105 protein-coding genes and 4 pseudogenes (1 of these 109 running past the window's edge) are annotated in these 114,938 nt (G+C 63.5%); 63 read left to right on the top strand and 46 right to left on the bottom strand.

Translation table 11 applies throughout. The annotated features are described in order from the left end of the window. Positions 1-25 precede the first annotated feature (25 nt). A complete protein-coding gene (locus FXB40_RS04850) occupies positions 26-421 on the bottom strand; it encodes a hypothetical protein (protein ID WP_148771071.1) in 396 nt (131 codons plus the stop codon). A 275-nt stretch (positions 422-696) separates the two neighbouring features. On the opposite strand from FXB40_RS04850, the gene FXB40_RS04855 reads away from it, so the two are divergent. Beyond that, on the top strand, positions 697-1,938 hold the full coding sequence (locus FXB40_RS04855) for an MFS transporter (RefSeq protein ID WP_148771072.1): 1,242 nt from the start codon (positions 697-699) through the stop codon (positions 1,936-1,938). A 12-nt stretch (positions 1,939-1,950) separates the two neighbouring features. Here FXB40_RS04855 and FXB40_RS04860 read toward each other — a convergent pair whose 3' ends face one another. The 4 genes from FXB40_RS04860 to FXB40_RS04875 all read right to left on the bottom strand — a co-directional run bounded on the left by FXB40_RS04860 (position 1,951) and on the right by FXB40_RS04875 (position 6,656). Further along, positions 1,951-3,270 carry an alpha/beta hydrolase gene (locus FXB40_RS04860; RefSeq protein ID WP_148771073.1) on the bottom strand — a complete coding sequence of 440 codons (1,320 nt, stop codon included), beginning with the start codon at positions 3,268-3,270 and terminating at the stop codon, positions 1,951-1,953. A gap of 123 nt (positions 3,271-3,393) precedes the next feature. Beyond that, positions 3,394-5,181 carry a chloride channel protein gene (locus tag FXB40_RS04865; protein WP_148771074.1) on the bottom strand — a complete coding sequence of 596 codons (1,788 nt, stop codon included), beginning with the start codon at positions 5,179-5,181 and terminating at the stop codon, positions 3,394-3,396. 12 nt (positions 5,182-5,193) lie between these two features. Continuing rightward, positions 5,194-5,847, bottom strand: coding sequence for a class II aldolase/adducin family protein (locus tag FXB40_RS04870; protein WP_187436672.1), 654 nt, complete (start codon positions 5,845-5,847; stop codon positions 5,194-5,196). Between the two features lie 182 nt (positions 5,848-6,029). Beyond that, positions 6,030-6,656, bottom strand: coding sequence for a MarC family protein (locus tag FXB40_RS04875; protein ID WP_148771075.1), 627 nt, complete (start codon positions 6,654-6,656; stop codon positions 6,030-6,032). A gap of 142 nt (positions 6,657-6,798) precedes the next feature. On the opposite strand from FXB40_RS04875, the gene FXB40_RS04880 reads away from it, so the two are divergent. The 4 genes from FXB40_RS04880 to FXB40_RS47685 all read left to right on the top strand — a co-directional run bounded on the left by FXB40_RS04880 (position 6,799) and on the right by FXB40_RS47685 (position 10,500). Continuing rightward, positions 6,799-7,368, top strand: coding sequence for a YciE/YciF ferroxidase family protein (locus tag FXB40_RS04880; protein WP_148771076.1), 570 nt, complete (start codon positions 6,799-6,801; stop codon positions 7,366-7,368). Positions 7,369-7,554: 186 nt separating this feature from the next. Further along, entirely contained in the window at positions 7,555-7,938 is a 384-nt protein-coding gene (locus FXB40_RS04885; protein ID WP_148771077.1) for an Hsp20/alpha crystallin family protein, read from the top strand. 8 nt (positions 7,939-7,946) lie between these two features. Further along, complete coding sequence (gene lon, locus FXB40_RS04890; RefSeq protein WP_148771078.1) at positions 7,947-10,340, top strand: endopeptidase La; 2,394 nt, start codon at positions 7,947-7,949, stop codon at positions 10,338-10,340. A gap of 4 nt (positions 10,341-10,344) precedes the next feature. Beyond that, positions 10,345-10,500: a hypothetical protein gene (locus tag FXB40_RS47685; protein WP_187436673.1), complete on the top strand. Its 156-nt coding sequence runs from the start codon at positions 10,345-10,347 to the stop codon at positions 10,498-10,500. A 71-nt stretch (positions 10,501-10,571) separates the two neighbouring features. Here FXB40_RS47685 and FXB40_RS04895 read toward each other — a convergent pair whose 3' ends face one another. The 3 genes from FXB40_RS04895 to FXB40_RS04905 all read right to left on the bottom strand — a co-directional run bounded on the left by FXB40_RS04895 (position 10,572) and on the right by FXB40_RS04905 (position 13,278). Continuing rightward, on the bottom strand, positions 10,572-10,874 hold the full coding sequence (locus tag FXB40_RS04895; RefSeq protein ID WP_148771079.1) for an HU family DNA-binding protein: 303 nt from the start codon (positions 10,872-10,874) through the stop codon (positions 10,572-10,574). Positions 10,875-11,155: 281 nt separating this feature from the next. Then, positions 11,156-12,388: an acetyl-CoA C-acetyltransferase gene (locus FXB40_RS04900; RefSeq protein WP_148771080.1), complete on the bottom strand. Its 1,233-nt coding sequence runs from the start codon at positions 12,386-12,388 to the stop codon at positions 11,156-11,158. A 248-nt stretch (positions 12,389-12,636) separates the two neighbouring features. Next, complete coding sequence (locus FXB40_RS04905) at positions 12,637-13,278, bottom strand: hypothetical protein (protein WP_148771081.1); 642 nt, start codon at positions 13,276-13,278, stop codon at positions 12,637-12,639. Positions 13,279-13,808: 530 nt separating this feature from the next. On the opposite strand from FXB40_RS04905, the gene FXB40_RS04910 reads away from it, so the two are divergent. Then, positions 13,809-15,617, top strand: a complete 1,809-nt coding sequence (locus FXB40_RS04910; protein ID WP_210352127.1) for a multicopper oxidase family protein — start codon at positions 13,809-13,811, stop codon at positions 15,615-15,617. After that, positions 15,614-17,791 carry an alkaline phosphatase family protein gene (locus tag FXB40_RS04915; RefSeq protein ID WP_148771082.1) on the top strand — a complete coding sequence of 726 codons (2,178 nt, stop codon included), beginning with the start codon at positions 15,614-15,616 and terminating at the stop codon, positions 17,789-17,791. The genes FXB40_RS04910 and FXB40_RS04915 overlap by 4 nt, the downstream gene beginning before the upstream one ends. A 114-nt stretch (positions 17,792-17,905) precedes the next feature. Here the strand turns inward: FXB40_RS04915 and FXB40_RS04920 are convergent, their stop codons facing one another. Next, positions 17,906-19,369, bottom strand: coding sequence for a GH1 family beta-glucosidase (locus FXB40_RS04920; RefSeq protein WP_148771083.1), 1,464 nt, complete (start codon positions 19,367-19,369; stop codon positions 17,906-17,908). Between the two features lie 334 nt (positions 19,370-19,703). On the opposite strand from FXB40_RS04920, the gene FXB40_RS04925 reads away from it, so the two are divergent. The 4 genes from FXB40_RS04925 to FXB40_RS04940 all read left to right on the top strand — a co-directional run bounded on the left by FXB40_RS04925 (position 19,704) and on the right by FXB40_RS04940 (position 24,499). Continuing rightward, a complete protein-coding gene (locus FXB40_RS04925; RefSeq protein WP_148771084.1) occupies positions 19,704-20,771 on the top strand; it encodes a M48 family metalloprotease in 1,068 nt (355 codons plus the stop codon). A gap of 629 nt (positions 20,772-21,400) precedes the next feature. After that, positions 21,401-22,165 carry a hypothetical protein gene (locus tag FXB40_RS04930; protein WP_148771085.1) on the top strand — a complete coding sequence of 255 codons (765 nt, stop codon included), beginning with the start codon at positions 21,401-21,403 and terminating at the stop codon, positions 22,163-22,165. Between the two features lie 80 nt (positions 22,166-22,245). Next, positions 22,246-22,704 (top strand): hypothetical protein, encoded by a 459-nt coding sequence (locus FXB40_RS04935; protein WP_148771086.1) that lies wholly within the window; start codon positions 22,246-22,248, stop codon positions 22,702-22,704. Positions 22,705-22,723: 19 nt separating this feature from the next. Then, complete coding sequence (locus tag FXB40_RS04940; RefSeq protein WP_148771087.1) at positions 22,724-24,499, top strand: S8 family serine peptidase; 1,776 nt, start codon at positions 22,724-22,726, stop codon at positions 24,497-24,499. A 248-nt stretch (positions 24,500-24,747) separates the two neighbouring features. Here FXB40_RS04940 and FXB40_RS04945 read toward each other — a convergent pair whose 3' ends face one another. The 3 genes from FXB40_RS04945 to FXB40_RS04955 form a co-directional block, all read right to left on the bottom strand. Next, the gene (locus FXB40_RS04945) at positions 24,748-25,152 is read right to left on the bottom strand and encodes a hypothetical protein (protein ID WP_148771088.1); all 405 of its coding nucleotides are present in this window, start codon (positions 25,150-25,152) and stop codon (positions 24,748-24,750) included. Between the two features lie 142 nt (positions 25,153-25,294). After that, positions 25,295-27,760, bottom strand: coding sequence for a TonB-dependent receptor (locus FXB40_RS04950; RefSeq protein WP_148771185.1), 2,466 nt, complete (start codon positions 27,758-27,760; stop codon positions 25,295-25,297). Between the two features lie 174 nt (positions 27,761-27,934). Continuing rightward, positions 27,935-29,293 (bottom strand): histidine kinase, encoded by a 1,359-nt coding sequence (locus tag FXB40_RS04955; RefSeq protein WP_148771089.1) that lies wholly within the window; start codon positions 29,291-29,293, stop codon positions 27,935-27,937. A gap of 190 nt (positions 29,294-29,483) precedes the next feature. Between FXB40_RS04955 and FXB40_RS04960 the strand changes: the two genes are divergently transcribed. Then, positions 29,484-30,104, top strand: a complete 621-nt coding sequence (locus FXB40_RS04960) for a response regulator (RefSeq protein WP_027534106.1) — start codon at positions 29,484-29,486, stop codon at positions 30,102-30,104. 70 nt (positions 30,105-30,174) lie between these two features. After that, positions 30,175-31,020, top strand: coding sequence for an S-formylglutathione hydrolase (gene fghA, locus FXB40_RS04965; RefSeq protein ID WP_148771090.1), 846 nt, complete (start codon positions 30,175-30,177; stop codon positions 31,018-31,020). 10 nt (positions 31,021-31,030) lie between these two features. Here the strand turns inward: fghA and FXB40_RS04970 are convergent. Then, positions 31,031-31,598, bottom strand: a pseudogene (locus FXB40_RS04970) (DUF3280 domain-containing protein). A gap of 59 nt (positions 31,599-31,657) precedes the next feature. On the opposite strand from FXB40_RS04970, the gene FXB40_RS04975 reads away from it, so the two are divergent. The 6 genes from FXB40_RS04975 (at position 31,658) to FXB40_RS05000 (ending at position 36,710) form a co-directional block, all read left to right on the top strand. Next, on the top strand, positions 31,658-32,839 hold the full coding sequence (locus FXB40_RS04975) for an ABC transporter substrate-binding protein (RefSeq protein WP_148771091.1): 1,182 nt from the start codon (positions 31,658-31,660) through the stop codon (positions 32,837-32,839). A 193-nt stretch (positions 32,840-33,032) separates the two neighbouring features. Further along, positions 33,033-34,001 (top strand): YVTN family beta-propeller repeat protein, encoded by a 969-nt coding sequence (locus tag FXB40_RS04980; RefSeq protein WP_187436674.1) that lies wholly within the window; start codon positions 33,033-33,035, stop codon positions 33,999-34,001. Then, positions 33,998-34,804: an ABC transporter ATP-binding protein gene (locus tag FXB40_RS04985; RefSeq protein ID WP_148771093.1), complete on the top strand. Its 807-nt coding sequence runs from the start codon at positions 33,998-34,000 to the stop codon at positions 34,802-34,804. Before FXB40_RS04980 ends, FXB40_RS04985 begins: the two co-directional genes overlap by 4 nt. Continuing rightward, a complete protein-coding gene (locus tag FXB40_RS04990; protein WP_148771094.1) occupies positions 34,801-35,649 on the top strand; it encodes an ABC transporter permease in 849 nt (282 codons plus the stop codon). Before FXB40_RS04985 ends, FXB40_RS04990 begins: the two co-directional genes overlap by 4 nt. Beyond that, positions 35,646-36,260, top strand: coding sequence for a hypothetical protein (locus tag FXB40_RS04995; RefSeq protein ID WP_148771095.1), 615 nt, complete (start codon positions 35,646-35,648; stop codon positions 36,258-36,260). The genes FXB40_RS04990 and FXB40_RS04995 overlap by 4 nt, the downstream gene beginning before the upstream one ends. 150 nt (positions 36,261-36,410) lie before the next feature. Continuing rightward, a complete protein-coding gene (locus FXB40_RS05000) occupies positions 36,411-36,710 on the top strand; it encodes a copper-binding protein (protein WP_148771096.1) in 300 nt (99 codons plus the stop codon). A 168-nt stretch (positions 36,711-36,878) separates the two neighbouring features. On the opposite strand, the gene FXB40_RS05005 is transcribed toward FXB40_RS05000, so the two are convergent. Beyond that, positions 36,879-37,436, bottom strand: a complete 558-nt coding sequence (locus FXB40_RS05005; RefSeq protein WP_148771097.1) for a PQQ-dependent catabolism-associated CXXCW motif protein — start codon at positions 37,434-37,436, stop codon at positions 36,879-36,881. Further along, on the bottom strand, positions 37,433-38,266 hold the full coding sequence (locus FXB40_RS05010; protein ID WP_246207394.1) for a substrate-binding domain-containing protein: 834 nt from the start codon (positions 38,264-38,266) through the stop codon (positions 37,433-37,435). Before FXB40_RS05010 ends, FXB40_RS05005 begins: the two co-directional genes overlap by 4 nt. 171 nt (positions 38,267-38,437) lie before the next feature. On the opposite strand from FXB40_RS05010, the gene FXB40_RS05015 reads away from it, so the two are divergent. Next, complete coding sequence (locus FXB40_RS05015) at positions 38,438-39,364, top strand: quinoprotein relay system zinc metallohydrolase 2 (protein ID WP_148771099.1); 927 nt, start codon at positions 38,438-38,440, stop codon at positions 39,362-39,364. 69 nt (positions 39,365-39,433) lie between these two features. Continuing rightward, entirely contained in the window at positions 39,434-40,252 is an 819-nt protein-coding gene (locus FXB40_RS05020) for a quinoprotein dehydrogenase-associated SoxYZ-like carrier (RefSeq protein WP_148771100.1), read from the top strand. A gap of 15 nt (positions 40,253-40,267) precedes the next feature. On the opposite strand, the gene FXB40_RS05025 is transcribed toward FXB40_RS05020, so the two are convergent. Continuing rightward, on the bottom strand, positions 40,268-40,627 hold the full coding sequence (locus FXB40_RS05025) for a hypothetical protein (protein WP_187436675.1): 360 nt from the start codon (positions 40,625-40,627) through the stop codon (positions 40,268-40,270). 120 nt (positions 40,628-40,747) lie between these two features. Between FXB40_RS05025 and FXB40_RS05030 the strand changes: the two genes are divergently transcribed. From FXB40_RS05030 to FXB40_RS05050, 5 genes are read left to right on the top strand one after another with little or no spacing between them, the layout of a single operon-like run. After that, complete coding sequence (locus FXB40_RS05030) at positions 40,748-41,689, top strand: ABC transporter substrate-binding protein (RefSeq protein WP_246207380.1); 942 nt, start codon at positions 40,748-40,750, stop codon at positions 41,687-41,689. A 1-nt stretch (position 41,690) separates the two neighbouring features. After that, complete coding sequence (locus FXB40_RS05035; protein ID WP_148771103.1) at positions 41,691-42,428, top strand: ABC transporter permease; 738 nt, start codon at positions 41,691-41,693, stop codon at positions 42,426-42,428. Next, a complete protein-coding gene (locus tag FXB40_RS05040; protein WP_148771104.1) occupies positions 42,418-43,146 on the top strand; it encodes an ABC transporter ATP-binding protein in 729 nt (242 codons plus the stop codon). Before FXB40_RS05035 ends, FXB40_RS05040 begins: the two co-directional genes overlap by 11 nt. Before the next feature lie 47 nt (positions 43,147-43,193). After that, positions 43,194-44,003, top strand: coding sequence for a pentapeptide repeat-containing protein (locus FXB40_RS05045; protein WP_187436676.1), 810 nt, complete (start codon positions 43,194-43,196; stop codon positions 44,001-44,003). Between the two features lie 26 nt (positions 44,004-44,029). Then, on the top strand, positions 44,030-44,377 hold the full coding sequence (locus tag FXB40_RS05050) for a hypothetical protein (RefSeq protein WP_148771106.1): 348 nt from the start codon (positions 44,030-44,032) through the stop codon (positions 44,375-44,377). Between the two features lie 10 nt (positions 44,378-44,387). Here FXB40_RS05050 and FXB40_RS05055 read toward each other — a convergent pair whose 3' ends face one another. The 4 genes from FXB40_RS05055 to lanM form a co-directional block, all read right to left on the bottom strand. Next, positions 44,388-44,597: a hypothetical protein gene (locus FXB40_RS05055; RefSeq protein WP_045006746.1), complete on the bottom strand. Its 210-nt coding sequence runs from the start codon at positions 44,595-44,597 to the stop codon at positions 44,388-44,390. Positions 44,598-44,701: 104 nt separating this feature from the next. Continuing rightward, the gene (locus FXB40_RS05060) at positions 44,702-45,607 is read right to left on the bottom strand and encodes a DUF6662 family protein (RefSeq protein WP_148771107.1); all 906 of its coding nucleotides are present in this window, start codon (positions 45,605-45,607) and stop codon (positions 44,702-44,704) included. 24 nt (positions 45,608-45,631) lie between these two features. Continuing rightward, positions 45,632-45,712, bottom strand: a complete 81-nt coding sequence (pqqA, locus tag FXB40_RS05065; protein WP_012029362.1) for a pyrroloquinoline quinone precursor peptide PqqA — start codon at positions 45,710-45,712, stop codon at positions 45,632-45,634. A 159-nt stretch (positions 45,713-45,871) separates the two neighbouring features. After that, positions 45,872-46,264 (bottom strand): lanmodulin LanM, encoded by a 393-nt coding sequence (gene lanM, locus FXB40_RS05070; protein WP_148771108.1) that lies wholly within the window; start codon positions 46,262-46,264, stop codon positions 45,872-45,874. A gap of 333 nt (positions 46,265-46,597) precedes the next feature. Here lanM and FXB40_RS05075 point away from each other — a divergent pair, with 333 nt between their 5' ends. From FXB40_RS05075 to FXB40_RS05095, 5 genes are all read left to right on the top strand, one after another. Further along, positions 46,598-48,262 (top strand): methanol/ethanol family PQQ-dependent dehydrogenase, encoded by a 1,665-nt coding sequence (locus tag FXB40_RS05075; protein ID WP_148771109.1) that lies wholly within the window; start codon positions 46,598-46,600, stop codon positions 48,260-48,262. 12 nt (positions 48,263-48,274) lie between these two features. Further along, entirely contained in the window at positions 48,275-48,628 is a 354-nt protein-coding gene (locus FXB40_RS05080; protein WP_148771110.1) for a c-type cytochrome, read from the top strand. After that, positions 48,625-49,551 carry a substrate-binding periplasmic protein gene (locus FXB40_RS05085; protein WP_148771111.1) on the top strand — a complete coding sequence of 309 codons (927 nt, stop codon included), beginning with the start codon at positions 48,625-48,627 and terminating at the stop codon, positions 49,549-49,551. Before FXB40_RS05080 ends, FXB40_RS05085 begins: the two co-directional genes overlap by 4 nt. A 163-nt stretch (positions 49,552-49,714) precedes the next feature. Then, a complete protein-coding gene (locus FXB40_RS05090; protein WP_148771112.1) occupies positions 49,715-50,755 on the top strand; it encodes an FUSC family protein in 1,041 nt (346 codons plus the stop codon). 86 nt (positions 50,756-50,841) lie between these two features. Then, positions 50,842-51,267, top strand: coding sequence for a hypothetical protein (locus tag FXB40_RS05095; RefSeq protein WP_148771113.1), 426 nt, complete (start codon positions 50,842-50,844; stop codon positions 51,265-51,267). Between the two features lie 54 nt (positions 51,268-51,321). On the opposite strand, the gene FXB40_RS05100 is transcribed toward FXB40_RS05095, so the two are convergent. Next, on the bottom strand, positions 51,322-52,290 hold the full coding sequence (locus FXB40_RS05100) for a helix-turn-helix domain-containing protein (protein ID WP_148771114.1): 969 nt from the start codon (positions 52,288-52,290) through the stop codon (positions 51,322-51,324). 513 nt (positions 52,291-52,803) lie between these two features. On the opposite strand from FXB40_RS05100, the gene xoxF5 reads away from it, so the two are divergent. The 7 genes from xoxF5 to FXB40_RS05135 all read left to right on the top strand — a co-directional run bounded on the left by xoxF5 (position 52,804) and on the right by FXB40_RS05135 (position 60,670). Continuing rightward, positions 52,804-54,609, top strand: coding sequence for a lanthanide-dependent methanol dehydrogenase XoxF5 (xoxF5, locus tag FXB40_RS05105; protein ID WP_148771115.1), 1,806 nt, complete (start codon positions 52,804-52,806; stop codon positions 54,607-54,609). 111 nt (positions 54,610-54,720) lie between these two features. Then, positions 54,721-55,209, top strand: a complete 489-nt coding sequence (locus tag FXB40_RS05110) for a c-type cytochrome, methanol metabolism-related (protein ID WP_148771186.1) — start codon at positions 54,721-54,723, stop codon at positions 55,207-55,209. Between the two features lie 61 nt (positions 55,210-55,270). Continuing rightward, the gene (locus FXB40_RS05115) at positions 55,271-56,380 is read left to right on the top strand and encodes an S-(hydroxymethyl)glutathione dehydrogenase/class III alcohol dehydrogenase (RefSeq protein WP_148771116.1); all 1,110 of its coding nucleotides are present in this window, start codon (positions 55,271-55,273) and stop codon (positions 56,378-56,380) included. A gap of 33 nt (positions 56,381-56,413) precedes the next feature. Further along, positions 56,414-56,974, top strand: a complete 561-nt coding sequence (gene gfa / locus FXB40_RS05120; RefSeq protein ID WP_148771117.1) for an S-(hydroxymethyl)glutathione synthase — start codon at positions 56,414-56,416, stop codon at positions 56,972-56,974. A gap of 616 nt (positions 56,975-57,590) precedes the next feature. Then, complete coding sequence (locus tag FXB40_RS05125; protein ID WP_148771118.1) at positions 57,591-58,043, top strand: (2Fe-2S)-binding protein; 453 nt, start codon at positions 57,591-57,593, stop codon at positions 58,041-58,043. Position 58,044: 1 nt separating this feature from the next. Then, a complete protein-coding gene (locus FXB40_RS05130; protein WP_148771119.1) occupies positions 58,045-60,357 on the top strand; it encodes a xanthine dehydrogenase family protein molybdopterin-binding subunit in 2,313 nt (770 codons plus the stop codon). Between the two features lie 52 nt (positions 60,358-60,409). Beyond that, on the top strand, positions 60,410-60,670 hold the full coding sequence (locus FXB40_RS05135) for a hypothetical protein (RefSeq protein WP_148771120.1): 261 nt from the start codon (positions 60,410-60,412) through the stop codon (positions 60,668-60,670). Between the two features lie 93 nt (positions 60,671-60,763). On the opposite strand, the gene FXB40_RS05140 is transcribed toward FXB40_RS05135, so the two are convergent. The 6 genes from FXB40_RS05140 to FXB40_RS05165 all read right to left on the bottom strand — a co-directional run bounded on the left by FXB40_RS05140 (position 60,764) and on the right by FXB40_RS05165 (position 66,006). Then, the gene (locus FXB40_RS05140) at positions 60,764-62,491 is read right to left on the bottom strand and encodes a methanol/ethanol family PQQ-dependent dehydrogenase (RefSeq protein WP_148771187.1); all 1,728 of its coding nucleotides are present in this window, start codon (positions 62,489-62,491) and stop codon (positions 60,764-60,766) included. Positions 62,492-62,616: 125 nt separating this feature from the next. After that, entirely contained in the window at positions 62,617-63,270 is a 654-nt protein-coding gene (locus FXB40_RS05145) for a QcrA and Rieske domain-containing protein (protein ID WP_148771121.1), read from the bottom strand. Positions 63,271-63,534: 264 nt separating this feature from the next. Then, positions 63,535-63,999, bottom strand: a complete 465-nt coding sequence (locus FXB40_RS05150) for a group III truncated hemoglobin (RefSeq protein WP_148771122.1) — start codon at positions 63,997-63,999, stop codon at positions 63,535-63,537. A gap of 138 nt (positions 64,000-64,137) precedes the next feature. Beyond that, the gene (locus FXB40_RS05155) at positions 64,138-64,989 is read right to left on the bottom strand and encodes a 3-hydroxybutyryl-CoA dehydrogenase (protein ID WP_148771123.1); all 852 of its coding nucleotides are present in this window, start codon (positions 64,987-64,989) and stop codon (positions 64,138-64,140) included. Positions 64,990-65,324: 335 nt separating this feature from the next. After that, positions 65,325-65,648 carry a hypothetical protein gene (locus tag FXB40_RS05160; RefSeq protein ID WP_148771124.1) on the bottom strand — a complete coding sequence of 108 codons (324 nt, stop codon included), beginning with the start codon at positions 65,646-65,648 and terminating at the stop codon, positions 65,325-65,327. A gap of 82 nt (positions 65,649-65,730) precedes the next feature. Beyond that, complete coding sequence (locus FXB40_RS05165) at positions 65,731-66,006, bottom strand: hypothetical protein (protein WP_148771125.1); 276 nt, start codon at positions 66,004-66,006, stop codon at positions 65,731-65,733. A gap of 361 nt (positions 66,007-66,367) precedes the next feature. Between FXB40_RS05165 and FXB40_RS49825 the strand changes: the two genes are divergently transcribed. From FXB40_RS49825 to FXB40_RS05175, 3 genes are all read left to right on the top strand, one after another. Further along, positions 66,368-66,499 (top strand): hypothetical protein, encoded by a 132-nt coding sequence (locus tag FXB40_RS49825; RefSeq protein WP_283812878.1) that lies wholly within the window; start codon positions 66,368-66,370, stop codon positions 66,497-66,499. Between the two features lie 144 nt (positions 66,500-66,643). After that, on the top strand, positions 66,644-67,840 hold the full coding sequence (locus FXB40_RS05170; protein ID WP_246207382.1) for a hypothetical protein: 1,197 nt from the start codon (positions 66,644-66,646) through the stop codon (positions 67,838-67,840). Positions 67,841-67,902: 62 nt separating this feature from the next. Continuing rightward, complete coding sequence (locus FXB40_RS05175) at positions 67,903-68,187, top strand: TonB-dependent receptor plug domain-containing protein (RefSeq protein ID WP_187436677.1); 285 nt, start codon at positions 67,903-67,905, stop codon at positions 68,185-68,187. A 14-nt stretch (positions 68,188-68,201) separates the two neighbouring features. On the opposite strand, the gene FXB40_RS05180 is transcribed toward FXB40_RS05175, so the two are convergent. Beyond that, positions 68,202-69,518 carry an alpha/beta hydrolase gene (locus FXB40_RS05180; protein WP_148771127.1) on the bottom strand — a complete coding sequence of 439 codons (1,317 nt, stop codon included), beginning with the start codon at positions 69,516-69,518 and terminating at the stop codon, positions 68,202-68,204. A gap of 49 nt (positions 69,519-69,567) precedes the next feature. Here FXB40_RS05180 and FXB40_RS47690 point away from each other — a divergent pair, with 49 nt between their 5' ends. The 3 genes from FXB40_RS47690 to FXB40_RS05190 all read left to right on the top strand — a co-directional run bounded on the left by FXB40_RS47690 (position 69,568) and on the right by FXB40_RS05190 (position 72,992). Continuing rightward, positions 69,568-69,714 (top strand): hypothetical protein, encoded by a 147-nt coding sequence (locus tag FXB40_RS47690; RefSeq protein WP_187436678.1) that lies wholly within the window; start codon positions 69,568-69,570, stop codon positions 69,712-69,714. A gap of 68 nt (positions 69,715-69,782) precedes the next feature. Then, entirely contained in the window at positions 69,783-70,673 is an 891-nt protein-coding gene (blaBJP, locus tag FXB40_RS05185; RefSeq protein ID WP_148771128.1) for a BJP family subclass B3 metallo-beta-lactamase, read from the top strand. A gap of 309 nt (positions 70,674-70,982) precedes the next feature. Beyond that, positions 70,983-72,992 carry a putative bifunctional diguanylate cyclase/phosphodiesterase gene (locus FXB40_RS05190; RefSeq protein WP_148771129.1) on the top strand — a complete coding sequence of 670 codons (2,010 nt, stop codon included), beginning with the start codon at positions 70,983-70,985 and terminating at the stop codon, positions 72,990-72,992. 18 nt (positions 72,993-73,010) lie between these two features. On the opposite strand, the gene hutU is transcribed toward FXB40_RS05190, so the two are convergent. The 3 genes from hutU to hutI are packed head-to-tail and all read right to left on the bottom strand — an operon-like array spanning position 73,011 to position 77,465. Then, positions 73,011-74,681, bottom strand: coding sequence for a urocanate hydratase (gene hutU / locus FXB40_RS05195; RefSeq protein WP_148771130.1), 1,671 nt, complete (start codon positions 74,679-74,681; stop codon positions 73,011-73,013). A 25-nt stretch (positions 74,682-74,706) separates the two neighbouring features. Further along, entirely contained in the window at positions 74,707-76,254 is a 1,548-nt protein-coding gene (gene hutH / locus FXB40_RS05200) for a histidine ammonia-lyase (protein ID WP_148771131.1), read from the bottom strand. Beyond that, complete coding sequence (hutI, locus tag FXB40_RS05205) at positions 76,251-77,465, bottom strand: imidazolonepropionase (protein WP_148771132.1); 1,215 nt, start codon at positions 77,463-77,465, stop codon at positions 76,251-76,253. The genes hutH and hutI overlap by 4 nt, the downstream gene beginning before the upstream one ends. A gap of 85 nt (positions 77,466-77,550) precedes the next feature. Here hutI and FXB40_RS05210 point away from each other — a divergent pair, with 85 nt between their 5' ends. The 6 genes from FXB40_RS05210 (at position 77,551) to FXB40_RS05235 (ending at position 83,537) form a co-directional block, all read left to right on the top strand. Then, positions 77,551-78,909 (top strand): formimidoylglutamate deiminase, encoded by a 1,359-nt coding sequence (locus FXB40_RS05210; protein ID WP_148771133.1) that lies wholly within the window; start codon positions 77,551-77,553, stop codon positions 78,907-78,909. After that, entirely contained in the window at positions 78,906-79,634 is a 729-nt protein-coding gene (hutC, locus tag FXB40_RS05215) for a histidine utilization transcriptional repressor HutC (RefSeq protein ID WP_148771134.1), read from the top strand. The genes FXB40_RS05210 and hutC overlap by 4 nt, the downstream gene beginning before the upstream one ends. Positions 79,635-79,741: 107 nt before the next feature. Further along, positions 79,742-80,686, top strand: coding sequence for an ABC transporter substrate-binding protein (locus FXB40_RS05220; RefSeq protein WP_148771135.1), 945 nt, complete (start codon positions 79,742-79,744; stop codon positions 80,684-80,686). Positions 80,687-80,756: 70 nt separating this feature from the next. Then, positions 80,757-81,530 carry an ABC transporter permease gene (locus FXB40_RS05225; RefSeq protein WP_148771189.1) on the top strand — a complete coding sequence of 258 codons (774 nt, stop codon included), beginning with the start codon at positions 80,757-80,759 and terminating at the stop codon, positions 81,528-81,530. Next, positions 81,527-82,312 (top strand): ABC transporter ATP-binding protein, encoded by a 786-nt coding sequence (locus tag FXB40_RS05230; protein ID WP_187436679.1) that lies wholly within the window; start codon positions 81,527-81,529, stop codon positions 82,310-82,312. The genes FXB40_RS05225 and FXB40_RS05230 overlap by 4 nt, the downstream gene beginning before the upstream one ends. Next, positions 82,305-83,537 (top strand): Zn-dependent hydrolase, encoded by a 1,233-nt coding sequence (locus tag FXB40_RS05235; protein WP_148771137.1) that lies wholly within the window; start codon positions 82,305-82,307, stop codon positions 83,535-83,537. The genes FXB40_RS05230 and FXB40_RS05235 overlap by 8 nt, the downstream gene beginning before the upstream one ends. Here FXB40_RS05235 and bamA read toward each other — a convergent pair. The 6 genes from bamA to FXB40_RS05265 form a co-directional block, all read right to left on the bottom strand. Next, positions 83,534-86,050: an outer membrane protein assembly factor BamA gene (gene bamA, locus FXB40_RS05240; RefSeq protein WP_148771138.1), complete on the bottom strand. Its 2,517-nt coding sequence runs from the start codon at positions 86,048-86,050 to the stop codon at positions 83,534-83,536. The two genes, FXB40_RS05235 and bamA, sit on opposite strands and share 4 nt — an antisense overlap. Positions 86,051-86,277: 227 nt before the next feature. Continuing rightward, positions 86,278-87,846 (bottom strand): GMC family oxidoreductase, encoded by a 1,569-nt coding sequence (locus FXB40_RS05245; protein ID WP_148771139.1) that lies wholly within the window; start codon positions 87,844-87,846, stop codon positions 86,278-86,280. Positions 87,847-87,886: 40 nt separating this feature from the next. After that, entirely contained in the window at positions 87,887-88,744 is an 858-nt protein-coding gene (locus FXB40_RS05250; RefSeq protein WP_246207383.1) for a carbohydrate ABC transporter permease, read from the bottom strand. Further along, positions 88,741-89,628 carry a carbohydrate ABC transporter permease gene (locus FXB40_RS05255; protein ID WP_148771140.1) on the bottom strand — a complete coding sequence of 296 codons (888 nt, stop codon included), beginning with the start codon at positions 89,626-89,628 and terminating at the stop codon, positions 88,741-88,743. The genes FXB40_RS05250 and FXB40_RS05255 overlap by 4 nt, the downstream gene beginning before the upstream one ends. A 65-nt stretch (positions 89,629-89,693) precedes the next feature. Then, entirely contained in the window at positions 89,694-91,025 is a 1,332-nt protein-coding gene (locus FXB40_RS05260) for an extracellular solute-binding protein (protein WP_246207385.1), read from the bottom strand. Positions 91,026-91,130: 105 nt separating this feature from the next. Next, entirely contained in the window at positions 91,131-92,165 is a 1,035-nt protein-coding gene (locus FXB40_RS05265) for a LacI family DNA-binding transcriptional regulator (protein WP_148771141.1), read from the bottom strand. Between the two features lie 187 nt (positions 92,166-92,352). Between FXB40_RS05265 and FXB40_RS05270 the strand changes: the two genes are divergently transcribed. Genes FXB40_RS05270 through FXB40_RS05285 form a run of 4 tightly spaced genes read left to right on the top strand, consistent with a single transcriptional unit; the run spans position 92,353 to position 96,276 of the window. After that, a complete protein-coding gene (locus FXB40_RS05270) occupies positions 92,353-93,072 on the top strand; it encodes a glucosamine-6-phosphate deaminase (protein WP_148771191.1) in 720 nt (239 codons plus the stop codon). Beyond that, positions 93,069-94,217, top strand: coding sequence for an N-acetylglucosamine-6-phosphate deacetylase (locus FXB40_RS05275; protein WP_148771142.1), 1,149 nt, complete (start codon positions 93,069-93,071; stop codon positions 94,215-94,217). The genes FXB40_RS05270 and FXB40_RS05275 overlap by 4 nt, the downstream gene beginning before the upstream one ends. Positions 94,218-94,226: 9 nt before the next feature. Then, positions 94,227-95,276 (top strand): Gfo/Idh/MocA family protein, encoded by a 1,050-nt coding sequence (locus FXB40_RS05280; protein WP_148771143.1) that lies wholly within the window; start codon positions 94,227-94,229, stop codon positions 95,274-95,276. Positions 95,277-95,286: 10 nt separating this feature from the next. Then, the gene (locus FXB40_RS05285) at positions 95,287-96,276 is read left to right on the top strand and encodes a Gfo/Idh/MocA family protein (protein WP_148771192.1); all 990 of its coding nucleotides are present in this window, start codon (positions 95,287-95,289) and stop codon (positions 96,274-96,276) included. 16 nt (positions 96,277-96,292) lie between these two features. Here the strand turns inward: FXB40_RS05285 and FXB40_RS05290 are convergent, their stop codons facing one another. The 6 genes from FXB40_RS05290 to FXB40_RS05315 are packed head-to-tail and all read right to left on the bottom strand — an operon-like array spanning position 96,293 to position 102,158. Next, the gene (locus FXB40_RS05290; protein ID WP_148771144.1) at positions 96,293-97,342 is read right to left on the bottom strand and encodes a LacI family DNA-binding transcriptional regulator; all 1,050 of its coding nucleotides are present in this window, start codon (positions 97,340-97,342) and stop codon (positions 96,293-96,295) included. Continuing rightward, positions 97,339-97,983 carry a ThuA domain-containing protein gene (locus FXB40_RS05295; RefSeq protein WP_148771145.1) on the bottom strand — a complete coding sequence of 215 codons (645 nt, stop codon included), beginning with the start codon at positions 97,981-97,983 and terminating at the stop codon, positions 97,339-97,341. Before FXB40_RS05295 ends, FXB40_RS05290 begins: the two co-directional genes overlap by 4 nt. 10 nt (positions 97,984-97,993) lie before the next feature. Beyond that, entirely contained in the window at positions 97,994-99,091 is a 1,098-nt protein-coding gene (locus FXB40_RS05300) for a Gfo/Idh/MocA family protein (protein ID WP_148771146.1), read from the bottom strand. 22 nt (positions 99,092-99,113) lie between these two features. After that, complete coding sequence (locus FXB40_RS05305) at positions 99,114-99,962, bottom strand: carbohydrate ABC transporter permease (protein ID WP_148771147.1); 849 nt, start codon at positions 99,960-99,962, stop codon at positions 99,114-99,116. Beyond that, entirely contained in the window at positions 99,955-100,884 is a 930-nt protein-coding gene (locus FXB40_RS05310; protein ID WP_430646639.1) for a carbohydrate ABC transporter permease, read from the bottom strand. Before FXB40_RS05310 ends, FXB40_RS05305 begins: the two co-directional genes overlap by 8 nt. A gap of 14 nt (positions 100,885-100,898) precedes the next feature. After that, positions 100,899-102,158, bottom strand: coding sequence for an extracellular solute-binding protein (locus FXB40_RS05315; RefSeq protein WP_148771149.1), 1,260 nt, complete (start codon positions 102,156-102,158; stop codon positions 100,899-100,901). A gap of 164 nt (positions 102,159-102,322) precedes the next feature. Here FXB40_RS05315 and FXB40_RS05320 point away from each other — a divergent pair, with 164 nt between their 5' ends. The 5 genes and pseudogenes from FXB40_RS05320 to FXB40_RS05340 all read left to right on the top strand — a co-directional run bounded on the left by FXB40_RS05320 (position 102,323) and on the right by FXB40_RS05340 (position 106,939). Next, positions 102,323-103,081, top strand: a complete 759-nt coding sequence (locus FXB40_RS05320; RefSeq protein WP_148771150.1) for an SDR family NAD(P)-dependent oxidoreductase — start codon at positions 102,323-102,325, stop codon at positions 103,079-103,081. 129 nt (positions 103,082-103,210) lie between these two features. Beyond that, positions 103,211-103,570, top strand: coding sequence for a RidA family protein (locus tag FXB40_RS05325; RefSeq protein WP_148771151.1), 360 nt, complete (start codon positions 103,211-103,213; stop codon positions 103,568-103,570). Positions 103,571-104,203: 633 nt separating this feature from the next. After that, positions 104,204-104,782 (top strand): annotated as a pseudogene (locus FXB40_RS05330) (sugar ABC transporter substrate-binding protein); the annotation flags it as partial. Positions 104,783-104,889: 107 nt separating this feature from the next. After that, positions 104,890-106,007: pseudogene (locus tag FXB40_RS05335) on the top strand (carbohydrate ABC transporter permease). A gap of 79 nt (positions 106,008-106,086) precedes the next feature. Beyond that, a pseudogene (locus FXB40_RS05340) lies at positions 106,087-106,939 on the top strand (carbohydrate ABC transporter permease). 109 nt (positions 106,940-107,048) lie between these two features. Here the strand turns inward: FXB40_RS05340 and FXB40_RS05345 are convergent. Further along, entirely contained in the window at positions 107,049-108,074 is a 1,026-nt protein-coding gene (locus tag FXB40_RS05345; protein WP_148771152.1) for an aldo/keto reductase, read from the bottom strand. Between the two features lie 200 nt (positions 108,075-108,274). Between FXB40_RS05345 and FXB40_RS05350 the strand changes: the two genes are divergently transcribed. Beyond that, entirely contained in the window at positions 108,275-108,607 is a 333-nt protein-coding gene (locus FXB40_RS05350) for a hypothetical protein (protein WP_148771153.1), read from the top strand. On the opposite strand, the gene FXB40_RS05355 is transcribed toward FXB40_RS05350, so the two are convergent. Beyond that, entirely contained in the window at positions 108,553-109,374 is an 822-nt protein-coding gene (locus tag FXB40_RS05355) for a hypothetical protein (protein ID WP_148771155.1), read from the bottom strand. The two genes, FXB40_RS05350 and FXB40_RS05355, sit on opposite strands and share 55 nt — an antisense overlap. A gap of 473 nt (positions 109,375-109,847) precedes the next feature. Continuing rightward, positions 109,848-112,631, bottom strand: a complete 2,784-nt coding sequence (locus FXB40_RS05360) for a UPF0182 family membrane protein (protein WP_148771156.1) — start codon at positions 112,629-112,631, stop codon at positions 109,848-109,850. A 207-nt stretch (positions 112,632-112,838) separates the two neighbouring features. Here FXB40_RS05360 and FXB40_RS05365 point away from each other — a divergent pair, with 207 nt between their 5' ends. The 3 genes from FXB40_RS05365 to FXB40_RS05375 all read left to right on the top strand — a co-directional run. Continuing rightward, positions 112,839-113,309, top strand: a complete 471-nt coding sequence (locus FXB40_RS05365; RefSeq protein WP_148771157.1) for an aminoacyl-tRNA deacylase — start codon at positions 112,839-112,841, stop codon at positions 113,307-113,309. Between the two features lie 234 nt (positions 113,310-113,543). Continuing rightward, complete coding sequence (locus FXB40_RS05370) at positions 113,544-113,963, top strand: CBS domain-containing protein (RefSeq protein WP_148771158.1); 420 nt, start codon at positions 113,544-113,546, stop codon at positions 113,961-113,963. Positions 113,964-114,094: 131 nt separating this feature from the next. Next, a protein-coding gene (locus tag FXB40_RS05375) for an NAD-glutamate dehydrogenase (RefSeq protein ID WP_148771159.1) crosses the window boundary here: on the top strand, positions 114,095-114,938 show its start. The gene runs 3,980 nt beyond the window's last position; 844 of the gene's 4,824 nt are visible here — the first part of the coding sequence; it begins with the start codon at positions 114,095-114,097; the stop codon falls past the right edge of the window.

The following is a 114,938-nucleotide window of genomic DNA, read 5'->3' on the forward strand; positions in this document are numbered from 1 at the left end:
TTGCTCAGCCTGGTCGGGCAACCCGTCAGTACGGATTGTAGTAGCGCGGTCCGCCGTAATAGCCGTATCCGGGACCGGGACCATAATAGCGCGGGCCGCCGCCATAGTAGTAGTTGTCGTAATATTCCTCGCGCCGGCTCTCGGCAATCGCGCCTCCGATCAGACCGGCCGCGACACCCATAAAGGCAAGGCCCGCAGCGTTCGGTCCGCGTCGATAGTAGTGACGACGCCGCGCAGAGCTGAAATCGGTCGCATTGGATGAGCCTTGCCCTGCCACCGGAGCCGCCGCGGGCGCTGCCTTGGCTGGTGCCGGCGACGCAGCAACCGACGGCGATAGGGACGCCACGACCAGCGCGAGACTGGTGAACGCGGCCAGCGCAGCGCTGCGGCCAACTTTCGAATTCACGGACCTGTCGCTCATCTTAACGTCCTCTGTTCTCGCCCAAAAAAGAGATATGGAAACAGTAGATAATGCGCAAAGCACCGAAATGGTTTCGTGATCGCGGCAATCTGCCACGCTTGGAACGATTGTAGACCGAACTGGCAGATCCAGCTTGATCCATTCAACCTGAGCGGATAATGAACAGCCGCGCCGCTTTTCCGGCCGCCGTAAGCGTTTACGTGAACCAACGCATCAACCGACGCCGTCGGGATCGATGCCAATTTCAGGGTTCAACGTGACTGACGCGTCTTTCCATGAATGCCATTCCCTTGGATCAAGCTTCCACACTTCCCGCTTCGTCCGTCGCGCTGTTGCGACATCCTCCGCTGCTGCTCTACATCGCCTCGCGCACCCTGTCGGAATTCTCCTATCAGGTCACAACGGTCGCGGTGGGCTGGCAGATCTATGCGCTGACTGGCAGCGCCTTCTATCTCGGTCTCGCCGGTCTGGTGCAGTTCATTCCAAGCGCCCTGCTCGTCTTCGTCGCCGGCCACGCCGCTGACCGTTACGACCGCCGCCGCATCGTCCAGCTCTGCGAGCTGACGCAAGGGCTCGCCGCCTTCTATCTCGCCATGCGGCTATTCATGGGCACGTTGACCGCGCCCGAGATCTTCGCGGTACTCGCAGTGTTCGGCCTCGCCGGCGCCTTCGAAAGCCCGGCCTCGTCTGCGCTGCTGCCAGCCGCTGCGCCGGAGGGCATGCTGCAACGGGCAACCGCGCTGGCAACCGGCGCCTGGCAGGTCGCGACCATCGGCGGCCCGGCCGTTGGCGGTCTCGCTTACGCGCTGTCGCCGAGCGCGCCATTCGCGTTGATGGCGGTGCTGTCGCTGATTGCGTGCGGCCTCAGCGGGCTGATCCGGGTCGAGCGCGTCGCCCCTTCCGAGCACGAAAGTGTCGACGGGCTGTTCGCCGGCCTGCACTTCGTCCGCAGCAATCCCGCGATCCTCGGCACGATCTCGCTCGACCTGTTCGCGGTCCTGCTTGGCGGCGCCACCGCGCTGCTGCCGATCTATGCCAAGGACATCTTGCAGGCCGGTCCCTGGGCGCTCGGTGTGATGCGCGCGGCGCCCGCGGTCGGAGCGCTCTGCATGACCGCGATCATCGCACGCCATCCGATCGCGCGGCGGGCGGGCTTGCGGATGTTCCAGGCGGTGATCGCCTTCGGGCTCGCGACCATCGTATTCGCGCTGTCGCAGAACATCTGGCTCTCGGTCATCGCGCTCGCCGCGATGGGCGCGGCCGACACTATCAGCGTCGTCGTCCGCGTCGCGCTGGTGCAGTTGGCGACGCCGGATACGATGCGCGGCCGCGTCGGTGCCGTGAACTTCCTGTTCATCAACGCCTCCAACCAGCTCGGCGAGTTCGAGAGCGGCATGGCGGCGGCCCTGCTCGGCGCGACGCCGGCCGCCGCGCTCGGCGGTCTCGGCACCATCGCGATTGCGCTGCTATGGATGAAGCTGTTTCCAGTGTTGCGCGAGGTGGACCAGCTAGAATGACGCAGTTCGACCTCAGGCTCTGTAGCTCCAGTACTTCCGGAGCGCATCGCCTGAGGCCTGGAGGTCGAAGCGCTGGTCGGGTGCGAGCTGCTGCGCGATCAAATTGAACATATCATTCAGGATCGAGCGCTTCTCGCCGAAATAAGAGTGGTGCAGGCCGACCAGGCTGGTGTCGACCAGCGACGCATCGATCGTATCGATGCCGTCGACGACCGTCAGCGCATCGCCAGCCTCACCCGCCCGGGGATAGCCGTGCACGAATTTCGAGGCCAGCAGCGCGACGTCGCGGGACGAGGCATAGAGCGTGACGCGCGCGGCGCAGCCTTTGAACTTAGCGGCGAGCTGGACGAAACGGTCGCGGTCGATGTCGGGCGCGGCAAAGATGATTTGACCGAGCTTTGCGGCGCCGGCCGGCAACTGCCAGGAGGTCGCCCGCTCAAGCGTGTTGATCACCGCGCGGTTACCCATGCTGTGTGCGATGATGTGAACCTTGCCGGCGCCGATTTCGCCGAGCGCGAGCTGGAGAAACGCCTCGAAATGATCGCGCGACCAGTCGATCGTGCTCTCGTCCACGGTGTACTTCTTGGTGTCCGCCGCCGACGCCCAGCTATACAGCAGCGTCCGGCCTGCGAATTTCAGATCCACTGCAAGTTGCCCGGCCCGCCGCGCCGCATCCTCGAACGTCACGTTGTAGCCGTGCACGAAGATCAGGACATCATGCTCGCCCGCAGCGGCGAGCGAGTCCTTCAGGCTCGTGACGAAGGCGTCCCGCGCAAGCGCCGCGACAGTTTTGAGGATCACGTGCTTCTCGGGATTGGCCGAGAATTCGAGACGCCACCAGCTCGGGCTGGTCAGCTCGCCGAGGTCGCGGTCGCGTGTGGGCACGCTGACCTCCGCGACGCCGAAGGACAGCGTTCCGCGCGCCCCGCCAAAATAATGCGCCGGCGTGTCGTCGCCGCGGGCGCGGTCGGTGCCGTAGAAGACGGGGATGGTGACGACGCCCGTCGTCTCATCCGTGCTTGGCTGGACGGTGTTCGGGACGACGGGCGGCGACACCCGACCGCGACGGATCACGGTTTCCCTGGTGGCAACGGGCGCCGCCATGTCTGCCATCACGCGCTCGACGAGTTCCATGGCCGGCGGCTCCGCCAGCAGCCGTACGACCAGCAGGTCGAGCGACTGGCGAAGCTTGTCCGGATCTTCGCCGTCGCCGGCGCGCCCGGCGAGGTCCTGCAATTCCTCGCCGTAAGGGGGCCATTTGTCGCCCAACAGATCCTTCAACCGGGGCCCGAGTTCGAGCAAGGCAAGCAACAGGCGAAGCGTGTCCGACATCGCACGTCCCTCGTCGTTGAATGCGGCCAGGCACCAGCCCTGCCGTCCGTCTCTAGCCTAGAGGTTGTGAACGATCTGGCAAGTCCGCTGCGCGTGCCAGCGTCAACTTGCTCGAGGCGCGCTTTACGACAAAGCGCCCAACACCCCGCGCGTGGCCTTGTCGATCTCCTCGACATAGCGGCGACGGGCGGTGGTCTCGGTCAGGAAGCCGACGACCTTGCGGCTGTCGGTGGAATCGACCACCGCCAGCATTTCGGCTTCGGCCTCGTCGAATACCGCCATCGCACTCTTCACGTTCATTTCCGGGATCAGCACGATCTCGGTCAGGCGCGCGAGCTCGATGATCTGGATGTCGTCGGCGATGGTGTCCAGATCGCTGGAGAACAGATCATGCAGCAGGACCAGACCGACGTATTCGTCAGTATTGTTGACGATGACGATGCCCGGCCGCGATCCCAGCGGAAACTCGCTTCGGGTCGCAGCGATCGTCGTGGTTGACGGCACCTTGCCGACGTCGGAGCGCATCAGGCGCTCGACGGTGAGGTTGCGCAGCCAGCCGACGTCGTTGGCGCTGCGAATGGTCTCGCCGCGCAGATGCAGGCGCCAAGTCGAGAAGGAGTGGCCGAACATGAAGCGGACGCAGATCGAGGTGACGATGCAGCCGGCCAGCACCACGGCGGTGACGTCGACATTGCGCGTCATCTCGAGCACGAGGAACGACATCGTTAGCGGACCGCCGACGATGGCGACGCCGAGCGTCGCCATGCCGGTCAGCATCGCCACCAGCGGATCGATAACGAAGTTCGGGCTGATCAACAGCAGCACCGCCGAGAAGAACTTTCCGATCAGGCTGCCGACGAACAGCGAGGCGAAAAAGAGTCCGCCGCGGAAGCCGGACGCGAGCGAGATCAGGCAGGCCGTCACCTTCAGCGCGATGATGATCGCAATCAGGCCGATGGTCATGTCGTGGAAGAGATCGAGCACCATGGCGCCGTGGCCGGCAGCCAGCACCTGCGGCGTGACGATCGCGAAGCCGCCGACGATCAGGCCGCCGATCACCGGGCGCAGCCAGACCGGCAGCCATTTGAACAGCCGCTCGAACATCGATGACGAGCGCATCACCGCAATGCCGACGCCGCTGGTGACGAGCGCGAGCCCGATCAGCGCCAGATATTGCTCGACGCCGACGGCGCTGACTTTCGGGATTTCGATCGAGTACGGCGCACCGCCGAGCCATTGCGCGGTCAGTGCGCCCGCAAGCGAGGCCGCCAGGATCGGCGCGGCGCTGCCGACCGAATAAACGCCGACGATCAGCTCGCAGGCGTAGAACGCGCCGGTGATCGGCGCGCCGAAGGCCGCCGCGATCGCCGCCGCAGCGCCGCAGCCGACGATCAAGCGGAGGTCGTTACGCCGGAGATTGAAGAACTTGCCGAACAGTGAGGCGACGCCCGAGCCGATCTGGGTGTAGCCGGCCTCGAGGCCGACCGAGGCACCGCAGCCGTTCGAGATCAGCGTCTGGCTCGACACCACCATGCTGTCGCGCATCGACAGATTGCCGCCGCGTAGCGCATTGGCCTCGATCGGGTCGACGGCGCTGGAAATCTTCCACCGTCGCCGCCACCACTCCATGATGCCGAGCACCAAGCCGCCAAGCGCCGGCGCGATCAGCGCCGCCCAGGGATTGATATAGGTGTTGGCGGAGAGGCGCACGTCGATGGGAATGCCGTAGATCACGACATGGGCGATCTGCGCGATCTCGGCCATCAGCGTCACGATCGCGCCGGCCAGCGTGCCGATCACGAGCGAGAGCGGGATCAGGTAGAACTCGTTGCTGCGCAGCAGTGCGCGCAGCCGGACCATGGTGCGGTTCGTCCCCTTGCCGTCGACGAAATATCTGATCCGCGCGAACACCGTCTGCCCGTCCTACCCTTCCGACATGCCGTAGCCGGCCATGCGATGGCGGACCCGTTCGATTTCGGCGCTCGACAGCAACGGCGGTTTGCCGATCTGGAGACAGCCGTGATATTGCCGCGCCAGCGTCTCGACCTCGACGGCGAGCCACATCGCCTTGTCGAGCGTCTTGCCGACCGCGATCATGCCGTGATGGTCGAGCAGGCAGGCAAGCCGGCCGACCAGCGCGCTCACCGCATGCTCGGACAGCTCCGCCGTGCCGAAAGTGGCATAGGGCGCGCAGCGGATGTTGTCGCCGCCGGCGGCCGCGATCATGTAGTGCACGGGCGGGATGTCCAGGCCCATGATCGCCAGGATGGTGCAATAGGTCGGATGGGCGTGCACGACGGCGTTGACGTCGGCGCGCGCCTTCAGGATGTCCAGGTGGAAGCGCCACTCGCTGGATGGCTTCTGCTCGGGGGCATGCGAGCCGTCCATCGCCATGAAGACGATCTGGTCCGGCGTCATGGTGTCATAGGGCACGCTGGTGGGCGTGATCAGGAGCCCGTTCCCATGTCGCAGGCTGATATTGCCGGAGGTGCCCTGGTTGATGCCGAGCGCGTTCATGCGGCGGCAGGCGTCGATGATGGCCTGTCTCTTGTCGAGTTCGTCCGCTGTCATCGACATCCCGATTTCATCTCGACCTTCTTGGCGATGGGCGTTTGTTAGACCCGAAGTACGTCAAAGCAATATGGCAGTGCAAGCGAAAGCGGACCTGTTCAGGCGCCGTCGCGCCGGCGGCCCTGCCGTGCCACGAATTATATCGTAAAATCAATATATTAACAGATTTCAGCAGCCCCAAGGAAACCCTATGACAGGCTGGCCCGGACGGCCGCAATCCCGTTGATCACGAATTGCACCGAATAGGCCGCCAGCAGCATGCCGAGGACGCGCGACAGCACGGCATTTCCGGTGCGCCCCAGCGTCCGCGCGATCAGGCTCGCCGAGACGAAACAGAGCATGCAGAGCAGGCAGACCGAGAAGACGACCGCGATGATGATCGCGAGCCTCGCCCCATAGCCGGCATCGCCCGTCAGCAGCAGCGTGGTCGCGATCGCCCCGGGGCCGGCCATCATGGGGATGGCGAGCGGAAACACGGCGACATCGGAGGCATGCTCTGCGGTCGCCTTGTCGGCCTCCCGCGCCTCGCGATGCGGCCGGTCACCGAAGATCATCTGGTAGGACACGCCGAACAGCAGCAGCCCGCCCGCGATCTGGAACGCGGGGATGCCGATCCCGAGTTGGCGCAACAGCCAGTTTCCGACGAGCGCGATCACGACCAGGATCGAGGCCGCGATGAAAGGGGCGCGCAGCGCGACCGCCCGCTTGATCTTGTCGGGCATGCCCCCGGTCGCGGCCAGAAACGCCGGCGCAAGGCCGACGGGATCGACCACCAGCAGCAGCGTCACGAAGGCGGACAGGGCAAAGTCGAGCATGCGGGGTGTCTCACGCGAGGTGCTGCTGCCATCCATAACGGCTCGACACGGCCCTCGCGAGGAACATTTGCCCTCGCCGCGTCTTGGTCGCGCGAGGATTGAGGACGGGATTGCCTTCCCGTGCCCCTCAAGAGGAGGATTTATGGCTAAACAAGCAAAGAAACGTGCGAACAAGAAAAGCGCCGCGACGCGCCGCCCGCGTCAGGCGCCGAAGATGCTGAGCGACCTGTTTCTGGAGACGCTGAAGGACATCTATTACGCCGAGAACAAGATCATCAAGACGCTGCCCAAGATGGCCAAGGCCGCGCATTCGAAGGATCTCGCGGCCGCCTTCAACAAGCATCTCCGCGAAACTCAGGGCCAGGTGAAACGGCTGGAGCAGATCTTCAAGATGCTGGGCAAGCCGGCGCGCGGCAAGCCGTGCGAGGCGATCAACGGCATCACCGACGAGGGCGCCGAGATCATGAAGGATTTCAAGAACGCCCCTGCCCTCGACGCCGGCCTGCTCGCAGCCGCACAAGCCGTCGAGCATTACGAGATCTCCCGCTACGGCACGCTGCGAACCTGGGCCGAAGAGCTCGGCATGCCGGACGCCGCAAGGCTGCTCCAGGCCACGCTGGACGAGGAGGAGGCGACCGACCACGCGCTGAGCGAGCTGGCCACCTCCGTCATCAACCTCGAAGCGGAAGAAGAATACCGCGCCGCCGCCTGATCTGCGGACCGCGCCCCACTAATGCCTTCGACGCCGCGGAACATCTCCGCGGCGTCGATGCGTCTGAGCGCAAGGGCCTCCCCTCCTTCGAGGGCCAGGCATGCTCCAAGCGCGCGATGCTGGAATTTGCGGGAACCATCACCATATCCTCGTTTTCCAACCGCAGCGCCTTCCCCGAGTTTTGCCATGCAACCCAAAAATCCCTTCGACTGGATGCTGTCCGAAGCCCTGGACCAGCTGACCCGCGGCGAACGGCTGCGCCAGCAGTTCGGCCGTCAGGAAGCCTGCTGGGAACCGCCGATCGACGTGCTCGAAACCGAGCATGAGCTCCTGATCCTCGTCGCGCTTCCCGGCGTCAATCCGGACAATGTCGAGACGGTGATCCAGGACGGCGTGCTGATCATCTCCGGCCAGCGCACACTGCCGCCGGAGCTTCGCAACGCCCGCATCCACCGGCTCGAGCTGCCGCAGGGCCGCTTCGAGCGGCGCATCGCGCTTCCCCTTGGCCGCTACGCCATCAGCCGCTTCGTGATGGACGGCTGCGTCGCACTGCGCCTCGCCAAATCCTGAGGTCGATCATGGCCACCGAACAGATGAATACCGCACAGACCAATCCTGACGTGAAGATCCCCGAAGACGCACTGATCATCATCCCCGTGCGCGAAATGGTGCTGTTTCCCGGCGCCATCGCGCCGATCGCGATCGCACGGCCGAAGTCCGTCGCCGCCGCGCAGCAGGCGCTGCGCGAGCAGCGGCCGATCGGCATCGTGCTGCAGCGCAGCCCCGAGACCGAGGAGCCCGGCCCGGACGATCTCTATCGCGTCGCGACCATCGCCAACATCGTACGCTACATCACCGCGCCCGACGGCACGCATCACATCGTCTGCCAGGGCGTCCAGCGCGCGCGCATCCTCGACTTCCTGCCGGGGACGCCGTTTCCGGCTGCGCGCATCCAGCAGATCCCCGAGCCGACCACGTCCTCGCCCGAGATCGAGGCGCGGGCGCTGAACCTGCAACGCCAAGCCATCGAGGCGATCGAGCTGCTGCCGCAGGCGCCGCCCGAGCTGGTCGCGATGTTCCAGAGCACCACCGCGCCCGGCGCGCTGGCCGATCTGGCGACCTCGTTCATGGACATCAGGCCGCAGGACAAGCAGGAGGTGCTGGAGACCATCGACCTCGCTTTGCGCGTGGAGAAGGTGTCGAAGCACCTGGCCGAGCGGCTGGAGGTGCTGCGCATCAGTAACGAAATCGGCCAGAAGACTCGCGCCAGCTTCGACGAGCGGCAGCGCGAGGCGATCCTGCGCGAGCAGATGGCGACCATTCAGCGCCAGTTGGGCGAAGGCGACGGCAAGGCCGCCGAGGTCGCCGAGCTGACGGCTGCCATCGCCAAGGCCAACATGCCGCCGGAAGCGGATGCGCACGCCAAGAAGGAGCTGCGCCGCTACGAGCGCATGCCGGAAGCTGCCGGTGAATCCGGAATGGTCCGCACGTATCTCGACTGGCTGATCGAGCTGCCGTGGGCGCTGCCCGCGGAGAAGCCGATCGACATCAAGGAAGCGCGCCGCATCCTGGATGCCGATCATTTCGGCCTGGAGAAGATCAAGAGCCGGATCATCGAATATCTGGCCGTGCGCAAGCTCGCGCCGCAAGGCAAGGCGCCGATCCTGTGCTTCGTCGGTCCGCCCGGCGTCGGCAAGACCTCGCTCGGCCAATCCATCGCGCGTGCGATGGAGCGCCCCTTCGTGCGCGTCAGCCTCGGCGGCGTGCATGACGAGGCGGAGATCCGCGGTCACCGGCGCACCTATATCGGCGCGCTGCCCGGCAACATCATCCAGGGCATCAAGAAGGCGGGCGCACGCAACTGCGTCATGATGCTGGACGAAATCGACAAGATGGGCCGTGGCGTGCAGGGCGATCCCTCCGCCGCCATGCTGGAGGTGCTCGACCCCGAGCAGAACGGGACGTTCCGGGACAATTACCTGGGCGTGCCGTTCGACCTGTCGCGCGTGGTGTTCATCGCGACCGCCAACATGCTCGACCAGATTCCGGGTCCGCTGCTGGACCGCATGGAGCTGATCAGCCTTGCCGGCTACACCGAGGAGGAGAAGCTGGAGATCGCAAAGCGGTATCTGGTGCGGCGGCAGCTCGAGGCCAACGGCTTGACCGCCGAGCAGGCCGAGATCGAGCCGGAGGCGCTGAAGCTGGTCGTCAAGGGTTACACCCGCGAGGCCGGCGTGCGTAACCTCGAGCGCGAGATCGGCAAGCTGTTCCGCCATGCCGCGGTGCAGGTCGCCGAAGGAACGGCTGCGAAGGTCGTGGTGACGCCGAACGACATCGGCACCGTGCTGGGCCAGCCGCGCTTCGAAGGCGAGATTGCGCAACGCACCAGCATTCCCGGCGTGGCCACCGGCCTTGCCTGGACGCCGGTCGGCGGCGACATCCTGTTCATCGAGGCCTCGCGCGTGCCCGGCCGCGGCGGCATGATCCTGACCGGCCAGCTCGGCGACGTCATGCGCGAGAGCGTGCAGGCGGCGATGACGCTGGTGAAGAGCAAAGCCACGCAGCTCGGCATCGATCCGCAGCTGTTCGAGAAGAGCGACATCCACGTTCACGTGCCGGCGGGTGCAACCCCGAAGGACGGACCGAGCGCGGGTGTGGCGATGTTCACGGCGCTGACGTCGCTGCTCACCAATCGCACGGTGCGGAGCGACACGGCGATGACCGGCGAGATCTCGCTGCGCGGGCTGGTGCTGCCGGTCGGCGGCATCAAGGAGAAGGTGGTGGCTGCGGCCGCCGCCGGACTGAAGCGGGTGATGCTGCCGGCGCGCAACAAGCGGGACTACGACGACATCCCGAAGAGCGCCCGGGACAAGCTCGAATTCATCTGGCTGGAGCGCGTCGACGAGGCCATCGCCGCAGCGCTCGAGCCGGCGGAAGCCCAAGTCGATGCGAAAGTCGAAGCGGCGGAGTGATGCAATGAAGAAACTGCTGGAAGAAGCGAAGCGATCGCGGAAGACGCAGAAGCTGCGCCAATTGCTCGATCGGGCCATCGACCGGGTGCGCGATGCGCTTGCAGGACCCGAGCCACGGCTTCAGCCGATCCCGGTTCGGGTCAAGCGCCGCAAGGGCTGAACCCCTCCGTATCGGCCCCTGCGGTCACTCGATACAAAAGGCCCCCTCTCATCGAGGGGGCCTTTGCGTTATCAGGCCACGGCGTCCTTGGCGGCCTTGACCGGGCGGGCGCGGACGATCTTCCGGGCCGGCTTGGCCTTGAACATCATCTCTTCACCCGTGAACGGGTTGGTGCCCTTGCGAGCCTTGGTCGCGGGCTTCTTGATGACCACGAACTTGGCGAAGCCCGGCACCAGGAACAGGCCGTTCTTCTTGAGCTCCTTGTGGCCGACGTCCGTGAGCGTCTCCATGACGCTCTTGACGTCGCGCTTGGAAAGCTCGGTGGCGGTCGCGATCTTTTCGATCAGCTGCGATTTGGAAAGTTGGGTCGGCATCGTGTCTCCTCTGATTCGTTGCCGGTTGCATATTAGACCAACCGGCGAAGGCCTATAGCCTTCTGCACAGTTTTGTCGCGGTTTTACGGGCTTTTTTGGCCCCTTGAGGCAAAAAACCCTGCATTTTAGCTACTTCCTGAACGGAAGGTGCCTCGGGCAGCGGTTTTTGCCTTGTTTCAAAGGCCCGCAAGCAGCCTTGCTAAAGCTGATTCGATGCTTTCGACAAGCGACGAGCGGCCTCTTTGCCGGAGCAGGAGCGCGATTCACCCTGAAAAATAAGGCTAGATACGCTCGATGATGACCGCCGGAGCCATGCCGCCGGCCGCGCACATGGTGACGAGACCACGCTTGAGGTCGCGCCGTTCGAGCTCGTCGAGCACGGTGCCGATCAGGATCGAGCCGGTCGCGCCGATGGGATGGCCGAGCGCGATCGAGCCGCCATTGACGTTGACCTTGGCGCGGTCGAGCTTGAGATCGCGGATATATTTTTCCGCGACGACCGCAAATGCCTCGTTGATCTCGAACAGATCGATGTCGTCGATGGTGAGCCCGGCCTTCGCCAGCACCTTGCGCGTCGCCGGCACCGGTGCGTTCAACATCAGGGTCGGCGAGTCCCCCATGTTCGCCATCGCCACCACGCGGGCGCGCGGCTTGAGACCATGCGTCTTGGCGTAGGACGGTGACGCCAGCAGGATCGCAGCCGCGCCATCGACGACGCCGGACGAGTTGCCGGCGTGGTGCATGAAGTCGATGTTGAGATCAGGATATTTCTGCAGGATCAGGCCGCGATAGGTCGTGCCCTTGTCGTCCAGCGCATAATCGGCAATCGCGGGAAACGCAGGCTTCAGGCTGCTGAGCCCTTCCATCGTGGTCTGCGGCCGCGGATATTCTTCGTGGTCGAGCGCAAGGCTGCCGTCCTCGCGGTGAACAGGCACGAGGCTCTTCTTGAAGTGGCCACCGGCCATCGCCTGCGCTGCACGTTTCTGGCTCTCGAGGCCGAGCGCATCGACGTCCTGGCGCGTGATGCCTTCCAGCGTCGCGATCGCATCGGCGCAGACGCCCTGGTGCGACTGCGGGTGCCGCGCACGCAGGCGCAGATTGCCGCTATCCATCATCATCGGACCGCCGCCGCGACGTCCCTCCATCGACATCATCTCGCATCCGCCGGCGATGACGAGATCTTCGGCGCCCGCCATGATCGAGGATGCCGCCATGTTGACGCTGGTGATGCCGGAGCCGCAAAAACGATCCAGCGTCACCGCGCTGGCGCGTACGTCATAGCCGGCATCGAGCGCCGACATCCGCCCGAGATCGCCGCCCTGCGTCGCGACCTGCGCGCTGCAGCCCCAGACGATGTCGTCGACATCGGCGGTGTTGATGCCGGTGCGATCGGCCAGCGCGCGCAGCACGGTGGCGCCAAGCTGCTGCGGATGAATGCCGGAGAGAGCTCCCTTGCCGGCCTTGCCGACGCCCCGCGGAGTGCGGCAGGCATCGATGATCAGCGCGTCGGTCATAGGCGTTGTCCTCTTGTTCTTGACTGTTGAGGACGGTTTTGAATCACGGGGACAACGGAGTCAATCGGCGTGCCGCACGCCCGCTTCCCGCCCCCTCCGCAAAAAACGCGAAAACAACCCCATGCAAAGTAGGGATTGGGGTGCCGGGTACTCCATCGCCCATTCGTAGAGCAATTGACACGTCGGGCAAAACAGGAGCAACAATCTATGATCGCACAATCAGCGGCTGAGGAACATCGCCCCATCGGCTAACGATGGACATGCGGCGGCCTGGGTTCGTCGGTCGGCGACGCCACAGCCGCGACTTCGACGCGCGACGCCATCGGCGCAACCGTGCCGGGCTCCGAAAAATTCAGGACGATGGTCTGCTGGTCGCGCGCGAACGTCGCCTCGCGGCCCTGCACCGCACGCAATCTCCAGCCCTGATATTCTTCGCCTATTCTCAAACGCAGGGCAGCCTTGGAGGTCTGGTCGACGAAAATGCCGAAGCGCCGGTCGTCGCCGCTGACGGTGCCGACCAGCAAAAGCTGCGGAGGACGCTCCTCCTGCGTCGGCTTCGGCGGCGGTGGCTTCGCGACTGCGACCTCAGTCACCGCAACTGGCGGCGGCCGTCGCGAGGGCGAAAACACCGGACGGTCGCGCGTACCGCTGAGGATCTCAAACGGGATTTCCCACAGCGGATTGCCCCTTCGCGCGGGCCCGCTTGGCTGCTCGGCAGGCGCACTCGGCACACGCACGGAAGCCGTGGTGGAAACCTCAAGCGATGGCATCGCTAAAGCACCGGCGCCGCGCGCCGCTTCATCATCGAAATTGTCCGCGGTCAACGCCGCATTCGAGGCGAGAACGCAGAGCGCGGACACCAGAAACAGAAACCAGGTCAGCTTCGGCATCGTTGCCCCGCCCCGTCATCCAGCGTGCCCGTGCCGATATCACCGAGCTGGAACAATTCGCAAAATTCTCGCGACAGTGACTCAAGCCAGAGCGTCGTCAAGTTCCAGCCGATGATGAGCCGGCCCAACGCCATTCGGTGATTGATCGCGGGCCGGCGTTATTGCATGCGACCTGAACCTGATCAAGCAGATCGACCAAGTCGACACCGCAAACAAGCGTCGTTGTCTTTCGCGAAGCATACGACGCCGTCGGACGCTGCTTGCGATTTCTCGTCGCCAGCAAACCACTGATCGTCGCCTGTCAGAGTTCCATCGACTCCGAACGTGCGTGTCATCGTCGTGTAAACAACCTGTCAGAGAGCAGGTGATACAAAACTACCCGCGTCGATACGACGCAGCAATCGTCATCTCCTTGTCATGCCTCAGCGAAGCGAGATCCGGGTCTGTCTATGATTGAATCCGGAGCGCGCTCATGTGGTTGGCTTGGTCGGATCAGCCGCAATCAATCGACACGACGATGGCCGCTTGGCGTGTTCGCTGTCGTGGCCTGGTTCGCAATGTCGGGGCTTGGAGCGATCAGCTTCGTGACGTTGCTCGGAACCAGCGGATTTACTCAGCCCTCACAGCCGCAACGCGAAGCCTGTCAGCGGCCGACGTCCGGAAGCGCGATACAGGAACCGCAGGACCTTCGCAGCCACGACGGCGTCCTACAGGTCGATCTGGCCATTCACAACAGCAAGCAGCCGGACGGCTCGACCCGTTACTGCTACCTGACGCCCGATGGGGAGATGTCGCCGACATTGCGGGTCAAGCCGGGCGATCTGCTGATCGTGCGCTTCAAGAATGATCTGACCGAGCTTGCGCCGGCACGCCCGGCTGCGGAACAGCCGCAAGCGCTGCCGTTCCCCGCGCCGTTGTGTGTGTCAAAAAAGATCTCGGATCCGTGCGGCAGCGACGCCATGCGAGCGACATCGGCCAACCTGCACTTTCACGGGCTGACGGCGCCGCCGGTATGCCATCAGGACGATGTGCTGAAGACCTCGATCCAGCCGGACGATCCGCCCTTCGAATACCGGTTGCGCATTCCCGCCGACGAGCCCCCCGGAGTCTATTGGTATCACCCGCATATTCACGGCTACAGCAAGGCGCAGGTGCTCGGCGGGGCGTCGGGCGCGCTGATCATCGAGGGCGTCGAGCGGGCTGCGCCGGAATTGGCTGACCTCCCCGAGCGGGTCCTGGTGATCCGCGACCTCGACCTTTTGAACCCCGATGCACCGCCCGCAAAATCCGAGCCGATCGTCCCGAAAAATCAGCTCGACAGTGACGGTGACACCACCAACAACGGCACCGGCTTCGGCAGGCCGGCGAAAGACCTGTCCGTCAACTTCGTGCCGGTGCCTTATCCCGATTATCCGCCGGCATCGTTGAAGATGAAGCCGGGTGAGCGACAGCTGTGGCGCGTTCTCAACGCCTCGGCGATCACCTATCTGAATCTCGCCGTCGTGTTCCGGCGCGCGCCGCAACCGCTCGGCATCGTCGCCATCGATGGCGTGCCGGTCCATTTCAACGGCAGCCCGGCGCCTGCGGTCGAGTGGGTCAATCGCATCGGTGTGCCGCCCGGCTCCCGCGTCGAATTCATCGTCGAAGGTCCGCCGCTCGGCGTACCGGCACTGTTGGTGACGCGAACGGTCGATACCGGGCCGGCCGGTGAAAACGATCCCAACCGCGCACTCCTGTCGATCACGGCCGCGGCCGATGCGCCCGAACCGCAATCGAGGCTGCCGGCAAATCCGCAGCCGCTGCCATCAGCCGTTCGACCCTGGATCGGAGACGTTGCGCCGGCGCGCGTCAGGAAACTGTACTTCTCCGAGCAACCGACCAATCCGGACGATCCCAACAGCCCTGTGACGTTCTACATCACCGTGGATGGCGAAAAGCCAAAACCGTTCGATGCGGGTTCCGACATTGCGGACATCGTCGTCATGCAAGGCGACGTCGAGGACTGGATCATCGAGAACCGCTCGACGGAATTGCACGACTTCCACACCCACCAGCTTCACTTCGAGCTGCGCGAATGGTCGGGCTTGCAGGTCAACGAGCCGTTCGTGCGCGATACCGTCAACGTCCCCTATTACAACAGCCGCATGCTGCAATATCCGAGCGTGCGGCTGCGCATGGATTTTCGCGACCCGAACATCGTCGGCACCTTCGTCTACCACTGCCACCTCCTCGAGCACGAGGACAACGGCATGATGGGACGAATCCGCGTCGAGCCGGCCCGCACCGCCGTTTCCACCCAGTCGTCAGATCAACAACTTTACCAAAGGAGAGCAGAATGAGCCAAAATAGGCGTAAGTCACGTTTGCTGAATGGTTGCCGCGTCGGGCTGAGTGCACTGGCGATGGGGCAATTCTGCATGAACCCGGTGCTTGCCGGCGGCGTGCCGACCCCCGCCGATCAATACACGCGGTCGCCGATCAAGCACGTCATCGTCATCATCGGCGAGAACCGCAGCTTCGACCACGTGTTCGCGACTTACGTGCCGAAGGAGCGTCGTCACAGCGTCGACAATTTGCTCTCCAGGGGCATCATCAAGCTCGACGCCAACAAGAATGCGGTTCCAGGCCCCAACTTCGAACAGGCGCATCAGCTGGCCGCAAAGGACATCGGTTCAAAGGACGCGTTTCTGCTGAGCCCGCCAAAGCAGACTTTCCCCAACGACCAGCTGCCGGCCCCGCTGGTCGGCGGGCCCCAGGTCTCCTACATCCCCAACAAGTGCGGCAGCACGCCGATCTCGCAGTGCCAGGCGAGCCTGACGCTTGCGCAGCAATCGGAAACCGGCTTGGACCCGAGCTACTATCCTTCACTGTTGACCGGTGGCACCGGCCAGACCTCGAAGACGCCGGACCAGCGCATCACCTCCGTCAACAGTCTGCCGGCCGGCCCGTTTCAGCTGACCAACGGCAACACGTTCCTCTACGAAAGCTATGCAGCGAGCCCGGTGCACCGCTTCTATCAGATGTGGCAGCAATTGAATTGCGCCAAGGGCGCCGCCAGCCGGGACAATCCCTCGGGCTGCACCGGCAATCTGTTCGCCTGGGTCGAAGTGACCGTCGGTGCCGGTGCCAACGGCGCCGCGCAGCCCGAGACCTTCAGCACCCAGTATGCGCCAGGTGCAGTGACCACGGGAGAAGGTTCGACCGCGCTCGGCTTCTACAACGTACAAAAGGGTGACGCGCCCTATTTCACGAGCCTGGCCGACAAGTACGCGATCAGCGACAACTTCCACCAATCCGTCAATGGCGGCACCGGCGCCAACCACATCATGTTCGGCCATGCCGACGCGCTCTGGTTCAGCGACTCCGACGGCAAGCCGGCGGCGCCGCCGAACGGGGTGCAGGTCTTCGGCGGCACCCCCGATGCCGGCATCGTCCATATGATCGAAAACCCCAATCCGGCGTCCGATACCAACAACTGGTACACCGAGGATGGCTACGGCAACAGCTTCAACTCCGGCTTTCCGCCCCCGTTCTCTGTCGCGCCGGCCTCCGGCGGCGGATCGTACAGCGACTGCTCCGATCCCAACCAGCCCGGCGTCAAGCCGATCCGGGACTATTTGCAGTCACTGCCTCGCCCGATTGATCCCCACTGCGAGCCCGGCCACTATTACCTGCTGAACAACTATAATCCGGGCTGGTTCGGCAACGGCAAGAACGCCTACATCGACCACAATCCGTCGAATACGCCCTTCACCATCCCGCCGTCGTCGACCCGCAGCATCGGCGACCTCCTCAACGACAAGAATATTTCGTGGAAGTACTACGGCGACCAGTGGGACAACTACGTCGACGATCCGTACCAGCTCAATTGGGGCGCGGCGGGCCCGACCGCGGATGAATACTGCAACATCTGCAATCCGTTCCAGTACGACACGTCCATCATGTCGCATCCGGACCAGGTTGCCGAGCACCTGCACGACTCGACGAAACTGTACGCAGATATTTCCGCTCGCACCCTGCCTGCAGTCTCGATCGTGAAGCCGAGCGGCTTCGTCGACGGCCACCCGGCATCCTCCAAGCTCGATCTGTTCGAAGGCTTCACCAAGAAGATCGTCGATCAGGTCCAGGCTTCGCCCTACGCGCGGGACACCGCCATCTTCATCACCTTCGACGAAGGCGGCGGCTACTACGACTCGGGCTACGTGCAGCCGCTCGACTTCTTCGGCGACGGCACCCGCATCCCGCTGATCGTGGTGTCGCCGTTGGTGAAACCGGGCCACATCTCGCACGACTACGCCGACCACGTCTCGATCATCAAATTCATCGAGCGCAACTGGCAGCTGCCGACCATCACGCATCGCAGTCGCGACAACTTCCCGAACCCGGTCGCCGAGTTCCGCAATCCCTATGTTCCCCTGAACAGCCCGGCGATCAGCGATCTCTTCGACTTCTTCGAGTTCGCGGAGCACGGAGAGCCGGGATTCCCGGGTTTCCCCGGCTTCCCGGGACATTAGTCAGCCGGCGATCGCAAATCGGATATCGAATGATAACGGCCGCCCTTCACGGGCGGCCGTTGCTTTTTGGGGATCAACGAACCGATCGACCGCAACGGGGATGCGGGAGTGAGATCACGCCCCCGCCGCGTTGTTCGCGATCACGTTGCGGTAAAAGCTCGCGCTGAGTTTTGGCGTGCGCACCTGGGTGTCGAAATTGACGTGATAGAGCCCGAAGCGCTTGTTGAGCCCGAACACCCATTCGAAATTGTCCATCAGGCTCCAGAGGAAATAGCCGCGCACCGGTACGCCCTCGGCGGTGGCGCGCTGGAGCTGGGCGAGATAGTTGCGCAGATACATGATGCGGTCGGTATCGTAGATCTTGCCGTCCTGCATCACCTGGTCGTCGCCGGACGTGCCATTCTCGCTGATATAGATCGCATCCGTCTTCCAGATATTGGCAGCCAGCTTCGGCACCCAGTAGATCGTCTCGGGGCCGATGCGCAGCCAGTTCGAATTCATGTGCGGGAAGTCTTTCGGGACCGGCAGCGGCATGAAGCCCGCGCCCTGGTCGGAGGCGACGATGTAGTGCTGCGGTGCGTAGATGTTGAGGCCGAGGAAGTCGACCGGCGAAGAGATGATCTTCAACTCGGCCTCGGTGTATTTCGGCGCATCGGCGCCAGCGTACTGCAGGAACGCATCGGTGTAGCGGCCCGTCATGATGACGTTGAGATAGCCGGCATTCATCTCGCGCAACGCAATCTCGGCAGCGCGGATGTTTTCGGGCGTATCGATCGCGGGACTACAGGCATCGATGTTTTCGGCCGGCCCGACGCGCGTGCCGCGGCGGCCATGGGCGCGCACCGCCTGCACCGCAAGCCCATGCGCGAGCGCGCTGTTGTGCCGGATCTGGTTCACTTCGGCCTGCGGCAGGGTCAGGCCGGGCGCATCGATGCCGACGCCGTAGCCGAAATAGACGAAGCGGCCGCTCTCGTTCAGCGTGAAAACGTTCTTGACCCTATCGGTCAGGTGCTCGGCGACATAGGCCGCATAGTCGCCAAAGATCTTGCAGGTCTCGGTCGAGCGCCAGCCGCCGAAACGGTCCTGCAGCGATTGCGGCAGGTCCCAGTGATAGAGCGTCAGCCACGGCTCGATGCCGTTCTTCAGGAGCTCGTCGATCAGGCGATCGTAGAAGTCGAGCCCTTTCGGGTTCGGCTTGCCGTCTCCGTCTGGAAACACCCGCGGCCAGGCCACCGAGAAGCGATAGGCCTTGCAGCCGAGCTCCTTGATCAGCGCGATATCGTCCTTGTAGCGGTGATAATGCTCGTTGGCGCGGTCGCCGGTGGTGCCGTCCTCGATCTTGCCGGGGATGCGGACGAACTTGTCCCAGATCGAGGCCCCTCGCCCGTCCACGTCGACCGCGCCCTCGACCTGATACGACGAGGTCGCCGTGCCCCAGAGGAAGTTTTGCGGAAAGCCGCCGGCGCTACGCGACACCGCTGCCGGCATGGCGTCGGCGAGCTCCAGGGGGGCCGTCATTCCGGCTGCGGAAAGCCCCGCGATCTTCGCGAACTGGCGACGCGAGAACTTGTCCGGCATTGGTACTGCTCCACTTCCATCGTTTCGGGCCCGGCACAATGACGAGTTCCGGCCGATTTGAGAAGCGATGTCCCTGGTTGTCTCGACTGCAGCCGACGCTCGCATCTGTCGTCTCCGGCGTGGAGCGCCGATAAGGCGTTATCGGACCAAACCATGGTTTAGCTTGAATAGAACCCGGTTCCTGAGGTCTCATCCGGACGGCTCGCGCCGAAGCGGATCGGACGTTCCCCCGTGTGGATACCGGGACTTTTCTGTGTCCAAGGCATGAAACTCGCATGACAAGACACCGGGAGATCCGTAACTTTTCGCTTTGAAGGTGGACGAGGGGACAGGGATGATTCACGCTGGCGTAAGCCCGATGGCGTTGCGTGGTGATCGGCCCGGCCAAGATGTCGTTGCCGGCCTCGCGCCGAGCGTTTCGTTCGCTCTGGTGCATCATGCGCCGCGAGAGATGCTGCGCGTTTTACGGCACGGCCCTACCGTCACCGCTGAGATCCACTGGCCGTCGGGAGAGGCGGGCCTCTTCCTGCGATGCCGTATCGAGCTGAGTTCGAGAGACTCGTCGCCGTTGCGGCATCGGCGGCACGCCCATCAGGCTGCGAACCATCAATCTTCTCAATTGGCGATCCTTGCAATGACATTGCTACTCGCCGTCTGCGGCTGGATCGCCGGCGGAGCCGAGGGCATGCAGCGGGCGCTGTTGGGAAGCACGCCCCGCCCCGACGAAACGATCATCTCGCGCGAGAACGTGTATCGCTGGTTCGGCGCCCGCCTGCTGTCCCCTGCCGAGGTGCCGGACCTGTTCGCCATGCTGACAAAGGTTTGCAGCCGGGCCGGCCTGGTGCGATTGCCGGATCTCTATTGGCTACCGGCACCGCGCGACATGAATGCCTATGCGCTCGGCGGACCGGAACGCAGTGCCATCGTGTTGACCGAAGGCCTGCTACGCAACCTGACGCGCGACGAGATTGCCGGGATATTGGCCCATGAAGTCGCTCATATCCGCAATAATGACGCCTGGACGATGGGCTGGGCGACAGCGTTGCGACACGCGATCGATTGGACATCGCTCGCTGGTCTCGCGCTGCTGCGAACCAGCTATCACCACGGCGGCATGACATCGAGCCGGCCATTGGCGATGCTGCTGAGCGCAGCACCAGCTCTCGGCCAGCTCCTCGGACTTGCTCTGTCGCGCGTTCGCGAACTGGATGCAGATGCAACGGCGCTCGAACTGACCGGCAACTCTCGAGCGCTCATCGCCGCACTCGACAAGCTGGAGCGCCATCACACCGGCTCTGCACCAAGCCGCACGTCCGCATTCGTGCATGATCCGGTGCGTTTGCTTCGCAGTCATCCCGCCACCTACGAGCGCGTCGGCGCATTGCTCAACCTCGCTTACTAAAGCGCGAAGAGATCGGGATGAATCGTCATCGCGCTTTAGATTATTGCTTGAGCATGATCTTTTCGGAAAACCGCTTCTCACTTTTCCGGATCATGCTCTAGCATTCGCTGAAGTTGACACCGATGCACATCGGAAGGCTCGCTGACCAAGCAAAGAGCGCTGACGAAAATCCGCGCGGCTCGAATTTTTACGGAGTTTGATTGCCGCCAAAATATCGCCGCTCTTTCGCGAAACTATTTCGACGCCAGTACGTTTTTTGCGTCTCTGCTCATTTGCAGAACTGGGGAGAAGCCAGCGTAATTGCCAAGCGTCTGAGCGGACGTAAGAGATAAACGATAAATCGCTGGCCACCGTGCCAGCGAGGAAACTCCGCTCCCATATCTCTCGACGGCTAATTAGCCGCTCTAAAGCATCTTACCGTCGGTATGTCTCCTTGAGAGGACGCAACTCGCGCCTCCCAGGCGGAGCGACATTGCTTGCGGCTGAGACTTCCGTGCCAAGCATTTGAACTTGAAGCTCCAACGCCGTCGCACCGGCGTGACGGACAACTATTGCCAGCGAAGGGGTCGCGCATGCGACCGGCCTTGGCAGAATTTTGGGCTGAGGGCACCACCATCGGAGACCAAGCGATGACCTATTATGACACCCTGCAACAGAACCTCGCGCATGGTTTGCCATTCGGACAGTCCGGTCCCCAACAGTGGGGAGCGGGAGCATTCGGTCCGCAAGGCGGCCAACAGCAAGGCGGCCAACAGTATGGAGGAGGCGGTCTTGGATTGGGCCAGGCGGCCTATGGACAGCAATACGGGCAGTTCGGCGGTCAGCCGGCCTTTGGTGCGTCTGGATATGGCCCCGGCTGGGGCGGGCAGACGGGCGGGGGTCAGCAGAACTGGGGCGGACAACAGCGCCAGCTCTCGCCACAGGACGTGAATGAGGTCGTGCGGCAATTGATACCGGCGCTGCCTCAAATTCTCGCGCAAGCTCAGACTCCGTTCGCAGGAATGGGCTATGCGGCTTACGGCCAGACGCCACGGCAGCTAAGTCCGCAAGACGTGAGCGAGGTCGTGCGGCAGATCCTGCCGATCGTGCCGCAGATCGTGGGAATGCTGCAGAGCCAGCCCCAAATGCAGCATTCGGCCATGCACGGCGGTCCCGGTCAGGGTCAGTTCGGAGGCCCCGGTCAATTCGGTCCCACGCAGACTCAGCCTGGGCAGATGTGGGGTACGCAGTTCGGCGCGCCGCAGTTCCAGGCGGCATTCGGCGGTCAGACGGGCTCGGGCCAGCAGCGACAGCTGACGCAGCAAGACGTCGCCGACATCACCCGGCAGCTGATCGGCGTCATTCCCCAGGTTATCGGCAACCTTCAGGCCTACGGCCAGCAGCGGATGATCTGACCGCGCGGTAAGGCGCGACCGCCGCCCAAGGCGGCGGTCGCGCCTGCCGTTGCGCATGCTTCCTCCGAAGGAGAACCCTCATGTCGGATTCCAATCCCTCCGCCGCACCCGCGTCACAGCGCCACTCCCCTGACATTCAGCAGCTCGTAGGCCTGCTCAGCAATTTGATGCCGCTGCTCTTGCGCCTGCAGTCGCACACGCTCGAGCAGCCGTTCCGAACCGTGCCCGGCAACTTCCCGATGCCGAACCCGGTGCTCGATCATCAGGCGGCCGAAAACATGGTCGGAGACATGATCGCAGAATCGCTGCGCTCGCTCTCTGCCTATCTCGAGGCCAACGCGGCACAGCATCCGGGCCTCGAAAACTGTGTCTCGATCGTCACCCAGGCAGCCAACAAGTTTACCGAGCGGGATTTTGCGCAGGCCTTCAACCTGATCTATTTCGCCTATCGCGCGATCGAAGCCGCCCGCGCGGCAGATCCCCGCCTTCCGTTGCTGCGACAGGCCTTGATCGATCGCACGCAATCTTCCATCCACTGAAATCAAAGGAGGCGACGCCATGGCAACAAGTCCAGATGATGCGCGACCGACCTCGAGCGACAATCGACGTAAACCAGCGCGCAGCACTCAATACATGATCGCGCCAGCGGGCCCCGGCGTCAGCGCTCAAACGCTGGCCGAACAACTCAACCAGTTCGGCAACATCCTGTGGACCCATGACCAGCGCGGCGTCAGTGGCCCGCCAATTGCGATCGTGCGCATGCCTGACGAAGCCGCCGCCGCGTTGCGCCGCTCCACGGCCGGCAGCTTGATCATCGAGCCGGACAGCCATCTGCGAGCTGCATCCTTTGCCCGCCCGGCCTCCTCTTTCATCCCGGCGGCCGCGACGATGACCGCGCTCGGGCCGGACTTCAAGGTGACGATCCGGGTCCTCAGCGAAGCAGGTGCGCCCGTGGAACAGGCAACTGTGCAGCTCGTCGGCGAGCAGGCGTCGGTCCAGGGACGGACGGACCGTGATGGCAACATCGATCTGACGCTGCGGGACGAGGTGCCGGAAACCATCGCCGCCATTTTCGTCATCGCACGCTCCGGCCATTGGGGCTGGTGGCAACAGCGGCCCAATATCGAGACCGGTGCGGTGAACTCCTTCACCCTGAGGCCGTTGCCGCTGCCTGGCGGGCTGGATTGGGGTGGCGACGCGATGCGCTTCGATCAGATTCCCGACCACTGCCGTGGAGCCGACGTCAAGATCGCACTCATCGACAGCGGCGTGGCGACCAGCCACAAGCAATTGGCTGACATCGAGCACGGTATCGATGCCCGAAGTGGCGAAGATCGCTCATGGTCAAAGGACGTCACTGGCCACGGCACGCCTTGCGCAGGCATCATCAATGCGGCTGCGCAGGCCGATCACGGCATCCGCGGCTACGCCGCGGACAGCGAGCTGCATGTTTACAAGCTTCCGCTCGATGCCCGTTGCAGCGACCTGATCGCGGCGCTCGATGATTGCCTGCAAAACGGCATCGACGTGGCGTGCGTCGGAGTCGGTTGCGAGCGCGGCTCCGTGCTGGTTGCGCAGCACATTGCCATGGCCAAGCAGCAAGGCGTCAGCATCATTGCCGCTGCCGGCAACTCCGGAGAGGGCGTACTGTTTCCGGCCTGTTCCCCGCATGTCATGGCAGTCGGTGCGGTCGGACGGATGGGAAGCTTCCCGGAAGACAGTCCGCAGGCGGCGCAGGCCGCAGCCGCCAGCGCGGCGGCGGGCGGGTTGTTTGTACCGCCGTTTTCCTGTCGCGGGTCCGAACTCGACCTGTGCGCGCCCGGTGTTGCAGTCATTGCCTGCCAGTCGCCGGACGGCTACGCCGTCTGCGACGGCACCTCGCTCGCAGCAGCTCACGTTGCCGCGCTTGCAGCCTTGATCCTCGCCGACCACGCCGACTTCAAGGGCAGCTTCATCGCCAAGGATGCCCACCGGGTCGAACGACTGTTCCAAATTCTGAAGGATACGGCGCAGCCTGTCGGCCATCCATGGCAGACCGGAGCCGGATTGCCGGATGCAGCCCGCGCGCTCGGTGTCTGGTCCGATCAGCGGCCCCTTGCGATGCCTCTGAATGCGGGATTGCGCGAGATGCGCAGCGCCATTCGGCAGCTCGACCGGATTCCATTCGGAGCAAGCCAGGCGATGATATTCGAGCCGCCGCGCGGCCCGGCCAACGTGACGCGGCTTCCGCTGAATCCGGCCCCTCTGGCGTTCCAGGCCGCCGGCGCGGGAACAGCGACGGTGCACGAACTCAGAACGGCGATGGCGATGGCAGGTCTAACGGAACGACCTTAGGGGATGATCGGGCCCCCGCAATCCTCGAACGTCGCGCGCAAGCCTGCATAAAAGGCCTGCGGCCGCTGAGAGCCCCCTCACCCCGGCTCGCCGCTTCGCGGCGAGCCACCCTCTCTCAGCCGGGTGAAAACGAGCGGACGGGGCGCAGGCGGTTTGAAAAGCGCCGGCACCGGAGTTTGAGGATGCAGAATTGCGCGGCCCCCGGGCGCGACATGTCGATGCAGGCGATGCGGCGGGCCGCGATATGATCAGCGCGGGCGTTTCGGCAGCTTTGGAAGCTTGCCGGGATCGAACGCCGGGGCCTCCCCAGTTCGTTCAGGTGCCACCGGCTGTTCCGCCAGGATGAGCGTTCCCTGGAGGACTATTCCCCCCGCCTGCCCGGCCGTCGCCGTGTAGGTCGCGATCTTGTCGGGGCACGTGCCCTCGATGTCCAGCGTCAGTTCATCATAGACGCCGAAGACGGTGACACGTCCTTCGGTATGACGCTTCGTCGACACGGTTGCGGTGAAGCGATCGCCATCGACCTTGCACGAACCGTGATACGTCATGAGGCTGTCGCGGCCCCAAATCTGGCCGTCTGCGACATGGACGATGCCGGTGCCCTGGTCGAGCGGCGTCTTGTACCAAGCCGCGTAGGTCCCGTCCTTCAGCATGGGAGCAGTCTCCCTTGATCTTTCCGCGCTGATCATCCGCACGGTTAGCGCTAAGGAACGGTTAATCGTGCGGCCCGTGTCATTCCGGGCTCCAACGAACGAGGCGCAGAATTTGGGCGGGCCTCCGCTCCTCCAGCCCGCCTCAGAACGTCACCCGCGCCCCCGCGTAAAACGCACGCGGCCTTGCCGGGCTCAGCGAGCGAGGGTCGTTGAAATTGTTGCCGCCGTTGGCGAAGTTCGGCAGCGCGGTGGTGTCGAAGAATGTGCCGTAGGTCGCGTAGCGATTGTCGAAGACGTTGTCGACCTTGCCGTAGATCTGGAGGTTCTTGGTGACCTGGTAGGACGTGTGCAGGTTGAACACGGCATAGCCCGGTAGCTTGGTCTCCAGATTGGCTTCGTCGCCGACATAATACTGGCTCGAGACCCAGAGCGCATCGCCGCCGACTTTCCAGGCGTCGGTGACGGCATATTCGATGCCGGCCTTGATGCGATGGCGCGGGATGGCCGGGATCTGGTTGCCCGGCACAATCGAGATGATGCCGCCATTGGCGACGGCCGTCGGGCTGTTGGAGGCGACGTCGAGTGCATCGAGGAAACGCGCGTCGACGAAGGCATAGCTCGCGTGGAACTGGACCTCGTTCGACTTGAGGCTGATCTCGGCTTCAAGACCCTGCCGGCGCGTCGAGCCGACATTCTGGAAGAAGCCAAAACCCTGCAGGCCCGCGATCGGCAGCGCCAGGATGTCATCATAATTGGTCGCGCGGAATCCGCCGATCTTCCAGCCGAGCGAGCCGATGGCCAATTCCTTGGTGCCGCGGAAGCCGGCTTCCACGGTCTTGGACACCACCTGCTTCAGATCGGGGTCTGAGACGAGGAAGGCCGCGATCAGGCAGGGATTGTTCGGATCGGCGCAGCCGAGCTCGAGCGGCGTCGGCACACGGTTGGCTTCCGAATAGCCGGCATAGGCGGTCAGCTCCGGCGTGATCTTGTAGGTGCCGCCAATCACGGGATTGAAACGGTTGTAGGTGTGGTCGCCGTTCAGCGCGGTGCCAAGCTGGTCCTCCAGCGTGACACGAGCGGCATTGAAGCGTCCGCCGCCGGTGATCGCGAAGGCGTCCGTCACGTTGAACGTATCGAGCGCATAGAGGCCCTGATACTGGTTGACGGTACGCAGCGACACCGGGCCGATCGAGGTCGGATTGCCCGACTGCCCCAGAAAGATGCCGCTGCCGGTGACGACATAGTTCTCGCCCACCGTCCCGAGCTCGGAGCTCGCGTCGAAATGCGTCACGCTGGCGTCATAGCTGGCGCCGAATACGAGACGGTTCTCGTGCCCGAGCAGCCTGTCGCTGTTGGTCGCCTGGCCGGAGATGCCGAAGGAGGTCGAACGCGTCGTGGTGCGATCGATCTCGCCGAGCACCGTACCCGCCGCGAACGGATTGGCGAGCTGGACGCCGTTGAGGCCGAAGGCGGGCGTGGAGTCGTCGCCGAAGCACAGTGTTGTCGGATCGGCGCAGGGCTGGGCATCGGTCGGGTTGCCGTCCTGGGTCTTCTGATTGAAGCCGCGCACATGCGCGGTGCCTTCGAAGGTCCAGGTCGGCGTCGCCTCGACCTTGCCGGTCAAATTGACGTAGCCGACCTTGTTGGTGGTGGTCTGCGGCGTGGTGTAGGTCGCGCCCCAGTAATTTTGGAGCAGTTCGATCGGCACGGTGCTCGGCCCGGCCAGATGGTTGTCGGCAACGCCCATGTTGACGTGGAATTCGTTGCCCTCGAAGCGGTAGCCGACGTCGCCGTAGAAGCGGCGAATCTCCGACGCGGAGAAATTGCGGAAGCCGCTGTCATGTGCGCCTTCGATCGCGCCATACACCGCCCAGTTGTTGTCGATCTTCTTGCCCCATTGCGCCGAGCCCTGGATACGGCCAAACGAGCCGCCCATGACGTCGATCTCGGCGCCCTGATAGGTGAAGCCATCCTTCATCAGCAGGTTGACGGCGCCGCCGAGCGCGTTGAGACCGAAAGCGGGATTGTTGGTGACGATCGTGGCCGAGCGGATCGCCGCGGTCGGGATCGCGTCCCAGTTCACGGAGTCGGAGAACGCTTCGTTGATGCGCACGCCGTTCTGGTAGACGGCGAGGCCCTGCGGCGTGCCGGCCAGCGGCGAGGCGACATAGCCGCGAAACTCGATGTTGGGCTGGAACGGATTGCCGGTGACTTCGCTGAGATTGACGCCGGGAACATATTGCTGAAGCGCATCGCCGATGTTCAGCGAGCCGGTGCGCTTGATCTGGGACGGATCGACCGCGTTGACGCTCGCCGGGATCTTGTCGACATCAATGCTGCCGGAGGCACCAGGTGAGGTCGGGTAGACGTAGATCCGGGGGGCCGTGGGCTTGCCGACGCTCGCAGCGGTCCGTGCAACCGGCCGCGACGGGGCACGCCGTGCGGCTGGCTGCGGTGCCACCACCTCGACCGCAGGCAGATTCTGGACGTTAGTCTCCTCGTCCTGCGCAGCGCGGGCGTTGGTCCCGAAACACAGTCCAGACACCAGCCCGGTCGAGACCGAGGCCATCAGCAGACGTCGCATGTGCCCCAGCTTGCGCATTCCCATTGTCCCACCCGTCACCTTCGGCTGTTTTGGTTTTCGCCGTTTGGTCGTGACGAGTGTATTCGGCGGCGGCTCTTGGACCAGCCACAAAAGGTCGGGCACTATCCGCTCCCGTTTTCCCGACAAAATCGGGAATTTTTCCCGATCGGGAATTTTCCTCGATTTAGCCGGGTGCAATCAGGCCGCCGCGGTCGGAACCAGCGCCTCCACGGTGACGCCGCCCTCGCCTGTTGCCACGTTGAGCGTGCCGCCCAGCGCCAGAATGCGCTCGCGCATGCCGACGAGGCCGAAGCCGAGTTTTTGGCCGGGCTCCATGCCGTGGCCGTTGTCGCTGACCCGGACCCGGGCGCAACCGCGGCCGTCGCGGCCCGGCTGCTCCGCCGGCTCGATCACCACATTGATCGCGGTCGCGCCGGCGTGGCGGAACGCGTTGGTGAGCGCCTCCTGCACGACGCGATAGATCGTCAGGTCGGCGGTCTCGCCCGTAACGCCAAGCGCCGGCGAGATCGTGGTCTCGATGGTCACATCGGGATGCGATTCCCGCCACAGCCGCGACAGCGATTCCAGCGCCTTGCCGAGACCGAGCTCGGCGAGGCCGACGGGCCTCAAGCGTTCCAGCACGCGACGGGTGAACTGCTGCAGCGCGTTGATCTGTTCAAGAAGCGCGCCGCCGTGTTTTCGCACGGCATCGGCACTCGGTGCGCGTCCGTCGGCGAGCTTCGCCAGAGCACTCGCATGCGCGCGCAGCGAAAACAGATACGGCCCGAACTCGTCATGCAGCTCGCGCGCGATCTCCTTGCGCTCGACGTCCTGGAGCGACACTGCGCGCTCGGCAAGCCGCCGCTTGTCCTCGACCGCCTCACCAAGCGTCGCCGCGAGATGATTGAGCTTGGTGCAGATCGCAGCTAACTCGGGCGCGCCGCCGGGCACCGCACGCGCGTCGTAACGGCCGCCCTCGAGCTCGCCCATCGTCTGTGTCAATGACTGGAGCGGCGCGAGCGCCCGGCCGACGACATTCATCATCACCAGGAACAGCACGATCGCGATCACTGAACCGACCTCGAGCTGCGTGACGATGGCGTCCCAGATCTCGGCGATCTCGTCATTGGGATGCGAGGTGATCACCAGCGAGCCGGGCATGCCATGGACCGAGACTGGCACGCTGACGGCAGTCTGCTCGGGATGAACCAGGCTGACGAACCAGGTCGGCGGCCCAGACGTGTCGTCATCGGCCTCAGTGCGAGGCGGCGTCAGCGGGTTCCCGCCGGCGTCACGGAGCGCAATGCTGACATGGCGGAGCCGATTGAGGTCTCGCGCGATCTGGTTCAGCCTGGCATCGGGATCCGGCGCCTCGTTGAGATCGGCAACGATCATCTCGATGAATTCGCGCGCCAGCCGGATCACGCTCTGGTCCTCGGCCTGCACGCGGGGACCGGCCTCCGCGACCTCGCGGGCGATGTTGACGGCGAGCCCGAGCGCAAGCAGCAGCGCCAGCAGGAGGTTGATGCGCCCACGCAAGGATAGATTTTGCCACATTGCTCTCGCCTGCCCCACGAAGGATCGCACGCGCCCGTCCGATAGCGTTGACAGAGACGAAGCGCCCGATATCTAATCGGAAGCGTACAGCAATCCCGGCCGGGTTGCATGATCCGACATGAGACGCGCTTGTGTCTCGCTTGGCATCATGCGGCGCGAACACAGGCCGGCGCTGTCGCGGGGAACGCCTATGCGCATTCTGATCGTCGACGATCATCCCATTGTCGCCTCCGGCTGCCGTGCCGTGCTGGCCGACGAAGGCGAGATCGAGATTTTGGAAGCCGCCGACGCCGAGGACGGCGAGTGCGTCTTCATCGTCGAGCGCCCCGACCTCTGCGTCATCGACATCAACCTGCCGACCGTCTCCGGCTTCGAGCTTGCGCGCCGCATCCTCGAGCGCGCGGCTGATGCCCGCATCATCATGTTCAGCATGAACGACGACCCGGCCTTTGCCGCGCGCGCGATCGAGTGCGGCGCCAAGGGCTACGTCTCCAAGACCGGCGATCCCGACGATCTCGTCGAGGCGATCCGCACCGTCGGCGGCGGCGGCACTTATCTGCCGAGCGCGATCGCGCGCAGCATCGCCTTCGCAGGGCCGACGCTGGCGCAAAGCCCGCTATCGAAGCTGAATGCGCGCGAGATGGAGATTTTGCGGCTGCTTAGCGCGGGAAAAAGCCTGTCCGAGATCGCCTGGCTGGTGCAATCGTCCTACAAAACGGTGGCCAACACCTCCTCAATCATGCGCCAGAAGCTCGGGGTGAAGACCTCGGTCGAGCTGGTGCGGCTGGCGATCGACAGCGGTGTCGCCTGAAAGCGCGCCACTAATTCGGTCACACAGCATTGCATTCTTGATGTGGTGAGATGCCACGGAGCAAACCGGCATGACGATCCAGACTGTCTCGACCAACACTTCCTATGGCGGCGTGCAGGGCGTGTATCGCCATGCGAGCCAGGCGACCGGAACCGACATGGTGTTCTCGGTCTATGTTCCCCCACATGGCGACGGCGCCAAGCTGCCCGTGGTCTGGTATCTCTCCGGCCTCACCTGCACCCATGCCAATGTCACCGAGAAGGGCGAATTCCGCAAAGCCTGCGCCGAGCTCGGCCTGATCTTCGTCGCGCCCGACACCAGTCCGCGCGGGCCCGACGTGCCGGGCGATGCCAACAACGCCTATGATTTCGGCCTGGGCGCCGGTTTCTATGTCGACGCCACGGAAGCGCCGTTTGCACGCAATTATCGCATGTGGAGCTACGTCACCGACGAGCTGCCAAAGCTCGTGGCGGGAAATTTTCCCGTCGATGCCAAGCGGCAATCGGTGATGGGCCATTCCATGGGCGGCCATGGCGCGCTGACCGTGGCACTGCGCAACCCGCACCGCTATCGCGCGGCCAGCGCCTTTGCCCCGATCGTGGCGCCATCGCAGGTGCCGTGGGGCATCAAGGCGCTGACCGGCTATCTCGGGCCGAACAAGGCTGCCTGGCGCAGCCATGACACAGTGGCGCTGATCGAGGACGGCGCGAAATATTCAGGCTTTCTGGTCGACGTCGGCGAGGCCGACAATTTCCTCAAAGAGCAGCTCAAGCCCGAGCTGCTGCAGGCGGCCTGCAACAAGGCCAACATCCCGCTGACGCTGCGGCGTCAGCCGGGCTATGACCATAGCTATTATTTCATCTCGACGTTCATGAGCGATCATCTGCACTGGCATGCGGAGCGGCTGAAGGGGTGAGAACGCCCTTCTACTCCGGCTTTCCATAATTCGGCGCGAGCAGGCGGTTGCGGATCAGATAGCCCATCGTGCGCGACCAGGATTCGTCGGTGTTGCCGCGCATGTCGGCGCTTGCTGCCGTGATCATATTGCCGGTCTTCACGTCGCGCAGATAGATATTCAAATTGATGATCAGGTTGGAGACCTTCTGCACCATGCCGGTGATCTCGAGGTCCGCTCCTGTCCGGCAAGCTTGAGGTCGCAACCACCGCAGGCCTGCAGATTGGCGTGACGCGCGGCATCCCTCACCGGTGCGATATCGAGCAGCTGGAACCGGCCTGATTCAGCCAGCTCCTTGCGCAGCTGGTCGCTGATATGCGCGAGCCGCGCTTCCTCAGGCTTCGAGCCATAGAACTCGCCCGGCAGACTGGTGTCGATCAACTCGAAATCGAACACGGCGAGCTTTGGCGGATCGGCGGCTGCCTGCGAACCCATCAGCAGCAAAGCCGCGAAACATATCAGCGCTCGCATGATCGTGATTCCCGGCGTGCCCGCGTGGGGACCAAATGCGGGGTTGCAAGCCCGGCCAAATCGGTCATGCTTCAAGAGAGACAATTCTTTACCGACGGTCAAGCCGGGGAGAACGTCAGGAGGAAGCATGATCCGATGGTTGCTCGGCCCGATCGGCCTGTGTCTGGCAGCGATGCAAGCGCTCGCGGCCGACCCGGTCACGATCGGTGTCGGCTATCTCGGTGTCGCCGGCACCCGATCGACGCTGTCGCTGGTCGAGCAGCCCGCGGACAATGACGGCGTCGCCGGCGCGAAGCTCGCGATCGAGGACAACAACACGACCGGCAAATTCCTCAATCAGCGTTTTGTGCTGGAAGAGCGGCGCATCAAGGAAGGTGAGGACGTGGTCCAGGCCGCGACCGCGCTTGCCGAGCACAACGGCTTTGTCATCACCAACCTGCCGGCCGATGCGCTGTTGAAGGTCGCCGACGCCTTGCGCGACCGCGGCACGCTGCTGTTCAACGCCGGCGCCATCGACGAGCGGCTGCGCGAGGCCGATTGCCGCGCCAATGTGATCCACAGCGCGCCGACGCGATCGATGCTGGCCGATGCGCTCGGCCAGTACCTCGTGTGGAAGCGATGGCCGCGCTGGCTGCTGGTGGTCGGCTCGCATGACGAGGACAAGCTCTACGCCGATGCGCTCCGCCGCGCAGCGACGCGGTTCGGCGCCAAGATTGTGCAGGAGCGCACCTTTGAAGACACCGGCGGCGCACGCCGCACGGACTCGGGCGTGACACTGATCCAGCGGCAGATGCCAGTGTTCACGCAGCAGGCCCCCGCCTATGACGTGCTGGTCGCCGCCGACGAGAGCGAGGTGTTCGCAGCCTATCTGCCTTACCGCACCTGGGATCCCCGCCCCGTCGCGGGCTCGGCCGGCCTGGTGCCGCGCAGCTGGGACGCCGCGCAGGACCAATGGGGCGCGACGCAGATGCAGAACCGCTTCATGAAGCTGAATTCGCGGCGCATGACCGCGCTCGACATGCAGGCCTGGACAGCCGTGCGCATGATCGGCGAGGCCACCTCGCGCACCAATTCCGGCGACGTCAAGAAGGTCACCGATTTCATCAAGGGACCGGATTTCTCCGTCGCCGCCTTCAAGGGCACCAAGCTGACGCTGCGCGACTGGAATCTCCAGCTCCGCCAACCGATCCTGCTGGTCGACGGCCGCATGGTGGTGTCGGTGTCGCCGCAGGAAGGATTTCTGCACCAGGTCTCCGAGCTCGACACACTCGGCTATGATCGTCCGGAGAGCAAATGCAAGCTGAAATGAGCATTGTGAGATGAGTTCTAGCTGCCACCGCGACGATGCTGCGCCCCCTCTCCCGCTTGCGGGGGAGGGTCGGGGTGGGGGTGTCTCCACGCGCGAGACCCCCCAAGAGGAAAGAGCCCCCACCCGCATCGCATCTCGCGATGCGATGCGACCTCCCCCGCAAGCGGGGGAGGTGCAACCAACACGCAGTGGAATGTTGCGCATGTGGCGCGTGGGATTGCTGTCCGGATTGGTGCTCGTCGCAGCGCCCGCGCATGCCTTCATCGCGTATGTCTCGAACGAAAAGAGCAACACGGTGTCGGTGATCGACACCGACAGCTGGACGGTGACCAAGACCATCAAGGTCGGCCAGCGCCCGCGCGGCATCGAGTTCACCCGCGATGGCAAATTCGTGATGGTCGCGGTCGGCGACGACGACACCATCCAAGTGATCGATGCCAAGACGCAAGCCGTTGTCGACACCCTGCCCTCCGGGCCTGACCCGGAATTATTCACTCAGGATGCTGCGGGCAAGACACTCTATGTCGCCAACGAGAACGACAATACGGTGACGGTGATCGATCTCGAGAAGCGCGCACGCCTCGGCGACATCCAGGTCGGTGTCGAGCCCGAAGGCATGACCATCAGCCCCGACGGAAAGATCCTGATCAACACGTCCGAGACGACCAACATGGCGCATTTCATCGACACCGCGTCGCGCCAGATCGTCGCCAACGTGCTGGTCGATGCGCGGCCGCGCTTTGCCGAATTCAAGCACGACGCGTCCGAATTGTGGGTGTCCTCCGAGATCGGCGGCACCGTGTCGATCGTCGATCCGCAGAAGCACGAGGTGATTGGCAAGGTCAATTTCGAGATTCCGGGCTTGAGGAAGGAGGCAATCCAGCCGGTCGGCATCGGCATGACCAAGGATGATAAAACAGCGTTCGTCGCGCTCGGCCCCGCCAACCGCGTCGCCGTGGTTGATGTCGCCACGCGCAAGGTGACGAAATATCTGCTGGTGGGACAGCGCGTCTGGCACATGGCGTTCACGCCGGACGAAAAATATCTGCTGGTGACCAACGGCGTCTCCAACGATGTCTCCGTCATCGACGTCGCTGCGCAAAAAGTGATCAAGACCATTCAGGTGGGCGAGCTGCCCTGGGGCATCACGATCGCACCATGACCAGCCCCGCCCCCATCGCCGAACCTCGCGAGACGCCACGGCCCGATCCCGCCGCGGTGCCAGCACTGTCGATCGACGGCGTCAGCCATTCCTACGGGCCGCGCCGGGCGCTGATCGACGTCTCCTTCAACGTGAGACCTGCGAGCTTCACCGCCCTGCTTGGCCTCAACGGCGCCGGCAAGAGCACGCTGTTCTCGCTGATCACGCGGCTGTTCGGCATCCAGACCGGCCGCGTCGGCATTTTCGGCCATGACATCAGCCGCACGCCCGGCGAGGCGCTGCGGCTGCTCGGTGTCGTGTTCCAGCCGCGCACGCTCGATCTCGATCTGTCGCTGACGCAGAACCTGCTCTATCACGCCGCCCTCCACGGCATCAGCCGTCGCGAGGCGGCCGCGCGCAGCGCCGAACTGCTCGCACGCATTGGCCTCTCCGACCGCGCCGGCAGCAAGGTGCGCGATCTCTCCGGCGGCCAGATGCGGCGGCTAGAGATCGCCCGCGCGCTGCTGCATCGGCCGCGGCTATTGCTGCTGGACGAGCCGACCGTCGGGCTCGACGTCAAGGCGCGGGCCGATATCATCAGAATTGTTCGTCAGCTCGTGACCGAGCAAGGCATCGGCGTGCTCTGGGCCACGCATCTGTTCGACGAGATCATGCCCAGTGACGACCTCGTGGTGCTGCACCAGGGCAAGGTGCTGGCGCAGGGCCCGATGGGCCGCGTCATCACCGAGGCCGGCGCGCAGGACGTGAACACCGCCTTCATGCGCCTGACCGGCGCGCAAGTGATGCCGGGAGGCGGCGCATGAGCAGCATCACCTCGCGCGACGTACCGCGCGGCTTCTCGGCCACGGAGTACCTGACCTGCCTCACCGGCATCGTCTGGCGCGAGGGCCTGCGCTTCCTGCATCAGCGCGAGCGTTTCGTCTCGGCGCTGGTGCGGCCGCTGGTCTGGCTGTTCATCTTTGCCGCCGGCTTCCGCCAGGTGCTCGGCATCTCCATCATCCCGCCTTACGAGACCTACATCCTCTACGAGGTCTTTATCGCGCCGGGGCTGATGGCGATGATCCAGCTGTTCAACGGCATGCAGTCCTCGCTCTCGATGGTCTATGACCGCGAGATGGGCAATATGCGCACGCTGCTGGTGAGCCCGCTGCCGCGCGGTTTCCTGCTGTTCTGCAAGCTGCTCGCGGGCACCGCGGTGTCGCTGCTCCAGGTCTATGCGTTCCTGATCATCGCCTGGTTCTGGGACATCACCCCTCCGCCGATCGGCTATCTCACGGTGCTGCCGGCGCTGATCCTGTCCGGGCTGATGCTGGGCTCGCTCGGCATGCTGATCTCCTCCGGCATCAAGCAGCTCGAGAACTTTGCCGGCGTCATGAACTTCGTGATCTTCCCGATGTTCTTTGCCTCCTCGGCGCTCTACCCACTCTGGCGGGTGCAGGAGGGCAGCCCCTATCTCTATTATGTCTGCCAGGCCAATCCGTTCACCCATGCGGTCGAGCTGATACGTTTTGCGCTCTATGGACAGATCAACTGGATCTCGTTGGCGGTGGTCGGAGCTTGCACAATCGTCTTCATGATCGCCGCGATCTATGCCTATGATCCCTCGCGCGGGCTGGCACGGCGCGGGCCTGCGGGAGGCGAAGGATGATGGTTCGGGCACTTGCCATGGCGGCCCTTGCGTTCGCGGTCTCGACCGCCGCCACACGCGCAGCCGATCCGCGCTATCCCGACTGGCCCTGCGCACAGGCCAAGGTACCTGAGATCTCGCTCGCGGCGGTCTGGGCCGGTCCTGCGCTCGACGACGCCGGGACCAAGTGGAAGGACGACAGCAAGATCAGCGCGCTGGTCTCGAAGCTGGCCGCGCGCAAGACGCCGCTGGACGAGGCCGAGAAGTCGGTGAAGGAATTTTTGAGCGGCTCCGCGACCGACAAGACCGCCAACGCAAAACTGCTGTTCGCCGGCCTGTTCGACACGCTGAATGCCCAGCGCTCCCAGGTCATGGGTGGGCTCGAACGCGTCAGCCGCAAGCAGCGCGAGGCCGCCGACAAGATCCGCGAGGAGACCATCCAGCTCCAGGCGCTGCAGGACGCCACGCCGCGCGACGACAGCAAGGTCGACGCGATGAGCAACCAGCTGATCTGGGAGACCCGCATTTTCGAGGACCGCCGCAAGGTGGTGCGATTCGTCTGCGAGGTTCCGACCACGATCGACCAGCGCCTGTTCGCGCTCGGCCGCGTCATCCAGCAGGAAATGGAATAGCGTCAGTCTTATAGCGTCAGTCTTGCTGACAGCTTTCATAAAAGTTCCCGCGATATCAACGCGATCATTCATGTTTGCCGCGCTATCTGCCGGAACCAAATCGATCTAAGATGGCTTGTCCTGTGAATCTCCAAATGCCGGGAGGCCCCGATGGGAACAGCAAAATTCATCCTCGCAGGTGCTGCAGCCATCACCATGCTCGCATCCCCCGCCTTTGCCGACGACATGACCGGAATGGTCACCAGCATCAATCGGCTCAACAGCACGATCTCGATCCAAGAGACGCAGAAGGGCACGGTCGGCGGCAGTGCCGGCGGCGCTGGTGCACTCCAGCAGTACAAGGCCAAGGATGCCGCGATGCTGGATGCCGTGCATGCCGGCGATCGGGTGACGTATTCCGCGACCGACGCGGATGGCACGGGCACGCTGACGAAGCTGCAGAAGCAGTAGGGCGACACTCCACCCACATCGTCATTGCGAGGAGCTCGCGACAAAATTGCACGGCAATTTTGCGCTGATGCGACGAAGCAATCCAGAGTCCCTCAACGGAGAGATTCTGGATTGCTTCGCTGCGCTCGCAATGACGAGGAGGAGGCTGCGCGCCCCTCATCGACACACCTACTGCTCAGGCCGCGGCTCCGGCTGTGCCTCTTCCGTTGGCAGCTTCGCATGCTCCCAGCCGTCGGTCCCTTCGGGATACCAGGCGACGTTGGAATAGCCGTAGGCGAGAGCGCGCTTGGCGGCGTTCCAGGACATCCAGCAATCGGCGAGGCAATAGATCACCACCAGCGCGGCCTTGTCGCCGTGCGAGGCCTGCATGAGACCGCGCTGTAAATAGTCGTCCATCGCCGGCGCCAAGGCACCGTAGCCTGTGTCCGGCAGCCAGATGCTGCCGGGAATGTTTTTCCGGGGCGCATCCCGCCACACCGTGCCTGCGGGAAGGTTCTTCGGCTTCGGCACACGCGGCAGCACGTCGATAAAGATACCGCTCTTCGCGCGCCAGATCGCCTCGGTCTCGGCCGTCGTCAGCACGCGCGCGCCTTCCAGCGTCGCCGGCACCGGCGCGCGGTAATTGTCGGTGCGATAGCCCTCTGGCTCGAACGGCTCCTGCTGCTGCGCCAAGGCCGGCACCGCCAGCACGGCGGCGACGAGCGCAGCGCCAAGCGGCCGCTTCATGGCGCCTTCTTGGCCGTCTCCGCACCGAGCGGCCGATCATTTTCATCCAGCAGCGGCACACCGAAGTCGAGCAGGATCTTGTTGATCTCGCCCTGGTTCTCCTGAATCAGCTTGTTGAGCTGCCGCTTCCAGTTCTGGTCGGCGCCGCGCACGCCCATGCCGATGCGATAGACCAGTTTGGGACCGGTGGTTTCCTTCACCAGCGGCGTCACGTGCAGCGAGCCGGCCTTCTTGGCGTAGTATCCCGCCATCGGTCCCCACAGCACGCCTGCGTCGATCTTGCCGGCAGCGAGGTCGTCGATCATGGCCTGCGCCGAATTGTCGTAGCGCGTGTCGATCATCAACGGATAGGGCTTTGCATCGCCCATCAGACCCGCAATTGCCATGTTGGTCGCCGGTGGCGTGCCGGCGACGATGCCGACATGCTTGCCTTTCAGCTTCGGGTCTTCGAGCGTGTCGACGTCCTCCAGCCCGCTGCCCGCTTTCGCAACCAGCGCGTAGGACGTGCGGTAATACGGATTGGTGCCTTGCACGAGGTCGTCGCCTTGCGGGAAGCCCATGATGACGTCGCAGCGATGCGCACCCAGCGTCATGCGCACGAAGCCCGTGGCCTGCGGGAAGAAGACGTAGTCGAGCTTCTTCTGAAGCTTGTCCGCGAACAGCTCGGCGAGCTTGTTCTCGATCCCCTCGCCTTTCTCATTGGAGAACGGCAGATTGCGCGGGTCGGCGCAGACGCGCAGCACCTTGGGGTCGACCAGCTCGAACGAGAGGTCACCACTATCGGTCGTCTGCGCGCGGGCAACGTCGCCGATCGCACAAGACGCCACCATCACACACAGTGAAAACAACCAGCGACGATGTCGTCCGGCCTCCATCCCGCTTCCTCCTCATTTCATTCGAATGCTATCCATGCAACGCAGGACGCACCATGTTTTGCCAAACTTTGCGTTGGCTTGTTGTGCTGCAGTGCAATGCCGCAACCCCTGAACTGAGGCGGAAAAGTGTCGCATCTCACGTCAAAGATCGCAGCCCTGTCCCTGCTGGGGCTCGCGACGCTAGCACGCGCCGGGGCAGCCGAATTGCCTGTGAGCGAAGTCGCACCGGGAATCTTCGTGCACTCCGGGACCATCGCCCTGATGACCCGCGAGAACGAGGGCGACATTGCCAATGTCGGCTTCATTGTCGGCGAGGATTCGGTGGCCATGATCGATACCGGCGGCAGCCTGCGTGAAGGCGAGGCGCTGCTGGCCGCGGTGCGGGCCCACACCAGCAAGCCGATCCGTTACGTGATCAACACCCACGGCCATCCCGACCATGTCTTCGGCAATGCGGCCTTTGTGGCTGACGGAACCAGCTTCGTCGGCCACAGCAAGCTGCCGTCGGCGCTGGCGACGCGCGGGCCGTATTATCTCGATAATTTCCGGCGCATCATGGGCGGCGAACTGATCGATCCCGTGAAGATCGTGCCGCCGACTGTGCTGGTTAAGGACACCATGACGCTCGATCTCGGATCGCGCCGGCTGATCTTGCGGGCATGGCCGGCCGCGCACAGCGACAATGACCTGACGGTGTTCGACGAGACGACCAGGACGCTGTTCGCAGGCGATCTGGTCTTTCTCCGCCACATTCCGGTGGTGGATGGCAGCATTCGCGGCTGGCTTGCTTTGCTGAAGGAGCTGGAGACCGTTCCGGCGGTCCGCGTCGTTCCCGGTCACGGCCCTGTGAGCGACTGGCCTGCCGCGCTCTCCGATGAACAGCGTTACCTCTCGACGCTGCTGTCGGACGTCCGTGCCTCGAACAGGAAGGGCGAGCCGATCCGGACCGCGGCCGAGAAGGCAGCCGCCACCGAGCAGTCGCATTGGGAACTGTTCGACGACTACAACGCTCGCAACGCAACCGCAGCATTTTCGGAAATTGAATGGGAGTAGCGGACGCGCTACGCTCATTGGGATCAGCTACGCTGACCCAGACTGCTTCGTCCTCGCAGGACCACGACCATGACGGGATGCACACGCCGCCTGCCCCTGATCGCCGCGCTGCTCGGCATTGCCTTCGCACTGCCTGCGAGCGCCGAGGAGGCCTACGATCCCTGGCCTGGCCTGGTGCAGGATATCTTCAGCAACCGTCCGATGAACGATGGCAACGACGTCATCGCCATCGAGATGCCCTATCGCGCCGAGGATGCGGCCATCGTGCCGGTGACCCTGCGCAGCAAGCTCTCACCCGCAGATAGCCGCCGCATCCGATCGATCACGCTGGTGATCGACCGCAACCCGGCGCCGATGGCCGCGAAATTCGAGCTCGGCGCGGACGCCAATGTCAGCGAGATCTCCACGCGCGTGCGCGTCAATAATTACACCGACGTCCATGCGGTGGCGGAGCTCAGCGACGGCCAGCTTTACGTCTCCAAGACCTATGTGAAGGCGTCAGGCGGCTGCTCGGCCCCGGCGGGGAAGAACGCGGAAGAGGCCCAGAACCGCCTCGGCCAGATGCGCTACCGGCAATTCGGGCGCGAGGAGGCGCCGGCGAGCCGCATCCGCGAGGCCCAGATCATGATCGGCCATCCCAACAATTCCGGCCTGCAGATGGATCAGGTCACGCAGCTCTATATTCCCGCCTTCTTCGTCAACCAGCTGAAGCTGACGCAGGACGACAGCCCCGTGCTGTCGATGGAAGGCGGCATCTCGATCTCGGAAGATCCCAATCTGCGCTTCACCTATGTCTCCAACGGCGCGAAGCGATTCCGCGCGGAGGCCAAGGACACGGATGGGCACCTGTTCCGGAATGAATGGGATGTGGAGAAGCCGGGGACTTAGGTCTTCTATCTTCAGCTAGAAACACCTCACCTCCGCCTCGGCCTGCGCCCGCCGCAAATCATTCACGGCCGAATTCGCCTGCTCTGATGTCCGGAACTGGGTGCCGAGATTGCCTTGGACCTGGGACATGCTGAGTGCGGTCTCGGCGGTGACATAGCGCTCGTAACTGACAATCGAGGCGACCACGTCGATCGAGCAGGAGCATTGTTCGATCGCCTGCCGCGTCTCGCCATTGGCCTTCATGCAGCCATAGACATATTCCGCGCGCGCCGACGTCGGATAATCATTGGCCTCCTCGGCCCGCACCGCGTAAATCGTCGCCGCGAGCACGACCATAGCGGCGACAATCGGTCGTACCTGTCCCGCGAAACTCATGAGCGTCCTCCCGCTGGTTGCGATGAAAGCTATGCTATGCCTATTGTCCTGAAAAGCACGCAATCTGCGGAAATGGCTCACAAGGTGATGAGAGTTTTGGGACGAACATTGGCGCTCGCGATGATGCTGGCGCTGGGCATGCCCGCCCATGCTGCGGATATCATTCGCCTGGCGGTGCAGAAGACCGGAACGTTCTCCTGGGAACTGGCGACCATCCGCGAGGCCGGGCTCGACAAGGAGGCCAATCTGGCGCTGGAGGTCACCGAGCTTGCGAGCCCCGAGGCCGGCAAGATCGCGCTGCGCGCCGGCAATGCCGACATCATGCTGTCGGACTGGCTGTGGGTCTCGCGCGAGCGCGCACTCGGCGCCAAGCTCACCTTCTATCCCTATTCCAGCGCGCTCGGCGCGGTGATGGTGCCCGCGGCATCGCCGATCAAGACGCTCGCCGATCTGAAGGGCCGCAAGCTCGGCGTCGGCGGCGGCCCGATCGACAAGAGCTGGCTGCTGCTGCAAGCACGCATGAAGCAGGACGGCATCGACCTCAAATCGGATGCGACGATCGCCTATGGCGCGCCGCCTCTGATCGCCGCCAAGACGCTCGACGGCGAGATGGATGCGAGCCTGAATTTCTGGAATTTCTGCGCCCAACTCGAGGCCAAGGGTTTCCGGCGCCTCGCCGGCATCGAGGAGATTTTGCCGAAACTCGGCGCCAAGGGCGCGGTGTCCGCCGTCGGCTATGTCTTCGACGAGAGCTGGGCCGCGAGCCATCGTGACGCCGTGGCGCGTTTCATCGCAATGACCCGCAAGGCCAAGCAGCTGCTGGTCACCTCGGATGCAGCCTGGGACAAGATCGCCCCGCTCACCGGCGCGACTGATCCAGCCATGCTCAAGACCTACCGAGACCGCTATCGTGACGGCATTCCGCGCCGGAACATCAGCGATGAGGAAGCGGATGCGCGCGTGCTCTATCGCGTGCTGGCCGAGATCGGCGGCCGCGACCTGGTCGGTCCGGCGGCCGAGCTCGATCCCGGCACGTTCTATCACGCCGTCCCCGGAGACTGAGGTGCTGCGCCTTCTGTCGATTGCCCTGCTCCTTGCGATCTGGTGGACAGCCGCGCTGTTCGTCGGCGGCGCAAAACTGCCCTCCCCGCCCGCCGTGCTCAACGTCATCGTTGCGGAGGCCACGAGCGGCGCGCTGTTCCTGCATCTCGGTGCGACGCTGGCGCGCGTCGCGCTGTCCTTCGTGCTGGCGATGTCGCTCGGCAGCGCGATCGGTTATTGGATGGGCCGGGTCAAGCTCGCCGACCGGCTCGGAGATCCCTGGCTGATCCTGCTGTTGAACCTGCCGGCGCTGGTGGTGATCGTGCTGGCCTATATCTGGGCCGGGCTCACCGAGGCGGCGGCGATCGCTGCCATCGCCATCAACAAGCTGCCGACCGCAGTCGTCACCTTGCGCGAAGGCACGCGCGCGCTCGATCGTTCGCTCGACGAGATGGCGACCGTGTTCGCGATGCCGCGCTGGCGCGCCTTCCGCCATGTCGTGCTGCCCCAGCTCGCGCCCTATATCGCGGCCTCCTCCCGCTCCGGCCTGTCGCTGGTGTGGAAAATCGTGCTGGTCGCCGAACTGCTGGGACGGCCGAATGGCGTCGGCTTCGAGATCGGCGTTGCCTTCCAGCTGTTCGACACGCCGCGGCTGCTGGCCTATTCCCTGACATTCGCCGCGGTCGTGCTCGTGATCGAGACGGCGCTGGTGCAGCCGTTCGAGGCCCGCGCAACGCGGTGGCGGCCCCGTGCGGCTTGAGGTCGAGATCACAGGCAAAGCGTTCAAGAACGCGGCGGGCGGGACGCAGGACGTGCTGGCGCCGATCAAGTTCTCGCTAGGAGACGGAGAGGTCGGCGTGCTCATTGGTCCGTCCGGCTGCGGCAAGAGCACGATGCTGCGGATCATCCTCGGACTCGATCCGGATTTTCAAGGCACCGTCGCGCGCCCGCCGAACGCGCGGATCGGCATGGTGTTCCAGGAGCCGCGGCTGTTGCCTTGGCGCTCGGTCGAGCAGAATGTGCGGCTGGCGGCCCCCGCCGTCAGCGACGCCAAACTGTCCGAACTGTTCAGAATCCTGGAGCTGGAGGCGCATCGCAGCCACTATCCCGGCGAGCTCTCGCTGGGATTGGCCCGGCGCGTGGCGCTCGCCCGCGCCTTTGCCGTCGAGCCGGATATTCTGGTACTCGACGAACCGCTGGCATCGCTCGATGACGCTCTCTCCGGACGCCTGCGCGATGAGATTGCAACGCTCGTCGCGAGCCGGCCGGTGATGACGCTTTTGGTGACACACAGCCTGGACGATGCAGTGCGCCTGGGCGATCGGCTGTTCTTCCTGTCGCCGCGGCCGGCGCGGATCGTGGCCGAGGTGCCTATCGGTACCCCGCGCGACGCACGCGGCGAAGCCGAGATTGCGGCGATCAAGGCCGGCCTCGCCCGACGAGCTCAAGGCGACCGCGCCGAGCGAGATGTCTCATAGCCGGTCGCTTGGCGGACGTGCTAGACAGGCCGGCGTCGGAGTTGATGATGACGCGGACGGTCGCCCTCGCAACGCGTGGTCTTGCAACGCTTGGCCTCGCACTCGTCGCGGTGACGGCGAGCGCGCAGGACATGATGCGCGACGTCGACCTCACCTCCCCCGCGATGGTCTCGGCCGAAATGACCAGGCCAGAGGTCGAGGCCGTGCTGGCCAAAGCGAGCGCCGCGCAGCCTGCCGATTTCACCGGCAAGCGTCTGTCGGGCCTCGATCTCTCGGGGCTGGACCTGTCCAACGCGGTTCTCCGCACCGCGCGGCTCAACAAGACAATACTCCGAGACGCCAGGCTTGACCGTGCGATCCTCGATCAGGCGTGGCTGCTGGATGCGGATCTTACCGGGGCAAGCCTGAAGGGCGCCAATCTGTTCGCGTCGCAAATGGCCCGCGCGCGTCTCGACGGCGCGGACCTGTCGGGAGCGCGCATCGCTGCCGACCTCACCGGCGCAAGCCTGGTCGGCGCCTCGATCGCGGACGCGCATCTTGGCGCCGATATGCGCAACCAGTCGATGGGGCTGATGCGCGCGGTGCTGAGATCCGCCAACCTGGAACGGCTGAACGCGCGCAACGCCGATTTGTCGCGCGTCGACCTCGAATTCGCGGCCCTCAGGGGCGCCGATCTGACCGGTGCATCACTGAAAAACGCCCAACTCGGCGGAGCCGATCTGACCGGCGCCATCGTCATCGACGCCGATTTCGACGGCGCCGATCTCGTCTCGGCGAAGCTGATCGCACCGATCGGCCTTGACCGCGCCAGAAATTTCGACAAGGCAAAGAACCGCGAGCGCCTGATCAGGGAATGACGGCGCGCCTTTGGGAGGACTGGCAGATGCGTTGGGTTCTGGCTTTGATCGCGTTGTTGACGCTTGCCGGCGAAGCCGCCGCGCAGGCCAAGGGCAAAGGCATCCGACTTTGGAACCTGACGTCGGAGACGATCTCCGGCTTCCAGCTCGCGCCTAGCGGCAAGACCGACTGGGGCCCGAACCAGTGCCTGAACGACAAGGACAAGGAGGTCGACCACGACGAGCGGCTGCGCATCACCGGCGTCGAGCCCGGCCGCTACGACGCCAAGGTCAGCTATCCCAATTCCCGGCAATGCGTCGTCCGCGACATCGAGATCAGGGCCGATGCGGTGTTCTCGATCGCCGACAAGGATTTGAAGGACTGCACGAAGTAGCGCGAGCCGCTCACGCCTTGTCGTTCGGGTGGGGATATTCGCAGCGCCAGCGCACCGCCTGCCACTTCGGGTGATCACCGACCCATTGCGCGATATAGGGCGGCGCGGCCATTGCACATTGCGTCGGCGACCCCGCGTAGTTGAACACAATATGCTGCTCCTCGCAGGTCGCAGGCGAGAGCACCGCACACACAGTCACCACCAGGTCGATCGGATTCATGCAGGGATCCTCGCGCGGAAGCGATTAAGTCTAGCACAAAGGGATACGTCGCGAGGAGCCGGAAGTTTCAATCCGGCGTGAGGGATGCGCTGGAACCCGCTTAGCTAGAAGTTAATCCCGAACACCAGCCGCGCCTGGTGCCGCTCGAAATTGACGAGGTCGAGATTGGCGCCCGATCCGGCCGGACGGCCCCAGGCCTGCATGCTCCAGCTCAAGGTGAGCCGCGATTGCTCGGAGAGCTGGAAGTAGGCGGTTGGCCCGACGAACAGGGCTTGCCCTGAGAACGCGCCGAGGCCGATGCCTTCATACTGGCGGAAGTAGCGTATCTCCCCGCCGAGCAGCACGTTTGGGCTGACGCGCACCATGCCGGCGAAAGCGGCGCCGATGGTGGAGCTCTTCTCGGACAGCCCGCTCACCTCGAAGCGTGTCCATTCCGGCTGGTAGATCAGATTGAGCGCGCCGATCGCAAAATTCGGGATCAGCTCGCGATCGAAGGCGAGCGTGAAATCAGTGCCGTACATCCGTCCCTTGGCGCCGCTGACCTCGTCGATGCGATCGCCATGGGTCTCGGCGGCGATCGTCATCCCGAACGGGGCGCGCTCACGGTCGAGCAGGCGATAACGCAGGTCGAGCGAGAGGCCCTGGAAGTTGAACTGGCGGCGGTCGTCGATATCAGGGACGCCGGTGATGTCGTGCAGCGTGGCGTTGGCGCCGACTTCAATGCGAAAATTCGGCAGCGGCACGATTTCGATCTCGACCTCCTGGCTGAGGGCGCGATAGGTGCCACCGCTTTTGCCGAAGCGTCCCGTCGTCTGGGTCTGGAATTCGCGCTCGCCGGGATTGCCGACATCGCTGCCGATCATGAAGCCGAAGATGTGCTCGGTGTCGAAGCCCTCTTCGGCGCTAGCGCATATTGGCACGAGCGTGAGCGTGCACGCGATCGCCGTCCAGATTGTGTGGGCTCCAATGCGCATCACGAACACTACCACGGCTTCGACGGTATTCGCCATCGAAGCCGCGGCAGGTCGTCAGTCCTACTTGCGCGCAGCGCAGGCGTACATGTTGATTTCCATGCCGACCGGCACTTCCACGATCTTCGGAGCTTTCCAGGCCATTCGGGTCTCCCCAAGTATTGAGCGCGACATCGCGCCGGGCGAAACCTAGGGCTGCCTCAGCAACTGCGCAAGCCTGGAATGGGACCGCGAACACAGTGAACACGCGTACAGTTCACTCTCGGGCAAACCGCCTTCGCTCCCAGTCAAGCGCGGGTGTTCTCAGCGCAACAGTCGCAGCAATGCGCGACCCGCGCGCGAGTTCAGCTCCTTCGCATCCAGCGTTCCATCCTTGTCGGGATTCGCCGCGTTGAAGCGCTGCTCCACCACGGCGAGATATTCGTCGAGCGTCAGCGTCCCGTCGTGATCGGGGTCGGCGGCGGCGAGTTCTTTCGCCGTTAACCGTCCGCGCAATTCACGCGCGTCGAGCGTGCCATCATGATCGGGATCGAGCTTCGCGAACAGCGCGGCGGCGGCCTTCTTTACCTCGGCGAGATCGAGCGTGCCGTCATTGTCGGTGTCGAACATCTTGACGGCGCCGCCGGATGCCGACCAGGCCGGACCGGAGAGCACGGCAAACGTGAGCGCTAGCGCAACTGAGCGACGCGATATCATTTTGACCTCCCTGACCATGAACCCCGATTCGCGGGGGATCGCGACAACATAAGTCCGCAAGCCCGCCTCGGTTCAAGCCGAATTGCGATGCTTCGCCTGCGACGAACCCGTTCGCGTCAAGATTTTCGCGCTGCGCCAATCTTCGCGCCGTGGAAATTGGTGCAGCGCATTCGCGCAAGACGCGCAAAATTCTTCGAAGATTACCGCATCAAGCCTGGCATCTGGCGTCCAACATATCGGCAGCGCGCTTTCGACTTTCGTATTGACGGGTTTTGCTTTCGGGCGGAGTGTTGCAATCGCAGCGTCAAAAGGCGCGCATATTGGGAGGAACGGATGAAACGCTTTGCGATGGCCGCGAGCCTCGTCATATCCGCATGCTCGGTTGCGAGCGCACAGACGACCGATCAACTGGTCAAAGGCGCAACCGATACGTCGAACGTTCTGAACTACGGGATGGGCTACAATCTCCAGCGCTTCTCGACGCTGAACCAGGTCAACAAGGACACCGTCAAGAACCTCGTCCCGGTCTGGAATTATTCCTTCAACGACGATCGCAGCGAGGAATCGCAGCCGCTGGTGTACCAGGGCGTGATCTACGTGACCTCTCACAACGCGACCATGGCGGTCGACGCCAAGACCGGCAAGCAGATCTGGAAATCCAAGATCGAATATCCGGCCGAGACGCCGCGTATCGTCTGCTGCGGCATCATCAATCGCGGTGGCGCGCTCTACGAGGGCAAGCTGTTCCGCACCACGCTCGACGCCAACGTGATCGCGATCGACGCCAAGGACGGCAAGGAGCTGTGGCGGCAGAAGGCGGCCGACATCAAGGAAGGCTATTCGATGACGGTGGCGCCATTGGTCGCCGACGGCGTCGTCATCACCGGCATCTCCGGCGCCGAGTTCGGCACCCGCGGCTTCATCGACGGCTGGGATCCGGCAACGGGCAAGCATCTCTGGCGCACCCATTCGGTCCCCTCGCCGGATGAGCCCGGCGGCGACACCTGGAAGGGTGACACCTGGAAGCTCGGCGGCGGTTCGACCTGGATCACGGGCTCCTATGATCCAGAGCTGAACACGGTTTATTGGGGCATCGGCAATCCCGGCCCGTTCAACGCGGCCGTGCGCCCCGGCGACAATCTCTACACCTGCTCCGTGCTGGCGATGGATCCCAAGACCGGCAAGATCAAGTGGCACTACCAGTTCTCGCCGAACAATCCGTTCGACTATGACTCGGTGGCCGAGATGGTCCTCGCCGACATGAACGTCGAGGGCAAGCCGACCAAGGTGCTGATGGATGCCAACCGCAACGGCTTCTTCTACGTGCTCGACCGCACCAACGGAAAGGTGCTGGCGGCCAATCCTTACGTGAAGGTGAATTGGGCAACCGGCGTCGACCTGAAGACCGGCCGTCCGACCGAGACCGACGTCGTCAAGGATGCGCGCGAGGGCAAGAAGGTCACCGTCTATCCGTCGATCCTCGGCGGCAAGAACTGGGAGCCGATGTCGTTCAATCCGCAGACCGGCCTCGCCTACGCCAACACGCTCGCCTTCGGCGGCAGGTACAAGTCGGAGCCGGCCACCTTCAAGCAGGGTGAATGGTATCTCGGCATGGACCTCACCGATCCCTGGGAATGGGGTGACGGCGCGCGCGGCCATCTGAAGGCGATCGATCCGATGACCGGCAAGGCGAAGTGGGAGGCGGCAAGCGACATCCCGCGCTTCTCCGGCGTGCTGTCGACCGCGGGCGGCGTCGTATTCACGGGTGCGCTGACCGGCGAGTTCGAGGCCTTCGACGCCGACACCGGCAAGAAGCTCTGGCAGTTCCAGACCGGCTCCGGCATCGAGGGACAGCCGGTGACCTGGCAACAGGACGGCGTGCAGTACATCGCCGTCACCAGTGGCTATGGCGGCGTCTACTCGCTGTTCTCCGGCGACGAGCGGCTGGCCAAGGTGCCGCCCGGCGGCTCGCTGTGGGTCTTTGCGGTGAAGCAGTAACGGCCAGACACGTTGAGAGACATTGCTCAGAAGACGGTGGCGATCCTCGCCACCGTCGCGGTGTTGACGGTCGCGCTTGCGGCGACCGTTCGCGCCGCGGATGATTCGAACGGCAATCCGCTGCAGGCGCAGATCGACCACGGCAAGTCGACCTATGCCGAAAAATGCTCGCACTGCCACGGCCCCAACATGATGAATTCCGGCACCATCACGCCGGACCTGCGCGCCTTTCCCGACGACAGGACGCGCTTCGTCACCACCGTGAAGAACGGCAAGAACAACAAGATGCCGCCCTGGGGCGACATTCTGAACGACGACGAGATCGGAAATCTCTGGGCCTTCATCTCGAGCCGGAGGAAGCCATGAGGGGCCGGCTGGCAGTACTCGGTCTCGCCGCGATGCTCGCGGCTTCGGCAACGGCGGCGTGGGCGGCAGATCCGCTGAGCATCTGTCTCGACGAGGACCGGCCGCCACTCTCGGCGCATCACCGCGGCAAGCCGGATTCCGGCTTCGACGTGCTGCTGGCGCAGGCGATCGCGGACCGGATCGGACGCCCGCTCAGGATCCAGTGGTTCGAGAGCAAGCTGGACGAAGATTCGAGCCCGCAGCTCGAGGCCAATGCGCTGCTCTCCGACGGTCGCTGCTCCCTGGTCGGCGGCTACGCACTGACGACGGATTCCCTCGTCAAGCCCGGCCTGAAGACGGCGCGCCTGCCGGATTTCGCGGGCGCCACGCGCGATGACCGACGCCGCCGCGTTGCGCTCGGCGTACTCGCGCCGAGCCGGCCTTACGTTTACTCGCCGATGACGGTGGTGCTCGGGCCCAAGGCGCGCGACCGCAAGATCAGCGATATCGGCGACCTCGCCGGTCTTCGTCTTGCGATCGAAAGCGGATCGCTCGGCGACGCCATCCTGATGACCTTCGACAAGGGGCGGCTGATCGACAACATCACCCATCTCGTGCCCGCACGCGACGACCTTCTGGGCGCGCTTGATCGCGGCGATTATGATGCGACCCTGATCGATCTCGCGCGCTACGATGCCCACCGCGCCGCGCATCCCGATACGGCGATATCAGCCTCCGGCTATTATTATCCGATCGGGGCCAATCGCGGCTATGTCGGACTTGGCAACGATCCTGCCTTGATCGAGGCCGTCAACAAGGCGCTGACGGATCTTGCGGCCGAGGGCAAGATCACCGAATTCGGCAAGCAAGCCGGCCTGACCTATCTGCCGCCGCGCGAGCCGGCGATCCTCGGAGACGTCTGGACGAAGATCATTCAGAGGTGAGGTCGTCGCGACCGCCATGCCGCACCGCTCTCCGCTCTCATGCCCCGCGAAGGCGGGCGATGACAGCAAGAATGTGGAGAGCGCCCGCCATAATCCGTCCGCTGGCCGAGCGGCATCCGGAGCCTTATGATCGAGGCATTCATCCGCCCCTTTTTGGTGCCCTGTGAACGCCCCGACCATCCCGCCCTCCGCCGGCCTGCGCGATGTCCTTGCCCGCGAAATCAAGAGCGGCGAGCTGCTGCGCGCGCTGATCGGGGTCGGCCCGTTCGTTGCCGCCTATTTCATCTCGCGCGAGACGGCACTGTTGAATTTGGGACTGATTGCGGTGTCGCTGCTCATTCCGGCACTGCGGCTGCACCTTCCGTCCAAAGTGATCGCGTGGCACTACCTTGCGATCCTCGTGGCGTTTGCGGCTCTCTTTCTCGCCGCTCCGATCAAACCGCTGTTCGTTGTGCTGACGGCGCTGGCCGGCTTCCTTGCGGTGGCGGCAACGCGCTATGGCGAGCACTTCCGGACGCTCGGCAATTGGGCGTTCATTCCGGCCGTCTATCTTGCCTGCGAGGTGCGTGAGGGTGTGAACGCGCCAGAAGCGCTGCGTCATGCCGGCATCATCATTGTCTCCTCACCGGTTGCGCTGGCGCTGGTCTGCGGCATCCAGATCTATAATCAGCGGCGGCAAGACAATATCGCGACCTCGTTCGGACCGCCTGCGGCCGAATGGCTGCTGCCTGCGGCGGCAACCGCCATCGCCGTCTTTGCCGCAGCGGCCCTGGTCGAAATTCTGGATCTTGCGCAGGGGCAATGGGTGATGTGGTCGGCCGCAAGCGTCGTGGTCGGAGATCTCTCCGCCTCCACCGACAAGCTGAAGCAACGTGCCATCGGCGCCTTCGTCGGTGTGCCACTGGGCTTCCTCGCTGGCCTCGCGCTGCCGCAGAACCGCGTCGGTTATGCGCTTGCGGTTCTCGCGGCCACGCTCACGCTGATCTCGTTCTCCCGCTATATCGTCGGCTTCGGCCTGCGCTGCTTCTTCATCGCGCTCGCTGCATCCTTGGCCGGCGGCGCCAGCGGCATTGCGGAGGAGCGCGTCGCCAATGTGATCATCGGTGGGGCGTTCGGCCTCATCGCAGTGGCCCTGACCGACATCGTCTGGCAGCGTGTGGTGCGGAGACGTGGTTCGCCCCCTTCGCATCCGACCAAAGCCTAGTGTCGCAAGCGCCCTGGCCGGCTATGATCGTGCGCTACCGCCGGAAGCCCCTTGCCTTGCCCTCCCGAACGAGAAAGGCCGTTCGCATGAGACCCGATGCCCTCGCCGTGGCCGCCCTGGTCATCCTGCTTTTCCCGATGGGCTATTTCCTGCTGGCGTCGCCTGCTTTCCTGCTGGTGAAGCTCGACATCCCGCCCGTCACGCAGCTCTTGCGCGGGATGTTCAACATCCAGTTCAGAATGGTGAGCGTTGCCGGCACGATCGGGACGGCAGCTTTCATCTTCGCCGGACGGCCGCTGTTCGCCGCAGGCATCGGCCTGATTGCGGTCCTGGCGATCTGGGGCCGCCCGTGGTTCATGCGACAGATGGATGATCAGCTCAGCGCCAGAGATGCGGGCGATGCGAACGCGGTACGCCAGCTGCGTCGTTTGCATTGGAAGGCAATGCTGTGCAACGCAGTGCTGGTCGCCGCTCTCGTGGCCAGCATTCCCTACGTTGCGACAACGACCTGAGAGGATCGCGCGTCCGGCAAGCGGCTCCAGGACGGGCCGCAGCGTGAGGCGCGCCTAGTTCTCGTCCACGGCGACAGCGCCCTGCTGCCCCTTGTGGATCGAGGACGGCACCACACCAAAGTATTTCCGGAACACGCGGCTGAAATGCGATGAGCTGGAGAAGCCCCACGAGAACGCGACGTCGGTGATGGTCTTGCCGCCGTGAGCCTCGAGCTCCTGGCGGCAGTTCTGGAGGCGTGCCTGCCAGATGTAATCGCTCACCGTGGTGCCGCGCTCCGAGAACAGCATGTGCAGATAGCGCTTGGAGCAGCCGAGCTCGGCGGAGATCTGGTCGATGCACAGATCGGGATCGCGGAGGTGCTCGCGGATGAAAAATTGGGCACGCACATACATCGCCTCGGGCCCGACCCGATCGAACATCGTGTCGGCTTCGCGCAGCGGCAGCAGCAACAGGTCGATCAGCGAATCGGCGACACCGACCGCGCTGTTGGCCGACAGCTTCGCCGCCTCGTCGAACGTGGCATGGACGAAATCATGGGCGATCCGTCCCGTCCCCGTCTTCGCCGACAGTTTGCAGGCCGGCATGCGCTGCGACGGGAAGCCGCGATCGCGCAGCAGTGCCTTCGGCACGATCACCACGTCGTGGCGCGTGAAGGCGGGACTGACGATCAGATGCGGGCATGAGACGTCATAGGCGATGATGTCGCCGGGGTTCAGCTCGATGTGGCGGCCTTCCTGCTCGAAATAGGACACGCCATATGTCTGGAAGTGAATCTTGATGTACGGGTGTTCGTTGGCCTTGGCGCGCGCCAGCGTGTGCGCGATGCGATGCTGGCTCACCTCGATCTGGCAGAGCTTCAGGCGCGAGACGGAGGTGTAGTCGATGCGCCCTTCGAGCGAGGATGCCTCCAGCGGATCGACATCAAAGTGTCCGCACAGACTCGTCAGCCCGTCGATCCAGCTCTGGATCTGCCGCTTCGGCGTCAGTCCCGTCGTCGAGAGCGTGTGAATTGTGTCGGACATTAATCCAGCCACTGGCGTGTTCCGGGATTCGATGCGAATCGCGACCAGCGCTTCCGGAGCCCTCAGCCGTGATTGCGTGACGTTTACCTCGAATTTGGGCGGTCTTTTGGAACGAGCGCCATCGCTCCATTGCCACCCTTGAACGTTAATCCTCCGCCTTAGTTGCACCGCCGTCAAGGGGAACCTGTTTGTTGAGCGCTGCACCACGGCGAGCGGAAGCCGCTGAATTCGCTACTGCAAAATCAAAAACTTCGCATCCGTGCGCTATCGAGCAAAGCGGCTTCTCTCTTGGGCAAGTTTCCCGATAGCGAAGTCGTTAGGAATTACGGCAGGAACAAAAAAAACAGGCCGCTCCTGCACGCGGACCTGTAGCTCTCATCCTGAGGAGGAAACAGCACAGCATCGTTTCTGGTCCCCAACGTGACCGCCCTGCACGAGCAGACGCCGGACGAAAAGCCCGGTGATTAAGCAATGCTTCGGAAACAATAAAACGCGACCAACGGAGGAATGACTATGCGCAAGGTGCTACTGGCGACCTTTCTTGGCTCCGCGGCGGCTCTCGCCGTCGGCGGCGCCTCTGCCAATGACGAGCTGAACAAGATGTCGCAGAACCCGAAAGACTGGGTGATGCCGACAGGCGACTATGCCAATACCCGCTACTCCAAGCTCAACCAGATCAACGCACAAAATGTCGGCAAGCTCCAGGTCGCCTGGACCTTCTCGACCGGCGTGCTGCGCGGCCATGAAGGCGGCCCGCTGGTGATCGGCAACATGATGTACGTCCACACGCCGTTCCCGAACAAGGTCTACGCCATTGACCTTTCCAACGAGAACAAGATCGTCTGGAAGTACGAGCCGAAGCAGGATCCGAACGTTATCCCGGTGATGTGCTGCGATACGGTTAACCGTGGCCTGTCATACGGCGACGGCAAGATCTTCCTGCATCAGGCCGACACAACCCTGGTCGCGCTCGACGCCAAGTCCGGTCAGGTTGCATGGACCGCCAAGAACGGCGATCCGAGTAAGGGCGAGACCGGCACCTCAGCGCCGATGGTCGTCAAGGATAAGGTGCTGGTCGGCATCTCCGGCGGCGAGTTCGGCGTTCAGGCCCACATGACTGCGTACGACATCAAGACCGGCAAGGTCGCCTGGCGCGGCTATTCGGAAGGCCCGGATGACCAGATCCTGGTCGACGACAAGACCACCGCACTCGGCAAGCCGGTCGGCAAGGATTCAAGCCTCAAGACCTGGCAAGGCGATCAGTGGAAGATCGGCGGCGGCGCGACATGGGGCTGGATCTCCTACGATCCTGAGCTGAACCTCGTCTATTACGGATCGGGCAATCCCTCGACCTGGAATCCGAAGCAGCGTCCCGGCGACAACAAATGGTCGATGACGATCTGGGCACGTAACCCGGACACCGGTGTCGCCAAGTGGGTCTACCAGATGACGCCCCATGACGAATGGGACTATGACGGCGTCAACGAGATGATCCTCTCGGATCAGTCGATCAACGGCCAGGCGCGCAAGCTGCTGACGCATTTCGATCGTAACGGCCTCGGCTATACGCTCGATCGCGCCACTGGCGAGCTTCTGGTCGCCGAAAAGTACGATCCGAAGGTGAACTGGACCTCCGGCGTCGACATGGACAAGAACTCCGCCACCTATGGCCGTCCGAAGGTGCTCGACACAGCTTCGACCGACAAGGCCGGCGAGGATCACAACGTGAAGGGCATCTGCCCGGCCGCGCTCGGCACCAAGGACGAGCAGCCGGCGGCCTACTCGCCGGACACGCAGCTGTTCTACGTTCCGACCAACCACGTCTGCATGGACTACGAGCCGTTCAAGGTGAGCTACACCGCGGGCCAGCCCTATGTGGGCGCAACGCTCTCGATGTATCCGCCGCAGGGCGATACCAACATGGGTAACTTCATCGCCTGGGACGGCAAGACCGGCAAGATCGTCTGGTCGAACAAGGAGCAGTTCTCGGTCTGGTCGGGTGCGCTCGCGACCGCCGGCGGCGTGGTGTTCTACGGCACGCTCGAAGGCTATCTGAAGGCAGTCGATGCCAAGACCGGCAAGGAGCTCTACAAGTTCAAGACTCCCTCCGGCATCATCGGCAACGTCACCACCTATGAGAACAGCGGCAAGCAGTATGTCGCCGTGCTCTCCGGCGTGGGCGGCTGGGCCGGCATCGGTCTGGCAGCTGGTCTGACCGATCCGACCGCAGGTCTCGGCGCAGTCGGTGGCTACGCCGCGCTCAGCAACTACACGGCACTCGGCGGCACGCTGACCGTGTTCTCGCTGCCCGCGAACTAGCGTCAGCTTCGTATCGCTCCGGCGCGTGGATCAACTCCACGCGCCGGCTCGTCTCCACCTGATGCCTTCGAGGAACACCTCTTGCGTAAAATCTGCTCTGTCATTGCTGCGATGATCTTCGTTGCGTCCGGAGGAATTGCTATCGCGGACGGCTCGGGCGACCCGACCGCCGTCAAGCAGAACGAAACTGGCGAATGGCTCGATAAGGAAGGAAACCCGACCTACAAGATCAATGGCGACTCGGTCGACTGGTACACCTATTCTGGATACCGCCGCTATCACTCGGACTGCCATGTGTGTCATGGCCCGGATGGCATGGGATCGACCTATGCGCCCGCACTGAAGGATTCGCTCAAGACGATGAGCTATGCCGATTTTCTCGGCGTCGTCGCCTCGGGCCGCAAGAATATCTCCACCGCGGCAGAGAACGTGATGCCGGCCTTCGGAGATAATCCGAACGTCGCCTGCTACATGGACGATCTCTACGTCTATCTGCGCGCCCGTTCCAACGAGGCCTGGGGCCGCGCCCGTCCCGGCAAGCATGAGGACAAGAACGACGCCTATACCAAGAATGAAGACTCGTGCATGGGCAAGAAGTGAACGTTTGGGGCCCGGCTGAGACTTAAGTCTCGGCGCCCCGCGAGAATCTGAGGAGTTACCGATGAAGACACGTGCCGCCGTCGCATTTGAAGCCAAGAAACCGCTCGAGATCGTCGAAGTCGATCTGGATGGGCCGAAGGCCGGCGAAGTCCTGGTCGAGATCAAGGCGACGGGCATCTGCCATACCGACGCCTACACGCTCGACGGTCTCGACAGCGAAGGAATCTTCCCGTCGATCCTCGGCCATGAGGGCGCCGGCATCATCCGCGAGATCGGCGCGGGCGTGACCTCGGTGAAGCCGGGCGATCACGTCATTCCGCTCTACACGCCGGAATGCCGTCAGTGCAAAAGCTGTCTGAGCCAGAAGACCAATCTCTGCACCGCGATCCGCGCGACGCAGGGCAAGGGCGTAATGCCTGACGGCACCAGCCGCTTCTCCTACAAGGGCAAGCCGATCTATCACTATATGGGCTGCTCGACCTTCTCCAACTTCACGGTGCTGCCCGAGATCGCGGTGGCGAAGATCCGCGAGGACGCCCCCTTCGACAAGAGCTGCTATATCGGCTGCGGCGTCACCACCGGCGTCGGCGCCGTCGTCAACACCGCGAAGGTCGAACCGGGCTCCAACGTCGTCGTGTTCGGCCTCGGCGGCATCGGGTTGAACGTGATACAGGGCGCCAAGATGGCCGGCGCCGACAAGATCATCGGCGTCGACGTCAACGACTCCAAGGAGGAATGGGGCCGCCGGTTCGGCATGACCGATTTCGTCAACCCCAAGAAGATCACCGGCGACATCGTCCCGCATCTGGTGACCCTGACCGACGGCGGCGCCGACTACACCTTCGACTGCACCGGCAACACCACGGTGATGCGCCAGGCGCTGGAAGCCTGCCATCGCGGCTGGGGCACCTCGATCGTCATCGGCGTCGCCGAAGCCGGCAAGGAGATCGCAACCCGTCCGTTCCAGCTCGTCACCGGCCGCAACTGGCGCGGCACCGCCTTCGGCGGCGCCCGCGGTCGCACTGACGTGCCGAAGATCGTCGACTGGTACATGAACGGAAAGATCCAGATCGACCCGATGATCACCCACACGCTCAAGCTCGAAGACATCAACAGGGGCTTCGACCTGATGCACGAAGGTAAATCGATTCGTTCAGTCGTCGTGTTCTAGCTCGCAAGCGTCACACCCAAGGAGGATCGACCCATGACTGCACTTCATCCCTCGATCGACAACGGTCTCAAACAAGGCACCGGCCACTTTGCCGGCGGCACGCTCGCCTGCAAATGCAAGGACCATCAGGTCAAGGTCGGCATCAAGGGCGACGTGGCGCACAACCACGCCTGCGGCTGCACCAAGTGCTGGAAGCCGGAAGGCGCGAACTTCTCCGTGGTCGCGGTGGTGCCGCGCCAGAATCTCACCGTGCTCGAGAACGGCGACAAGCTCCAGATCGTCGACGCCTCGGCGGTGATCCAGCGGCACGCCTGCAAGGCCTGCGGCACGCACATGTATGGCCGCATCGAGAACAAGAACCATCCGTTCTACGGTCTCGACTTCATCCATCCGGAGCTGTTCCAGGAGCAGGGTTCGCAGGCGCCGCAATTCGCCGCCTTCGTCTCCTCGGTCATCGAATCCGGCGTCAAGCCGGAGCAGATGGCCGGTATCCGGTCGCGGCTGAAGGAAATCGGGCTCGAGCCCTATGACTGCCTGTCGCCGGCGCTGATGGATGCAATCGCCACCCACGTGGCGAAGGCCAAAGCCGCCTGACAAGGCCGCCAGAAGTTTGTCCGTCCCCTCGCTGTTCACCAGAGAGGGGACGGACAGCTCTCGAATGATTTGCGGCGAGTTTGCCGCCTGTGCAATTTGCGTATGCGAGCGCGTTCCGCTCCCTCAGTCCTGGTCTCTGAATGACTGCGCAGTGCCGCCCTCTTCCTGCTTGAAGTCAGCGCGCCTTGCGATTCTCCCTCCCTCGACTGAGGAATACTGCTTCGTCCGCGCAGTCCCTCTGGCGGACGAAGCTTTTTTCGCCGCGCCTCAGATTCTGTAGTCGCCCGACGCGCGACGCGCCCTGCTTTTGACAAGCTTCGTTGCAATCTTTTCCCGTCGAGAACGGCTCGTCAAGAACACTTGGCTGTGAACGCCGGCCCGACGCGATCTCTGCTAAGATTTCGCCGTGATGATGCCGCGCGACATTCAATCAATTAAGAACAAAACGGGAGGTATCGAGCACATCCGCACATGACGATTCGCACTCCAGCTTCCTGCCGGGATTTGCCCGCGGAGGAGAACAGGCGGAGATGCGGCGGCACGACGTACGGACCATTTCGCCGATCGACATCGGCAAATCCTGAATCATCGAGCTTATGAAGAGCGAGGGACGATCATGATCAAAATCAAGATCAACGGCCAGGAACAGAGCTGGGACGGCGACCCGGATCTCCCGCTACTCTGGTTCCTGCGCGACGAAGCCGGGTTGACTGGCACCAAGTTCGGTTGTGGCCAGGCCCTGTGCGGCGCCTGCACCGTCATCGTCGACAAGGAGGCAGTCCGCTCCTGCATTACCTCGATCAACGACGTCGCCGGGCGCGAAGTCACCACGATCGAGGGGCTGCATCCCGATGGCGATCATCCCGTCCAAAAGGCCTGGCGCCAGGTCAATGTTCCCCAATGCGGCTTCTGCCAAGCCGGCCAGATCATGCAGGCGGCTGCGCTGCTGATGGATAACCCCAAGCCGTCGCATGACCAGATCCGCGAGGCGATGGCCGGCAACATCTGCCGCTGCGGCTGCTACCAGCGCATCGAGAACGCCGTCCACCTCGCATCGACGGGAGTGTGACATGAATTTCATCGACAACCCGCGGAAGCTTCGTGGCTTCGAAAAGAATCTGAAGGTCGAGAAGGTCTCGCGCCGCAGCATCCTGAAGGGGCTCGGCGTCACCGGCGGCTTCGTGCTCGCCGCACCCGTGATGTCGCGCCAGGCCTTTGCCTATGAGACCGGCGCCGGCAAGATGCCGCATGGAGTCGTGGTCGACCCGCGCGTCTTCGTCGCGGTCGCGCCTGACGGCACCGTCACCATCCTCGCCCACCGCGCCGAGATGGGCACCGGCGTGCGCACCAGCCTGCCGCTGATCGTGGCCGAGGAGATGGAGGCCGACTGGTCCAAGGTCAAGGTGCAACAGGCCCATGGTGACGAAGTCAAGTTCGGCAACCAGGACACCGACGGCTCGCGCAGCACGCGGCATTATCTGATTCCGATGCGCCAGATCGGCGCCTCAGCCCGCTCCATGCTGGAGCAGGCCGCGGCAAAGCGCTGGAATGTGCCGGCGACCGAGGTCAAGGCGGTCAATCACGAGGTCGTCCACGGCGCCACCGGCCGCAAGCTCGGCTTCGGCGAGCTCGCAGCCGACGCCGCCAAGGAATCGGTGCCAAGCATCGAAGGCCTCAAGCTGAAAGACCCGAAGGACTTCCGCTATCTCGGCAAGGGCCAGGTCAGCATCGTCGATCTCCACGACATCACCACCGGCAAGGCGGGTTACGGCGCCGACGTACGCTTGCCCGGCATGAAGTATGCTGTGATCGCGCGACCGCCGGTCACCGGCGGCAAGCTCGTCTCGTTCGACCCGGCCGAGGCGATGAAAATCTCCGGCGTTGAGAAGGTGATGCAGGTGCGCGGCTGGCCGTGGCCCTCGAAGTTCCAGCCGCTCGGCGGCGTCGCGGTGATTGCGCGCAACACCGGTGCTGCGATTAAGGGCCGCGATGCGCTGAAGCTCGTCTGGGACGACGGCGCCAACGGCAAATACGACTCGGTCGCCTATCGCAAGGAGCTCGAGGAGGCTTCGCGCAAGCCGGGCCTCGTCGTGCGCCAGGAGGGCGACGCGGACGCCGCGCTGAAGACCGCCGCCAAGGTCGTGATCGGCGAATATTACCTGCCGCACCTCGCCCATGTCAGCATGGAGCCGCCGGTGGCGGTCGCAGACGTCAAGGGCGACAAGGCGGAGATCTGGGCGCCGGTACAAAGCCCGGGCGGCACGCGCGAGGACGTCGCCAAGACGCTCGGCATCCCCGAGGGCAATGTCACTGTCAACGTCACGTTGCTCGGCGGCGGTTTCGGTCGCAAGTCGAAATGCGATTTTGCGCTTGAGGCGGCGCTGCTGTCGAAGGAACTCGGTGCGCCCGTCAAGGTGCAATGGACACGTGAGGACGACCTCCACCACGACTTCCTGCACACCGTCTCGGCGGAACGGATCGAGGCTGGTTTGGACAAGGACGGCAAGGTGATCGCATGGCGCCATCGCAGCGTGGCGCCGACCATCGCCTCGACCTTCGCTGCCGGGGCCAATCACGCGGCGGCGTTCGAGCTTGGCATGGGTCTCGTCGACATGCCGTTCGAGATCGCCAACATCTCCTGCGAGAACCCGGAGGCAGCCGCATTCACCCGTATCGGCTGGTTCCGCTCGGTCTCGAACATCCCGCGCGCCTTCGCGGTGCAATCGATGGTCGGCGAGATCGCGAACGCAACCGGCCGCGACCAGAAGGAGACGTTGCTGGCGTTGATCGGCACGCCCCGGATCGTCAAGCCCGCCGTGAAGGACCTCTGGAACTACGGCGAGCCCTATGACAGCTACCCGATCGACACCGCGCGTCTGCGCAAGGTGGTCGAGCTGGTCGCCGAGAAGGGCGAATGGGGCCGTCAGGTCCCGAAGGGCCACGGCCTCGGCATCGCCGTGCACCGCAGCTTCGTCAGCTACATCGCGACCATCGTCGAGGTGGCCGTCGACGACAAGGGCAAGCTGACGGTGCCACGGGTCGACACCGCGATCGACTGCGGCACCTATGTCAACCCGGAGCGCATCGCCTCGCAGATCGAGGGCGCGGCAATCATGGGCCTGAGCCTCGCCAAATATGGCGCGGTCACCTTCAAGGACGGCAAGGTCGAGCAGAAGAATTTTGACGACTTCCAGGTCGTCAGGATGGACGAGGCTCCGCTGGTGACCAATGTCTACATCGTGCCGCCTGGACCCGACACGCCGCCGAGCGGCGTTGGCGAGCCCGGTGTGCCGCCATTCGCACCTGCGCTGATGAACGCGATCTTCGCCGCGACCGGCAAGCGCATCCGCGCGCTTCCGATCGGCAAGCAATTGGAGGCTTGACGGAACAGACGCGGCCTCGCGCCGTTTTCATCGATCGGACAGGAGCAGATCGATGATCAATTTCCCAAGGGCGCTCGCAGTCTCGCTGCTGTCGAGCGCCTTTCTTTTGGCTGATACAGCCGCGTTCGCCCAGAACACCACGACGCCGCCAACCACGGCGACGCGCCCCACCGCGCCGGAGCAGAATTCGCTTCCCAACGCCGGCGCCCCGCCCGCCTCCACGACTCAGACCACCGGGCAGAGCAGCAACGATCCCAAGATTCGGGAGATGAACCAAGCGGAAAAGGACAAGGTGGATAGGCAGGGGAAGTAGCGGCCTTCGCGCACGCAAAATGCGGCGGACGTTGCCGTCCGCCGCACTCGCCACCCCCCTGCTGCTCCGCCGTCTTCGATCCGCCTGCGGAGCTTATTTCTTCAGCGCGAACACCCAGATCACGCCGCCTTGCGGCACGTTGGCCTCTATGCCGATATTGTTGGTCGCGAGTGCGTCCTGGATGCGCTGTGCGTCCACGCCCCAGCCCGACTGGATCGCGACATATTGCGTGCCGTCGATCTCATAGGATACCGGCATGCCCATGATGCCGGAATTGGTCTTCTGCTCCCACAACACTTCTCCGGTCTTGGCGTTGAAGGCGCGGAAGTTGCGGTCGTTGGTGCCGCCTGCGAAGATGAGATCGCCTGCGGTCGCCGTCACCGAGCCGAACAGCTGCGACTTCGGGAAGTTGTGCTGCCACACCTTCTTGCCCGTGGCGGGATCCCAGGCCTGGAGCTCGCCGAAATGATCGGCGCCCGGCTTCGCTGTCAGGCCGATGTCTTCCGGCTTGGTGCCGAGCCAGAGCTCGCCGGGCTTAAGCGCGACCTTCTCGCCGGTGAAGCCGCCGCAGAAGTTCTCGTTGGCGGGAACATAGACGAGGCCGGTCTTCTGGCTATAGGCCGCCGATGGCCAGTCCTTGCCGCCCCACAGCGACGGACAGAACTCGACGCGCTTGCCGATGACCGGCTTATGATCGGGATCGACGATCGGCCGCCCGCTCTCGGCGTCGATGCCCTTCCAGACGTCGGTGGCGACGAACGGCCAGCCGGCGACGTAGTTGATCTTGGTCGGGGTGCGCTCGAGCACCCAGAAAATCGCGTCACGGCCGGGATGGATCAGGCTCTTGATGCTGCGGCCATCGCGTTGCAGATCGACCAGCATCGGCGCGTCGACCTCGTCCCAGTCCCAGGAATCGTTCTGGTGGTACTGGTGATAGGTCTTGATCTTGCCGTTGCTGGGATCGAGCGCGAGCACCGACGAGGTGTAGAGATTGTCGCCGGGATGCGTTTCGCCGGGCCACGGCGCGGCATTGCCGACGCCCCAATAGATCGTCTTGGTGTCCTTGTCGTAATTGCCGGTCATCCAGGCCGAGCCGCCGCCGGTCTTCCAGTCGTCGCCCTGCCAGGTGTCGTGACCGGGCTCGCCTTCGCCGGGAATGGTGAAGGTGCGCCAGAGTTCCTTGCCGTCCTTGGCATCGTAGGCAACGACGTAACCGCGCACGCCGAGCTCGCCGCCGGAGCCGCCGACGATGACCTTGCCGTCGACGATCAGCGGCATCAGGGTCATGTACTGACCCTTCTTGTAATCCTGCACCTTGGTGTCCCACACCACCTTGCCGGTCTTGGCATCGAGCGCGACGACGTGGTCGTCGGTGGTGGCGAGATAGAGCTTGTCTTCCCACAGGCCGACGCCGCGGCTGGTTGGATGCAGCTGGAACAGATCGTCGGGAAGCTGCCGCTTGTAGCGCCAGTATTCATCGCCGGTCTTAGCGTTCAGCGCTATCACCTGCCCCATCGGCGTTGCCACGAACATCACGCCATTGTTGACGATCGGCGGCGCCTCATGGCCTTCGACCACGCCGGTGGCGAACGTCCAGACCGGCGTGAGATCCTTGACGTTGGAAGTGTTGATCTGGTCGAGCGGGCTATAGCCCTGCCCGTCATAGGTGCGGCGATAGAGCATCCAGTTGCCGGGTTCCGGATTCTCGAGACGCTGCTGGGTGACTGGCGCGTAGCTCTCGATCGGGCCGGCGATTGCGGCGGTCGAGACAAGGCACGTGAAGGCGACGAAGCCGGACAGCAGTATTTGCTTCCTGGTCATGGACGTTGTCATGGACGTTCCCCTTTTTCATCCGATTGAATTCTTGTTTTGAATTCTTGTCGTTCGTCCCGACGTCCGCCCCTCGGCGGATGCGGCCTCTCGTGACGCGGGCACACCCCGCACCGTCATCCCTGCTGCACGCCACCTACCTTTCCGATGAAGCCGCCCGCGACGCTGAGCGAGCCGTCAGCGAGCGCCAGCGGCAACGCGGCGAGCCGCCGCGGCGCCGGTCCGAACACGACCTGCGCGCCCGCGCGGGGATCGTATTCGGAGTTGTGGCACATGCACTTGAACACCTCCTTGTCGCCGACATCGCTCTTGACCCAGGCGGTGACGGGACAGCCGGCATGGGAACAGATCGCCGAATAGGCGAGGATGCCGTCGACGGCGCGCGCGTGTGTTTGTTCGTCGAGCTCGGCGGGGTCGAGCTTGATAATCAGGATCTCGTTGAGCCGCGATGCGCTGCGCACCACCGATGTCTTGGGGTCCTGCGGCCAGGCATGTATCGGCGGCCCGCCGGCCGTCAGATCAGCCGCTTTGATGAGCTTTCCTTCGCTGTCGCCTTCGGAGAACACCAGCAAATCGCCCTTCTGCGGACGCTCGTCAGAGCCGGGCGGATCCTCTCCCGCGCGCGCCGGCGCGGAACAGCCGAGACAGGCCGTGGTGGCGAGCGCACCGAGCAGCAGCGTTCGCCGCGTTTGCTCCGCGCTCACATCGGCTACGGGTTCCGCAGTGCTGTCGGAGGATGATGAAGTGACACTGAATGATGCGCGTGACATGCACAGTAGCAGGCGCTGGAACTCTGCCGAAATGAAGGCGAAGAATTGGCGCCGCAGTGCATCATTATGTCTTTACTCGCTTTGATTGAACGCGATTGCACGCATTCAAATGCGTTTTTGCCGTTTCAACGTCATGCCGCGCGATCGGCATGATGATTTTGCAGATCAGACCGATGATGCGGGAATTGGTGCAACGCGCTATTAACAGCGCGATGCAACCACGAAGCGATTCAACTGCACGTTTTGCAGGCAGCCTCGCCGTCGTCAGGACCTGAGCGCGTGGCGAGGCGCGGCAATGCGGCCGGCGATGGTGGCAGACGCCATCTCGAAACTGTCGGCGATACGTCGCACCTTGTCGATGAAGAGTGCGGCTGCTGGTGGCGGGCAGACTTCGCGAGCGGTCTGTTCGAACAGGTCGAGCCAGCGATCGAAATGATCGCCGACCAGGCTCAGCGGCATATGCGCCCGCATCGGCGAGCCATGGTAGCGCCCGCTCATCAGCACCACCGATGACCAGAAATCTTTGAGCTTGGCGAGATGCTCGTCCCAGTTCTGCACGATCGCGAACACCGGCCCGAGCAGCGCATCCTCGCGGACGCGCCCGTAGAAACGGGTCACGAGTTCCCCGATCATCTCCTCGGTGATCCCGGTGCGCTCGATCGCATCCTGGGTGAGCAGGTTCCGCCGTTCGGCCGCAGCTTCCCGCTCGGCCTTAAGTCGATCCGACATGTTCCTTGTTTTCCGTTTCGTTGTTCCCGCGAGCCGCCCGTTCGACATTGTCGGGCCAATTGCGTGCGACGTCTTTGACACAGCGCAAATTGCGGAATGACGACGGGCGTAGAAGCGCCCGCCGCCTGCGCCAAGAGATCAGGCGCCGTAGGTATAAAAGCCCTGCCCGGTCTTGCGGCCGAGATGGCCTGCATCGACCATTTCCTTGAGCAAGGGGGCCGGACGATATTTGGGATCGTTGAAGCCCTTATAGAAGACCTCCATCACCGAGAGCATGGTGTCGAGCCCGACCAGATCGGCCAGCGCCAGCGGCCCGATCGGATGGTTGCAGCCGAGCTTCATGCCGGCATCGATCTCCTCGGCGGTCGCGATGCCCTCCTGAAGCGCGAAGACCGCTTCGTTGATCATCGGGCACAGGATGCGGTTGACGGCGAAGCCTGGGCTGTTCTTGGCCGTGATCGCCACCTTGCCGACACGCTGGGCAAAATCGAGCGCCTTGGCGTGGGTGTCGTCCGAGGTCTGCAAGCCGCGGATCAGCTCCAGCAGCGCCATCACCGGAACCGGGTTGAAGAAATGCATGCCGATGAAGCGATCGGGACGATCGGTCGCGGCCGCAAGCTTGGTGATCGAGATCGACGAGGTGTTGGTCGCGAGCAGCGTGCGCGGCGACAGCGTGGCGCAGAGGTCTTTCAGAATCTTGACCTTGAGCTCTTCATTCTCGGTCGCGGCCTCGATGACGAGATCGCAATCGGTAAGCCTGGCGCGATCAGTCGTGCCGGTGATGCGCTTGAGCGTCGCCTCGCGATCGGCCGCCGACATCTTCTCCTTCTTGACCAGGCGCTCGAGGCTGCCGCCGACGGTCGAAATGCCGCGGTTCACCGCCGCGTCGGAGATGTCGACCATCACGACCGAAAGCCCGGCCGCGGCGCAGATCTGGGCGATGCCGTTGCCCATGGTCCCTGCTCCGATGATGCCAACGGTATTGATCATGACCTGACGTCCTTCTCGTTGAGCGGGCCCGGCCTCTGCGGCGACGTGCCCGAATTTCGACCCGCGGCCGCCCGAGTGCTGCGCCGCATCCAGGCTCTTCCTTAAAGCATCCGTGGCGAGAATAAAGTCGCCTTTCCGCTCGCAAAGGGCATGATTTCGCGGTCTCGCGGCCGTTTTGGCCCGAGATTTGCGGCTCGTTTCGCCCCGGGAATGCGAAGGGCGCAGGGAAGGCCGGGCGCCGGCTGGCGCCCGCGTCCGCCGCAACTCACCGACGTACCGGACGACTCGCGGTCCATCCCTCGCACCGGGCGAGATGCGGCGAAACATACGCCAATTCAGTACCGCATGACCTTGCGGTAGCCCTGCGGATCCGGCTCCTTCATCCACTGCTCTTGCCAGGCGACCAGAAGCTTGTCGTCGTCGATGACGTAAGCGAAGGTCGAGGTATCAAAACCCCTGGGATCGCGGACCGTGACCTCGCCGCAGACCACCTCGATGGTGCGCCCCTCAAGATCGGACGCCGGGCTTATCCACGAAATATGGATTTCTGCGTTTGGCGAGATGAGCTGAGCCGCGATTTTTGGCGAGAGATCGTCGGCCAACGCTGGCGCGCAGATCAATGCGGCGAGGGCCGCTGCCAAATATGTCTTGCAGATCACGTCGCTTCTCCTTCGCTGTCGAAGGAAGCGTATCCGCGATCGGCGCAGCAGCTCTGTGGGCCTGGTCACATTGGCGAAGGCGTCATGACGGTCGCAGCTTCGCAATGATGGCCGAGATCTCGTCGAGCTGGGCTTTGGCCGTCGCCAGCAGATCGATCAGATCGCGCGCCGACTGTGCCGATGCATCGACGCCTGCCTGGTCGATCACGCTCAGGCCCTCGGTGAGACGGGAGATGACACGCACGAGCTCGTCGCGGCGTGCCTCGAGGTCCGCAAGCGTTGCGTCAAAGCGCTCGTCGAGTCTCGCGCCTTGCAACGAGCGGATCGGAACGATCCTGTCTTCCGGAGGATCGGACATGCGAAGGTTCGCCTTGCTGCCCGCATATCCTAAGCGCGGCGGCGCGGAACGTTGCGGCGGTGCTTTGTCGCATGCAGGTTCCCAAGACAGTCGTTTGCCACACGCCTCACGCGTACCTCACGACCGTTGAACCCCGCGTGAGTTGCCGCGCAATCATGTGGGGGCGCGGAATATCGACCGCTTCGCCTGATCTATTCGATAGAACGGTTTGGAGCGTCCCATGACAAAGACAAGCATCGTCGCCGCCCTGCGGATCATTTTGTCGCTTACGATCGCCGGCCCGGCGCAGGCCTAGCCCGGACAGTCGTCGGGCATCGACTGCGCGTGGGGCGGTGAACCCACGGAATGCGAAGCGCTCACCATGGCGCTGGTCCACAAGCGCGCCCTCGCGCATCCGCACATCCGCAAAACCGAGCACGCGGCGATCCCGCGTGCGCCAACGCACCAGCCCGATCGCGACGAAGATCCGCTCGCATCGATGCATTTCGAATGAACGCTGTGGCGCGCGAGGCTGTGCAGATGTTCTGCAATTGGTCCCGCCTAGATTGACAGGGGTGTGACGGCCGGGGCAGTTTTTCACATTGCTGGCGAATCAGCGATTGCCCTTACGGCCCGAGTACCTCTTGGACAACTCCCAGTGCTTTCGAGACTGATATCGTTGCTGAGCCGCATTCCTGCGGTGAAATGGGCGTTCAACCGGCTTCGACCTCTGCCGCACGGCGGCAGTCTCGACGTGGCACCGATTGCTGCGGATGAAGAGCCTGCCCTCATCGCAGAAGCTGCTCCGGCTCTCGATAGCGCCGCCGAACCTGTTGTCGCTGAAAGCCTGTCAGCAGCACCGGCTGATATCAGTGTCAGCGACGATTCATCAGTGGAGACGCTGGCAGAAGTCGAGCCTGTCATCGAGGAAGAATTTTCGGCCTCTTCGGTTGATGTTGCGAGCGAGACGGTCGACGCGCCCGAACTCATCAACAGCTATCCGCCTGCGGAACTCCTGACGGATGTCGAACCTGACGACGTCGAAGCGGCCACAGTCTCCGCTGTCGAAGTCGAAGCAGTCGGGGCGCCTGAGCCCCTTATCATCAGCGATGCATCTCAGGAACTTCCGGCCGATATCGAGCCGGTCGTCGAGGAGCTGGTCTGCATCGCGCCTGTCGAGACGGAGACGGTTTCGGTCGAGCCCTCCGAGCTCATCACTGAAGACGAACCCGCATCCGTCGCTTCGGTGGAGCTCGAACCGGTTGCCATCGATGAGACGCCCATCATCGTGGTCGACGCTGAAGTGCCTACGCCGGTCGTCGCCGCGGCCAGCATCGACAGCGAGCCAGCTCCCAGCGTCACCGCAGCGATCGAGCCGGTCGTCGCCAACGATCTCCCGCCCGTCGCGGCCATTCTCGCTGAGGAGACGATCGCCGACGCGCCGGCTGCCGCCACGGATATCGCGCCGGCGCCCGTGTCGCCCGCCGCGAAGGGCCCCGGCGCGCCGAAGGCTCGTGCAAAAATCGTGGAGCCCGCCGATCGCGCCGCACTGATCCGGCAACGCTGGACCGAGACCGGGATCAGGATGTGGAATCCGCGGCTTCACGGTACAGGCGATGCCACGCTGAATATCCAGGGGCGCATCGGACTGCTGCCGCCCGAGCCGGGCGAGACGATGCCGCGCTACGACAAGCTCGAATTCAAGATGCTCGGCGGCCAGATCGTCTGCGAAGGCGTGATCGTCGAGGCACCCTTGCATGCGGGCCAGCGCAGCTTCACTCGGCTCGCCGAGCCGCGCGGCGCCGACCGCAGCACCAGCGAGCCGATGCGGGAACGCCAGGCCGCCCTCGCCTGATCCTTTTCCTCTGCGATGAGGCGCCCATATGCTAGGCTGACGCCCTGGATATGGGAGATCGCATGTCCGCAAAACTGCAAAGCCTGATCGTGATCGCCGCCCTCTGCGTTTCGCAAGGCGCTCTCGCCGCGTCCGGAAAACGGCCGCGCCACGTGCATGCGGCGCCGCCCGCCACCGATCCGGTTGCCCCCTACAAGGCCCACCGGCTGTCCTCCTCACGCGGCGAGACTATCCTCGACACGCCCGGCCAGACCACCGTGTTGACACGGCAGATGCTCGACGACATGAATGCGACGAGGCTGCGCGACGCCATGCGCTCGACCGCCGGGGTGACGATCGGGCGCTAGGCTCCGCTTCGTGCTCAAGGGATCGGATAGCCCTTCCAGACCCACTCCAGCGCCGACGGCAGCGTTTGTGCGATCGTGGGACGATCGACGTGCTTGGCGTTGCGCACGAACAGGAACTGGTAGTGGTAACCCTTCTCCGCCAGCACCTTTGCCGTCAGCGCGTTGGACAGGGTCCAGTCGTGCATGCCGTCGGGAATGGTCGGATTGGGATAGAACAGATCCTGGTCGCCGCCGAAGAACCAGAAACGGATCGGCTTGGTGGGTGCAGCGACGATCAGCGGTACGCCGGGCGGCTCGGCTGGCGTCAGCACGCCCGCTTTCGAGATGAGGTTGGGCGTGGCCGGTCCCGTCCACGCGCTGTGATATTCCCAGGCGCCGCCACGCAGTGACGGATCGTGCGGCCATTGCTGGTTCACCATCGTCGGCGAGAACGCCAGCACGCGGTGATAGAGATCGGGATAGAACCACGCCATGGTGAAAGCTGCCACGCCGCTCGAGCTCAGCCCCATGGTCGCACGTCCCTCAGGGTTCCTGGTGAGCTTGACGCCGGTGTTCTGCTCGACGAGCGGCAGCACCTCGCGCTCGACGAACTGCGCGTAGATATCCGACACCGCATCATATTCACGGCCGCGCTGGCTGCCCTGCGCATCCTGCCCGCCATTGCCGATCTGGATCGCGATCATTGGCGGCACGCGGCGCTGCGCAATGAGATTGTCGAGCGTGGTCGGGAGATCCTTGTAGGCGGCAGAGCCGCCGTCGCCGATCACGATGAAGGGCGCCTCGGTACCGGGTACGTATTGCGCCGGCACATAGACGTCGATGGTGCGCGACCAGATGCCGGGATGGCTGGTGGTGACGATCATGTTCGACTTGTCGTCCGGCGCGGTCACGGTCGTCATGATCGAGGAGTTGCTGCAGCCGGCGACGTCGTCGCGGATCAGGCCGGGATTGTAGATCGTGCTGTCTTTCGACGACAGCGTGAAGGATTTCGTCGTGCCGCGCGGAACGCCGTCCTTTGCAATGGTCTCGGGCGCCGGATTGTGGGTGGGACCGATGATGAAATTGCCTTCGGCACCCGGCGGCGGCAAGGTGCCGTCGGGTAGCTCGGTCGCGCGCGGATAGTTGGGATTGGAGGGATCGCGCGTCGGCGGCGTGGTCTTGAAATCGAGACCGGTGGTGTCGATGAAGAACGGCGCCGCCTTGCCGGTGGTGTTGGCGCCCGGCGGCACGGCCATGTTCTGGGTGACGCAGGCCGGCTGTGCCAGGGCAATCGAAGCGAAGGAGACGACGGAAATCAGCGTCCCCCCAAAGACTGACAATGAATAGGTCATTTCAGCTCCCGATGTTGACGGCTCTAGCTGGCTCGTCTTGACGCAAAGTATGGCGGCCGGCTCGCACGCGGTCAAACGCGGTGGGCGCAGTGCAACAATCGCCGCCATGCTCAAACCGGACAGCGACGGTTATTCCGCGCATGACGCGGAATTTTTCGAGCATCAGGCCGTTGCTGCTTCACCGCGCAGCATCTAGCGTGCGCCCCGTCGACCAGCGGCCTCGCCCGCGGTTGCAACGACAACAACAACTCGGGAGGACAATCCATGAGAAAGCTTGCGGCCGCGCTATGTGCGCTGGCGCTTTTCGCACCTGTTGCGCAGGCGCAGACCATCAAGGACTTCCTGGCGGCGGTCATGGTGAAGTGGACCGCGCCGTTCGAGCCGTTCCAGCTCATCGACAACATCTACTATGTCGGCACCGACGGCATCGCCGTCTACATCATCAAGACGTCCCAAGGCCTGATCCTGATGGACACCGCGATGCCCCAGTCGACCGGCATGATCAAGGACAACATCGCCAAGCTCGGCCTCAAGGAGGCCGACATCAAGATCATCCTCAACACCCACGCCCATCTCGACCACACCGGCGGTTTCGCCGAGATCAAGAAGGACACCGGCGCGCAGCTTGTCGCGGGCGAGCGCGACAAGGCGCTGCTCGAAGGCGGCTATTATCCGGGCGACGAGAAGAACGCGGACCTCGGCTTTCCTCCGGTGAAGGTCGATCGCACAGTGAAAGAAGGCGACAAGGTCACGCTCGGCGACACCACGCTGACGGCGCATGAGACTCCCGGCCACTCGCCGGGCTGCACCAGCTGGGAGATGACGGTGAAGGACGGTGGCCAGGACCGCCAGGTGCTGTTCTTCTGCAGCGGCACCGTGGCGCTGAACCGGCTGGTCGGCCAACCGACCTATCCCGGCATCGTCGACGACTATCGCGCGACCTTCGCCAAGGCCAAGGCGATGAAGATCGACTTGCTGCTCGGGCCCCACCCCGAGGTCTATGGCATGCAGGACAAGCGCGCGCAGCAGATCAAGAACGCCACACCGAATCCATTCATCAAGCCGGGTGAGCTTCCGACCTACGCCACCGGCCTGTCGGAGGATTTCGACAAGCAGCTCGCCAAGCAGACGGCCGCGCTTCAACCGGCGAAGTGAAGGCCGTCGTCACCTTTGCGCGGCGGTCGTCAGCGACCGCCGCTGTGACAATCAGCGGCACTACGCGGCCGAGGACGCCTATGGTTAGCAGACCGTAGCAGCGATCATTTCGGACGATCGGCCGCGCGAGACAGCGCCTGCTTCCACCGCACATCCTTAACAGCGCCTCACCAATGCACGCGGGCGTAAAATCCTGCGGTAGCGTGCAACCAGCGCTAGCGCATCCTCGTCGAACTCGTCTAACGCGCTCTTTACCCCCGCCGTGCAAGATCGCCCCCGTTTTTGAAGGGATTTGGGGCGCGTGTTGCAATGCCTGCCGTCGATTTGAAAGCTCACCTCGCCGCCGCGATGCGGCTGTTCCGAGTGCCGACCGATCCGGATCTGACGCGCGCGCAATTCGACGCCTTCTCCAAGCAGATCCCGCTGCTGTACTTCATCCTGATCAGCAACACGATCGCGGTCGCGTATACCTACGTCAACGTCGCGCCGGACTGGCTAACGATGATCGTGCCCTCCGTGCTGACCGGGCTCGCTGGCTTGCGAACCCTGTGGTGGCTGCGGCAGCGCCATCTCGTCCGCAGCGACGCCGATATCCTGCGCAATCTGCGCGCCACCAACTGGATGACGCTGCCGATCGGCGCCGGTTTCGCCATCTGGTCGTTCGCGCTCTATCCTTACGGTGATCCCTTCGCCAAGAGCCAGGTCGCGTTCTACATGGCCGTGACCGTGATCGGCTGCATCTTCTCGCTGATGCATCTGCGTTCGGCGGCGCTGATCGTGACGCTGGTCGTCGACGTCCCCTATGTGCTGTTCTTCTGGGCCACCGGCGAGCCGACGCTGAAGGCGATTGCGGTCAACAATCTGCTGGTCTCCGGCGCCATGGTGACGGTGCTGTTCATCTACTATCGCGACTTCGCCGATCTCGTCGCTAGCCGCAAATCGCTGCTGACGCAGCAGGCGGCGACGCAGGCGCTATCGGACGAGAATTTCCGCCTCGCCAATCTCGATTCGCTCACCGAGCTGCCGAACCGTCGCCGCTTCTTCGCCGAGCTGGCCAGCGCGTTCAATGATGCCGAGCGCAGACACATTCACGTCGCGGTCGGCATCATCGACCTCGACGGCTTCAAGCCGATCAACGACAATTACGGTCACTCCGTTGGCGACCGCGTCCTGATCGAGGCCGGCCGCCGCATCCGCGAGGTCTGCGAAGGCTTCGGCCCGCAACCGGTGGAATTCGCGCGCCTCGGCGGCGACGAATTCGGCCTCGTCGTGTGCGGCGACCCCGAGGACGCCGATCTGGTGCGGCTCGGCGAACGCATCGGCGAGCATGTCAAGCTGCCCTACCAGCTCGACACCGCGCACACCGGGCTATCCTGTTCGATCGGCTTCGCGCTTTATCCTGACTCGGCGACGACGTCGGAAGCGCTATACGAATGCGCCGACTATTCGCTCTACCACGCCAAGCGCCACCAGCGCGGCCGCACCGTGATCTTCTCAAGCGAGCTCGAGGCGGAGATCCGCAGCCGCGGCGTGATCGAGAATCTGTTGCGGACCTCCGATTTCGGCGCCGAGATGGAGCTGGTGTTCCAGCCGATCGTCGATGCCATGAGCGAGCACACAGCGGGCTTCGAGACCCTGGCGCGCTGGCACAGCCCTCGCCTCGGCTGGGTCTCTCCCGCCGACTTCATTCCGGCGGCCGAGCGCATCGGCCTGATCCGGCCGCTGACGCAGGTGCTGCTGACGCGTGCGCTCGCGACCGCAAAGAGCTGGCCCGACCATATCCGCCTGTCGTTCAATCTCTCCGCCCACGACGTCTGCGCGGCCGAAGGCATCCTGCCGCTGATCTCCATCATCGAGAAGAGCGGCCTGCCGCCGCACCGGATCGATTTCGAGATCACCGAGACCGCCGTCACCTTCGATTTCGTGCGCGCGCAACAGTCGATCGCCACCTTGAAAGCCATGGGCTGCGGCATTTCGCTGGACGATTTCGGCACCGGCTATTCCTCGCTGAGCCACGTGCACCGCCTGCCGCTGGACAAGCTCAAGATCGACCGCAGCTTCGTCGCCGACATCAACGAGAATCCAGTCAGCCACAAGATCATCAAGTCGCTGACGGGTCTGTGCGACGACATGGAGATCGCGTGCGTGGTCGAGGGCGTCGAGACGCGCGCCCAGCTCGACACTCTGCGCCGCTTGGGATGCGACTTCATCCAGGGCTATTATTTCGCAAAGCCCATGCCGGGCGCTGCAATCGAGGACTATCTCGCGAAGGAACGCGCGCGCCTGGACCACGGCGCAGCCAACAAGGTTGTCGCCTGAGGACGAATTGGCACCCGACTACTTCGGCAGGCTCGGCAGATCGAGCCCCTTGTCCCGGGCGCAATCGATCGCAGTCTCGTAGCCCGCATCCGCATGGCGCATGACGCCCGAGGCCGGATCGTTCCAGAGCACGCGCTCGATGCGTTTTGCGGCCTCCGGCGTACCGTCGGCGACGATCACCATGCCGGCGTGCTGGGAATAACCGATGCCGACGCCGCCGCCGTGATGCAGCGAGACCCAGGTCGCACCGCTGGCGCAATTGAGCAGTGCGTTGAGCAAGGGCCAGTCGGACACCGCGTCTGATCCGTCCTTCATCGCCTCGGTCTCGCGGTTCGGGCTCGCCACCGAACCGCTGTCGAGATGATCGCGGCCGATCACGATCGGCGCTTTCAATTCACCCCGCGCTACCATCTCGTTGAAGGCAAGCCCAAGCCGATCACGATCGCCGAGGCCGACCCAGCATATCCGCGCCGGCAGGCCTTGAAACTTGATGCGCTCCTTCGCCATGTCGAGCCAATTGTGCAGATGCTTATCGTCAGGCATCAGCTCCTTGACCTTGGCGTCGGTCTTGAAGATGTCCTCGGGATCGCCAGAGAGCGCGGCCCATCGGAACGGCCCGACGCCGCGACAAAACAAGGGTCGGATGTAGGCGGGCACGAAGCCGGGGAAGTCGAACGCGTTCTTCAGGCCCATGTCCTGCGCCATCTGGCGGATATTGTTGCCATAGTCGAGCGTCGGGATGCCCTGCGCGTGGAAATCCAGCATGGCCTGAACGTGCTCGACCATCGACGTCTTCGAGGCACGCTCCACCGCCTTCGGATCGGACGCGCGCTTGGTTTCCCAATCGGCCAGCGTCCAGCCCTTCGGCAAATAGCCGTTGATCGGATCATGCGCGCTGGTCTGGTCGGTAACAATGTCGGGCTTGACGCCGCGTCGCACCAGTTCGGGAAAGATCTCCGCGGCATTGCCGAGCAGGCCGACCGAGACCGGCTTCTTCGTCTTCGCGGCCTCCGCCATGATCGCCAGTGCTTCGTCGAGGGTTGCGGCCTGGCGATCGAGATAGCCGGTGCGCAATCGCATCTCGATGCGGCTCGGCTGGCATTCGACCGCCAGCATCGAGGCGCCGGCCATGGTCGCCGCCAGCGGTTGCGCGCCCCCCATGCCGCCGAGGCCGGCGGTGAGAATCCATTTGCCGGCAAGGCTGCCGTCATAGTGGCGACGGCCGACCTCGACAAAGGTCTCGTAGGTGCCCTGCACGATGCCCTGGCTGCCGATATAAATCCAGGAGCCCGCGGTCATCTGGCCGTACATCATCAGGCCCAGGCGATCGAGCTCGTTGAAATGGTCGAGCGTCGCCCAATGCGGCACGATGTTGGAGTTCGCGATCAGCACGCGCGGCGCGTCAGTATGGGTGCGGAACACACCGACCGGCTTGCCGGACTGAACCAGCAGCGTCTGGTCGGCTTTCAGCGTACGCAACGAAGCAACGATCCGGTCAAAGCTCTCCCAGTCGCGCGCGGCGCGGCCGATACCGCCATAGACGACGAGCTCGCTCGGGCGCTCCGCGACATCAGGATCGAGATTGTTCATCAGCATGCGGAGCGGTGCTTCCGTCAGCCAGCTCTTGGCGCTGATCTCGCTGCCACGGGGGGCGCGGATGGTGCGGTCATTGTCCAGTCGGCGGTTCATGCGGACCTCTTCAGGCGAGTCTTGTTCAATCAAGTCTTGGGAACGGATCGGTTGGAAGTGCGGCGAGCGCGACGGCCGGCAGCGCATCGTCTTCGATGAGCGCCGCAGCCTTGGCGAGATCGCCGGCCATGTAACGGTCGGCCCCGAGCGCGGGCACCTGCTCACGCAGCGCCGCGATGACGGCGACGAGCGGCGCGCTGGTCGCATGCGGTGCGCGCAACGTGATGCCTTGGGCTGCGACCAGAAGCTCGATGCCGAGGATCGCGGCGAGATTGTCGGCCATATCGGAAAGACGCCGCGCGGCATGCGCGGCCATCGAGACGTGGTCTTCCTGGTTGGCGCTGGTCGGCGTCGAGTCGATCGAGCAGGCCGCCGCGCGCTGCTTGTTCTCGGAGTAAAGCGCGGCGGCCGTTACCTCGGCGATCATGAAGCCGGAATTGATGCCGGGATCGGGAGTGAGGAACGGCGGCAGGCCGAAATTGAGCGTGGGGTCAACCAGCGTCGCGATGCGCCGCTCGCTGATCGCGCCGATTTCCGACAGCGCCAGCGCGATCGTATCGGCGGCAAAGGCCACCGGCTCCGCGTGGAAATTGCCGCCGGAGACGATCTCGCCGGTCTCGACCAGCACCAGCGGATTGTCGGTGACAGCGTTGGCCTCGGTGATCAGCGTGCGCGCGGCCTGCGTGATCAGGTCGAGCGCGGCGCCCGCAACCTGGGGCTGGCAGCGCAGGCAGTAGGGATCCTGCACGCGCTCATCGCCTTCGAGGTGCGAAAGCCTGATATCGCTGCCGTCGAGCAGCGCAGTCAGCGTCGCGGCTGCGGCGATCTGGCCGGGATGGCCGCGCAGCGCCTGGATTTCCGGGCGGAACGGGGCCGTCGAGGCCATCGCCGCGTCGACCGACAGCGCACCCGTGACAAGCGCGGCACGGGCCAAGCGAAATGCGCGCAGCACGCCGGCGATGGCGTAAGCCGTCGAGAACTGGGTGCCGTTGATCAGCGCGAGGCCCTCCTTGGGGCCGAGTGTCAGCGGCGTAAGGCCGGCAGCAGCAAGTGCCTCGTGGCCTGACACGGTCTTGCCGTCGACGATCGCCTGCCCCTCGCCGATCATCACCGCCGTCATGTGCGCGAGCGGGGCGAGATCGCCGGAGGCGCCGACCGAGCCCTGCTGCGGGACCAGCGGATAAACCCGCCGCGCCAGCATGGTTTGCAATTGCTCGATCACCGCGCCGCGCACGCCCGAGGCTCCGCGCCCGAGCGAAACGATTTTCAGTGCCATCATCAGCCGCACGATCGGCTCGGGAGTCGCAGGGCCGACCCCACAGCAATGCGAGACGATAAGATTGCGCTGGAGCAACGCAGTCCGGTCCGGCGGAATGCGCTTCGACGCCAGCTTTCCGAAGCCGGTATTGATGCCATAGACGGGCGCCGCGGCTTGGGCGGCCTTTGCGACGATCTGCGCCGCCGCCCCGATACGCGGCCAGAATGACGGATCGAGCACGACAGGTTGCCCAGCAAGCACGCGCGCGAGATCGTCGAGGCTGACCGTTCCCGGCTTGACGACGATCTCGGTCACTGGCCCCTCCAGACACGGCGATGCAGCGGATTGAAACCGATGCGGTAGATCAGCTCGGCGGGGCGCTCGATGTCCCAGATCGCGAGGTCGCACCATTTGCCGGCTTCCAGCGTGCCGGTCTCGTCAAGCACGCCGAGCGCCCGCGCGCCTTCGCGGGTTATGCCGGCCAGGCATTCGGCGACAGTCATCCGGAACAGCGTTGCGCCCATGTTCATCGCGAGCAGCAGCGAGGTCAGCGGCGAGCTGCCCGGATTGCAGTCGGTCGCGAGCGCCATGGGGACGCCGTGCCTGCGAAAGCCCTCGACCGGCGGCTTCTGCGTCTCGCGGATGAAATAGAAGGCGCCGGGCAGCAGCACGGCCACCGTTCCGGCCTTCGCCATCGCCGCAGCACCGGCTTCGTCGGTATGTTCCAAATGATCGGCAGACAGCGCGGAGAATTTTGCGGCGAGTGCAGCACCGCCAAGATTGGACAATTGGTCTGCATGAAGCTTGACCCGCAGCCCAAGCCTCCTTGCCGCCTCGAACACCCGCGCCGTCTGCTCCGCCGAGAACGCGATGCCTTCCATGAAGGCATCAACGGCATCGGCAAGGCCCGCCTTTGCAACAGCAGGCATCATCTCGTTGCAGACGAGATCGATATAGCGATCCTTGTCGCCGTCGGCCTCCACCGGCAGCGCGTGCGCGCCGAGGAACGAGGTGCGGATCGCGATCTTCCGCTGGCGGCCGAGACTGCGCGCGGCGGCGAGCTGGCGCATCTCGGTCTCTGCATCGAGGCCGTAGCCGGACTTGATCTCGATAGTCGTCGCACCCTCGCCGATCAGCGCATCGAGCCGCGGCAGCGCGCTCGCGACGAGTTCAGCTTCGCTCGCCTTGCGCGTTGCGGCCACCGTCGAGACGATGCCGCCGCCGGCGCGCGCAATCTCCTCGTAGCTCGCGCCTTTCAGGCGCAGCTCGAACTCGTGCGCGCGGTTGCCGCCATAGACGAGATGGGTGTGACAATCGACGAGGCCGGGCGTGATCCAGCGTCCTTCGCAATCGATCCGCTTGATAGCGTCCGCATCGACCGGAAAGTCACCCGCCCCGCCCGCATAGACGATGTGGCCGCCGTGCGTAGCGATCACGCCATGCTCGATCTCGCCGAGATCGGGACGGTCGGCCCGCATCGTGGCGAGCCGGGCGTTATGCCAGATCCGGTCGAAGCGCTCTGCCATGCGGATGTCCCTTGGTCGTGGGATGCTTGACTTATATGTCTAGACATATAATCGTAAGGTGGTTCTGTCCAGCCGGCGTGTCATCATGTCCCGACTGCATTTCGCCTCCGCGCTCCTGCCCTCGGGCTGGGCCAATGACGTGCAGGTGGTCATCACCGCCGGCGCGATCGCGGAGGTGACGCCAGGCGTTCAGCCTGCCGCCGGCGACGAGCGCCACGCCATCGCGCTTCCGGGATTGGCGAGCCTGCACAGCCATGCTTTCCAGCGCGGCATGGCGGGGCTTGCCGAACTGCGCGGTGACTCGACCGACACATTCTGGACCTGGCGCGAGACGATGTATCGCTTTGCGCTGGCGATGACGCCGGACGATGTCGCTGATGTCGCGACACTACTTTATGTCGAGATGCTGGAGCGGGGTTTTACCCGCGTCGGCGAATTCCATTATCTGCATCATGATCGCGACGGCTCGCACTATGCAGATGTCGCCGAGATGGCCGCGCGCATTGCGCAGGCTGCTGAAGCCTCATGCATCGGCCTGACGCTGCTGCCGAGTTTTTATGCGCACGGCTCCTTTGGCGGCGCCGCGCCGCATGACGGTCAACGCCGCTTTATCTGCTCGGTCGATCAGTTTGCCAAGCTGATGGCGGCCTCGCGCAAGGCTATCGCAAACTTGCCTGGCGCCAACATCGGTATCGCGCCGCACAGCCTGCGTGCGGTGGCGCCGGACGAGCTCACGGCGATCATTCCGCTCGCCGAAGGCGGGCCCGTGCACATTCATGCCGCCGAGCAGGTGAAGGAAGTCGAGGATTGTCTGACCTGGTCGGGACGACGCCCGGTGCAATGGCTTCTGGAGCATGCACCGGTCGATCAACGCTGGTGCCTCATTCACGCGACCCACATGACGGATGACGAAGTCAGCGCATTCGCGAAGACCGGCGCGGTGGCGGGTCTCTGCCCCATCACGGAAGCGAGCCTTGGCGACGGCATCTTTCCGGGGCGAGAATTTCTCGACGCTGGCGGGCTGTTCGGTGTCGGCACCGATTCCAATGTGCTGGTCGGCGTCGCCGACGAGCTGCGTCAGCTTGAATACGGCCAACGGCTCAAGCACCGCGCACGCAACGTGCTCTCAGGCGGTGCTGGCCGTTCGACGGGGCGCACACTGTTCGACGATGCCCTTACGGGGGGCGCCCGGGCGCTGGCGCAGCCGATTGCGGGCCTCACGCCGGGCGCGCGTGCCGACATCGTCACGCTCGACGCTATGCATCCGTCGCTGGCGGGACGCGCGCGCGACGCCGTGATCGACGGCTGGATCTTTGCGGCAGGCAGTGGCGCGATCGATTGCGTCTGGGCCGGTGGCAACAAGGTCGTTGAAGGCGGGCAGCATCAATTGCGTCAGGCCGCGCGCGAGCGCTTCAACGCAGCGGTGCGGAGGCTCGTTGCATGAGCCTTGCCACCGACGCCGCCGACAAGCCGACGCTCTACAAGCGCATCCGCGCTGACATCGAAAAGCGCATCCTGACCGGCGAATGGCCGCCAGGTCATCGCATTCCATTCGAGCACGAGCTGGTCGCGCGCTACGGCTGCTCGCGCATGACGGTGAACAAGGCGTTGTCGGAGCTCGCGCAGGCCGACCTGATCGAGCGCCGGCGCCGCGCCGGCTCGTTCGTCCGCCGGCCACAGCATCAGTCGGCCGTGCTCAAGATCGCCGACATGCGCGCCGAGATCACCGCGCTTGGCCGCACTTACGGCTACGAGTTGATCGGCCGCAAGCTGCGCGCGGCGACTGCCGCCGACCGCGAGCGGCTTGGCGTCAAGAAGGCCGGCAAGGTGGTTGCGATCTCTTGCCGTCACAGCGCCGATAACGTGCCGTTCGCCGTCGAGGACCGGCTGATCGATCTGTCGTCGGTGCCTGACGCCGCGACTGCCGATTTTTCGCGCGAGCCGCCGGGCTCGTGGCTGCTTCATCATGTCCCATGGACAGAGGCCGAGCATACGATCAGCGCCATTATCGCGGATGATCGCACGGCGGAAGCGCTCGACATCGCCGTCGGCGCGCCATGCCTCGTGATCGATCGCTATACCTGGCGCAGCGCGCGCACGATCACCGCGGTGCGCCTGCTCTATCCCGGTGACTCTCACCGCCTTGTCGCGCGATTCAAGGGAGGCTGAGAGAACGATGTCGGCACAAATCGTGCAACGCTTCGGGCAACGGTCCCCCACAGACCGACAGAGATCAACAGGACGTCAAACCATCGATCGGCAAGAGGACGACAATCATGCGTAGTTCGACAGTTTTTGCGACAATCATTGCTCTCGCAGCCGCCACTCCCGTGCTCGCCGACGACGTCAAGGTCGGCGTCGGCATCTCCGGATGGACCGGCTTCGCGCCGCTGACGCTGGCAAAGGAAGCCGGCATCTTCAAGAAGAACGGCCTCGACGTCACCATCAAGAAGATCCCGCAAAAGGACCGCCACCTCGCCATCGCCTCCGGCGACGTGCAGTGCGCCGCGACCACGGTCGAGACCTGGATTTCCTGGAACGCCAACGGTGTCGCGACCAAGCAGATCTTCCAGCTCGACAAGAGCTTCGGCGCCGACGGCATGGCCGTGCGCAACGACGTCACGTCGATCAAGGAGCTGAAGGGCAAGACGGTTGCGGCCTCCGCGCCCGGCACCTCGCCCTATTTCGCGCTGGCCTGGATGCTGAAGAAGAACGGCCTCACGGTGAAGGACGTCACCGTCGTGAACCTCGAGCCGGCGGCCGCCGCGCAGGCCTTCGTCTCCGGCCAGAACGATGCCGCGATGACCTACGAGCCGTATCTGTCGACCGTGCGCGCCGCGCCCGACAAGGGCAAGATCATCGCCACCACGCTGGACTATCCGATCGTGATGGACACGTTCGGCTGCACGCCGAAATTCCTCAGCGAGAATCCGAAGGCGGCGCAGGCGCTGGCCGACAGCTATTTCGAGTCGCTCGACATGATCGCCAAGGACCAGACCAAGGCCTATGAGATCATGGGCGCCGACGTGAAGCAGACCGGCGAGGCGTTCGGCAACTCGGCAAAATATCTGCGCTGGCAGGACAAGGCCGCGAACCAGAAGTTCTTCGCGGGCGACTTCCTCGCGTTCAACAAGGATGCCGCCGACCTCCTGCTCGAAATCGGCATCATCAAGGCGGCGCCGAAAGTCGAAGACCTCTTCGACGCGAGCTTCATCAAGTAAGCCTGGATAAGCTGCTGGTCCCGCCGCGCGGTGGGACCAGCACATGATCGACCATTCGGATAGACTGTTGATGCGTCCCCTGGATTCCGTGACATCGAAGCAGCGCGTGGCCTATGGCCTCGCGTTCTTCGTGCTGTTCGTCGCCCTCTGGTCCTGGGCGACCTTCGGCGGCCATGTGTCAAAGACCTTCCTCGCCAACCCGCTGACCATGGTGCAGGAAGGTTATGACCTCCTGGCCAAGCAAGGCTTCCTGTTCGACATCGGCATGACGATCTGGCGCGTTGTCGGCGGTTTTGCGCTCGCCGCGATCATCGCGGTGCCGCTCGGCGTGCTGATGGGCGCCTACAAGCCGGTCGAGGCCTTCCTCGAACCGTTCGTCTCCTTTGCGCGCTATCTGCCTGCCTCGGCTTTCATTCCACTCCTGATCCTGTGGGCCGGCATCGGCGAGTTGCAGAAGCTGCTGGTCATCTTCATCGGCTCGGTATTCCAGGTCATCCTGATGGTCGCCGTGACAGTCGGCGCGACGCGGCGCGATCTGGTGGAAGCCGCCTATACGCTCGGCGCCAGCGACCGCGGCATCATCCGCCGCGTGCTGCTGCCATCCTCCGCACCCGAAATCGCGGAGATCCTGCGGTTGGTGCTGGGCTGGGCCTGGACCTACGTCATCGTCGCCGAGCTGATCGGCTCGTCCTCCGGCATCGGCCACATGATCACCGACAGCCAGGCGCTGCTCAATACCGGTCAGATCATCTTCGGCATCATCGTCATCGGGCTGATCGGCCTCCTCTCGGACTTCATGTTCAAGGCGTTCAACGCCTGGCTGTTTCCGTGGAGGCTCGCATGACCACGCTGAGGATCGAACAGGTCTCGCGGACCTTCCCGGCGCGCCACGGCAACGCGCCCACAAGAGCGCTGGAGCCGACCGACCTCATCATCGGCAACAACGACTTCGTCACGATCCTTGGGCCCTCCGGCTGCGGCAAGTCCACGCTGCTTCGCATCGTTGCAGGCCTCGACCGTCCGACCAGCGGACGCGTCACGCTCGATGGCCGCGAGGTCACCGGCCCCGGCGCGGATCGCGGCATGGTGTTCCAGTCCTACACGCTGTTTCCCTGGCTCACCGTGCGCGAGAACATCGCCTTCGGCCTGCGCGAGCGCGGCGTGCCGGAGGGCGAGCGCAACAAGGTTGCGGATGCCTTCATCCGCCAGGTCGGACTGTCCGGCTTCGAGAACCATTGGCCGAAGCAGCTCTCGGGCGGCATGCAGCAGCGCACCGCGATTGCACGCGCGCTCGCCAATGATCCAAAGATCCTGCTGCTCGACGAACCCTTCGGCGCGCTGGATAACCAGACCCGCGCCTTGATGCAGGAAATGTTGCTGGGCATCTGGGAGCGCGACCAGAAGACCGTGCTGTTCGTGACCCATGACATCGAGGAGGCAATCTTCCTCGGCAGCCGCGTCATCGTCATGAGCGCCCGCCCCGGCCGCATCAAGGCCGAGATCAATGTAGACCTGCCGCATCCGCGCTCCTACAAGATCAAGACTACGCCCGAATTCGTCCAGCTGAAGGAACGGCTGGTCGAGGAGATCCGCACCGAGGCGCTGAAGGTTGCCGAACATGCCTGATACTCAGTCCCACGCCAATGGCGAGCGCGTCCTCGCCGATCTCAATGCGCTGCGTGCGCTGGGCGCCTACAAGACTGGCGTGCACAAGCCGACCTTCTCCGAGCCGCACAGGCAATCGCTGGACTGGCTGGTGCGGAAGCTGCCCGAGGCCGGCCTTGCGGGCGCGATCGACGGCATCGGCAATGTCCTCGGCACCAGTGCGAAGCCCGGACCGAAATTACTCGCCGGATCGCACCTCGAGAGCCAAAACTACGCTGGCTGGCTCGATGGCCCACTCGGTGTCGTCTATGCGCTCGAGGCGGCGCGCGTGCTCAACACAGATCCCTCGGTGAAAGGCGCGGTCGAAGTCGCCGCATGGTGTGACGAGGAAGGCCATTTCGGCAGCTTCCTCGGCTCGCGCTCCTATGTCGGGCAGGTGACCGAAGCGGAAATCGATGCCGCGCGCGACCGCACCAATGGCCGCACCATGCGCGACGCGCTGGCCGCCATGGGGCTTGCCGGACGCGCCCGTGTCGCCGCCGAGCCGGGACGGCACGTCGGCTATCTCGAGGCGCATATCGAGCAGGGCGACACGCTCGAGAGCGACAAACTCGCGATCGGCGTCGTGACTTCCATCGTCGGCATCTGGCAGTACCGCATCGCTTTCGCCGGTGAGCAAAACCATGCCGGTACCACGCGCATGGCCGTGCGCAAGGATGCCGGCCTGACGCTGGCCAAATTCTGCGTGGCGGTCGACCAGCGTTTCCCGGCTGCATGCGGACCGCGCACGGTCTGGACCACCGGTCGCATCACGCTCGATCCGGGCGCGCCGAGCATCATTCCGGGTGGCGCGGAGATGCTGTTCCAGATCCGCGACGACAACCCGACGATAATCGCGCGGCTGGAAAAGCTGCTGCGAACGATGGCGGACGAGGCCAATGGCAAGGGCCCCTGTACCGTGACCGTGGAGCGGATACGCGTGGGCGCGCCCGCCATGATGGATACACGCTTCCAGGATGCGATCGAGGCCGCGAGCAAGGCCCTGGCCGGCGGACGATCACTGCGCATGCCGAGCGGCGCCGGGCACGATGCTCAGATGCTCGCGACCATCATGCCGGCAGCGATGCTGTTCGTGCCCTCGATCGGCGGTATCAGCCATCACTGGACCGAGAACACCGCCGATGCCGACATTATCACCGGCGCGCAGGTGTTCGTCGATGCCTGCCGGCGGATTCTCACAGGCTAGAACGACGTACCGCCGCCGAACCTGAACTGCTGCACGATGTCGTATTTGCCTTTCGTGAGCGGCACAGCGTAGTCGAAGCGCAGCGGTCCGAACGGCGAGGCCCAGATCAGGCCGACACCGACTGACGAGCGCACCACGCTGCTGTCGTCATATTGCAGTCCGCAGGTCGGGCAAGCCTTGGTATTGACCTCGCCCGTCGCCGCCCATGAGGTGGGCCCCTGATAACCCCAAAGCGAGCCGGCATCGGCATAGACCGCGCCCTTCAGCCCGACCTCCTTGGGCAGGAACCAGAAGGGCATCTGCAACTCCGTGGACGCGCCCCAGTATTTCGTACCGCCGAGCGCATCGCCGGTGGCGCCGAAGCTTGCATAGGTGATGTCACGCGGACCGATACCGTTGGGCGCGAAGCCGCGCACGAGGTTCGGGCCCATCTGGAAGTGATCCAGCATGCGCAGATCGTTGTTGCCGATCTTGTTGAGAACACCGCCCTGGAGATGGATCACACTGATAATCTCTGACACCAGCGGCGTGTAGTATTTGGTGTCCAGCGCGGTTTTCAGATAAGTGACGTCGCCGCCGACGCCGGCAAAATCCTGCTTGAAGTCGATGAGCAGGCCGTCGTTCGGGTTCTTTGTGTTGTCGAGCGTATTGTAGGTCAGCGTATAACCCACGGCCGAAGTCAAGGTCGGGCCGCTCGCCAATTCCTTGCGGATCGGCAGGCTCGATTCGCCGTCAGCGTAGCAGCCGTAGCCGTAGTAACCTGAACTTGTCGAGTTGGTGGGATCCACTCCGCCCAGCACGCTCTGGATGTAGGCCGGCGTCGGGTTGAAGGCCAGCGATGTATTGGCTGCGTTGTTGTTACAATTGTTATAGGCGCTGGGGAGCGTGATAGTCTGCTGATAGAGCGAGTAGCGGAGCTGGAGCGACAGGTCTTCGCGCAGCGCGAAGCCCAGGCGCGGCGAGAAGCCGAGCGTCGTCACCGAGTAGCTGGTATAGCTGTTCGACAAATTCTCGCGCCAGTAGGTGTCAAATCCAAGTGCGACCCGGTAGTCGAGCAAATAGGGCTCGACAAAGGACAGCGACACGCCGCGGGCGTACTGGCCGTAAGTCACCGACGCCTTGGCATAGAGGCCCTTGCCGAACAGATTGCGCTCGGAGACCGAGACCTCGGCGAGCGCGCCGTCGGTCGTGGAGTAGCCGCCAGAGACCGAGAAATCGCCGGTCGACTTCTCCTCCATGTCGACGATCAGGATCACACGATCGCTGGAGGAGCCGGGCTCCGTGGTGATCTTGACGCTCTTGAAATAGTCGAGGTTCTTCAACCGGCGCTCGGCGCGGTCGACCAGGGCGCGGTTGTAGGCGTCGCCCTCGGAGATGTCGAATTCGCGCCGGATCACGTAGTCGCGCGTGCGGGTATTGCCCCGCAGATTGATGCGCTCGATATAGGTGCGCGGCCCTTCGTCGATGTTGAACACGACCGAGACGGTGTGTGATTCGAAATTCCGGTCACCGCCCGGACGCACCACCGCGAAGGCATAGCCGCGGCGCGAGGCTTCGATCTGCATCTCCTCGGTCGACTTCTCGACCGATTCGACATTGTAGAGCGAGCCGACATTGACGCGCGAAAAGCCGCGCAGCGAGCTCGCGTCGAAATTGGCGATGCTGGAGTGAAAGTCGACTGTACCGACGCGGTATTGCTGGCCCTCCTCGATCTTGAAGCTGACGAGGAAACCCTTCTTGTCCGGATCATATTCGGTCAGCGCCGCCACGACCTGCGCATCCGCAAAGCCGTTCTTCAGGTAGAAGCGGCGGATCAGGTCGCGGTCGGCCTCGACCCGGTCCGGATCGTAGATGTCACCGCTGCTGAGGAAGCTGAGCAGATTGCTCTCATGCGTCTTGATCACGTCGCGCAGGCGCGCGGCCGAGAAGGCGCTGTTGCCGATGAACTCGACCGACTTGACGCCGGTCTTGACGCCCTCCTCGACCGTGAAGACGAGATCGACGCGGTTGTTCGGCTGCTCGATGATTTCAGGCGTGACGCGGACGTCGTAGCGGCCCGAGCGACGATAGATCTCGGCGATCCGCAGCGTGTCGGATTGCACCATCGCGCGCGAGAAGGTCCCACGCGGCTTGGACTGGACCTCGGCGGTGAGCTGCTCGTCCTTGATCTTCTTGTTGCCCTCGAAGGCAACGCGGCCGATCACGGCGTTTTCCACCACCGACACCACGACATGGCCGCCGGCCCGGTTGACCTTCACATCCTGAAACAGGCCGGTCTCGATCAATGCCTTGAGGCCGTCGTCGAGGGCGGCCTGGTCGAACTGCCCGTTGGGGCCGGCCTTGAAGTAGGAGCGAACCGTCTCGGCCTCGACGCGGCGATTGCCTTCGACCACGATCGTATCCATGGCTTGCGTCGCCGCGGCCGGCTGCGGCAACAGCACCAACGGAAGTGAGGTTGCAATCGACACGCCACCCACGACCGCCGCGACAAGCCAGGCCCGCAAAAACGACATTCCACACCTCAAGAGCAGCTGACTTGCTCTGAAACGGGAAAGCTGTGGCCACGGTGTGGCTTTCAGATTGCTGTACTGTTTCTGCGGATTGAGTTTGATTGAGCCGCCGACGCACATAGCGCCGTACGCGCGGCGTTTGCGCAAAGAGCCAGCAACATCAGGCAAAACAAGGCTTGTTTACGGGCGGCTGGGGCGAGTTCGGCACCATGTCTCACGCCCGTCACGCCTTATGTTGCGCCCTTCAACCGATCGGCCATGCGCTCAGCGATCGCGACCGTGGTCAAATGAGTGTTGGCGCGCGGCACTTCCGGCATGACCGAGGCATCGATCACGCGCAATCCCGTGCATCCCATCACCCGGCATTCGTGATCGACGACCGAACGCGCGTCGTCCGGCGCGCCCATTCTGCAGGTGCCGCTGGCGTGCTGCGCGTCGCTGCACTCGGCGAACAGCCAATCATCCAACCCCGCATCACTGAACGGCTCGTCCATGGAGCGTCCGCTGGCGCCATAGTCGACGCGGTCGGCGATATCGGTCACCGCAGGCTGCAGACAGATATCACGCAGGCGGCGGACGCCGTCGCGCATGCGCAAGAGATCGCGAGAGTCGGACAACATGCGCTCCTCGATGGCCGGATCGACCTCAGGGTCGGTCGTCACGATGCGGACGTGCCCCTGGCTGAAAGCCTGATAGACGGAAACCGCGATGCGTCCCAGCGTGACTTCCACCATCGATTGCGACGAGCGGGCAAGATTGCCGGCGATCATGATCATGTCGTTGTCGCCTGCGTCTGCGAGGCCCGAAGAGTAGCGCAGGCAACAATTGGTGTGCCGGTGCATCAGCGTGCTCACCTGGCTGCCTTCGCGCAAATGCAGCAGTGCGTTGACGATCGGATGGTCCAGCAAATTCTCGCCCACCGGCAGGTCCGCGCGGATGGGGATGCCGAGTCTCTCCAACAGGGCGGCAGGACCAACGCCGGAGCGCTGCAGGATAGCCGGCGAATGGATGGCGCCGGCGCAGAGGATAACGTCACGCGTCGCGCGGGGCGTGTAGGATCGACCGTTCACGCGGACATGGACGCCGTTGGCGTGCAGCCGATTGCCTTCGAAGGTGATGGTGTCGACCAGCGCGTGACCGACGATGTCGAGGTTGGTGCGATCGCGCGCCGGCTCCAGATAGCCGTCATTAGTGGAGATCCGTAAGCCGCCCTCGCTGTTGATGGCGTAGGGCGAGACGCCGGTGCCGGTTGGCGCGTTGTGATCCTCACACCAGCCATAGCCGAGGCCGAGGGCCGACGCGCGCAGCGCGCGGTCGACGTTGCCCCAATCCGGGATCGGAGCGCGATACACCGGGATTGGACCCCGATCGCCGTGATAGGGCGCGTCGGGGAAATTCTTGTCCGTCTCGAGCTTGCAGAAATAGGGCAGAAGCTCGTCCCATGACCAGCCCGAGCAGCCCGCGGCCGCCCAGCGGTCGATGTCGTCGGGAACAGCACGGATCGCGATCTGGCCATTGATTGTCGAGCTGCCGCCCATGGCGCGGCCACGCCAGAGCAGCAGCGGCTGCTGCCGCTCGGTGCGTCGCGCCAACAGTTTCGGCCAGCGGAAGTCGTCGTCGCCGATGGCGCGCATCGGGTTGGGGATGCGGATATGTTCCGGCGTGGTTGCAGTGCGGAGATCCCGCCCCGCCTCGAGCAGCAGCACACGATGCGATGGATCTTCGCTGAGGCGCGCGGCCAGCGTCGCTCCGGCGGAACCTCCGCCGATGATGATCGTATCGTATTCCTGTTCAATCACGTCCTGCGCGCTCCTCCGACGGCCCAATGGGACGTGGCGATCATTCCTTCAGACCGGTTCCGGCCACGCCACGCACGAAATTTCGGCGCATCAGCGAAAAGAATAGCGCGCTGGGAACGAGAGCAAGGGCCGCCGCCGCGCTGAGATGACCGATATCCACTGTGAAGCCGGTCTGAAACAGCGCCAGCCCAACCTCGAGCGTATACGTATCCTTGTTGGCCGTCACGACCAGCGGCCATGCGAACGCGGTCCAGGCCTGAAAGAACGCCAGCACAGCCAGCGCCCCCAGAGGGCCCCGCATCAATGGGAGCACGATCCGCAGAAAGATCCATCCCTCGCCTGCCCCATCCACTCGCGCGGCCTCCAGAAGCTCGTCGGGGATCGATGTCGTCACATATTGCCGCACCAGGAAGATGCCGAAGCTCATCACGAGATAACCGACCAGAAGTCCGGGCAGCGTGTTCAGCAGTCCCGCGGCCTGAACGTTCAGATAGAGCGGGATCATGTACACTTCAAAGGGAACGACCGATGTCGCGATGATGACGCCGAAGACGGCCGGAAACCAGGGCAGATCGAACTTGCCGAGCACGTAGCCGGCGATGGCGGAAGTGGAGACGATGCTGGCCGTCGAAATCCCTGCAAAGATCAGCGTATTGCCGATCCAGCGAAGCAGCGGCGTTTCGTGCAGCACGCCGAGGATGTTCTCCAGCGTCGGCCGGTCCGGAATGATGGTTGGCGGCCACGCCAGCAATTCCGGCGGCGTCTTGAATGCGTTGCTGATCAGGAAGACGAGCGGCAGCAGCATCATCAGGCCGACAGCAAAAAGAACGACGTCGATCGCGAGGCCGGCAGGCGTGTTCCGATCAACATCGCTGGAGGGATGGTCTGGATCGCTCACGCGCGGCTCCGATCCCGAAACAGTCTGAACTGCGCGCCCGTCAGGACGAGCACGATCACGAGAAGGACCACGGCTTCGGCGGCGGCATAGCCGACCCGATAATTTCGAAAACTGTTTTCGAGCATGTCGAGGACGAGGACGCGAACGAGATGTCCCGGCGCACCCTGGACGTCCGAGGCTAGGACGAAGGCCTGCGCATAGATGTTGTACGACGAGATCAGCGTGATCACCGAGACATACAGCATCACCGGCTTCAACAGAGGGATTGCAACGTAGCGGAAGGCCTGGAACGAGGATGCACCGTCGAGGCGCGCCGCCTCGTACAGCGCCTCCGGAACGTTCTTCAACCCGACCAGAAAGATCAGGACGGCGTAGCCGATCGACTGCCAGGAGCACAGCACGATCAGACACACCAACGATAAGGCAGGGTCGAACAACCAGGACTGGGCCGGGATTCCGAACCATCCAATAAGGGCATTGAGCGGCCCGAGCCGGGCATCGAAAATCCATTTCCAGGCCATCGCCGCCGGCACCAGCGAGACGACGTGCGGCAGGAAGATCGAGGTTTCGTAGAAGCCACTGCGTCGCAGCCCCTGCCGGCTGTTGATCAGTGCGGCGAGCGCCAGCCCGACGGGAATGGTGATCACCAGGACGCCGAAGGCGACGATGGTGGTATTGAAAATCGCTTCGAGAAACAGCGGATCACTCATCAGCTCGACAAAGTTGTCGAATCCGACGAATGGCTTGCGCCGTGAGATGATGTTCCACTTGAACAGGCTGAGACGCAGTGTCTCAGCGATTGGGTAAACGCGCAGGCAAGCATAGAGGCCGAGAACCGGGAGCAGCGCCAGAACCGGAAACAGCCATTTCGGCTTGGAACGCATGGAGTCTCCCGGAGCGGCCGCCGGCTAGCGCTGCAATTGTGTGGTCGCTACCATTGGGGGCGAGCTTACGGTTTGGCCAGCAGATCTTCCCGGGCAAGGATCTTGTCGCTCTCCTCAGCCGCAGATTTCAGGAAAGCGTCGATGGCGGCATCGTTTCCGGCCAGCGATTTGTCGGTGAATGCCTTCTCAAGCCGGGCCGCGAGCCGGGTGAGAATTTCGCTGGCCGGACTGATCGCCGGAACGGTGAAGAAGACGTGGTCGGCGGGGGTGTTAACGAACGCGCCGAGTTGGGGGATCTTGCCGAGGACCGCAGAGTAGTCGAGCCCCTTGCGATTGGGCACCCACGCCGTGTTCTCGAGCAGCCACAGCAAATTCTCCGGCTCGTTGGCCTTCTGAACGAAATCCCAGGCGATCTGGCTTTTCGGCCCCTTGTTGGGGACGTAGAGGTCCACCGGGACCATCAACGTTCCCTTCGGCAACGGCGCCGTCGCGTATTTGAGGTTGGGCGCCTTCTTGGCGACATCGCCAATCACCCAGGACTCCCGGATGAACATCGCGGTCTGGCCGAGCTCGAAGGCTTCAGCGTCTGCCTTCATCTCCGGCAACACCGTCCGATAGGCAACGACGTTGTCGAGATACTGCTTGAGCGCGTTGCGGCCAGCCTCGTTCGCATAGGCCGCGCGCCACTTGCCGCCCTTCTCCTCCAACAGCGTGCCACCGTGATTATAGAGGATAGTCCAGTACTTCTCCGCGATACCGGAGCCACCGCCGCTGAGACGCAAACTCCAGCCGCTGACCGTCGGCACGCCGGATGCGTCACGTTGCACGAGCTTCTGCGCATAGGCCGTGTAGTCCGCCATCGTCTTGGGAGGCGAATTGAGGCCGGCCTTGGCGAACATCTCGGTGTTGTAGAACAGCGCGCCCTGCCCCTGGAACAGCGGCACCCCGTAGATCTTGCCGTCATACATCGCGGTCTTCACCCGCGTCATGTCGTAATTGGCTTTGACGAAATCCACGATCGCGGCCGGCGGCTCCGGAATCAGGCTGGCCTCCAGATATCGGGCAGCCTCGACCTCCATCTCGATCACGTCTCCGGCCGAGCCGGATGGAAGCGAGAGCGCCAGCCGCTTCTCATGCTCGCGCAAGGCGATGGCCTCGACGCTGATGTCGAGATCGGGATACTTCGCCTTCAGCTGGTCTCCGACGCGCTTGTAAAACGGGGCGAGATCAGGCCAGCCGCTCCAGATGGTCAGCTTCTCAGCCGACGCCGGCGACGCCAGCATTGGCAGGGCGACAGCCACCGCCAGCCATCGCGCGGCTGACAGCCATGAACGGCGCTTCTTCTCGGGAGAGGTCGGATATCCGAACGTGCCGACCGATGTCGCGATGAAGGCCATGTCCCCGCTCCCAGAACTACATAAATCCCAACCAAAGGCTGTCATGCAACCGGTTGCGTGTCAATTGCGATCCATTGCCGCTTTCCGAGGCGGTTGACCAAATCGTCAGCGGCTTTTTCGTTTCGCAGGCGCCGGACCGGTGCTCGCGCGAACCACGAGATGTGAGTTCAGCTTGTGGCGGATCTCGCCCGACGCGCCACCATTCATCTGGCTGAGCAGGAGACCAACCGCGACATCGCCCGCATCGGCGCAACGCGCCGACACTGTCGTGAGTTGCGGATAAGTGGTTTCGCCGAGGACATCATCGCAGCCGACCACGCTGAACGATCTGGGCACATCAACGTCGAGGGCGGCAAGCCCCGCGAGCAGGCCTTGGGCCACAAGGTCGTCGAACGCGATGGCCGCGGTCACCCCGCTGGCGACGATCGGGACAGCGGCCAATCGCCCGGTGTCGTAAGATGGCGGGCGGGCCGGAATGGCGATCACCTTGAGCCCGCGTTTCGCCGCTTCCTTGCGGACGGCGTTGCGCCGCTGCTGGTTGGACCATGACGTCGTGGGGCCGCTGACATAGGCGATGTGCCGATGCCCGAGCTCGGCAAGATGTGCGATCGCGGCGGCAACGCCCGGCGCCGTGTCGATCAAGACCCGCGTAATTCCCTCGATGTCGCGATTGATCAGCACCAGCGGCCGACGCGCCGCATAGATCCTGATCTGCGCTTCGTCCAGACGGGATGAGGCGAGCACAAGCCCCTCCACCTGGCCGATGAAGCGACCGAGCAGCAATTCCTCACGGGCGGGATCCTCGTCCGAATTGCCCAGAAAGACGCATAGTCCCGCCCTGTCGGCGTGAAGCTGTGCGGCTCTGATCAGAGGCGGAAAGAACGGGTTCGCAACGTCGGAGACGATGAGCGCGACATTGCCGTGCCGTCCGGTCGAAAGCGCGCGCGCGACCTGGTTGGGCACATAACCCAATTTGTCGGCGACCGCCTTGACGCGCCGGACCGTCCCCTCACTCAGCATTTCCGGTCGCGTGAACGCGCGCGATACGGTCGCGCGCGAGACCCCGGAGACCTTTGCGACCTGACTTATGGTCGGCGCGATCTCTAAGCGCCGCTCCCTGCCGTCGGAATCGCGTTTCACCGGGGGCGCCTCCTGTGCGAGATCTCGACATTACACATGCCTTGATCGTCGCCGGGGCGCAAGCTTGACATGCAACCGATTGCATTACATCCTTGATGCGCAGAGTGACAGGCCCCGACAAGAACCACGGATGAGCATGATGGCTTCGGTCGCTCCAGGGATCGCGATATCAGAGACGCGGGATGCGATGGGCCGGGCTGCGGCGTCTGACATCGCTGCCGCGCTGCGCGAGCGCCTCGCACGGCAAGATCGTGTGAGGATGGTGTTCGCCGCCGCGCCGAGCCAGGCAGAGATGCTGGACGCGCTTGTGACCGCGCGCGATATCGATTGGCGACGCGTGATCGCCTTCCACATGGACGAATATCTTGGGCTTCCGGCGCACGCGCCCCAGCGCTTCGGCGTGTGGCTGACCCGCCATTTCTTCTCGCGCGTCCCTCTGGGCGCGGTCCATTTGATCGGACAGGAATCAGATCCGGACCGCGAAGCGGCGCGCTACACCGCCCTTCTGGCCGGAGCCCCGATAGACTTCGTATGCCTCGGCATCGGCGTCAACGGGCATCTGGCGTTTAACGATCCGCCCGTCGCAGATTTGCACGACACCAAGCAGGTCAAGATCGTCGAGCTCGACGCGATCTGCCGTCAGCAGCAGGTCGACGACGAGTGCTTTGCGACTTTGAGCGACGTCCCGACGCACGCGATCACCCTGACGATCCCGCGATTGCTCGGCGCTCATCAGCTGTTTTGCGTGGTGCCCGGCGCAGCCAAGCGCGCCGCCGTCGAGCAATCCTTGTACGGCCCGATAGGTGCTGCCTGCCCGGCGAGCGCATTGCGTACGCATCCGCGATGCACGCTGTATCTCGACCGGGATTCCGCGCCACCACGGCTGCAAACGCCGGCACGCGCATGAGCCACGCGACGACATCTATCTCGGGCCGCGATCCTGAGACCGGACAGCCTCATGCGATCACCATCGTCGATGGCCGCATCTCAGGCATCGCCCCGGGCGGGGCCGATGACGGACATTGGTTGTCGCTCGGGCTGTTCGATCTGCAATTGAACGGTTTTGCTGGACACGACCTCAATGGCGGCACCGATCCACAGACGGTTCGCGATCTCGCTTTGGCCGTCCATGGCAGTGGCGTATCGCGTTTTGCCCCGACGCTGATCACGGCATCGCGCGCCGCGCTCATCGATGCGTTGAACGCGATCGCACAGGCACGCGACAGCGATCCGCTGGTCAAGCACGCGATCCCCTTCGTCCATGTTGAAGGGCCTCATATCGCACCGGAGAACGGTCCTCGCGGCGCGCACCCGGCCGAACACGTCAGGCCACCGGATCTCGATGAGTTCGACGCCTGGCAAGCCGCCTGCGGAAACCTCATCGGCCTGGTGACGTTGTCACCGCACTGGCCGGAGACGGCCGACTATGTGCGAGGGCTTCGGGCCCGCGGCGTTCATGTTGCGCTCGGCCATACCAACGCAACGACAGATCAGATCTCCGCCGCGGTCGAGGCCGGCGCCACGTTGTCAACGCATCTCGGCAACGGCATCGCGGCCCAGCTGCCGCGGCATCCCAACCCGATCTGGACGCAGTTGGCGGAGGACAGACTCTGGGCGAGCTTCATCGCCGATGGCCATCACCTTCCGCCCGAGACCTTCAAGGCCATGCTGCGCGCAAAGGGGCTCGAACGATCGATGCTGGTTTCGGACGCCGTCGCGCTCGCGGGCTGTCCACCCGCGATCCACGACATGCCCGTGGGTGGACGCGTCGAACTGAAAGCGAATGGTCGGCTGGAAGTGGTCGGTACGCCGTTTCTGGCGGGAGCAGCAGCCAGCCTCGTGTTCGGGATTACGACGGCCAGACGCATGGCCGGCCTGACGCTGGCCGAGGCACTCAGGCTGGCAACAATCAATCCCCGCACACCATTCCAGCTGCCAACTCTGACAGTCGGCGCGCCAGCGGATCTGCTTCGATTTCGTCTCGGAGAAGACGGATCCGTCATTCCCGAGACCGTCTATGTCGCTGGTCAGCCCTTTTCAGCCAAGCATTGAGGAAGTGAGATGAGCCGCCTTCGCATTGGGTTGGTCGGTCCAGGCGCGATCGGTGAAACGCACGCGCGAGCGATCAGGGCGCTCGACGTGACCGTTTTGGCCGCTGTCGCCGGCGGCACGCCCGAGCAGATTGCCGCATGCGTCGATGGCGAACCCGTTCCGACATTTGCAACCACCGACGCCATGCTGGCCGGTGCAGACATCGACGCGGTCGTTATCTGCACCCCGAGCGGCGCTCATCATGACGCAGCACTTGCCGCCATCAGGTCCGGACGCCATGTGCTTGTCGAGAAACCCCTCTGCGTCGATCCGGCAGAGGCCGCGTCGCTGGTTCGTGCGGCCGAGAGCTCGCAGCTGACATGCGGCGTGGTTTCGCAGCGTCGTCTCGAACCGCAACACCAGACGATCAAGACGCTGCTCGACGCGGGCCACCTCGGGCAACCGCGCCTGATCGAGGCGGCGATCCATTGGTATCGTTCCGACGCCTACTATGCGGAGAAGCCATGGCGTGCCGAAGCCGATCACGGCGGCGGCTCGCTCTTCAACCAAGGCGTCCACAATCTGGATCTGATGCTTTGGCTATTCGGACCCGTGGCGAGTGTTCAAGGCAGGACGGCGACACTCGGACACGCGCACGCGATCGAGGACACGACGGCGGCCCTGCTGTCCTTCACATCCCGCACCCTGGGCGTGATCGTGACGAGCACGGCACTGCCGCCGGGACGGCCGGCCATGTTGCGCCTGTTCACTGATCGCGGCAGCTGCGAGCTTGCACACGACAGCATCGTTCGCTGGGATTTTCCCGGTGTCCCACAGCCGGCGAGCGCGACGGGACCAGGAAGTGCCGCCAACGATCCCAAGGCGATCGGCATCGAGGGGCATATCGCGCAATGGCGCGACTTCGTCCAGGCGGTCCGGGAGCGACGGGCGCCCGCCACTCCGTTCAGGGATGGGTTCGAGGCTACGCGCGTGGTCACCGCAATCTATCGCTCGGCCGCGGAAGGTCGCGCCGTTACCCCCAACGACGTCTCGCCGCAGGTGTCGCTCGATGGCCGATAGTACCCCTTCCATGCTCGACATTGCCATCATTGGCGCGGCTCATCCGCATGTCGAATACGTGCTCTCGGAGATCGCTGTCAGGACCGACGTCAGGATCGCGGCGGTCGCCGATCACGACGCCGCGCGCCTCGCCGAACTCGAAAGACGCACGCAGGCTCCCGGCTATGCCGACCCAATCGCGTTGTTGGAGGCGCACAAGGTCGAGGCCGTGGCTGTTTTCACCGAGTTCGGCCTCCGGGCTCCGATCGTGGCCGAACTGCTGCGCCGGAATATTTTTGCGATCGTCGACAAGCCGATGGCGGTGACACTTCCCCAGCTCGCCCTGATTGAGGACGCCCTCGCCGGGCGCAGCCTGCTGACACTTCTGCTCGAGAAGCGCTTTTATCCGGTCACGCTCGCGCTCCGCTCGGTTCTCGAAAGCGGCGAATTGGGAGACATCGTCTCGATCAGTTCGACCGGGCCGCACAAGCTCGTACCAAGCCGTCGTCCGGCATGGATGTTCGAGCCGTCCACCTATGGCGGCATTCTCGCCGACCTGACGGTCCACGACATCGATCTGGCGCTTTGGTTGACGGGACACACCAGCGGCACGATCAGTGGCTGGGTCTCGCCCACCCCGGCTGCCGGCACGACGAGCTTTCCCGCCCTGGGACGCGCCATCCTCGCCTGCGACAACGGCCCGCAATTTTCAATCGAGGTAGACTGGATTCAGCCGGAAGCCTCTCCCCGCCATGGCGACTATGCCATGCGTATCTCGGGGACGCGCGGGCGCGCGGACGTTCTCTTCGCCGAGAACCGGCTGCTCGTTGAAACCGCAACACGAACGAGACGTGAGATCGACCTTCCCCCGGGCGGCTCGCCTCCCGGCTTCGTCTTCGATCATCTCGCGCGTGGCGAAGCCCTGGAGATTCCGGCGAAGGACGCCCTACGCGCCACGCGTATCGCGATCCTCGCCGAAGAAAGTGCGAAGCAAGGCGGCAAACCGATACGGTGGGGCTGAGAGGCGAGGCTCGAACTTACGGCAGGTTGTCCCGCAGAAAAATGTCGATGCGGATGCGCTCCTGGTCAGGGCTGATCGGCTCGCCGGAACAATGCGCGAGCAGGACGCGCGCCGCAGACCGCGCCTCGTGGCCCGGATCCTGGTTGATGATGGCATCGAGCGTGCCGCGGACCAGAAAACGCCGCGTGTATTGAGTGAGCTCATGGGTGATCCAGACCACCTCGCGCGCGCGACCGGAGGCCTCGAGCGCATCGGCGATGCCACGGTTTCCGGCGCCGCAGCAATAGATGCCGCGGAGATCGGCATGGCGTGCGAGCAACGCCGCGGTGAGCTCCCGTGTGCGCGCGCTGTCGTCGCGCCCCTCGATGACCGGTAGCGCGCGCAGGTTCGGATACTCGCTGGACAGGATCTGGTGGAAGCCAAACTGTCGCTCGGTGTGATCGCGCAGCGACAACGATCCCGCGATCACGGCGACCGTCCCCTCGCGCCCGGCAAGGAAGCGCCCCATCAGCGTCGATGCAGTCCGCCCCGCGGCCGGGTTGTCGATACCGACATAATGCAGGCGGCGCGAGCTCGGCGCGTCCGACACCAGGGTCACCACGGCGACCCCGCGCGCGGTGAGCTCGTCGATCGCGGCGCGCACCCTGGGGTGGTCGAGCGCGATGACGGCGACGCCCTGATAGGCCGGCGACAGGTTTTCCAGCGCCACCGCCAGCACATCCGGATCGAACACATCGACATGGAGGATATCGATGAAACCGCGCTGGCCGGCGAGCCAGTCCGCGGTGCGCTGGACCTGTTCGGTCAGGTTGGTCATGAAGCTGTTGCTGCCGGACGGCAGCACGAAGGCGAAGCGAAAACTCTGCCCGCGTGCGAGCCGTGCGGCCGCCACATCAGCGCGGTAGCCGAGCTTGGCGACGGCAGCCTCGACACGCGCGACGGTCTTGGCGCGCACGCCCTCGCGCCGGTTAACGACGCGATCGACAGTGGCGAGCGAAACGCCCGCCGCACGCGCGACGTCCTCCAGCGTGGCGCGAACGGCCGGCTGCGTCGCGCCAGCTGTCATTCACGCGCCGCCCACTGCATGCCGCGAGTCATCAACGTTCGGATCTCCGGGACGTCGAGCTCGTAGGCGCGGTGGCCGAGCGAGGAATAGAACACCCTGCCCGCGCCATATCGCTTCTTCCAGACCACCGGCATCACCACGCCGTCGATCCAGGAGGCGTGCTCGCCGGTAAAGGTCGTCGTCGCCAACACCTCGATGGCGGGGTCGACATGCATGTAATACTGCTCGGAACGATGCTCGAAACTCTTCAGGCCCTTCATGATGGGATCATCCGGCTTCGTCAAGTCGACCTTGTAGTCGATGATGTTGCCCGGATGCGCAACCCATTGCCCGCCGCACAGGAACTGGTAATCGACGGACTCACGGAACGCATCGCACATGCCGCCATGATGGCCGGCAAGCCCGACGCCGCCACGCACCGCTGCGCACAGATTGAGCGCGTCTGCCTTTTCGATCTTCGACATGGTGTAGATCGGGATGATCAACGAGAGATCATGAATCGCCGGATCGCCGAATGCCTCCGTCGTCGTTTCGATCCGGACCTCGAAGCCTTCCGCCTTGAGCCAGCCGCGGATCATCGAGGCACAAAGATCGGGGTCGTGTCCCGGCCAGCCGCCCCATACAATCAAAGCCTTGCGCATGGTCATTCCCTCACTCGATCTGTCCGGTTTCACGTCCGGCCGGCAGCATCGCCGGCTGCTCGACGCGGTTCTCGATCTTGACGCGACGCCCTTCGTCGGCGGAGGTCTGGAATGCCTCCATCACCTCCAGCACATGGAAGGCGAGCGCGCCGCTGGCACGGTGCGGTCGATTATTCAGGATCGCGGAGGCCATGTCGGCGACGCCGATGGAACGGAATTCGCCTTCGACATGACCGTGTGTCAACGGCATCGTCTCCCATTCGCCGCCGGTCTTCGCGACCTGCACCTCGCCGCCGAAGCGGTTCGGATCCGGCACCAGCATGCTGCCCTTGTCGCCATAGATCTCGATCGGCGCGTGCCGGTGTTTCGGCACATCGAAGCTCATCGCGATCGAGACGACCGCCCCGCTCTCGAATTCGAGCGTGCCCGCGACGTGGGTCGAAACCTCGACCGGGATCAGGGCACCGTTCATCGGCTGGCTGGTGACCAGACGCTCGGATTTCGGGCGCGCGGTCGAGCCCATCACGCTCGCCACCGGACCGAGCAGCTGGACGAGATCGGTGATGTAGTACGGGCCCATGTCGAGCATCGGCCCGCCGCCGCGCAAGTAATAGAATCCCGGCGCCGGATGCCAACGCTCGTGGCCAGGGCAGCCGAAGAAGGCGCTGCCGGCCACCGGCGTGCCGATCGCGCCGTCGTCGATCAGCTTGCGCGCGGTCTGGTGGCCGCCGCCGAGAAACGTGTCGGGCGCGCAGCCGACGCGCAGGCCCTTCTGCGCGGCGAGATCCATCACCTTGCGGGCCTCCGCGACGTCGATGCCGAGCGGCTTCTCGGAGTGAACGTGCTTGCCGGCGTTCAGCACTGCGAGGCTGACGTCAGTGTGGGCCAGCGGCACAGTGAGATTGATGACGATTTCGACGTCGTCGCGCTTGAGCAGTTGGTCGACCCGCATTGCCGGCAGCCCGAAGGCGGCGCCCTGCCGCTCCGCGACATCGCTGCGCATATCGGCCAATGCCCTCACCTCCATGACCGGAAAGCGCTGCGCTGCCTTGAGGTAAGCGGTGCTGATAACACCGCAGCCGATGATTCCGACGCCGACTTTTCTCATTGTGATCTCCGTGAGGTACCGTTCATCCCTTAACCGCGCCTGCAGTGAGGCCGGCGACGATGTGCTTCTGTGCCAGCAGGAACAGAATGATCGTCGGCAGGATGGTGAGCGTGATGAAGGCCAGGATCAGGTGCCATTCGGACGAATACTCGCCCTGGTAAATCATGATGCCGAGCGGCCATGGATAGAGCGCATCGGTGTTGAGCATCACCAGCGGCAGAAGATAGGCGTTCCAGCTGTTGACGAAGGTGATGGTGCCGACGGTCGCCAGGATCGGCCGAGACAGCGGCAGCGTCACGTAGCGGAAGAACTTGATGTAGCTGCAGCCATCGACCAGCGCCGCCTCGAGCAGCTCATGGGGAATGTCCCTGAAGAAGCGCCGCAGCAGCAGCACGCTCATGGCGAGGCTGAAGGCCACCTGCGGCAGCGCGACGCCGAAATAAGTATCGAGCAACCCGAGATCACGCACCTTGATGAACAACGGCAGTACCGCAGTCGCGGCCGGAAACAGCAGGCCGAGCGTCAGGTAGCTCAGCAGCATCGATGAGCCGTAGAACTTGACATGCGCGAAGGTGAACGCCGCCATCGAAGCTGTGATCAGGGTCAATATCACCGTCAGCGTCGAGATGATCAGCGAGTTGCGCAGGAGCTGCCAGTAACGCGCGGAGAACAAGATGTCGGCGTAATTCTGCCACTCCCAGTGCGTGGGCCAGCCGAACGGATTCACGCGCAATTCGCCGAGCGATTTGAAGCCGCCAAGCAAGGTCGCAAGCAGCGGCACCAGCACGAAGATGGCAACAACGGCGAGGAACGCCGTCTTGAACAGCACGGCGGGATCGAACGGCGCGCGGGTGACCTCTGCACTACTCATCGCGCATGAACCATCGCTTGTAGGTGAAGGCGAACGTCACGCAGATCACGAACAGGATGACGCCGATGGCGCTGCCATAGCCGACCCGCATGCGCGAGATGCCGTTGTTGTAGAGGAAGCTCACCATGGTGTTGGAGGAATCCGCTGGCCCCCCGCGCGTCAACGGCATGACGAGATCGAACAGCTGCAGCGAGCCGACGATGGCGAAGAACACTGAGAGCCGGATCGTCGGATAGAGCAAGGGGATGACGACATGGCGCAAAGCCTGCGAGCGCGTTGCGCCGTCGATCCGCGCAGCCTCGATCAGGCTCTTGTCGAGGCTCTGCAGCGCCGCAATGAACAGCATCATGTGGAAGCCAAAATACTTCCAGACGATCACGATCAGCACCGCCAGCATCGCCGTGTCGGTCGAGGCCAGCAGATGCGGCGCCTCCGCGCCGAAGGTACGCCAGATCGAGGCGACCAGGCCGTAGTCGCCATCATAGACGAAAGAGAAGATCAGCCCGGTCGCGATCTCGGCCAGGATATAGGGCATGAAGAACAGCATGCGTAGCGCCACGGCGCCACGAAAGCGCTCGGCGAGCATCAAGGCGAGCGTGAGTGCGAGCGGCAGCTGGACCGCGAGCGAAACCGCAATGATCAGCCCATTGTTGCGCAGCGCGAGCCAGAAGGCGCGGGTCTCCAGCACGAAGCGGTAATTATCGAAGCCGATCCAGTTGGTCGGCCTGCCAAAACCGTTCCAGTTGAAGCCCGAGTACCAGGCCGCCTCGCCGATCGGCAGCACCACGAACAATGTGAACAGCAGCAGTGCCGGCGGCAGGAACAGGATCAGGACGGTGAAGCGGCCGTCCCAGCTCGGGCCGCGAACCGCGGCCTGCGGCACCGTCTCGCCGGCAACGCCCATCGGCGATGCAATCGCCATCCGCCGCGCCACCGTCAGTTACCTTGCTTGAACGCCGCTTGGATCGCTTTGGCTGCGTCCTGCGGGCTCATGCTGCCGCCGGCGATCTCCGCGGTGACGTCGTTGACGACGCGGCCGACCGAAGGGCCGAGGCTCTGGTCGTAGAAGTTCTGGTGGTAGTTCGACTTGGCGAGATTGGCCGCGATCAGCTTCATGAAGGAATTGTTGAGGCCGGCGTCCGCGCCCTGCACCACGGGGATGATGTAGTTGCCCGCCGCGAGCCGCGTCTGCACATCCTTGGAGATGAAGTACTTCAGGAAATCGACCGCCTCCTTCGGCGAGTCTTTCGTGATCAGCCAGCCGGTGATGCCCCCGAGCGTATCCGTTGGCGCGCCTTTGCCGCCTGATACAACCGGGAAATCGAACCAGCAGATCTTGTCCTCGCTCAATCCGACCTTGTCGGCGGCGAGCGCGCGCTGCAAATTATAAACTGTGCTGATCGCGAGCGTCATCGCGGCCTTGCCGTCACCGAAATAGCCGACCGCCTGCGGGTTCTTGAAGCCGAGGAAACCGTTCTGGAACGGCTGCAGATCAACGAGTTGCTTGAATAGCTCTCCGGATTTCAGGAAGGTCTCGCCGGCAAAGCCGCCGTTCTCGCCGCGTAGCGCCGCATCGAAAGCCGCCTTGCCGCCGACGCGCACTGCAAGATGCGTCCAGTAGAAGTGCAACGGCCATTTGTCGGCGCCGCCGACCACGATCGGCGTCACACCGGCCGCCTTCAACGTCTTCACCGCGGCAAGCAGATCGTCCCAGCTCTTGATCCCGGCGGGATCGACCTTCGCCTTGGCCATCAGCTCCTTGTTGCAGAGGAAGCCGACCTGCGACAGCGCGATGGGCAGCCCATAGACCCGCCCATTGCTCGTGAACGCAGCGAGCGCCGCCGGCGTCAGGCTGTCGCTATAGCCCTTCACCTGATCGGTGATGTCGTCGAGGACGCCGGCCTCGATCTGCGTCTTCAGGACGCCGCCGGCCCAGCTGTAGATGATGTTCGGTCGGTCCTTGGATTGCAGGATGGTCGGCAGCTTGGCCTTGTAGGCCTCGTTCTCGAGGAACTGCATCTCGACCTTGACGCCCGGATGCGACGCCTCATAGCTGCGCGCGACTTCCTCCCAGATCTTCACCTGGGCCGGATTGGCCTCGATGTGCAGCCATTTTACCGTGGTGTCGGCTGCGGCTACGTTGGCGCCAAACAGGCATGCGGCCGCGGCGAATCCCAGCTTCCCGAGCAGTCTCATCACATCCTCCCAATCGGCTCTTATTCATTGGCTGCAATCCTGCCTTCAATTTTTGAGGTACGCAACTTAAAATCTGACCTATGCACCTCATGATAGGAATGGCTAAGGTCCGGAAAAGAGTCGGGCGGCCCATCGCGCGGCCCGCAACAAACTGGGAGGTGCCCATGGCTGCCATCTATTCCGACCTCGCCGGCAAGGTCGTGCTTGTCACCGGAGGTGCGGCGGGAATTGGCGCTGCGATCGTGCGGCGCTTCGCGGAGCAAAAATCCAAGGTCGTGTTCTTCGACATCAAGGTCGATGAAGGCCAGCGCCTGGCGCGCGAGCTATCCGATCGAGGACTGGCTGCGCATTTCCAGCACGTCGACCTGACCGACATCCCCGCGCTGCGCGCCGGCGTGACGGAGGCACGCAAGGCGCACGGCCCGATCAACATCCTGATCAACAACGCCGCGCATGACGAACGGCACAAGACCGAGGAGATGACGCCGGAATATTGGGACGACCGCGTCGCGGTAAATCTGAAGCACCAGTTCTTTGCGTCGCAAGCCGTGCTGCCGGACATGAAGGCTGCGAATGCCGGGGCCATCATCAATTTCGGCTCGGTGTCGTGGATTGCCGGACAAGGCGGCATGGCCGCCTACACGGCCAGCAAATCGGGCGTGATCGGCCTGACGCGCTCGCTGGCGCGTGACTACGGCCCCTACAATATCCGCGTGAACGCGATCGCGCCGGGCTGGATCATGACCGAGCGCCAGCTCGAGAAATGGATGACGCCGGCGGGCGAGATCGAACTGCAGCAGCGACAGTGCCTGAAGCGCAGGCTGGTGCCGGACGAGGTCGCGAAATTCACCGTCTTCCTTGCCTCCGACGAGGCCTCCGCCTGTACCTCTCAGAACTATATCGTCGATGGTGGCTGGGTGTGATGCTCTGAGGATGGCGGGCGCACCCGCGCCAGGCTGGAACGCGTTGATGATGAGGCGTGTTGACTTGTCTGGTGGGCGACAATACGCCGTACAACTTTCGCCGTCCCGGCAACGTCAAAGGTGGCCACTATGATCAAGCGCGTCCTACCGTATGAGGGGTTGCTCCACGAGGTTGTCGAGCATAACGGCGTGCTCTACATCGGCGGGATCGTCCCCGAGGACACAAGCCTCGATATGGCCGGTCAGGCAAACGACGTACTCGACCAATTGTCGCGCTTGCTGGAAACACTGGGATCTGACCGGTCACATGTCCTGCAAGTGACGATCTTCGTTACGAAGCTCAGCGAGAAAGCCGCATTCAATACGGCCTGGAAAGCATACTTCGCAGATGCCTCCCTGCCGGCGCGTGCGGTCATCGGAGCCGCCGACCTCGGCCCCGGCGTCAAGCTCGAGATGACTGCAATTGCGGCTCGTCGAGCTTCGAGCTGAAGACCGTCGACGGACTCGATTCCAGCACTGAGTCGTTGCGACACGCAGAAGATACGCCGTCCGGTGCTAGTTCTGCATTTTTCCGCGTGGCTCGGCTTGCGGACAGGGTCCACCTGTGCCGTACGGGTGGGGGTTATTTTGGTGGCTGCAATTCCTGTGATGAAAGCCATTTGTTTGTGCGCAAGGCGTCCGCCTGCAGGGCCTTTCGCCGGGCCCTCTTGAAGAGGGTATCGCGCTCCTCACCGGGTGGTAGATTCTCCGCCTCCTCTCGAAGATGCTTGGCTTCTTTGGTAAGGCGAAGGCGGTCGACTAATGACCTCCTTCACAAGACGGCGGTTAGTTCCGGCAGCGGAACACCGTACTTTCCCGGAATCCAGCTTGGCTGTGGAAAACTCTAATCTAATTTTTGCCGGGGCTAGCTTTTCATTCCGAACAAATTTTCAGACTAACCGGCAAGGGGCCGCGCTCGCAGCGGCCCCTTTCGATTCACGAAGTAGCGCGAATAGCCGCCAACTGAGGCGGCCTCCTTCTCGCTATTCTTTTCAGTCGGTGGCGGCTACTTCCGGCGCCGCCGATCCTGTCGGCTCGCTCGGATTTCACCGCGTATCGTCACTATAAGTGCGACGAGTCGCCAAGGCGAGCGACACCTCGGTCATCGGCGATATTGTCGGCTTCGACATCCTGCCGGGATCGGACGATGTCTATAATTCCAAGACCGGACAGTAGGACAAGCTCGCGAGCGGTCCGAACCACGCGCCGAGCTGCGCCTATCTCGGTTGGGGCGTCTATGTGATGGCCAGGGTCAATGGCGACGAGAAGAAGCACAAGGCCGCTTGGAGCGCGGCTGCGCATCTCGGCGGCAAGGATCTGTCGCTGTGGATGGTGATGTATACGTCGGGCTTCCAAGCCCACCGCACCAGCCACTTCCAGTTCGACGAATGGGTGGCCGCGGGCTATGACCGCAAATACATCACCTCCTACCTCAACTCGCAGCTTGGCTCCTACAATCATCCGAACCGGGCGGTCGAGCCACGTATCCCCGGCATCTTCCAGTACTACAGCATCGCGGAGGATGAGCTGACGAAGATTTTTGCCGGCAAGGTCGACGCGCAGACCGGCGCGAACAACATCGCCGCCGCCTGGGAGAAGCTGACCGACCAGATCGGCCGCGAGCTGCAGATCGCACTCTACAAGGCCTCGCTCGGCGTGTAGCTGCACGAGCATCACGAAGACCCTCGGCTGGCAACGCTCTCGCGGTGCCAGCCGAAAACTTGCCCGGCGGCCGACCGGTCATTCAGGATCGGCAGAGTTCGATTGCCATGCAGAATTCAGCTCCGGTGACCGACGACCTGCACCACCAGCCCGCGGTAGCACGCGCGCCGGCCAGGCGGAAGACCGCCGGCCGCGCGCTTATCGCGCTGGCGTCGCTCGGTTTCCTGCTCGTACTCCTCGTTCAGATCCTACAACGGCCGGCGCGACCGCGGCCGGGTTCTCCGATTGGCGACTGATCCTCATCGCCTATCTCATCTGGTCCGTCGCCTTCGCCATCGCTCAAGTGCTGATCCGCGGCGAGCGCGGCCAGCGCTCGCTGTTCCTGCTGCCGGCAGTGTTCTTCACCATTGCGGTGGTGATCTTCCCGACCATCTTCGGGATCTATATCGCTTCGCTCGACTGGAATCTCAGCTCGGTCGAAGGCCCGCGTTTCAGCGGCTTCGACAATCTCGTCGGGATGTTCCACGACACCTATTACTGGAACGCGCTGGGCAACATGATCTTCTAAGCGGTCGCAGTCCTCGGCGAGTACGCGATCGCGTTCGGCCTCGCGCTCCCGCTCAGCGCCGAGATCCGCGCGCGAAAATTCTTTCGCATCGTGTTCCTGCTGCCGATGATGCTGAGCCCCGTCGCCGTGAGCTGGATGACCGGAAAATCGCTGCTCGAATATCGCTTCGGCCCGGCCGCGACGCTGGCGCGCTATCTCGGCTGGGACAACCCGGCCTTCTTCGCATCTCCTTGGATGGCGCGCTTCACCATCCAGGCGATGGATGCCTGGGTCTCCATTCCCTTCATCATGATCATCCTGCTCGCAGGCCTACAGGCGATGCCCAAGGAGGTGCAGGAGGCCGCCACGGTCGACGGCGCGAACGGCTGGCAATCGTTTTGGCACGTGACCTTTCCGATCATGCTGCCGGTGAGCATCACCGTGCTCATCATCCGCATCATCTTCAAGCTGAAGTTCGCCGACGTCGTGATCAACGTCACCGCAGGCGGCCCCGGCGGCGCCACCGATACCGTGTCCAGTTTCATCTATCGTGTCTACCGCGACCGCTCGAACTTCGGCTACGGCACCGCACTTGCCATGGTCTATCTGCGCCTGATCATCGTGCTGCTGACGCTGATGTTGCGGTTGTCCAAACGATGGACGCAACGGGTCACCTGAAGGAGTTGCACGCTTGTCTGTCACGCCCCTGGCATCGCGTCCCGCCCGTAGGGCCCTCGTCGCACCGCGCGCCAAGCGGATGCTGAGTCGCGCGCTGATCTACGCCGCGCTGCTGCTTTGGACCTTCATCTGCCTGTTCCCGATCTACTGGACCGTCACGACCTCCTTCAAATCCGCGGTCGACGTAACCCAGGCGCATTTGATCCCTTGGGTAGACTTTCAGCCGGACTGGAAAGGATGGCGCTCGCTCGGACTGTCGCCGGATACGTTGTTCGGAACTCCACTGCGCAGTCTGCGTTCGTTAACCGCTTCGTCAACAGCATCATCACCTCGGTCGGCGCATCGGCGCTGGCCTTGATCCTCGGCTCGCTCGCCGCCTACGGCCTCAGCCGCTTTCGCTACAAATTCGCATGGATGCGCAACGACGAAATCCTCTTCTTCTTCATGTCGCAGCTGATCCTGCCGCCGGTCGTGCTCGCCCTGCCCTTCCTCGTGCTCTACAAGGCGTTGGCGCTCCTTGACACCACATTCGGGCTGATCCTGCTCTACACGCTGACGGTGCTGCCGATCGTCATCTGGATCATGCGCGACCAGTTCAATGCCATACCGATCGAACTCGATGAAGCCGCCTATGTCGACGGTCTGTCGAACTGTGGCGCGTTCCTGCATCATCCTTCCGCTTGTGGTCCCCGGCATTGTCGCCGCCGTTATGCTCTCACTGGTCCTGTGCTGGAGTAAATATTTCTTCGCCGCGTTGCTCACCAGCACCGATGCCAAGACATGTGATGGTAGCAAGCCAGACCGGCTCGCAAGGCATCAACTGGTGGTCGATGGCCGCGCTATCGACGGCCGCGATCGCGCCGCTCGTCGTCGTCGGCATCTTCCTCGAACGCTATATCGTCAGCGGTCTGACGACGGGTGCCGGGAAGTAGCGGCGAACCATCGGATGAGATCGAGTACGGCCGGTCGTCGCGCTCCACCTCTCCCAGTGGAGAGAGGCGAGTTCTAGGCTCGTATCGATTCAACCAAGATTCATCCCCTCTACCCCGGAACAGGCGCTTCCGCATCCAGCAGGCGCGCGGCCTTGAGATCGCTCCAGAGCGCGGCTGGCACTTTGGTGGTCAGCGCTGCCACGTTGCACTCGACCTCCTGCGCATTGTGAGCTCCAAGCACCACGCTAGCGACGGCGGGATGACCGAGCGCGAAATGTAGAGCGGCCGTCGGCAGCGCTACGCCATGAGCTGCGCAGATACGCTGGATCTCGGCAACCTTCGAAAGGATCTCGGGCGACGCATCCTGATAATTGTACTTGGCGCCCTTGATGGCGCCCGTCGCAAGAATCCCCGAATTGAAGACGCCGCCGAGCAGCACCGCGATGCCCTGCTTCAGCGCCAGCGGCATGAATTCCTTAAGTGCCGGCTGCTCCAACAGCGAATAGCGGCCGGCGAGCAGCATCACCTCGAAGGATCCGGCCTGTGCAAAGCGCACGCACATCTCGGCCTCGTTGACGCCGATGCCGATGCCCGCGACCACACCCTCCCCGCGAAGCTTGTCGAGCGCTACATAGGCCCCGGACATCGCTTCGCGAAACCGGTCTTCCATCGCGTCCTTGCCATGGGTCCACACATCGACGTCATGGATCAGCAGCAGGTCGATCCGGTCGGTGCCAAGCCGCAACAGCGACTGCTCGACCGATCGCATGGTGCCGTCATAGGAATAGTCGACCACAGCCCGGTGCGGCTGTCCGCCGACGAATCCGGATCGAGTCTCCGGCTGGTGAAACGGATCCATCCAGCGACCGGTCTTGGTGCAAAGCACCACGTCCCTGCGCGGCACGCGGCGGAGCGCCGTCCCGCAGCGATGCTCCGACAGGCCATTGCCATAGTGTGGCGATGTATCGAGCAGATTGACGCCGAGCTCGAAGGCGCGGCTTGCGGCGGCAATCGCAGTCTGGTCGTCGAGTTCGAGAAAGAGATCGCCGAGCGGCGCGGTTCCAAATCCGAGGATGGAGGCTTCGAGCCCGGTCCGGCCGAGGGGACGGCGCGGCAATGCTGATTGTGAAACCATGGTGGATTGCTGCCCTTCTCCGCGCCTCGATGGCGCGCTGGTCTCGTTGGCGGTGCGCGCAGCGTATGACTTTGCCGTTACGTGTCAACGCGAAGAATGCGTCCACTGCGCAAAGCAGTTCCGCTGCCACGATTGAGTTGCCAAGCATAGCCGAAACCAGCATGCGGGCGCCTCACGACCTGCAGCAATAAGGAGGAACTATGCTCCCCCATGTCACGCACGATGCGCGCTTTGAACGCCTGGTCTTCGGTCATGCCAATCTCGAAAAGCACCGGCTGGGCGCGGTCAAAGCAGTCAGCGCGACGAGCAGCGCCCGAGCCAAGCCACCTACCGTCACGGCGCGAGGGCCAAGCGTCCACCCAATATTCATCAAGTCTCCATCTTGGTTCAGCGACGTTCCTGGCTGTTCCTCACCAACGGCAATGATAACCGCAAAAGTACGCCTTCCCGTGCTCAAGATTCTCGATCTGAGGGTGGATCAGGGAGAGGGCGCCTTGGTCGGCGTTATCGAACGTCTCGCCGGCATCAATTGAAACTCTCCATCGACCTTCACCGATTTCTCGATGGTGATAAGGTACTTACAATTCGGCGACTTGAGTTCCGTCATATATCGTCGGTTGCCATCCGTGCTGCTTTCGAGAGAGCCGCCGAAATTCTTGTTCGGTCCGCCCCCCTCAATCTGATCGGGAATGACATGGATCGGCATGACAAAGCGCATTTTGTCATTCGAGTAATAGAACATTCCAGTCGCAGAAAAGCAGGTGTCCTCAGAATCGGAGAATGTCCCCATCCATATCCGAAGCTCCGGGCTATTCACCTCTACCGAAGGCTTATTGTCGAATGGCACGATTTGATAGTCTCCGCCTTTCCGAATTGTTTTTTCTACAGTCGCCCGGTAGATGCAGCTGTCGGATTTGATCTCAAAGATCAATTGTCGGCTGTCATCCGTCAGCGTGGCCCTCGCCCCGGCCAAGTTTTGATTGGATTCGCTGCCGGCGAGCGGCATGACAAAACGAATACGATCGCTGGAGAAAAGGAACATTCCGGTTCCATAACCGCAAGCTCCATTCGGTTCGTCGTAATAAGGTCCCCAAGAAACAAGATTGAACCCAGGAGTCTCGGTACTGGTCCCGGCGCTCCGTTCCGGAGATCGTTGCGGCGCTAAGAACTCACGGAATCGCATATCTTGGGCCGCCGCCTGCGAACACACGCTGGAAGCGATGAGTGTTGCCAACACCCACGCGCCTCGCAGGAGCCGCAAAAGACGCTTCGAGCGAACGTCTCGTTCATCCGTGCGCAAGGCCACTTTCTCCCTCTCGACCAAGGAACGGAATTACCAAGTAACAGAACTCCAGGATCAATATCAGGCTCACGTCCGAGAGCAGATTTATGCCACACCCCAATCGGGCATGCTGCAGAATGCTGCTCGATAGATTTCATATTTGCATCGCGCGATGGGGCAGGGATACGAACCGGTACGCGCGCCGAAGCGAATTGAGCACAAGCGTTCCGATATGGATGACGACATTCCGTTCTAGGTCGCGCCGTCGGGGGCGCCGCACGTTCACGATACCCGGCGTTAACTTGGTCAAGGCGACGCGGGAAGGAGGGTGACAATCTAAGTCACTGAAATCTCTGGAGCTCCACTCAGAATAAAGCTGCGAACTCTTATGTTGTTGAAATCGCGATCTGATTTGTAGCGTAGGCTCACGCTAGTGCGGCGTTCGCAATTTCCGGGTTGGAAGCAGGGCTAAACTTAAGACGTTGAGGCCCTTAGCGGTCGGCGGAGTGTCGGTTCATTTCCTCCAGGAGCTCGCGCATTGCGTCGAACTGCGTACCAAAGCCTTTCCAGTCGCCGGACCTCAATCGTTCAACGGCCTGATTGTAGCGGTCGAGCGCCTCCCGTGCCTGACTTGCCGACGGGCGTGTGACAGGCATTTCCTCCGTCCTGCTCGAGGCGACCGGCGCCGAACCGGATTCCGTGAACAGGGCCGACAACGCCTCAGTGAGCGTTTCCTTCATCACGACGCGCTCACCATAAGCTGCGATCACGCGCTTCAGCTCCGGCAGGTGTCCGTGCTCCGCCCGCAGATAGAGTGGCGATACATAAAGGATCGAGTTGTCGATCGGAATCACAAGCAAATTCGCGCCGCGGATCACCCGCGAGCCCATCTGGTTCCATAGCGTGAGCTGTTGCGAGATCTCGGTGGTCTGATCGATCCGCGCCTCGATCTGGAACGGCCCGTAGACAAGCTTGTCCTTGGGGAATTCGTAGACGATCAATTTGCCGTAGTCGGGCGCGTCGCAGCGCGCGGCGAGCCACGCGATCATGTTGTCGCGGCGGCTCGGTACCATGGGAAGCATGAGGAAGAACTCGGCCTGCGGTTCGCCGGGCAATCGCATGATGATGTAATAGGGGGTCATCGTCGAGATGCCGTCGCCGCCCGGCTGACGCGGGAATTGCCAGAGATCCTCGCGGTTGTAGAAAACGTCGGCCGCTTCCATGTGGTAGGCTTGGTACAGTCGGGCCTGAATCAGGAACAGGTCTTCCGGATAGCGAATGTGCTTCCGTAAATCCGGCGGCATCGTCGTGAACGGCTTGAACAAGCTCGGAAAGATGCGCTGGTAGGTCGCCGCAATCGGGTCGCCGGAATCGATCAGGTAGAAGTCGACAGTCCCGTTATACGCATCAACGACAACCTTCACCGAATTGCGAATGTAGTTGAGATCGAGACCCTGTGTGGGCTCTGCATACGGGAAATAGGAGTTCGTCGTATAGGCGTCCTGCATCCAGAACATGCGCCCACTGCTGACGACCAGATAAGGATCATGATCGAGCCTGAGGAACGGAGCGATCGTGCTCACCCGCTCCTGGATATTGCGCCGGATCATGATTCGGCTGTCGATCGTAATGTAGTCTGAAAGAACCAGGTTCGGGTCGTTGAAATAGTAGGCAAACAGCATTCTCGTGGCCATTCCCCCGATCGGGATGCCGCCGGCGCCGCCATAGGCCGCATAGGCGTTCTCTTTCCCCTTCGGATAATCGAACTCCGGCGTGCTGCTCTTGACGATGACGTAGTCGTCGGTCTGCTCGCCGAAATAGATGCGCGGCTCGTCGAGCCTGGGACCGACGTCTGCGACAGGAGGAATATTCCGCAGATAGAAGAGCGGCAGTCCCTCGGCACTCTTACGTGTGACCGGACTCATGACCGCACCGTTGCCGTGGGTGAACAGCACATGGCGGTTGACCCAGGTCTGCGCGTTCGGCGGCAGCAGGGAGGACCGCAGTTCGCGGGCAGAGAGCATCACGCTCTGGTAGGAGCCATCGAGCCAGTAACGATCGACGTCGAGGTCATGGAATTTGTAGTAGGTGCGGATTTCCTGCAGTTGCGCGTAGGTATCCGACAGCGGCAGCCAGTCCCACAGCCTGATATTTTCAATTGTCGCCTTGTTGGCTTCGAGCACCTCGGGGGAAAGCTTCTGCTCGGCGGTAAACGGCTTGGCTGCGATCTGATCGAGATTATATGCCTGCCGGGTGAGCGCGATGTTGCGCTCAATGTAGGGCTTCTCCAGCTCCAACTCGCTTGGTTTGACGAAGAACTGCCGGAATAGCCCAGGGACGACGCCGGACAGCACGAACGTGCCGACGCCGACGAGCACGATCGCCACGGCCGGAAGCCGGTAGGTGCGAACCCGGATGTTCGCCCAGGCGGCAAGCGCCGCGATGATCGAGAGTCCGACCATCAGCCACAGCGCTGGCAGCCCCACATGCACGTCGGTGTAACTCGCGCCGACGACGACGCTATTGTCGACATAGAGCAACAGATAGCGGTCGAGAGCATAGGACCAGGCTTTTACCGCGAAGAGAAAACCAAGCAGAGCGGAACCATGAGCGATCGCTGACGGCGATATTGATCGGCGGTAAACGTCGTATTCGATGTCTCCGTGCACCCAGTAGATCGCCGCGGCGAAAAGCCCGTTCAGAACGAGCGCGAGCATCATCCAGTTCTTGATGAGGATGTAGGCGGGCAGCGAGAAGAGATAGAAGCCGATGTCCTTGTTGTAGAGCGGATCGTCTGCGCCATATGGCACCTGATAGACGAACCGCAGGAAGACGCCCCAGTTGCCGACTTCTGCGGCAGCGATAAGCAGAGCGAGCAAAGCTGCCCCGCCTGCGATCAACCAGGGCCACCGCAGTCGATCGCGCACAAGCGCAAGCAGATCCGGCGGCGCGTTGCCCGCGGCGCTCCACCCCGGAGCGGCGACAAGCTGCGTCGACCGCCGTCGGGCAAAGCGCAGTGCGAGCCATCCGTTCAACCAAAAGATGACGGTGGTTCCCGTCCAGACTGCAAGAAAGATGACGGCTTCGGCGCCGATTGTTGTCCAGAAAACCTGCGGATAACCGATCGAGGAAAACCACAGCCAGTCGACCAGGAGGTCGCTCGCGAGCGCGAGCAGGATGAGGCAAGTCCCAATGACGACGGCCGCAACCAGGAGCCCGACCACGGCACTTTGCCTTGGTACCTTCCGTTTGGGTCCGGTAATCCGGATCGTCATGGTTTCAGTATAGCGGAAATGAGAGACGCCCGCCGCTCGATTTTCGCGGTCGGGCGCGCCACACTGAATATATTTGCGAACCCGTATATAATTGCGGATGGAAGACCTATGTTGGGTCTATAGTCAGGCAGCCGCCCATCGTATGGCGAGAGTCTGCAGGGAAGATCTCACGGTGGATGGTTTGCATTTTGCACCGGAGGTGATGTCATGGCCATTGCTCCCACGCTCCAGAAATACCTAGCCGCTGAAAACATCCAATACGAGGTGATCCCGCACGAACTCAGCATGACGTCCACGCGAACGGCCGAGGCATGCCATATCTCGGGCGACCGCCTCGCCAAGGGCATCGTGTTGCGGCGTGACGGCGAATACATGCTGGCCATCTTGCCCGCATCGCATCACCTCCGCCTGTCGGACCTGAGGACAAGTCTCGGCGACAATGTCCACATGGCCGATGTAACCGAGATCAATCGGCTGTTCAGCGACTGTGCACACGGTGCAGTTCCTGCCGTCGGCAAATGCTACGGGTTGGATATCATCGTCGACGACAGCATCGAGGCACAGCCGGACATCTATATGGAAGCCGGCGATCATGAGACGCTGCTTCATATGGGTCACGCGCAGTTTGCGCGCCTGACGGCCAGCGCGCCGCACGGGCGCTTTAGCGCGCACGACTGAGGATTTTGTGCACCGCCCACTGCCTTTGCGATGCTGGGCGGGAACTCGGGTCGCGAAGTCGCAGTTAAATTGTTCAGGAGAGTTGCGGCGACAGAGTCGGCGTGCGTCTGGTCGGATCGCCAAGGAATGATGCTTTCTCCTGCGACCTCGCACCCGATCGGTTGTACAGTTCAGAAACTGGGGGTGCTGCTGCATTGCATCAATGCACCTGAAATCCAGGATCGGAGGCTCGCCATGAAAGTCAAAGACGTGATGCACAAGGGCGTCGACTGGGTCAGCCCCGACACCCCTCTCACCGAGCTCGCCAAATTGATGCGGGCGCATGACATCGGCTGCATTCCGGTCGGCGAGGACGACAAGCTGGTCGGGATGGTGACCGATCGCGATATCGTCTGCAAAGGGCTCGCGAGCCACAGCTTCGATGCCGGCCGCGCGACGGCGCGCGATGTGATGACCGAAGGCATTCATTGCTGCCGGGACGACGATGACCTCGCAAAGGCGATGCATCACATGGAGAAGCTGCAGGTCCGCAGGCTGCCGGTGATCAACAAGAGCAAGCGGATGGTCGGCATCATCAGTCTGGGTGACGTCAGCCGTTCCGCCTCGGGCGACATGCTGACCGAGACCGTCAGGAGCGTCTCGGCGCATCACTGAAATTCAGCCAGGGAAATACGGCCGGGCTCCTCTCACGATCGCCGCCGATCAGACGTTGAGCGGAGCCCGAGCCATGCGTTTATCGTGCGGCGCAAAAGCACAATCGCGGCTGCGATCGGACGGCCCGGCAAATGGAGGACACTATGGCTTGGCGTGACGATACAGCCCGTTCAACCCTGATCCGGGATGCAGCGGGAAGCGTGCAGCCGTCCAAGGCTCCCCGGTTTGCCGAGCTTCTGTTCGGCTACACCAATGTCGAGGACCTCGCCAATCACGATGCCTCGTCGCTGGCCTTCCTGGCGGAACAGTCCTGGGAGCACGTGCAGCGACGCACGGCCGGCAGCGCCGATATCCGCGTCGTCAATCCGATGATGCCGGACGGGCGCGAGATTTCCGTGGTCGAGATTCTCAACGACAACATGCCTTTCCTGTTCGATTCCACCATGGCGGAGCTGGCCGAGCATGGCATCGAAGTCGCCCTCGTCGCTCACCCGATCATCGCGGTGGAGCGCGATGACCAAGGCAAGCTCCTGCGTTTCTACGGCGAAACGCTGCCGGAGGGAGCAACGGGCGCGCGCGAAAGCCTGATTCACCTCCACATCACCCGCTTGGACGCCGACGCCGATCGCCAAAAGCTGATCGACGGCCTCACCAGAACGTTGAACGACGTGCGCGCCTGCGTCATCGACTGGCGCGCCATGCGTGACCGCGTCGAGGAAGCGATCAAGACGTTCTCTTCCAATCCGCCGCCGCTGCCGATCGACGAGGTCGCCGAAGCCAACCAGTTCCTGCAATGGCTCTGCGCGGACAATTTCACTTTCCTCGGCGTGCGCGAATTTCGCTTCTCGCCCGACAGCGAGGCGTCGGACGACATCACGACCGGTGAAGGCCTCGGCATCCTCCGCGATCCGGATACGAAGGTCCTGCGCCGCGGTAGCGAAATGGTGGTGATGACGCCGGAAATCCGCGAGTTCA

This window comes from Bradyrhizobium rifense, from assembly GCF_008123425.1.
In the GTDB taxonomy this organism is placed as follows: Bacteria; Pseudomonadota; Alphaproteobacteria; order Rhizobiales; family Xanthobacteraceae; genus Bradyrhizobium; species Bradyrhizobium rifense.

Bases quoted from the DNA above. Each gene is read 5' to 3' on its own strand.
- FXB40_RS05345 (WP_148771152.1), bottom strand. From the start codon at position 108,074: ATGGTTTCACAATCAGCATTGCCGCGCCGTCCCCTCGGCCGGACCGGG.
- FXB40_RS05315 (WP_148771149.1), bottom strand. From the start codon at position 102,158: ATGAGACTGCTCGGGAAGCTGGGATTCGCCGCGGCCGCATGCCTGTTT.
- lon (WP_148771078.1), top strand. From the start codon at position 7,947: ATGGCCACCGAACAGATGAATACCGCACAGACCAATCCTGACGTGAAG.
- FXB40_RS05230 (WP_187436679.1), top strand. From the start codon at position 81,527: ATGACCACGCTGAGGATCGAACAGGTCTCGCGGACCTTCCCGGCGCGC.
- FXB40_RS04875 (WP_148771075.1), bottom strand. From the start codon at position 6,656: ATGCTCGACTTTGCCCTGTCCGCCTTCGTGACGCTGCTGCTGGTGGTC.
- FXB40_RS47690 (WP_187436678.1), top strand. From the start codon at position 69,568: ATGGCGGCCGGCTCGCACGCGGTCAAACGCGGTGGGCGCAGTGCAACA.
- FXB40_RS04900 (WP_148771080.1), bottom strand. From the start codon at position 12,388: ATGACCGACGCGCTGATCATCGATGCCTGCCGCACTCCGCGGGGCGTC.
- FXB40_RS05175 (WP_187436677.1), top strand. From the start codon at position 67,903: ATGTCCGCAAAACTGCAAAGCCTGATCGTGATCGCCGCCCTCTGCGTT.
- lanM (WP_148771108.1), bottom strand. From the start codon at position 46,264: ATGATATCGCGTCGCTCAGTTGCGCTAGCGCTCACGTTTGCCGTGCTC.
- FXB40_RS05220 (WP_148771135.1), top strand. From the start codon at position 79,742: ATGCGTAGTTCGACAGTTTTTGCGACAATCATTGCTCTCGCAGCCGCC.
- hutI (WP_148771132.1), bottom strand. From the start codon at position 77,465: ATGGCAGAGCGCTTCGACCGGATCTGGCATAACGCCCGGCTCGCCACG.
- FXB40_RS05005 (WP_148771097.1), bottom strand. From the start codon at position 37,436: ATGAAGCGGCCGCTTGGCGCTGCGCTCGTCGCCGCCGTGCTGGCGGTG.
- FXB40_RS05100 (WP_148771114.1), bottom strand. From the start codon at position 52,290: ATGTCCGACACAATTCACACGCTCTCGACGACGGGACTGACGCCGAAG.
- FXB40_RS04990 (WP_148771094.1), top strand. From the start codon at position 34,801: ATGAGCAGCATCACCTCGCGCGACGTACCGCGCGGCTTCTCGGCCACG.
- FXB40_RS05060 (WP_148771107.1), bottom strand. From the start codon at position 45,607: ATGGCGAATACCGTCGAAGCCGTGGTAGTGTTCGTGATGCGCATTGGA.
- FXB40_RS05115 (WP_148771116.1), top strand. From the start codon at position 55,271: ATGAAGACACGTGCCGCCGTCGCATTTGAAGCCAAGAAACCGCTCGAG.
- FXB40_RS05145 (WP_148771121.1), bottom strand. From the start codon at position 63,270: ATGTCACGCGCATCATTCAGTGTCACTTCATCATCCTCCGACAGCACT.
- FXB40_RS05350 (WP_148771153.1), top strand. From the start codon at position 108,275: ATGCTCCCCCATGTCACGCACGATGCGCGCTTTGAACGCCTGGTCTTC.
- FXB40_RS05280 (WP_148771143.1), top strand. From the start codon at position 94,227: ATGAGCCGCCTTCGCATTGGGTTGGTCGGTCCAGGCGCGATCGGTGAA.
- FXB40_RS05290 (WP_148771144.1), bottom strand. From the start codon at position 97,342: ATGACAGCTGGCGCGACGCAGCCGGCCGTTCGCGCCACGCTGGAGGAC.
- FXB40_RS04950 (WP_148771185.1), bottom strand. From the start codon at position 27,760: ATGGGAATGCGCAAGCTGGGGCACATGCGACGTCTGCTGATGGCCTCG.
- FXB40_RS04850 (WP_148771071.1), bottom strand. From the start codon at position 421: ATGAGCGACAGGTCCGTGAATTCGAAAGTTGGCCGCAGCGCTGCGCTG.
- gfa (WP_148771117.1), top strand. From the start codon at position 56,414: ATGACTGCACTTCATCCCTCGATCGACAACGGTCTCAAACAAGGCACC.
- FXB40_RS04960 (WP_027534106.1), top strand. From the start codon at position 29,484: ATGCGCATTCTGATCGTCGACGATCATCCCATTGTCGCCTCCGGCTGC.
- FXB40_RS05055 (WP_045006746.1), bottom strand. From the start codon at position 44,597: ATGAATCCGATCGACCTGGTGGTGACTGTGTGTGCGGTGCTCTCGCCT.
- FXB40_RS05275 (WP_148771142.1), top strand. From the start codon at position 93,069: ATGAGCCACGCGACGACATCTATCTCGGGCCGCGATCCTGAGACCGGA.
- FXB40_RS04885 (WP_148771077.1), top strand. From the start codon at position 7,555: ATGCAACCCAAAAATCCCTTCGACTGGATGCTGTCCGAAGCCCTGGAC.
- FXB40_RS04930 (WP_148771085.1), top strand. From the start codon at position 21,401: ATGACCTATTATGACACCCTGCAACAGAACCTCGCGCATGGTTTGCCA.
- FXB40_RS05190 (WP_148771129.1), top strand. From the start codon at position 70,983: ATGCCTGCCGTCGATTTGAAAGCTCACCTCGCCGCCGCGATGCGGCTG.
- FXB40_RS04870 (WP_187436672.1), bottom strand. From the start codon at position 5,847: ATGTCGATGACAGCGGACGAACTCGACAAGAGACAGGCCATCATCGAC.
- FXB40_RS05285 (WP_148771192.1), top strand. From the start codon at position 95,287: ATGCTCGACATTGCCATCATTGGCGCGGCTCATCCGCATGTCGAATAC.
- FXB40_RS05095 (WP_148771113.1), top strand. From the start codon at position 50,842: ATGAGACCCGATGCCCTCGCCGTGGCCGCCCTGGTCATCCTGCTTTTC.
- FXB40_RS05370 (WP_148771158.1), top strand. From the start codon at position 113,544: ATGAAAGTCAAAGACGTGATGCACAAGGGCGTCGACTGGGTCAGCCCC.
- FXB40_RS05025 (WP_187436675.1), bottom strand. From the start codon at position 40,627: ATGAGTTTCGCGGGACAGGTACGACCGATTGTCGCCGCTATGGTCGTG.
- FXB40_RS04955 (WP_148771089.1), bottom strand. From the start codon at position 29,293: ATGTGGCAAAATCTATCCTTGCGTGGGCGCATCAACCTCCTGCTGGCG.
- FXB40_RS05165 (WP_148771125.1), bottom strand. From the start codon at position 66,006: ATGTCCGATCCTCCGGAAGACAGGATCGTTCCGATCCGCTCGTTGCAA.
- FXB40_RS05050 (WP_148771106.1), top strand. From the start codon at position 44,030: ATGCGTTGGGTTCTGGCTTTGATCGCGTTGTTGACGCTTGCCGGCGAA.
- FXB40_RS05325 (WP_148771151.1), top strand. From the start codon at position 103,211: ATGATCAAGCGCGTCCTACCGTATGAGGGGTTGCTCCACGAGGTTGTC.
- FXB40_RS05180 (WP_148771127.1), bottom strand. From the start codon at position 69,518: ATGACCTATTCATTGTCAGTCTTTGGGGGGACGCTGATTTCCGTCGTC.
- FXB40_RS05260 (WP_246207385.1), bottom strand. From the start codon at position 91,025: ATGGCCTTCATCGCGACATCGGTCGGCACGTTCGGATATCCGACCTCT.
- FXB40_RS05130 (WP_148771119.1), top strand. From the start codon at position 58,045: ATGAATTTCATCGACAACCCGCGGAAGCTTCGTGGCTTCGAAAAGAAT.
- FXB40_RS05045 (WP_187436676.1), top strand. From the start codon at position 43,194: ATGACGCGGACGGTCGCCCTCGCAACGCGTGGTCTTGCAACGCTTGGC.
- FXB40_RS05030 (WP_246207380.1), top strand. From the start codon at position 40,748: ATGATGCTGGCGCTGGGCATGCCCGCCCATGCTGCGGATATCATTCGC.
- hutU (WP_148771130.1), bottom strand. From the start codon at position 74,681: ATGAACCGCCGACTGGACAATGACCGCACCATCCGCGCCCCCCGTGGC.
- FXB40_RS04855 (WP_148771072.1), top strand. From the start codon at position 697: ATGAATGCCATTCCCTTGGATCAAGCTTCCACACTTCCCGCTTCGTCC.
- FXB40_RS04920 (WP_148771083.1), bottom strand. From the start codon at position 19,369: ATGCCGGACAAGTTCTCGCGTCGCCAGTTCGCGAAGATCGCGGGGCTT.
- FXB40_RS04925 (WP_148771084.1), top strand. From the start codon at position 19,704: ATGATTCACGCTGGCGTAAGCCCGATGGCGTTGCGTGGTGATCGGCCC.
- FXB40_RS05135 (WP_148771120.1), top strand. From the start codon at position 60,410: ATGATCAATTTCCCAAGGGCGCTCGCAGTCTCGCTGCTGTCGAGCGCC.
- FXB40_RS05310 (WP_430646639.1), bottom strand. From the start codon at position 100,884: ATGGCGATTGCATCGCCGATGGGCGTTGCCGGCGAGACGGTGCCGCAG.
- FXB40_RS49825 (WP_283812878.1), top strand. From the start codon at position 66,368: ATGGCGCTGGTCCACAAGCGCGCCCTCGCGCATCCGCACATCCGCAAA.
- FXB40_RS05365 (WP_148771157.1), top strand. From the start codon at position 112,839: ATGGCCATTGCTCCCACGCTCCAGAAATACCTAGCCGCTGAAAACATC.
- pqqA (WP_012029362.1), bottom strand. From the start codon at position 45,712: ATGGCCTGGAAAGCTCCGAAGATCGTGGAAGTGCCGGTCGGCATGGAA.
- FXB40_RS04945 (WP_148771088.1), bottom strand. From the start codon at position 25,152: ATGCTGAAGGACGGGACCTACGCGGCTTGGTACAAGACGCCGCTCGAC.
- FXB40_RS05140 (WP_148771187.1), bottom strand. From the start codon at position 62,491: ATGACCAGGAAGCAAATACTGCTGTCCGGCTTCGTCGCCTTCACGTGC.
- FXB40_RS05125 (WP_148771118.1), top strand. From the start codon at position 57,591: ATGATCAAAATCAAGATCAACGGCCAGGAACAGAGCTGGGACGGCGAC.
- FXB40_RS05235 (WP_148771137.1), top strand. From the start codon at position 82,305: ATGCCTGATACTCAGTCCCACGCCAATGGCGAGCGCGTCCTCGCCGAT.
- FXB40_RS05155 (WP_148771123.1), bottom strand. From the start codon at position 64,989: ATGATCAATACCGTTGGCATCATCGGAGCAGGGACCATGGGCAACGGC.
- FXB40_RS05000 (WP_148771096.1), top strand. From the start codon at position 36,411: ATGGGAACAGCAAAATTCATCCTCGCAGGTGCTGCAGCCATCACCATG.
- blaBJP (WP_148771128.1), top strand. From the start codon at position 69,783: ATGAGAAAGCTTGCGGCCGCGCTATGTGCGCTGGCGCTTTTCGCACCT.
- FXB40_RS05150 (WP_148771122.1), bottom strand. From the start codon at position 63,999: ATGTCGGATCGACTTAAGGCCGAGCGGGAAGCTGCGGCCGAACGGCGG.
- FXB40_RS05305 (WP_148771147.1), bottom strand. From the start codon at position 99,962: ATGAGTAGTGCAGAGGTCACCCGCGCGCCGTTCGATCCCGCCGTGCTG.
- FXB40_RS05320 (WP_148771150.1), top strand. From the start codon at position 102,323: ATGGCTGCCATCTATTCCGACCTCGCCGGCAAGGTCGTGCTTGTCACC.
- FXB40_RS05300 (WP_148771146.1), bottom strand. From the start codon at position 99,091: ATGAGAAAAGTCGGCGTCGGAATCATCGGCTGCGGTGTTATCAGCACC.
- FXB40_RS05110 (WP_148771186.1), top strand. From the start codon at position 54,721: ATGATCTTCGTTGCGTCCGGAGGAATTGCTATCGCGGACGGCTCGGGC.
- FXB40_RS04895 (WP_148771079.1), bottom strand. From the start codon at position 10,874: ATGCCGACCCAACTTTCCAAATCGCAGCTGATCGAAAAGATCGCGACC.
- FXB40_RS04880 (WP_148771076.1), top strand. From the start codon at position 6,799: ATGGCTAAACAAGCAAAGAAACGTGCGAACAAGAAAAGCGCCGCGACG.
- FXB40_RS05225 (WP_148771189.1), top strand. From the start codon at position 80,757: ATGCGTCCCCTGGATTCCGTGACATCGAAGCAGCGCGTGGCCTATGGC.
- FXB40_RS05360 (WP_148771156.1), bottom strand. From the start codon at position 112,631: ATGACGATCCGGATTACCGGACCCAAACGGAAGGTACCAAGGCAAAGT.
- FXB40_RS05010 (WP_246207394.1), bottom strand. From the start codon at position 38,266: ATGGTGGCGTCTTGTGCGATCGGCGACGTTGCCCGCGCGCAGACGACC.
- FXB40_RS04975 (WP_148771091.1), top strand. From the start codon at position 31,658: ATGATCCGATGGTTGCTCGGCCCGATCGGCCTGTGTCTGGCAGCGATG.
- FXB40_RS05085 (WP_148771111.1), top strand. From the start codon at position 48,625: ATGAGGGGCCGGCTGGCAGTACTCGGTCTCGCCGCGATGCTCGCGGCT.
- FXB40_RS05295 (WP_148771145.1), bottom strand. From the start codon at position 97,983: ATGCGCAAGGCTTTGATTGTATGGGGCGGCTGGCCGGGACACGACCCC.
- fghA (WP_148771090.1), top strand. From the start codon at position 30,175: ATGACGATCCAGACTGTCTCGACCAACACTTCCTATGGCGGCGTGCAG.
- bamA (WP_148771138.1), bottom strand. From the start codon at position 86,050: ATGTCGTTTTTGCGGGCCTGGCTTGTCGCGGCGGTCGTGGGTGGCGTG.
- FXB40_RS04940 (WP_148771087.1), top strand. From the start codon at position 22,724: ATGGCAACAAGTCCAGATGATGCGCGACCGACCTCGAGCGACAATCGA.
- FXB40_RS47685 (WP_187436673.1), top strand. From the start codon at position 10,345: ATGAAGAAACTGCTGGAAGAAGCGAAGCGATCGCGGAAGACGCAGAAG.
- FXB40_RS05255 (WP_148771140.1), bottom strand. From the start codon at position 89,628: ATGCGTTCCAAGCCGAAATGGCTGTTTCCGGTTCTGGCGCTGCTCCCG.
- FXB40_RS04985 (WP_148771093.1), top strand. From the start codon at position 33,998: ATGACCAGCCCCGCCCCCATCGCCGAACCTCGCGAGACGCCACGGCCC.
- FXB40_RS05210 (WP_148771133.1), top strand. From the start codon at position 77,551: ATGTCCCGACTGCATTTCGCCTCCGCGCTCCTGCCCTCGGGCTGGGCC.
- FXB40_RS05020 (WP_148771100.1), top strand. From the start codon at position 39,434: ATGACGGGATGCACACGCCGCCTGCCCCTGATCGCCGCGCTGCTCGGC.
- FXB40_RS04980 (WP_187436674.1), top strand. From the start codon at position 33,033: ATGTTGCGCATGTGGCGCGTGGGATTGCTGTCCGGATTGGTGCTCGTC.
- hutC (WP_148771134.1), top strand. From the start codon at position 78,906: ATGAGCCTTGCCACCGACGCCGCCGACAAGCCGACGCTCTACAAGCGC.
- FXB40_RS05270 (WP_148771191.1), top strand. From the start codon at position 92,353: ATGGGCCGGGCTGCGGCGTCTGACATCGCTGCCGCGCTGCGCGAGCGC.
- FXB40_RS05075 (WP_148771109.1), top strand. From the start codon at position 46,598: ATGAAACGCTTTGCGATGGCCGCGAGCCTCGTCATATCCGCATGCTCG.
- FXB40_RS04935 (WP_148771086.1), top strand. From the start codon at position 22,246: ATGTCGGATTCCAATCCCTCCGCCGCACCCGCGTCACAGCGCCACTCC.
- xoxF5 (WP_148771115.1), top strand. From the start codon at position 52,804: ATGCGCAAGGTGCTACTGGCGACCTTTCTTGGCTCCGCGGCGGCTCTC.
- FXB40_RS04915 (WP_148771082.1), top strand. From the start codon at position 15,614: ATGAGCCAAAATAGGCGTAAGTCACGTTTGCTGAATGGTTGCCGCGTC.
- FXB40_RS04860 (WP_148771073.1), bottom strand. From the start codon at position 3,270: ATGTCGGACACGCTTCGCCTGTTGCTTGCCTTGCTCGAACTCGGGCCC.
- FXB40_RS04905 (WP_148771081.1), bottom strand. From the start codon at position 13,278: ATGCCGAAGCTGACCTGGTTTCTGTTTCTGGTGTCCGCGCTCTGCGTT.
- FXB40_RS04995 (WP_148771095.1), top strand. From the start codon at position 35,646: ATGATGGTTCGGGCACTTGCCATGGCGGCCCTTGCGTTCGCGGTCTCG.